The 103,506-nt window shown below is 36.5% G+C and carries 107 protein-coding genes, 1 pseudogene and 4 riboswitches; of the genes and pseudogenes, 22 read left to right on the plus strand and 86 right to left on the minus strand.

Features of this window, described 5'->3' with window-relative positions; genetic code table 11:
• Positions 1–302: 302 nt before the first annotated feature.
• The 6 genes from V7138_RS06855 to V7138_RS06880 form a co-directional block, all read right to left on the minus strand.
• Positions 303–512, minus strand: a complete 210-nt coding sequence (locus tag V7138_RS06855; protein WP_335395298.1) for a hypothetical protein — start codon at positions 510–512, stop codon at positions 303–305.
• A 59-nt stretch (positions 513–571) separates the two neighbouring features.
• Complete coding sequence (locus V7138_RS06860; RefSeq protein ID WP_335395301.1) at positions 572–949, minus strand: SET domain-containing protein; 378 nt, start codon at positions 947–949, stop codon at positions 572–574.
• 153 nt (positions 950–1,102) lie between these two features.
• Positions 1,103–4,477, minus strand: coding sequence for a phosphodiester glycosidase family protein (locus tag V7138_RS06865; protein ID WP_335395304.1), 3,375 nt, complete (start codon positions 4,475–4,477; stop codon positions 1,103–1,105).
• 340 nt (positions 4,478–4,817) lie between these two features.
• Entirely contained in the window at positions 4,818–6,191 is a 1,374-nt protein-coding gene (locus V7138_RS06870; RefSeq protein ID WP_335395306.1) for a hypothetical protein, read from the minus strand.
• Positions 6,192–6,388: 197 nt separating this feature from the next.
• Positions 6,389–7,648: an ATP-binding protein gene (locus V7138_RS06875; RefSeq protein WP_335395309.1), complete on the minus strand. Its 1,260-nt coding sequence runs from the start codon at positions 7,646–7,648 to the stop codon at positions 6,389–6,391.
• A 398-nt stretch (positions 7,649–8,046) separates the two neighbouring features.
• Positions 8,047–9,153 (minus strand): DUF4145 domain-containing protein, encoded by a 1,107-nt coding sequence (locus tag V7138_RS06880; protein ID WP_335395310.1) that lies wholly within the window; start codon positions 9,151–9,153, stop codon positions 8,047–8,049.
• A gap of 278 nt (positions 9,154–9,431) precedes the next feature.
• Positions 9,432–9,541, plus strand: a riboswitch (TPP riboswitch).
• 118 nt (positions 9,542–9,659) lie between these two features.
• On the opposite strand from V7138_RS06880, the gene V7138_RS06885 reads away from it, so the two are divergent.
• Genes V7138_RS06885 through V7138_RS06900 form a run of 4 tightly spaced genes read left to right on the plus strand, consistent with a single transcriptional unit; the run spans position 9,660 to position 12,351 of the window.
• Positions 9,660–10,262, plus strand: a complete 603-nt coding sequence (locus V7138_RS06885; RefSeq protein ID WP_335395313.1) for a thiamine phosphate synthase — start codon at positions 9,660–9,662, stop codon at positions 10,260–10,262.
• Positions 10,252–11,364, plus strand: a complete 1,113-nt coding sequence (gene thiO / locus V7138_RS06890; protein WP_335395316.1) for a glycine oxidase ThiO — start codon at positions 10,252–10,254, stop codon at positions 11,362–11,364. Before V7138_RS06885 ends, thiO begins: the two co-directional genes overlap by 11 nt.
• 13 nt (positions 11,365–11,377) lie before the next feature.
• Positions 11,378–11,581: a sulfur carrier protein ThiS gene (thiS, locus tag V7138_RS06895; protein WP_335395317.1), complete on the plus strand. Its 204-nt coding sequence runs from the start codon at positions 11,378–11,380 to the stop codon at positions 11,579–11,581.
• Positions 11,578–12,351, plus strand: a complete 774-nt coding sequence (locus V7138_RS06900) for a thiazole synthase (RefSeq protein ID WP_335395541.1) — start codon at positions 11,578–11,580, stop codon at positions 12,349–12,351. Before thiS ends, V7138_RS06900 begins: the two co-directional genes overlap by 4 nt.
• Positions 12,352–12,444: 93 nt before the next feature.
• On the opposite strand, the gene V7138_RS06905 is transcribed toward V7138_RS06900, so the two are convergent.
• Complete coding sequence (locus tag V7138_RS06905) at positions 12,445–12,903, minus strand: hypothetical protein (protein WP_335395319.1); 459 nt, start codon at positions 12,901–12,903, stop codon at positions 12,445–12,447.
• A 264-nt stretch (positions 12,904–13,167) separates the two neighbouring features.
• On the opposite strand from V7138_RS06905, the gene V7138_RS06910 reads away from it, so the two are divergent.
• Positions 13,168–13,539 carry a DUF4183 domain-containing protein gene (locus V7138_RS06910; protein ID WP_335395322.1) on the plus strand — a complete coding sequence of 124 codons (372 nt, stop codon included), beginning with the start codon at positions 13,168–13,170 and terminating at the stop codon, positions 13,537–13,539.
• A 25-nt stretch (positions 13,540–13,564) separates the two neighbouring features.
• Here the strand turns inward: V7138_RS06910 and V7138_RS06915 are convergent, their stop codons facing one another.
• The 3 genes from V7138_RS06915 to V7138_RS06925 form a co-directional block, all read right to left on the minus strand.
• Positions 13,565–13,948, minus strand: coding sequence for a DUF4183 domain-containing protein (locus tag V7138_RS06915; protein WP_335395325.1), 384 nt, complete (start codon positions 13,946–13,948; stop codon positions 13,565–13,567).
• A 244-nt stretch (positions 13,949–14,192) separates the two neighbouring features.
• A complete protein-coding gene (locus tag V7138_RS06920; protein ID WP_335395328.1) occupies positions 14,193–17,972 on the minus strand; it encodes an AAA domain-containing protein in 3,780 nt (1,259 codons plus the stop codon).
• 307 nt (positions 17,973–18,279) lie between these two features.
• Positions 18,280–18,852 carry an RND transporter gene (locus tag V7138_RS06925; RefSeq protein WP_335395331.1) on the minus strand — a complete coding sequence of 191 codons (573 nt, stop codon included), beginning with the start codon at positions 18,850–18,852 and terminating at the stop codon, positions 18,280–18,282.
• A 450-nt stretch (positions 18,853–19,302) separates the two neighbouring features.
• Here V7138_RS06925 and V7138_RS06930 point away from each other — a divergent pair, with 450 nt between their 5' ends.
• Together V7138_RS06930 and V7138_RS06935 are read left to right on the plus strand one after the other, a co-directional pair.
• Positions 19,303–19,926 carry a LysE family translocator gene (locus V7138_RS06930; protein ID WP_335395334.1) on the plus strand — a complete coding sequence of 208 codons (624 nt, stop codon included), beginning with the start codon at positions 19,303–19,305 and terminating at the stop codon, positions 19,924–19,926.
• Positions 19,927–19,979: 53 nt separating this feature from the next.
• Entirely contained in the window at positions 19,980–20,759 is a 780-nt protein-coding gene (locus V7138_RS06935; RefSeq protein WP_335395335.1) for a PhzF family phenazine biosynthesis protein, read from the plus strand.
• Positions 20,760–20,900: 141 nt separating this feature from the next.
• Here the strand turns inward: V7138_RS06935 and V7138_RS06940 are convergent, their stop codons facing one another.
• From V7138_RS06940 to V7138_RS06970, 7 genes are all read right to left on the minus strand, one after another.
• A complete protein-coding gene (locus tag V7138_RS06940) occupies positions 20,901–21,287 on the minus strand; it encodes a VOC family protein (protein ID WP_335395337.1) in 387 nt (128 codons plus the stop codon).
• 448 nt (positions 21,288–21,735) lie between these two features.
• Positions 21,736–22,239 (minus strand): GNAT family N-acetyltransferase, encoded by a 504-nt coding sequence (locus tag V7138_RS06945; protein WP_335395339.1) that lies wholly within the window; start codon positions 22,237–22,239, stop codon positions 21,736–21,738.
• Positions 22,240–22,367: 128 nt separating this feature from the next.
• Positions 22,368–22,790, minus strand: a complete 423-nt coding sequence (locus tag V7138_RS06950) for an NUDIX hydrolase (RefSeq protein ID WP_335395342.1) — start codon at positions 22,788–22,790, stop codon at positions 22,368–22,370.
• An 86-nt stretch (positions 22,791–22,876) separates the two neighbouring features.
• The gene (locus V7138_RS06955; RefSeq protein WP_335395543.1) at positions 22,877–23,332 is read right to left on the minus strand and encodes a GNAT family N-acetyltransferase; all 456 of its coding nucleotides are present in this window, start codon (positions 23,330–23,332) and stop codon (positions 22,877–22,879) included.
• Positions 23,333–23,523: 191 nt separating this feature from the next.
• A complete protein-coding gene (locus tag V7138_RS06960; protein WP_335395344.1) occupies positions 23,524–23,934 on the minus strand; it encodes a GNAT family N-acetyltransferase in 411 nt (136 codons plus the stop codon).
• Between the two features lie 405 nt (positions 23,935–24,339).
• Entirely contained in the window at positions 24,340–25,440 is a 1,101-nt protein-coding gene (locus V7138_RS06965) for a BMP family lipoprotein (protein ID WP_335395346.1), read from the minus strand.
• Between the two features lie 527 nt (positions 25,441–25,967).
• On the minus strand, positions 25,968–26,411 hold the full coding sequence (locus V7138_RS06970) for an SRPBCC family protein (protein ID WP_335395348.1): 444 nt from the start codon (positions 26,409–26,411) through the stop codon (positions 25,968–25,970).
• Between the two features lie 378 nt (positions 26,412–26,789).
• On the opposite strand from V7138_RS06970, the gene katG reads away from it, so the two are divergent.
• Positions 26,790–29,006: a catalase/peroxidase HPI gene (katG, locus tag V7138_RS06975; RefSeq protein ID WP_335395351.1), complete on the plus strand. Its 2,217-nt coding sequence runs from the start codon at positions 26,790–26,792 to the stop codon at positions 29,004–29,006.
• A gap of 120 nt (positions 29,007–29,126) precedes the next feature.
• On the opposite strand, the gene V7138_RS06980 is transcribed toward katG, so the two are convergent.
• Both V7138_RS06980 and V7138_RS06985 read right to left on the minus strand, forming a co-directional pair.
• The gene (locus tag V7138_RS06980) at positions 29,127–29,774 is read right to left on the minus strand and encodes a 2OG-Fe(II) oxygenase (RefSeq protein ID WP_335395546.1); all 648 of its coding nucleotides are present in this window, start codon (positions 29,772–29,774) and stop codon (positions 29,127–29,129) included.
• A 320-nt stretch (positions 29,775–30,094) separates the two neighbouring features.
• The gene (locus tag V7138_RS06985; RefSeq protein WP_335395354.1) at positions 30,095–31,093 is read right to left on the minus strand and encodes a S8 family peptidase; all 999 of its coding nucleotides are present in this window, start codon (positions 31,091–31,093) and stop codon (positions 30,095–30,097) included.
• A 315-nt stretch (positions 31,094–31,408) separates the two neighbouring features.
• Between V7138_RS06985 and V7138_RS06990 the strand changes: the two genes are divergently transcribed.
• Together V7138_RS06990 and V7138_RS06995 are read left to right on the plus strand one after the other, a co-directional pair.
• Positions 31,409–32,947, plus strand: coding sequence for a LysM peptidoglycan-binding domain-containing protein (locus V7138_RS06990; protein ID WP_335395355.1), 1,539 nt, complete (start codon positions 31,409–31,411; stop codon positions 32,945–32,947).
• A gap of 48 nt (positions 32,948–32,995) precedes the next feature.
• Positions 32,996–33,142 carry a hypothetical protein gene (locus V7138_RS06995; protein WP_335395358.1) on the plus strand — a complete coding sequence of 49 codons (147 nt, stop codon included), beginning with the start codon at positions 32,996–32,998 and terminating at the stop codon, positions 33,140–33,142.
• A gap of 172 nt (positions 33,143–33,314) precedes the next feature.
• On the opposite strand, the gene V7138_RS07000 is transcribed toward V7138_RS06995, so the two are convergent.
• The 18 genes from V7138_RS07000 to V7138_RS07085 all read right to left on the minus strand — a co-directional run bounded on the left by V7138_RS07000 (position 33,315) and on the right by V7138_RS07085 (position 48,425).
• Positions 33,315–34,214, minus strand: a complete 900-nt coding sequence (locus tag V7138_RS07000) for an acetamidase/formamidase family protein (protein WP_335395361.1) — start codon at positions 34,212–34,214, stop codon at positions 33,315–33,317.
• A 30-nt stretch (positions 34,215–34,244) separates the two neighbouring features.
• Positions 34,245–35,177: a metallophosphoesterase family protein gene (locus V7138_RS07005; protein ID WP_335395363.1), complete on the minus strand. Its 933-nt coding sequence runs from the start codon at positions 35,175–35,177 to the stop codon at positions 34,245–34,247.
• Positions 35,178–35,217: 40 nt separating this feature from the next.
• Positions 35,218–36,819, minus strand: coding sequence for an APC family permease (locus tag V7138_RS07010; RefSeq protein WP_335395364.1), 1,602 nt, complete (start codon positions 36,817–36,819; stop codon positions 35,218–35,220).
• A gap of 176 nt (positions 36,820–36,995) precedes the next feature.
• Positions 36,996–37,931: a malate dehydrogenase gene (mdh, locus tag V7138_RS07015; protein ID WP_335395367.1), complete on the minus strand. Its 936-nt coding sequence runs from the start codon at positions 37,929–37,931 to the stop codon at positions 36,996–36,998.
• A gap of 26 nt (positions 37,932–37,957) precedes the next feature.
• Complete coding sequence (locus V7138_RS07020; RefSeq protein WP_438824324.1) at positions 37,958–38,290, minus strand: BMC domain-containing protein; 333 nt, start codon at positions 38,288–38,290, stop codon at positions 37,958–37,960.
• Positions 38,283–38,567, minus strand: a complete 285-nt coding sequence (locus V7138_RS07025) for a EutN/CcmL family microcompartment protein (protein WP_335395371.1) — start codon at positions 38,565–38,567, stop codon at positions 38,283–38,285. The genes V7138_RS07020 and V7138_RS07025 overlap by 8 nt, the downstream gene beginning before the upstream one ends.
• Before the next feature lie 3 nt (positions 38,568–38,570).
• Complete coding sequence (locus V7138_RS07030) at positions 38,571–39,242, minus strand: hypothetical protein (protein WP_335395374.1); 672 nt, start codon at positions 39,240–39,242, stop codon at positions 38,571–38,573.
• On the minus strand, positions 39,239–39,898 hold the full coding sequence (pduL, locus tag V7138_RS07035) for a phosphate propanoyltransferase (protein WP_335395376.1): 660 nt from the start codon (positions 39,896–39,898) through the stop codon (positions 39,239–39,241). Before pduL ends, V7138_RS07030 begins: the two co-directional genes overlap by 4 nt.
• 54 nt (positions 39,899–39,952) lie before the next feature.
• Complete coding sequence (locus tag V7138_RS07040) at positions 39,953–40,240, minus strand: BMC domain-containing protein (protein WP_335395379.1); 288 nt, start codon at positions 40,238–40,240, stop codon at positions 39,953–39,955.
• A gap of 16 nt (positions 40,241–40,256) precedes the next feature.
• A complete protein-coding gene (locus tag V7138_RS07045) occupies positions 40,257–41,753 on the minus strand; it encodes an aldehyde dehydrogenase family protein (RefSeq protein WP_335395548.1) in 1,497 nt (498 codons plus the stop codon).
• Between the two features lie 66 nt (positions 41,754–41,819).
• Positions 41,820–42,170: a hypothetical protein gene (locus V7138_RS07050; RefSeq protein ID WP_335395381.1), complete on the minus strand. Its 351-nt coding sequence runs from the start codon at positions 42,168–42,170 to the stop codon at positions 41,820–41,822.
• A gap of 55 nt (positions 42,171–42,225) precedes the next feature.
• The gene (locus V7138_RS07055; RefSeq protein ID WP_335395384.1) at positions 42,226–43,239 is read right to left on the minus strand and encodes a phosphotransferase enzyme family protein; all 1,014 of its coding nucleotides are present in this window, start codon (positions 43,237–43,239) and stop codon (positions 42,226–42,228) included.
• A gap of 26 nt (positions 43,240–43,265) precedes the next feature.
• Positions 43,266–44,528 carry a class-III pyridoxal-phosphate-dependent aminotransferase gene (locus V7138_RS07060; protein ID WP_335395386.1) on the minus strand — a complete coding sequence of 421 codons (1,263 nt, stop codon included), beginning with the start codon at positions 44,526–44,528 and terminating at the stop codon, positions 43,266–43,268.
• A gap of 70 nt (positions 44,529–44,598) precedes the next feature.
• Positions 44,599–45,375 (minus strand): DeoR/GlpR family DNA-binding transcription regulator, encoded by a 777-nt coding sequence (locus V7138_RS07065; RefSeq protein WP_335395388.1) that lies wholly within the window; start codon positions 45,373–45,375, stop codon positions 44,599–44,601.
• A 40-nt stretch (positions 45,376–45,415) separates the two neighbouring features.
• Positions 45,416–46,177 (minus strand): 3-oxoacyl-ACP reductase FabG, encoded by a 762-nt coding sequence (gene fabG / locus V7138_RS07070; protein ID WP_335395389.1) that lies wholly within the window; start codon positions 46,175–46,177, stop codon positions 45,416–45,418.
• A gap of 320 nt (positions 46,178–46,497) precedes the next feature.
• Positions 46,498–47,766 carry an erythromycin esterase family protein gene (locus V7138_RS07075; RefSeq protein WP_335395392.1) on the minus strand — a complete coding sequence of 423 codons (1,269 nt, stop codon included), beginning with the start codon at positions 47,764–47,766 and terminating at the stop codon, positions 46,498–46,500.
• A 9-nt stretch (positions 47,767–47,775) separates the two neighbouring features.
• The gene (locus V7138_RS07080) at positions 47,776–48,153 is read right to left on the minus strand and encodes a hypothetical protein (protein WP_335395394.1); all 378 of its coding nucleotides are present in this window, start codon (positions 48,151–48,153) and stop codon (positions 47,776–47,778) included.
• An 8-nt stretch (positions 48,154–48,161) separates the two neighbouring features.
• Entirely contained in the window at positions 48,162–48,425 is a 264-nt protein-coding gene (locus V7138_RS07085; RefSeq protein ID WP_335395395.1) for a DUF1292 domain-containing protein, read from the minus strand.
• Between the two features lie 255 nt (positions 48,426–48,680).
• On the opposite strand from V7138_RS07085, the gene V7138_RS07090 reads away from it, so the two are divergent.
• On the plus strand, positions 48,681–48,830 hold the full coding sequence (locus V7138_RS07090) for a hypothetical protein (protein WP_335395397.1): 150 nt from the start codon (positions 48,681–48,683) through the stop codon (positions 48,828–48,830).
• Positions 48,831–48,967: 137 nt separating this feature from the next.
• Here the strand turns inward: V7138_RS07090 and V7138_RS07095 are convergent, their stop codons facing one another.
• Positions 48,968–49,108, minus strand: coding sequence for a hypothetical protein (locus V7138_RS07095; RefSeq protein ID WP_335395400.1), 141 nt, complete (start codon positions 49,106–49,108; stop codon positions 48,968–48,970).
• A 36-nt stretch (positions 49,109–49,144) separates the two neighbouring features.
• The gene (locus V7138_RS07100) at positions 49,145–49,450 is read right to left on the minus strand and encodes a DUF5634 family protein (RefSeq protein ID WP_335395402.1); all 306 of its coding nucleotides are present in this window, start codon (positions 49,448–49,450) and stop codon (positions 49,145–49,147) included.
• 344 nt (positions 49,451–49,794) lie between these two features.
• On the opposite strand from V7138_RS07100, the gene V7138_RS07105 reads away from it, so the two are divergent.
• On the plus strand, positions 49,795–50,493 hold the full coding sequence (locus V7138_RS07105) for a class I SAM-dependent methyltransferase (RefSeq protein WP_335395404.1): 699 nt from the start codon (positions 49,795–49,797) through the stop codon (positions 50,491–50,493).
• A 76-nt stretch (positions 50,494–50,569) separates the two neighbouring features.
• On the opposite strand, the gene V7138_RS07110 is transcribed toward V7138_RS07105, so the two are convergent.
• From V7138_RS07110 to V7138_RS07130, 5 genes are all read right to left on the minus strand, one after another.
• Complete coding sequence (locus V7138_RS07110; protein WP_335395406.1) at positions 50,570–50,890, minus strand: hypothetical protein; 321 nt, start codon at positions 50,888–50,890, stop codon at positions 50,570–50,572.
• 250 nt (positions 50,891–51,140) lie between these two features.
• Positions 51,141–51,716, minus strand: a complete 576-nt coding sequence (locus tag V7138_RS07115) for a GGDEF domain-containing protein (protein ID WP_335395407.1) — start codon at positions 51,714–51,716, stop codon at positions 51,141–51,143.
• A 35-nt stretch (positions 51,717–51,751) separates the two neighbouring features.
• Positions 51,752–52,483 (minus strand): PAS domain-containing protein, encoded by a 732-nt coding sequence (locus V7138_RS07120; protein WP_335395409.1) that lies wholly within the window; start codon positions 52,481–52,483, stop codon positions 51,752–51,754.
• Positions 52,467–52,832 carry a PAS domain-containing protein gene (locus V7138_RS07125; protein ID WP_335395412.1) on the minus strand — a complete coding sequence of 122 codons (366 nt, stop codon included), beginning with the start codon at positions 52,830–52,832 and terminating at the stop codon, positions 52,467–52,469. Before V7138_RS07125 ends, V7138_RS07120 begins: the two co-directional genes overlap by 17 nt.
• Before the next feature lie 55 nt (positions 52,833–52,887).
• Positions 52,888–55,170 carry an EAL domain-containing protein gene (locus V7138_RS07130; RefSeq protein WP_335395413.1) on the minus strand — a complete coding sequence of 761 codons (2,283 nt, stop codon included), beginning with the start codon at positions 55,168–55,170 and terminating at the stop codon, positions 52,888–52,890.
• 169 nt (positions 55,171–55,339) lie between these two features.
• Positions 55,340–55,425, minus strand: a riboswitch (cyclic di-GMP riboswitch).
• 350 nt (positions 55,426–55,775) lie between these two features.
• On the opposite strand from V7138_RS07130, the gene V7138_RS07135 reads away from it, so the two are divergent.
• Entirely contained in the window at positions 55,776–55,949 is a 174-nt protein-coding gene (locus tag V7138_RS07135; protein ID WP_335395415.1) for a hypothetical protein, read from the plus strand.
• 43 nt (positions 55,950–55,992) lie between these two features.
• Here the strand turns inward: V7138_RS07135 and V7138_RS07140 are convergent, their stop codons facing one another.
• Complete coding sequence (locus V7138_RS07140) at positions 55,993–56,316, minus strand: hypothetical protein (protein WP_335395417.1); 324 nt, start codon at positions 56,314–56,316, stop codon at positions 55,993–55,995.
• A 122-nt stretch (positions 56,317–56,438) separates the two neighbouring features.
• Between V7138_RS07140 and V7138_RS07145 the strand changes: the two genes are divergently transcribed.
• Positions 56,439–56,975, plus strand: coding sequence for an undecaprenyl-diphosphatase (locus tag V7138_RS07145; protein ID WP_335395419.1), 537 nt, complete (start codon positions 56,439–56,441; stop codon positions 56,973–56,975).
• Between the two features lie 145 nt (positions 56,976–57,120).
• On the opposite strand, the gene V7138_RS07150 is transcribed toward V7138_RS07145, so the two are convergent.
• From V7138_RS07150 to V7138_RS07200, 11 genes are all read right to left on the minus strand, one after another.
• The gene (locus V7138_RS07150; RefSeq protein ID WP_335395421.1) at positions 57,121–57,795 is read right to left on the minus strand and encodes an orotidine 5'-phosphate decarboxylase / HUMPS family protein; all 675 of its coding nucleotides are present in this window, start codon (positions 57,793–57,795) and stop codon (positions 57,121–57,123) included.
• Between the two features lie 22 nt (positions 57,796–57,817).
• Positions 57,818–58,597: an SDR family NAD(P)-dependent oxidoreductase gene (locus tag V7138_RS07155; protein WP_335395424.1), complete on the minus strand. Its 780-nt coding sequence runs from the start codon at positions 58,595–58,597 to the stop codon at positions 57,818–57,820.
• A gap of 25 nt (positions 58,598–58,622) precedes the next feature.
• A complete protein-coding gene (locus V7138_RS07160; RefSeq protein WP_335395427.1) occupies positions 58,623–59,438 on the minus strand; it encodes a carbohydrate ABC transporter permease in 816 nt (271 codons plus the stop codon).
• Positions 59,435–60,325 carry a carbohydrate ABC transporter permease gene (locus V7138_RS07165; protein ID WP_335395430.1) on the minus strand — a complete coding sequence of 297 codons (891 nt, stop codon included), beginning with the start codon at positions 60,323–60,325 and terminating at the stop codon, positions 59,435–59,437. The genes V7138_RS07160 and V7138_RS07165 overlap by 4 nt, the downstream gene beginning before the upstream one ends.
• Before the next feature lie 77 nt (positions 60,326–60,402).
• On the minus strand, positions 60,403–61,713 hold the full coding sequence (locus tag V7138_RS07170; protein ID WP_335395432.1) for an ABC transporter substrate-binding protein: 1,311 nt from the start codon (positions 61,711–61,713) through the stop codon (positions 60,403–60,405).
• A 74-nt stretch (positions 61,714–61,787) separates the two neighbouring features.
• Positions 61,788–62,687 (minus strand): sugar phosphate isomerase/epimerase family protein, encoded by a 900-nt coding sequence (locus V7138_RS07175; protein WP_335395433.1) that lies wholly within the window; start codon positions 62,685–62,687, stop codon positions 61,788–61,790.
• 36 nt (positions 62,688–62,723) lie between these two features.
• Positions 62,724–64,787 carry an alcohol dehydrogenase catalytic domain-containing protein gene (locus V7138_RS07180; RefSeq protein WP_335395436.1) on the minus strand — a complete coding sequence of 688 codons (2,064 nt, stop codon included), beginning with the start codon at positions 64,785–64,787 and terminating at the stop codon, positions 62,724–62,726.
• A 270-nt stretch (positions 64,788–65,057) separates the two neighbouring features.
• On the minus strand, positions 65,058–65,582 hold the full coding sequence (lspA, locus tag V7138_RS07185; protein WP_335395439.1) for a signal peptidase II: 525 nt from the start codon (positions 65,580–65,582) through the stop codon (positions 65,058–65,060).
• A gap of 296 nt (positions 65,583–65,878) precedes the next feature.
• A complete protein-coding gene (gene nadR / locus V7138_RS07190; RefSeq protein WP_335395442.1) occupies positions 65,879–66,910 on the minus strand; it encodes a multifunctional transcriptional regulator/nicotinamide-nucleotide adenylyltransferase/ribosylnicotinamide kinase NadR in 1,032 nt (343 codons plus the stop codon).
• A complete protein-coding gene (gene pnuC, locus V7138_RS07195; protein WP_335395444.1) occupies positions 66,907–67,605 on the minus strand; it encodes a nicotinamide riboside transporter PnuC in 699 nt (232 codons plus the stop codon). Before pnuC ends, nadR begins: the two co-directional genes overlap by 4 nt.
• 60 nt (positions 67,606–67,665) lie before the next feature.
• Positions 67,666–68,448, minus strand: coding sequence for an NUDIX hydrolase (locus V7138_RS07200; RefSeq protein ID WP_335395445.1), 783 nt, complete (start codon positions 68,446–68,448; stop codon positions 67,666–67,668).
• A 253-nt stretch (positions 68,449–68,701) separates the two neighbouring features.
• Here V7138_RS07200 and V7138_RS07205 point away from each other — a divergent pair, with 253 nt between their 5' ends.
• The 3 genes from V7138_RS07205 (at position 68,702) to V7138_RS07215 (ending at position 71,481) form a co-directional block, all read left to right on the plus strand.
• Positions 68,702–69,856, plus strand: a complete 1,155-nt coding sequence (locus V7138_RS07205; RefSeq protein ID WP_335395448.1) for a hypothetical protein — start codon at positions 68,702–68,704, stop codon at positions 69,854–69,856.
• A 759-nt stretch (positions 69,857–70,615) separates the two neighbouring features.
• Complete coding sequence (locus V7138_RS07210; protein WP_335395451.1) at positions 70,616–71,074, plus strand: LytTR family DNA-binding domain-containing protein; 459 nt, start codon at positions 70,616–70,618, stop codon at positions 71,072–71,074.
• The gene (locus tag V7138_RS07215) at positions 71,071–71,481 is read left to right on the plus strand and encodes a DUF3021 domain-containing protein (RefSeq protein WP_335395453.1); all 411 of its coding nucleotides are present in this window, start codon (positions 71,071–71,073) and stop codon (positions 71,479–71,481) included. The genes V7138_RS07210 and V7138_RS07215 overlap by 4 nt, the downstream gene beginning before the upstream one ends.
• Positions 71,482–72,089: 608 nt before the next feature.
• Here V7138_RS07215 and V7138_RS07220 read toward each other — a convergent pair.
• From V7138_RS07220 to V7138_RS07250, 7 genes are all read right to left on the minus strand, one after another.
• Positions 72,090–72,275 (minus strand): DUF2187 family protein, encoded by a 186-nt coding sequence (locus V7138_RS07220; protein ID WP_335395456.1) that lies wholly within the window; start codon positions 72,273–72,275, stop codon positions 72,090–72,092.
• 104 nt (positions 72,276–72,379) lie between these two features.
• Positions 72,380–72,691 (minus strand): inner-membrane translocator, encoded by a 312-nt coding sequence (locus V7138_RS07225; RefSeq protein WP_335395457.1) that lies wholly within the window; start codon positions 72,689–72,691, stop codon positions 72,380–72,382.
• Positions 72,692–72,882: 191 nt separating this feature from the next.
• Positions 72,883–73,257 (minus strand): YciI family protein, encoded by a 375-nt coding sequence (locus V7138_RS07230; RefSeq protein ID WP_335395459.1) that lies wholly within the window; start codon positions 73,255–73,257, stop codon positions 72,883–72,885.
• A gap of 247 nt (positions 73,258–73,504) precedes the next feature.
• Positions 73,505–74,143 carry a hypothetical protein gene (locus tag V7138_RS07235; RefSeq protein WP_335395551.1) on the minus strand — a complete coding sequence of 213 codons (639 nt, stop codon included), beginning with the start codon at positions 74,141–74,143 and terminating at the stop codon, positions 73,505–73,507.
• A gap of 202 nt (positions 74,144–74,345) precedes the next feature.
• Entirely contained in the window at positions 74,346–75,050 is a 705-nt protein-coding gene (locus tag V7138_RS07240; RefSeq protein WP_335395462.1) for an SGNH/GDSL hydrolase family protein, read from the minus strand.
• Between the two features lie 103 nt (positions 75,051–75,153).
• Complete coding sequence (locus V7138_RS07245) at positions 75,154–75,684, minus strand: hypothetical protein (protein WP_335395465.1); 531 nt, start codon at positions 75,682–75,684, stop codon at positions 75,154–75,156.
• A 205-nt stretch (positions 75,685–75,889) separates the two neighbouring features.
• Entirely contained in the window at positions 75,890–76,771 is an 882-nt protein-coding gene (locus V7138_RS07250; RefSeq protein WP_335395467.1) for a LysR family transcriptional regulator, read from the minus strand.
• Positions 76,772–76,878: 107 nt separating this feature from the next.
• Here V7138_RS07250 and V7138_RS07255 point away from each other — a divergent pair, with 107 nt between their 5' ends.
• Entirely contained in the window at positions 76,879–77,970 is a 1,092-nt protein-coding gene (locus V7138_RS07255; RefSeq protein WP_335395470.1) for a citrate synthase/methylcitrate synthase, read from the plus strand.
• A 98-nt stretch (positions 77,971–78,068) separates the two neighbouring features.
• Here V7138_RS07255 and V7138_RS07260 read toward each other — a convergent pair whose 3' ends face one another.
• The 9 genes from V7138_RS07260 to V7138_RS07300 form a co-directional block, all read right to left on the minus strand.
• A complete protein-coding gene (locus V7138_RS07260) occupies positions 78,069–78,755 on the minus strand; it encodes a YjjG family noncanonical pyrimidine nucleotidase (protein WP_335395472.1) in 687 nt (228 codons plus the stop codon).
• Positions 78,756–78,817: 62 nt separating this feature from the next.
• A complete protein-coding gene (locus tag V7138_RS07265) occupies positions 78,818–78,994 on the minus strand; it encodes a hypothetical protein (RefSeq protein ID WP_335395474.1) in 177 nt (58 codons plus the stop codon).
• A gap of 71 nt (positions 78,995–79,065) precedes the next feature.
• Positions 79,066–79,395, minus strand: coding sequence for an HIT domain-containing protein (locus V7138_RS07270; RefSeq protein ID WP_335395477.1), 330 nt, complete (start codon positions 79,393–79,395; stop codon positions 79,066–79,068).
• Between the two features lie 194 nt (positions 79,396–79,589).
• The gene (locus tag V7138_RS07275; protein ID WP_335395480.1) at positions 79,590–80,492 is read right to left on the minus strand and encodes a hypothetical protein; all 903 of its coding nucleotides are present in this window, start codon (positions 80,490–80,492) and stop codon (positions 79,590–79,592) included.
• Positions 80,493–80,682: 190 nt separating this feature from the next.
• A complete protein-coding gene (locus V7138_RS07280) occupies positions 80,683–80,811 on the minus strand; it encodes a hypothetical protein (protein ID WP_335395483.1) in 129 nt (42 codons plus the stop codon).
• Positions 80,812–80,926: 115 nt separating this feature from the next.
• Positions 80,927–81,256: a hypothetical protein gene (locus V7138_RS07285; RefSeq protein ID WP_335395486.1), complete on the minus strand. Its 330-nt coding sequence runs from the start codon at positions 81,254–81,256 to the stop codon at positions 80,927–80,929.
• A gap of 130 nt (positions 81,257–81,386) precedes the next feature.
• Positions 81,387–82,736, minus strand: a complete 1,350-nt coding sequence (locus tag V7138_RS07290; protein WP_335395489.1) for a D-serine ammonia-lyase — start codon at positions 82,734–82,736, stop codon at positions 81,387–81,389.
• 158 nt (positions 82,737–82,894) lie between these two features.
• On the minus strand, positions 82,895–85,009 hold the full coding sequence (locus tag V7138_RS07295; protein WP_335395490.1) for a glycoside hydrolase family 3 protein: 2,115 nt from the start codon (positions 85,007–85,009) through the stop codon (positions 82,895–82,897).
• Positions 85,010–85,054: 45 nt separating this feature from the next.
• The gene (locus V7138_RS07300) at positions 85,055–86,650 is read right to left on the minus strand and encodes a glucose PTS transporter subunit IIA (protein WP_335395491.1); all 1,596 of its coding nucleotides are present in this window, start codon (positions 86,648–86,650) and stop codon (positions 85,055–85,057) included.
• Between the two features lie 295 nt (positions 86,651–86,945).
• Between V7138_RS07300 and V7138_RS07305 the strand changes: the two genes are divergently transcribed.
• A complete protein-coding gene (locus tag V7138_RS07305) occupies positions 86,946–87,854 on the plus strand; it encodes a helix-turn-helix domain-containing protein (RefSeq protein WP_335395493.1) in 909 nt (302 codons plus the stop codon).
• A 77-nt stretch (positions 87,855–87,931) separates the two neighbouring features.
• Here the strand turns inward: V7138_RS07305 and V7138_RS07310 are convergent, their stop codons facing one another.
• The 12 genes from V7138_RS07310 to trmL form a co-directional block, all read right to left on the minus strand.
• A complete protein-coding gene (locus V7138_RS07310) occupies positions 87,932–88,342 on the minus strand; it encodes a hypothetical protein (RefSeq protein WP_335395496.1) in 411 nt (136 codons plus the stop codon).
• 83 nt (positions 88,343–88,425) lie between these two features.
• Positions 88,426–89,748, minus strand: a complete 1,323-nt coding sequence (locus V7138_RS07315; RefSeq protein WP_335395499.1) for a short-chain fatty acid transporter — start codon at positions 89,746–89,748, stop codon at positions 88,426–88,428.
• Between the two features lie 237 nt (positions 89,749–89,985).
• Positions 89,986–90,756, minus strand: coding sequence for an ectoine/hydroxyectoine ABC transporter ATP-binding protein EhuA (gene ehuA, locus V7138_RS07320; RefSeq protein ID WP_335395500.1), 771 nt, complete (start codon positions 90,754–90,756; stop codon positions 89,986–89,988).
• Positions 90,749–91,468, minus strand: a complete 720-nt coding sequence (gene ehuD, locus V7138_RS07325) for an ectoine/hydroxyectoine ABC transporter permease subunit EhuD (RefSeq protein ID WP_335395502.1) — start codon at positions 91,466–91,468, stop codon at positions 90,749–90,751. Before ehuD ends, ehuA begins: the two co-directional genes overlap by 8 nt.
• Complete coding sequence (locus V7138_RS07330) at positions 91,468–92,187, minus strand: amino acid ABC transporter permease (protein WP_335395504.1); 720 nt, start codon at positions 92,185–92,187, stop codon at positions 91,468–91,470. The genes ehuD and V7138_RS07330 overlap by 1 nt, the downstream gene beginning before the upstream one ends.
• Before the next feature lie 12 nt (positions 92,188–92,199).
• Positions 92,200–93,099 carry an ectoine/hydroxyectoine ABC transporter substrate-binding protein EhuB gene (ehuB, locus tag V7138_RS07335; RefSeq protein WP_335395506.1) on the minus strand — a complete coding sequence of 300 codons (900 nt, stop codon included), beginning with the start codon at positions 93,097–93,099 and terminating at the stop codon, positions 92,200–92,202.
• Positions 93,100–93,463: 364 nt separating this feature from the next.
• Positions 93,464–93,961 carry a hypothetical protein gene (locus V7138_RS07340; protein ID WP_335395509.1) on the minus strand — a complete coding sequence of 166 codons (498 nt, stop codon included), beginning with the start codon at positions 93,959–93,961 and terminating at the stop codon, positions 93,464–93,466.
• Between the two features lie 167 nt (positions 93,962–94,128).
• On the minus strand, positions 94,129–94,884 hold the full coding sequence (locus V7138_RS07345) for an HAAS domain-containing protein (RefSeq protein ID WP_335395511.1): 756 nt from the start codon (positions 94,882–94,884) through the stop codon (positions 94,129–94,131).
• A gap of 4 nt (positions 94,885–94,888) precedes the next feature.
• Positions 94,889–95,212, minus strand: a complete 324-nt coding sequence (locus V7138_RS07350) for a PadR family transcriptional regulator (RefSeq protein WP_335395514.1) — start codon at positions 95,210–95,212, stop codon at positions 94,889–94,891.
• Positions 95,213–95,408: 196 nt separating this feature from the next.
• Positions 95,409–96,062 carry a carboxymuconolactone decarboxylase family protein gene (locus tag V7138_RS07355; RefSeq protein WP_335395517.1) on the minus strand — a complete coding sequence of 218 codons (654 nt, stop codon included), beginning with the start codon at positions 96,060–96,062 and terminating at the stop codon, positions 95,409–95,411.
• Between the two features lie 118 nt (positions 96,063–96,180).
• Positions 96,181–96,289: riboswitch (SAM riboswitch) on the minus strand.
• A 197-nt stretch (positions 96,290–96,486) separates the two neighbouring features.
• Complete coding sequence (gene tenA, locus V7138_RS07360) at positions 96,487–97,173, minus strand: thiaminase II (protein WP_335395520.1); 687 nt, start codon at positions 97,171–97,173, stop codon at positions 96,487–96,489.
• Positions 97,174–97,264: 91 nt separating this feature from the next.
• Positions 97,265–97,365: riboswitch (TPP riboswitch) on the minus strand.
• A gap of 122 nt (positions 97,366–97,487) precedes the next feature.
• Positions 97,488–97,958, minus strand: coding sequence for a tRNA (uridine(34)/cytosine(34)/5-carboxymethylaminomethyluridine(34)-2'-O)-methyltransferase TrmL (gene trmL / locus V7138_RS07365; protein ID WP_335395523.1), 471 nt, complete (start codon positions 97,956–97,958; stop codon positions 97,488–97,490).
• A gap of 285 nt (positions 97,959–98,243) precedes the next feature.
• Here trmL and V7138_RS07370 point away from each other — a divergent pair, with 285 nt between their 5' ends.
• Positions 98,244–99,281: a DUF3231 family protein gene (locus V7138_RS07370; protein WP_335395525.1), complete on the plus strand. Its 1,038-nt coding sequence runs from the start codon at positions 98,244–98,246 to the stop codon at positions 99,279–99,281.
• A 122-nt stretch (positions 99,282–99,403) separates the two neighbouring features.
• On the opposite strand, the gene V7138_RS07375 is transcribed toward V7138_RS07370, so the two are convergent.
• Both V7138_RS07375 and V7138_RS07380 read right to left on the minus strand, forming a co-directional pair.
• Complete coding sequence (locus tag V7138_RS07375; protein ID WP_335395526.1) at positions 99,404–99,967, minus strand: dihydrofolate reductase family protein; 564 nt, start codon at positions 99,965–99,967, stop codon at positions 99,404–99,406.
• Positions 99,968–100,037: 70 nt separating this feature from the next.
• A pseudogene (locus V7138_RS07380) lies at positions 100,038–100,820 on the minus strand (class I SAM-dependent methyltransferase).
• 351 nt (positions 100,821–101,171) lie between these two features.
• Here V7138_RS07380 and V7138_RS07385 point away from each other — a divergent pair.
• Positions 101,172–102,314 carry an NADH-dependent flavin oxidoreductase gene (locus tag V7138_RS07385; protein WP_335395529.1) on the plus strand — a complete coding sequence of 381 codons (1,143 nt, stop codon included), beginning with the start codon at positions 101,172–101,174 and terminating at the stop codon, positions 102,312–102,314.
• Between the two features lie 216 nt (positions 102,315–102,530).
• Positions 102,531–103,268, plus strand: a complete 738-nt coding sequence (locus tag V7138_RS07390; protein WP_335395531.1) for an AAC(3) family N-acetyltransferase — start codon at positions 102,531–102,533, stop codon at positions 103,266–103,268.
• Positions 103,269–103,506 lie beyond the last annotated feature (238 nt).

The raw sequence follows: 103,506 nt of genomic DNA on the forward strand, positions 1-103,506 counted from the left end.
CTTCACTTGACCAGGAAACGTTTACATCTTTTTTTGAAAACCCTTCCTTATTTTGATTCTACTTAACTATTTCCCTCTTACAAATAGGACTTTTTTCCGATACTCTGTCTTAAATTGGACTTTAAGTGGGACAGGAAGAAAGTGATAGGGTAGAAAATTCAATTAGTAGCAAAAAGTTCAAATTTCTAATTGAATTATTAGTTTAAATTGCCTCTTCCTCAATTGAAAAAAGGTTTCCTGCGTGTAAGCAGAAAACCCTTTTGTTATAATGTATTAAGTAACGTCGATTAGTCCCTAATCGATTAACGTGACGCCCTTGGAGGTTGACACACATCACATTTACGTTGGTGATTATTTTTGAATTTCGTAAATGTTTTTTCAAAATTACTTCCACACGCGCATTTAAATAGCAACTTTTGAGAAAAACCATGAAATTCCGTCGAAAGCAATTTGCTATCGGAATTGTTTTCAACAAATTCAATAATTTTTCCAATTGTCCATCGTTTATTCATTCATTGTTCCTCCACATTTTTTCAGTCGCAGACTCTTATTTAAAAACGAATGGCTTTATTTACTCCTTATTAAACCAAAGTTCATCTTTGTTATCAACATCGCCGTTATAGTTAATCAGTATTTCGTCTCCTGCTTTTATGTCCGTGTATGCATAGAAGTCAAATGTATGATTTTTGAAGTTAATTTCATAAATGCAGTTCGGTTCATAGGAATGGTTAAATAACATTCCATAGCCAAGAAGGATTGCCGTATGATTAATCCCATACTCGAATGCATAATCAGCGAGTAAAGTTTTCTCAATGTACTGATGCTGGTCGTTCGGATATGAAATCACAGGTGCCTCATGGATTAGCTGACCTTTTTTAATATCAACTTTAGCAAATACCCCTCTATTAAATTCGCCATCACTTAGTGAAGATGTTTTTATCTCAATCATGTTGTTTACCTTCCAAACTTTTAGATTTGCCTTCTAACTGTAACATTAATTCACCAAAATAAAAACATAATTAGCATGGAAATCTCTTGAATATAAAAAGAGGCTGCGAAAATGCAACCCCATCCTGTTTATATATTTTGGATATATCCCACTTTATTCAATACTAAAAATTTGTTCTTTTGTCATTCCATTTGCTTCAACCTTAAGGAATATTTCTCCAGCAGTTAGAGCTTTTAAATTACCTGTTTCATAATTGAAAAGCGCCGTATATTTACCAGAGGCTTCCGCTCGTGCTAGCTCTTCTCCACTACCGATAAAGATATTTTCACTACCTTGCCATTGAACGGTTGCAGGATAGCGAAGCGGGAAGTTAAGATTGTCTTTTTGATGACCTGTTGCCTCAACTTTAACAGTTTCTCCGGCCTTTATTCTTGCTGGTGCTTGAAGGGTAATATCTAACAATAAAGGATTCACTTCTGCTTGAATCCAATCTGTACCTGAAACAGTGCTTTGTCCGTTTGCATTAGCAGGTACTGGAGTTGGATCTACACCAAACATAGTCCATTCGTAAAAACCACCTGCGTCAGCAGAACCGTATGGTGCTTTTCCAGATGGACCAACCACCATGTACGGAACACCCTCGACACGTTCAACACTAACCGTATGGGCATGTCCACCGATAAATAGAGCCCCTTTTCCTCCTGAACTCTGACGGAATTCCGTTAAGAATTGTTCAAGAAGATTAGATTCCTTGCGGTCACTAAGTTGACTATTTTTAGTTGGTAGCGGATCACGAGTTGGGTGATGGGCCATAACAACTATGTTCTTCACGCTTGGATCCGTTGCAGCTTCAGTTAAAGTTTTTTTAAGATCAAGTAGCTGTTGGAAATCACTTGTCCTTAAACTTCCAGCTGATGAATCTAATAAAATAAATCTTGTCCCTTTATGGTCAAACGTATATCGATTATTTTCATAGACTTCTAGGAAGTTATCTAATGTACCTGGTCCCATGATTTCATGGTTTCCTGGAATATAATAAATTGGTAGTTTATCTCCTACTTCCTCCTGCAAAATTTGCTCAGCGAGTTCAAAGTCCTCCTCCCAGGCTGTATCAACTAGATCCCCGTTGATGACAAGGAAATCTGGATTGGCAGCGACAATTTGTCTTAGTGATTCTCTGGCCATTTGTACTTGTGAACTATTTGGCGACTTTGCAACAAATTGGCTATCTGCAAGTACTGCAAACGTCCAACGCCCTTTATCAATCACTCCATTTTGGATAATGAGTGGGTCTGGAACTTTCGTTTGTTCAGGAACATCAATTGAGGTTGGAACTTTCGCTGTCACATCATCGAATACCAGTTGCCCGCTATATTGTTTGTTTTTGTTGGTTTCCACTGGATAGATTCTCCAGAGCTTCACAGGATATCGCACCCCTTCAGGTACTGTTGCTTCGACATACTTCCAACCATCCCAGTCCACTTTATCCGCAAGTGTTAATGTATATCTTGTATTTCCTGCATCTTCTATTACGGTACGAAGCCATGCACCATTTCCATCACCTTTTACCCAAAGGCCAATTTTCTGTAAGTCACCAGGTAACTCAATTGTTGGTGATGCTTGTAAATATGCAGCACGGGTAGCCGTTGATGTGGAAAAGTCATATGAGAGCTCGATCCCTTTTCCATTCCTTCCATTGACATGACTCATGCTAGCTCCGACCTCATTTGGATATTTTGTAAATGACCAACCATAAATATTTTCAAAATCATCGACGTTTTCCGATGCAAGTCCAATGGTAACCGGAAGATATGTAACCTTGTCGTCTACTGTTATCGTGATTAATGCTGATTCCCCATCTTTTTTAGGTACCACTGTATAGCTTCCATCGACATTTTCCATGATGGAAATAACCGTTTCATTATAGTCTAAGCTCACATCTCTAGCTTCGATTGGTGCGCTGTATCCGTCTTTGTCATAGCCGTTAACAGAAAAACTAGATTGTTTTCCTAATTCTAAACTAAGACGTGCGTCCGATGCTTCAATTCGATCTAATTTACCAAGAACGGTAATCTCCATTGAACCTTTGGAAGATTTCACTTGAGCCTGTGCAATTGCATTTCCAGATTTTTTCGCTCGAAATATTCCATCATCCTCAAAATTTCCAACATCTGCAGGAAGTGCCTTCCATTGTATTTCCCCAACTGAAACCGGAGAATAATTTTCATCGTGACCTAAACCAATGAATGTTCTTGTTAATCCTGGGAATACTCGTTTGCTCTTGTCTGAGTCAAATATCGTATCAACTTCAAAGCTCGTTAATTCTCCACTTCCAGACTTGGCAAAGATTCCTATTCCATTTGGTACAGAGCGTTCAATGCCATCTGACGGCTGGTTCACAACCTTTACATCTTCTGTACCCGTTTTTCGAGCAACCATGGTTGTGGAACCTCCACCATCAAGGTTTAAGGCATAATGCGCACCGTATTCCTTCATCAAATCTGCTAATTCTTTAAAGGTCATCCCACGACTATCTGTTTGACGTCCATCAATTGCTGCTAGAATCATGGTTTTTCGATCTTCTGAAAATCCAACAGCCGTACGAGGTGCAGATGTCGTATCGTCTAAGTTTGAAATAACCTCCCCATTTTCAACTAGTTTAATATTGCCCCCTACAGCAAAGGAAACATCAATGTCAGTCTTTGGAGCATATTCCACTGTTACTTCATCTCCAACCGCTAAATCCTTTAACAACTCTGCACCCTTTTCTCGTCCAATAAGAACAAAAGCATTTTCGGCAAGTACACCGCTCCCAGCTCCTTCAGTTACAGAGGTAACCTTGCCATCAACTACCATTACCTCATACACTGGGCTACCTGATTGAGAACGCTCAGCACTTCCCCAAACAGATGTGTATAGGCCGATACCATCCTTCGAAATTCCGTATTGATTAAGGGCATCAAGTGTAACTTCACCGTTAGGTAGTTTTACCTTTCCATCTAAGAGAATTGTTGAAATATAGCCTAGTCCATTTTTACCTACGCTAGCAGTTAATGTGTGGCTACCTTGAGGACCCTTTACAATTTTACCTTCACTTATAACAGTACCTAATGGAGCTTTCGTATTATTAATATCGAAGAAATCCCCATTTACACCGGCAATAGCACCTGCTTTTTTTGCCATTTCAGACAACGGTTTAGCTGATGATACACTACCAGGAAATAGTAAGTCTGTTGAAATACTGTTATTACTAAGGTCTATCGTCATTATCTCCCCATTTAACCAACCTCGAGCATCAAATCTTTCAAAACTAGTTAGTTCTACACTAGGGCCAATCGGTGATGTCGTTTGATTTGAAACAAGCGTCTTGCCAGCTGGACCAACAAAAATAACCGGTTCAGTTCTATCTGATGAGGTTGATCGAGCTTGCGCAACATCTGACGGTTGGTTTTCTGCATATACCGTTGGCGCAAGTGGCACGGTAATCGCAGACGCAAATAGTACATTTCTCCACCATTTTACATTCATTCATGAATCTCCCCTCTACTAAAATATAATTTTAAAATATACAGAATATTCTTGAAGTGTATTTTCATTATATCAAGAATCTATTTAAAGATTAACTACAGATTATTAAGCATTTATTGCCGTATTAATAAGTTTTTACAGGAAAAAAGTAGGAAAATTTTTTACATGCACCAGGAGATTGACCTCCAAAACAGGTCTAAGGTTTTGAATTTTAAAGAGAGGATTCTATTTAATTCACAGGAATTATTTTAAAAACAGGAAAAAAGGCCTGAATCTATTTCTAGATTTCAAGCCTTTAATAGGAAGCTCGGGACATGGAACCTTTCCCTCTGTTCCAAAACTACAGTAGAAAGTAAGCAACTAGTGTTCCGATAATTCCCATTACGATTGCAAATGGCATGTTTTGTATGGTGATTCGATATGGGCTTTGTTGAGTACTCATAGAGGTTAAAGTAACAAGTAAACCGTACGTTCCTACTGTAAAGGTAGCAACTGAGCCACTAATGAGAACAAGAGCAATACTAACGGGATTCATTACGTCTAATAATGGTGTAATCATACCCGCTAAAATACCAACTGTCGCGATTGGATGGATACCAAACATACTAAGGATTACAAAAATTGCTTGTATGAGGAACAAGATAAGCATCGGATAATCGGAAACATACGACAATGGCTTTTGAATCACTTCTAAAAACTCTGTATCTCCTAAACTAGTGGAAAATAAGGAAAGTGAGATAAATAATACGATAAAATTTTGCATTGTATTGGTTTTCGTTTTCCAACTTTTCCATCCAATTGCCCAAAAGCTTCTCCTTCTTTTCAAGAGTAACGACCAAATGAAAGCAAATGGGAAAATAAGGATTGTTACAGTTAAAATAAAGCTTAAATTAAATAGACTTCCAATCAATATAACAAGGACTAGGAATAAGACTAATGCAAAGATAAACTGAATCATTTTTCTCACTAATACTGTTTTATTGGTTATGGATTGCTTATTACGACTTGTTTGTTCAAATTTGTATTTTTTATAATAAAAACGTCCAAAAAGTGAGTCTAATATATAGGCAATAACCGCCATCAAAATGAGCCATGGTAAGAGTGTGACATAATCTACACCTGTGGCAAATATGGAAACGGCAACCATGATCTCCAATGGACTCCATAATAGCGCTAATGAATAACCTCTTAGGGATGCTGTTGTAATAAATGAATTACGAATCTCTTTACTAAACGAAGATAAGGTGCTCTTAAGTACATCTTGTGAAATGGTGGCAGCTGATAAATTTAAAAAAGCCGCAAGAATATGCGTCGTTAAAGAACTTCGTGGATATAATTTACCAAGGTCTGCGACATTTACTTTCATCATAAGATTCAAATTACGGTCAAATCTTCCACTCCGCACAATGCTATTCATCCAAGGCAGCATCGCTAAAAGGGTTAAAAGTGACAGATTTGAAGTTAATAAACTAGGAATGACATGAAATGACTGCCCTGTTGTAAAAAATAAATATCCCCCTATTCCTAAAAATGCTCCTCCAAGAATCTTGAAAAGCCCCGATGCCAAAGGAAATGACACAATTAGCATAAAGATTGCAAGAACTCCAAGTATGTAATTGATCGTCTCACTATCTATAAAAACATTTATCGTATGAAGTAAGAATACAAGTGAGTAAAAAATGTAAAGATAGCGGAACAATGGAAATTGTTTCATTTTTTCCTCCTTCTAAGATGTTTAAATCAAACAATCAAAGTATAGCATAGGAGGAAAAAACTACAAGATAATTACCAATTATTACTGAAAGATTATAAGATTTTCTTTCCAACCCCAGTGTCATTCACGATAAACACCATAATCAACTGAATAAGAAACGAATTTGCTGGGACAATGGACCTGTCCTCTGTCCCACATTATGGGAGAGGAAAGTAAATACTGAATTGAGTCCCATCGTTTTTATTGCTTGTAACATCCAGTTTTCCATTCATTAGTTTTATGATTTTTATGACTGCCATCATCCCTAGGCCTGTCCCTTCTCTACCTTTAGTCGTAAAAAACGGCTCTCCTATATGTTTAAGCTGTTCATTCGTCATTCCTTCTCCTGTGTCTTTTATTTCAATTACGATTCCATCATTTTGTATTCTGGTACGAATAAAGAGATTTCCTCCATTTGGCATCGCTTCTATACAATTTTTCGTTAGATTTAAGAAACATTGTTGTAAAAGCTGTGGATCACCTTTCATACGGCATGGAACAATATTTGTTTGAATATCAACACAGTTCATGTTTGCCATTGGGGTAATCACATTAATGGAACGATTAAGTTCTTGTTCAAGATCTACAATTATATGATCTTCTTGAACGGTTTTTGCGAAAGTTAAATAGTTTCCAATAATATCATTTGCACGGTCAATTTCTTGAAGTGATATTTCGATAAACAGCTTTCTCTTTTCTTCATCCCATTCATCTTTATATAACATTTGTAAGATCCCTTTTACTACGGTAAGTGGGTTTCTGACCTCATGTGAAATACTGGAGGCAAGATGACTAACTACCTCTAATTTCTCAGCTTTAATGACCTGCATATTCATGTGAGCAAACTCTCGCAGCATTTCACAAAAATAAACAATAAAAAATGTGCTGAGTAAATGAACTAAGAAAAAAGTGATAATGACCATATAATCAGATAGATGTAAATGCCCAAATAAAACTCGGGTTAATAAAATGAATGAGCAAAGAAGAAATGAAAAGCTACATGCAATAAAGATTCTCTTATGCTTCATAGATCGTTCAAACGTATTCTGGAGCAGTAACAAAGCACACAAAATGACAAAACTTGTAATGACTGAAGCATAAAATCCGCTTCCAAGTTCTCCTAAATAAAGACGAATAATGAGAGAAATAGTAACTAAAGTTAGAGCAGCTTTTCTTCCAAGGTACACACCACCGACGATAATCGCAATCGTCCGCAAATCCATGATAATTTCATCACCAATGTGAAACGGAAATAACATACAACTTATCATTGCTATTAGTACCGAAACTAATTGAATTACCTTTTTTAGTTTGCAAGATATATTTTTGACATTTGTTTCAATTAAATGGGGAATAAATAATAGAAAGACTACCAAAAAAAGCATATTTAATAATAATGTTTCGATATAAGTAAACACCTTACTCCCCCTATTTACTGTTAGAAGATCATCATATGAAACTATCCGACACGGCCAAATGTTATATGGATATTGAATATTAAGAGAATCATCTCTTTTCTTGTCGAATAAATATTCCATTGTTAATAAATGGAACTATTATGAGGGTTAATTCGCCTTCCTAAGGATTGCTCCTATAAATTCGTCAAAAAACAAGAATTTCCTGCTAATTTTTCGGCCATAAACTCAATTTTTATTAAATTTTACACTTAATTGTGAACGGATATTGTTTTGAAGCGAAATGATGATTATTCATTTTAATAGAGTGCTCTCGGGGATAATCAACACCTGAGGATATTGCCACTACAAAAAAGACACCTAGCAAGGGTGCCTTAGAAACCATAGGTAAGTAAACACGTTTACTTACCCTTCAACTGCCCAAACAATCTCCCTACATTCACAACTCCGACATTTTTATATTTTCCAAGAATCACCAACTCTTTTGGAAGGTGTCCAACAGTATGGATTCCGTCTTCATTTAATTGTTCTATGAGACTTGGAATTCCAGTAAATTCGTCCTTCGTTAGTGGTATTTTTTTCAGTGCATCTGTTAGGATAATGTAATCTGACTTATAAAATAAAAAAAGGTCACCAGGTCGTTCAAGGGTAACTTTTCTACGAATCTTTTCTTCTTCAATAAAGATTTTTAGTTCTTCAAACAATTGCTTGTCATTATTTTCATTGAATCGTTTCACATGCTTATGAAGGTTTTCGAGATTGCTAGGTAATTCACTCATGATTCGCGCCTGCTGTTCCGCACCTAATCTGATTAAAAAGGTCTCCGATTTATCAAACCGTTGTGGTAATAAAAAAGCATCACGTAGAAAATAAGGAACTTCAAGTGTGTCCCCTTTATATTCAATTGTACGAATCGTTGTGTACCCTGGCTCTGCCATTTTTTCTGGTTCAGCATCGGTTGAAGCAGAAACTTCATGGCGTGCTTTTTGATTTGTAGTTCCCTTTTTCATAGAAGCAACTAATAAACCCTCTAGTGATTTCAAACGGAGCTCCAATTCGGTAATGTCATAACGTTCTTCCTTCGGAGGTGTTGGATCCTGGTATTCCGGGACCTCAATCGATAATAAGGTGTACACTTCGACGAACCATCTGACAATCCTGTATATGGCTTCCCATGATAAAAGGGCTTCAGAAAAACGAAACTTTCGTTTGTCATGTGAGGCTTGATTACCTAGTTGACGAACTAGATGAAGAGCATCTCTTATTTCAGTTGTAAGAATTCCTTCATTATCTAAAATAGTGAGTCTCCCTTTTAATGTTATACGCGGATCTTCTTTCATTTTTTCATATTTCATTACTTGTTGAAGAATATTTTCAATAAGTACCCTTGAATGGGTAAGCATCGTACGTGGGCTCGAAAAGATGGTATTTTCTAATTCTCTCGCTAAAAAGGCTAGTTCCTTGGATATAGGTTCTAAAAATCTATAAAAATACGAAGATGAATTCATGACATGGTGTTCCTTTCCCGACCGCATAATGAAGGCCAGAATCTTTTTATATAGACTCAGGCCGTCTTTAAGATATTTATTTTAGATGAAATGAAGAGGACAATCAATGGTTTTTACACATTTAAACGTTTTGAAATTTTTGCGTATGAGGCAAAAACCAGGATAATCCGGGTACCACAATGGGACAACAAACCTGTCCTTCTGTCCCAACCTTTGATTCATATCCCTTTTCAATTCACCTTAATTGTGTTAATTTTAATATATAATTAAATATTTTGTATTTTCACTAGGGGAACTCTTGATAAGAGCTGAGAAAAAAGTAGTTACTTTGAAACCCTCATTACCTGAACAGGCTTGTACCTGCGTAGGAATGTGGTAAAGGCAATTTTGATTGTTTATGTACAATACAAACCACTTTCCTGCATTGGAGAGTGGTTTTTTGTTGTGCTTTTACCGTTCTATTCCTTTTAATGCTACAAGTAGACGAACGAAAACGGAGGAATCAGATGAAATTAATCGCTGTGACAGATGATCAACACACCGTAGAAGCTCTAGCTGAAAAAATTACCACGATTAAAGATGTGATTGATTTTGTACAAATTAGAGAAAAAACAAAGTCAGTCAGAGAACTTCTAACATTAATCGAGTCTTTACTCATTAATGGTGTGGAAAAAGAAAAAATCATAATAAATGACCGCTTAGATGTTGCATTATGTATGGGCATTCCTACTGTTCACTTACCTGAGCATGGACTTCCTATACAAATGATTAAACAACGGTACCCTCATATACGGGTTGGCTGCAGTGTTCATTCATTTGAAAAAGCAACAGAAGCTGAAATACATGGAGCAGATTATGTCCTCTATGGTCACTGCTTTGAAACAAGTAGCAAGCAGGGATTGCCTCCAAATGGGATTGAACCCATTCTACATATGAAAGAAGAAATGAAAATCCCTGTCTATGCAATTGGTGGCATAACGCTAGAAAACATTCAATCTATCAAACTTGTTGAGGCAGATGGGATAGCACTCATGTCCAGTATTTTTAACGCTGATAATCCCCTTTTGATAACCAAAAAACTAAATGAGGCGATTCAACATGAAGAATAATTATGAAGTAGTTGTTATTGGTGGTGGGATTATTGGTTCTTCTATTGCCTATTTCTTAGCAAAGGCACATGTAGAGGTGGCATTGTTTGAAGAGGGACAAATAGGAATGAAAACAACGAAAGCGGCTGCTGGCATGCTCGGTGCACATTCAGAAAGTGATGGTGATTACTCCCTCTTCTTCCCTTTTGCAAGATCAAGCCAACTGGAATACACCCGTTTAAAGGATGAACTATATGAAACAAGTGGTGTTGATATTGGGTATAGGACGGGAGGGATACTAAAGCTAGCTTTCACTAATGAAGACAAGCAAAATCTCGATTCGCTTCTTAAGCTGCCGACAGTCAAATGGTTGAACCGACATGAAGTTAAAAGGATGGAGCCTGAGATTAACGATGATGTACTAGGTGCTGCTTATATCCAAGATGATGTGAGTGTAATTCCTACCAGTACTTGTGAGGCTTTTGCAAAAGCCGCTCAGATACATGGTGCTTCTATTGTTGAAAATTGTTATGTATATGAAATCGACAAAAAGGATAGCAACTACATCGTTAAAACAGAAAAAGGCAATGTTGAAGCTAAGCATATCGTTATAGCTACAGGGGTTTATAGCAACAAACTATTTAAGAACCTTGGAATATCTGAACAGTTATCACCTGTTAAAGGAGAAAGTTTAATCATTCAACATCACAATCAGATGTTACAGCACACGTTGTTTTACGATAAATCTTACATCGTGCCAAGAAATAAAGGCAAGCTTGTCATTGGTGCAACGATGGTTCAGGATGACTGGAATGATTCAATTAGCCTACAAAGTGTTCAATTTTTAATTGATAAAGCAAAAGAGATGCTCCCCTCTTCTATAAACTGGAAGATTGACGGATTTACTGCAGGCTTAAGACCTACCACCTTTGATGGGCATCCATTTATCGGCAGACATCCTAAGGAGGAACGCATTTTTATAGCTTGTGGCCACTTCCGGAATGGGATTCTACTTGCACCAGCAACCGGGAAAATGATCCGAGATCTTGTATTAAATAATCGGGTAAAACAAGAATGGATTGATGCCTTTCGTCTTGATCGAAGGCAAACAGCCATGATTTAGGGAGGTGATATAAATGAGGATTAGGCTTAACGGAGAGTTTGTAGAACTCCCTGAAGAAGTAAGTTCAGTGGGTAAGCTTTTGGCACATTATAAGTTGGAAAACCGGATTGTGATTGTAGAGATCAATGAAGATATTATTCAAAAAGATGACTATAAAACAATGAAACTCAAAAATGGGGATGTCATCGAAATCGTTCAATTTGTAGGAGGAGGATAATCATGTTAACAATTGCAAATCGTACTTTTAATTCTAGACTTTTATTAGGAACTGGAAAATACCCGTCTTTTGAAATTCAAAAGCAAGCTGTGGAGGTATCAGACGCAGAAATTTTAACGTTTGCTGTAAGAAGAATGAATATTTTTGAAGAAAGTCAGCCCAATTTTTTAGAGCAATTGGACTTAACAAAATATACACTACTACCAAATACAGCAGGAGCGAAAACGGCCGAAGAGGCTGTTCGAATTGCGAAACTAGCGAAGGCTTCTGGTTTATGTGACATGATTAAGGTTGAGGTAATTGGGGATGACCGATCGCTTTTACCAGATCCAATTGAAACATTAAGGGCGTCAGAAATGCTTCTCGATGAAGGGTTTATTGTGCTACCGTATACGTCAGATGATGTAGTATTAGCCAAACGGTTGGAGGACCTAGGTGTTCATGCGATTATGCCAGGTGCAAGTCCAATTGGTTCGGGTAAAGGAATTATTAATCCGTTGAACTTAAAATTTATTATCGAACAATCTCAGGTTCCGGTCATCATTGATGCAGGAATCGGTTCTCCAAAGGATGTTGCCTATGCAATGGAACTTGGTGCAGAAGGAGTATTATTAAATTCAGCTGTTTCAGGTGCAAAAGATCCTGTAAAAATGGCACGCGCTGTAAAGCTTGCCTTGGAAGCAGGACGGTTAGGCTATGAAGCAGGTCGAATTGAAGAAAAAGACTATGCAGTCGCGAGTAGTCCGATGACAGGCTTGGTTGGCTCATAAGAATATCGGAAAAAATTTTCAATTATTAAAAGAGACTCCAAGCCAGTACCTAGTAGGGATTGGTTGAAGTCTCAATCTTTTTTTGTGTAAGTTTTATCGATTTCCGGATCCTATACCGGTCCCGTTTCCACAGCCATCAAATCCGGTGCCTGTAGTACCTGCACCTGGACCTCCTATTAAGCCGGTACCAACTCCAGCTCCACTTCCTGCTGTTCCAGCTCCCATTGTACCAGCCCCACCGGCTCCACTAGTCCCTGTTCCCATTTCGGTAGTGCCTACACCAGGTCGGCCTGTATTCAATTCATCACAATTTTGGCCACGGTTATCATTCATAATGTTGGTGCGACCATTGTTATTTCCATTTCTGTTATTATTTGTGTCTCTATGATTGAAACCACGATTGTTGTCTTGGTCACCTTGATTTCGTTGATTTAAAATTCTTACATCCCCATCGTTATTTTGTGTATCAAAGTTATTATCGTTACCTGCACAACCTGCTAGTCCAACAACTAATAAGGCTGCACTTAAAAAAGATGGTACCGATTTTTTCATATGTTAAGCCCCCTTATCTAATTAGAAACGTTTAAAGGAAAAATGTTTTTTAAACGCTCTTCTTTAGAATGGCTTAACTCATAATTCTTTACTTCTGTTAGATAACGGTAATAAATACGATAATATGTATAACGTTTTGTTTTACATAGAGATTCCCAGTGCCTGTCCCCGCTTTTTAAAAAAATTGATTAGTCCGCCTAACATTTTTCACAGTCCATAAGATAAGGTGTTACGTATAATAAAAAAAAAGTCTAGGTGGTAAAGATGAAGCCAAATAAGAATAAGCATATTATTTCAACTCGAAGGATTTATGACAGGAAAACAACATTTTCTCATGTACTAGTCAGTATTCCATTAATAAAATCTTCTAATGATGTACGTAAAACTGAAGTATATCAGTACAATACTTTATCAGATGGAGTTAAATCAACCTATACAAATGAAGATGAACTTAAAGAATATGGGGAACGTGGTATTTTGGACCCAAATTCAGTTTCATTTATTAATCTGTTTATAAATGGGGTTTTGCAACCACCTAATACGTACGAAATTAAAAAAGGATATCTGCGTTTAAATACAATAGATGTTCCCCTAAAAAACACACCTATAATCATTCAATTCATTACAATTTATTAGTTATATAACTGTTCGAATATTCTTTTTATGTTGCAACATCTGTTGTTGATGCTGGTGAGAAATTAACTACTTCTAAAACAACAGGTGTACCTGCTAAGATTGGCTCTCCTCCAGCAGGAACATTAATGACTAAGGATCCAACAGTTGTAGCACCAGGTGTATATGTTGTAATCCCTTCCATTTGTAACACACCATTAATATTAACATTATAGTAACTGTTATCTGTTGCAAGGGCAGGAAGAGTAGTTGCAGCTGCACCAGTATCATCAAAAAAAGAAGCTGTATCAATTGTCAGTGCAGAACCGGTAGCTGTTTCACCAGTAGTTACATGAAAAAACTTTTCTGTATCAGGTCCAATTGTTGTTACGGTAGCTGCGTTTACTTGAAGTTTCATCAGCTGTAAAGCCATGGAATGACCCCCTTTTACGATTAATAATATTTGCATAGTATGAAACCTCTTAGGAGTTGCTTGGATATATGCATTAATAATCTTTATTTAATCAATAAAAAGGGCATTTTAATGAGTCATTTCTTTTTTTAAGTTATCCTTTTTTACTCGATTTTAATGATTTAATAAACAAAAAACCTGCATGAAATCAAGTGTTTCCATACAGGTTTTACCTGGGACAGTAAACCTGTCCCTCTGTCCCAAACTACATCATCTGCTTTATTTTTACCAAATACTTTTCTTTTTCCAGAATTTCTTTTATTAACTGATCGACTTTTTCTAATTCAGAGCTTGGGTCCTTCCACCAGTTTCTGCTCCAGATGCGGTGGATGGTCCAGCCTTTGCTTTCAAGGAATTTTTGACGATATACATCTCTTTCCTTGGCGGATGGCGAACTATGGTACATCGCGCCATCGCATTCAATTCCTAAGATATACTTTGATTCATTTTCGGGATGGACAACTGCTAAATCAATCCGGTAACTAGACATACCTACTTGAGTATCGACTTTATATCCTAAATCGGTTAACTGTTCATACACCTGAGTTTCAAAAGGTGAATCAAAATGGAGAGCCTTTTCTTGGCGTTGTGTGTTCATCTCTACATTCAACTCTGAGAGTACTGCTTCGATTTTTTCTTTTTGTAGATTCGAAACAGCTTGGGCATACTCTAAATAGCTTTTAAAAAACTTCGGTCCCACGTTTTTCGTTTTCGAGACATCCAGTTCATTTGGTTCAATACTTGAAATAACATAGATTGCTTCTTTTGAACGAGTAACAGCCACATTTAAGCGGTTTTCTCCTCCCTGTTGCCCTAAGGGACCAAATCGATTGTATACCCTGCCATTTTCAGCTTTAGCATACCCGACCGAAAAGATGATAATATCTCGTTCATCACCTTGTACGTTTTCGATATTTTTCACAAAGATTTGTTCATCCAACTCTTTCCCCATCACCTGATCATACAAAGTATTGAATTCAGCATCTTCTTCCGCCAACTTATCAATATAATCGAGAATTTTATCCTGTTGTTTTGAGTTAAACGTAATAATCCCAATTGACTTATTTGCGTCTTTTTGAAGTAATTCCTTCAATAATAACACGACTTCTTTTGCCTCAACTTCATTACATTGATTGATCCACTTGCCATCTACTTTTCGCCATTGGATAGCAGCTGGTTTTTTTAGATGTTCAACGTTTGGCGCGATTTGAATATTGCCATTATAGTAGGCATGGTTAGAAAAATGTATCAATTCTTCCGACTTTGACCGATAATGCCATTGCAGCATTTTACTTGGGAATACTCGTTTTGTAAGATTTAACAGACTTTCCGATTCAACGAGATCGTCTTCATCCACATCATCTTCATCAATTTGGATACTTCCCTTAAATAAATTACTGGGCGGTAATTGTTTTTCATCCCCTGCAATAACGACTTTTGAAGCCCTGTAAACAGATGGAATGCCATTTTCAACCGTTAGCTGGGATGCTTCATCAAAAATAACAAGATCAAACAGATTCTTCCCTAATGGAAAAATAGCCGACGAAGTCTCAGGTGAAACAAGCCAAACTGGAAGTACATCTAATAAACCCGTTAGCGCATATTTATTAACGAGTTTTCGAACAGGCCAAATCTGCCTTTTCTTTCCCGTTTGGTAAATGATGTCTTTAATGGCTTTGGAATGCTGCACCTTCACTTCACCAAGTGCTTTTATTAAACGATTTTGCAGGACTTTAGCTGAAAGTGCCTTCTTTTCTTCTAAAAGTTCATTGAATCTTGTTCGCAATCGCTGAAAGCTTTCCGTTCCAATCTTTGTAAGTTCTGGATGCTTTCGTTCAATTTCATCAATCCAGTAAATGTAGGTCGATTGCTTTGTATGCTCAACCCACTGTTTCGCTAACTCTCGGTGGAGCTGGTCCTTGCTTTTATCCTTTAATTCCTCGATGAGAGATTTAATTAAAGGCAGACTCTCGTCATAGATTCTGTCCATATTTCGAAGGTCTTCAAAATCTTGAATTACATATTCCTGTTGCTTTTGAAATTCGGACAGTGGAATATCACCTTTTGAGATTTGGTCCTTATACCTTTGTAATTTCTCCTCTTTAAAATAAGGAGATAACTGTTTTATATCATTTGTCATGTTAGTTGACACTTGTGATAGCTCATAGAGAATTCGTAAGCTCTCCTTTAGCTTTGGCCACTCGGTGGAAGATAATCCTTTAAATTTGTCACCTTCAATTAATTCTTCGACAATTGTTTTTCCTGTAAAAGAGGTCCACCACCAAAGTCTGAGTTTTTGGAGCGTCTTTTTCTCCTGGGGGTTTAGGTCCTCATAGATTTTCTCCAGCTTTCCGCCGACCTCCCAGCTATACTCTGGTGTAATACCCTCTTGGCCAAAATGGTTGAGATAGGAAATGCTCTTTTCAGCTTTTTCAGAGACCTTCTTGAGGACTTCTACAATGGTTAATCGATCCTTTATTTCTAGCATAGCAAAGGATTTACGGTCTTTTAGAGGATAATTATCCTGTCCAAACCGACTGAAATAATTTCCATAGGAAAGAACTGTTGTTAATACGTCATCTAAATTATTCTTATTTAAATAATTAATGACATTTGTCAAATTAAGAATGACTTCCTGCTGGTTGACTGGTTTCCCAAGACCATATAGGTCATATGCCCGGAACCCATGAGGCTGTGTTTCATATAGCCCTTTGGCAATCGCGTTCAGTTCATCTTCGCACTTTTCAATTTTATGAGATAATTGTTCGTATTCCACTTCTAAATCTTGGACAAACTCATCTTTAACCAAACGATTATGGAGCTTTCGATAAAGAGAAGTTCGATCCGTTTTTTCATCATGTAAAAGACTTACACTCGCAGATAGCCCAAGACTATCGAGTCTTTGATACACAACATCTAATGCTGCGCGTTTTTGACAGACTAATAAAACTTTCTTTTTATCGGCAATTGCATTTGCTATGATGTTGACAATGACCTGTGACTTTCCGGTACCAGGTGGCCCATGGACGACTAAGCCATCTATATGTTCGATCGAATTGATGATTTCCTCTTGTGAAGCATCCGTGTCGAGTACAAAGAACTTTTCCTTTTCCATTTTAGGAGCTGTTTTTGTAAACCTTTCCCCCATTTCGAAATTGTCAGAGGTAAAGGTAGAACCTTCATCCCCAACACTCATTAATTCCCCGGCCAAGCCCAAATCCGAAACACCCGCTTCCACTTGTAGAAGGAAGTCTTCATAGTCTTTTAAAATAGCAGAGTTTCCTTGTGGAAAATGACCGAGAATTGCGTAATTGTCTAATTGAAACTCACCTTTTTTAAACTTCGGGATGAGTTCAGTTGTAAGATTATTAAACGATTCTAACTCAGGAGAATTCGACCAATTGATGTTAACATTGTATTTTTTCAACCATGTTAACCAACCTAGAAAATCTATTTCTGTTGATTGCCCGACAGCCTCGTCATACATTTCATCGGGGACAGTCAGATTACTCAATTTTTGCATCGCTAAAAAGAGCGGACGATTTAACATCGGCTCTGAGTCTTCCATGGGGTGAAGTACCCATTTAGTACCAAGTTCCTTTACTCGTTCTAATTTAACATGATGTAGAAATAAGGGTGCTCGTATGTATGTCCCGTCTAACATGGCTCCACTTATGAATGGATATCCAATATATAGATCATATAACCCTGTTTCATCTTCGATCCCTTTTAAATTACGATAAAGAGTAGTCAATTTCCCCGACAGATTCAGTGATTCTTCGTCTCTCACATTCTGTTTCACGAGTTCAATTTGTCGTTTGTTTCTAATAACGGCCTCCAGTATATCCAGAGGATTTTTATTAATTTTCGTTACTTCATTCAAATCAAAATTCCATTTGTTATACACCTTAAGCATGCGAATCGATCGATTTCGTCGACTAATGTCATTCAATCTATCCTTTAAAACCGTTAATTTTTCTTTCAATTTAGATCACCTTATTTTTCTGTTCGTTCGAATACATAGTTTCATTATATACTTCTTTGTGCAAGAATATTTCAATAATGAAGGGAAATTGTGGTTTCTCTAATATGTACACTTATAAGGGCACTTCCTTTTGTTAAAAGTCAAATTATATTTGTGAAGTAGTCGTAAAACAAAATAAAGGGGCAAATTAGTTTCCTAATTGCACCTTTATTTTGTTCTTTTCAGAACTGTGGGTCAGTGTCACATTGTCCCTGTGGATAAAATTATTTAAAAAGTAGGGGCAATTTTAATGTCATGGTCTTATCCATTAACATAGAATAGTTGAAGGAGGGTGATTAAAGGATATCAACAAGCATGTTTGTGAATCTTTGCTGTGAATTATGTAGGTTAGCAAATATGCAAAATGAGTTATGATTTTTATGTATTTATTAAGAACATGTTTTCGGACAAGCATAACCCAAAATTTACCAATAGTCTTCCTTCGTTCAATCTGATTTGCAACAGAATACGATTTGATTAATATTACGCCTATTAGAAAAGCAATAACGAAACCAAGCATGCCTAGTGCACCAACCCATCCAATCGTAAATGTAAGAAAAAATACATAGCAAAAACCAACCAAGATGATTGCAATCGGAACGTTATACGGAAATAAGCGTTTCCAGCCTTTGGCTAATAAAGCAGAACTTATTAGTATGACAATCGAGATAATAATATGAAGTGAACCCCATCGGAATCCTATACTAGACCCCGCATCCTCAACTAAGCTAGGTTGATGGTTAAGATCATAAAGTGTAGTATAACTTGTAATAACCGCCATGAGTATTACAAGAATGAAAATAGTCCAGTTTATTGCTCTCATGTAATCTTTTTTGTTCATTTGATCTCCCCTCAGTTCAATGTAGATTATTGGTTCTACCTATCAAACCCCCATTTTAAACAAGAAATACATTATCTAAGCATCCCGTTTACGTAGTTGCTGGTTCCGGAAAGTAAAAGCTATATACACCCATTATAATTAGAAAAAAAAGGATCACAGATAAGAAAACTAAAATAGTAATCCCTACTTTGTTGTTATTTTTTTTGAAATTCATAAATAAAAAATAAAAGATCAAAGCATAAACGAATAACGGCACAATCAGGGGTATAGCTAATTGCATAAGACTCTCCAAGCTTCCATCTCCTTATAATCTAATATGTACCTATTCAACAAAAGTGTCATATTTCCCTTGTTTATTATCCATTTCTTTTCCATCTTTTTTACTACACTTGATATGCTAGTTTAATAGAGGTATGTTAAATTTATCCTTAATATATTGGAGGGAGATACGTGGATTATATAACTGTCATATCTTTTTTAGGTGCTGCAATTGTACTTACGATTATGCCAGGGCCAGATAATTTATTCACTCTAGCACAGAGTATAGCTAAAGGCAAAAATGCAGGGATCTTTACGACACTTGGGCTTTGCACAGGATTGTTGGTACATATTTCAGCTGCGACAATAGGAATTTCAGCGGTGATTTACAAGTCCGCTTTTGCGTTCACTGTCGTAAAATATGCAGGAGCTGCATATTTATTATTCTTAGCAGTTAAATCTTTCCGAGAAAAAGCTTCAAGTTTAACCCTAAATAGCGCGGACATATTAGACTACAAATCTTTATACAAAAAAGGGGTTATTATGAACCTATTAAATCCAAAAGTATCTTTGTTTTTCCTAGCTTTCTTCCCACAGTTTATTAATTATGAAAGTGGACAGGTTTCGATTCAAATGCTTGTTTACGGTCTTCTATTTCTAGTCCAGACTTTAGTGATTTTTTCTTTAATCAGTATCTTTGCTGGGAAAGTTGGTAACTTCATACGTAAAAATCCAACCCTCTCTAAGAAAATTAACTATATTCAAGGGTCACTATTCACCCTCATTGGACTAAAAATTATCTTTAGCGAGAAATGATTGTTTTATAATTTAATAAATAGTTTCGTGCTATTAATCTAGGAGGCAAAATGATGAAATATTATGTAGTTGATGCATTTGCAGAAAAAGTGTTCGAGGGAAATCCCGCTGGTGTTTGTGTTATGGAGGAATGGCCATCTGATGAAACGATGCAAAAGATTGCGATGGAAAACAATCTTTCCGAAACGGCATTTGCTGTAAAAGGTGCTGAAAGCTACAAGCTTAGATGGTTTACACCTGGAGGAGAAGTTAACCTTTGTGGACACGCAACATTGGCGACGGCCTTTGTGATTATGAACTATTATGAAAAACAATTAGAAACCGTCCAATTTGAGACGATGAGTGGTCAATTAATTGTAAATAAGACTGATGATTTGTATGAACTGGATTTCCCAACTGTTCCTTCAAAACAGATTCCTCTTACTGAACAGATCATTGATGCTTTGGGAACCACACCAGTCGATTCTTATCTGAATAGAGATTTCCTATTTGTACTAGATTCAGTAGAAGCAGTTAAAAATTTTCGCCCTGACTTTTCAAAACTTGAACAATTGCCAGAGGGACTTGGAGTAATAATAACTGCAAAGTCAAAAGAGGTTGATTTTGTTTCAAGAGCATTTTTCCCAAAATTAAAAGTAAATGAAGACCCAGTATGTGGTTCTGCACACTGCGGTTTAATACCATACTGGGCAGAAAAACTACAAAAACGTGAAATGGTCGCTCGACATTTATCCGACAGAGGCGGCACACTCTATTGTAAGTATGAGGACACACGGGTAAAAATAGCCGGAAAAGCAGCCATCTATTTAATCGGAGAAATAAATGTTAAATAGCTGTGCTGTGAGATCTACATTTTTAAATTTCTTCCTTACACATATAGCCCTGTTCTAATTATAGGACAGGGTAAATGTAATTGATCTCAATCTATTGAAATTAAACAAAAAAATAAATGCAGAGTTCCTTCAGTTTAGATATTAATTATTATGAGCGATTTGAATAAGGTTACCGCATGTATCGTCGAGAACAGCTATTGTGACTGCACCCGCATTTGTCGGCTCTTTGGTAAATATTACACCAAGTTTCTTTAATCGTTCGTACTCTTGGTGAACATCTGTAACACCAAACATGGTTGCTGGTATCCCTTCAGTAAAGATCTTCTTTTGATAATCTTGTGCAGCTGGATGTACATTTGGTTCGAGTAAAAGCTCCGGACCTTCTGGATCCTCGCGGGAAACCAGCGTTATCCACCTAAATTCGCCCATGGGAACATCATGTTTCTTTACAAAGCCTAGTTTTTCAGAATAAAACGCCAGTGCTTTATCTTGATCTTCTACGAATAAACTGGTAACAATGATTTTCATACTTTTTTACCTCCAATAAACCTTCTTATGTATAATTTGTCTAAGATTTTGATATCAAAACTACTCATAAATTGTAAGAAATTCTATTACAAACATATCTTAACACTTTTTATTTGCAGTTCAAAATCGAGACATTTATAAATAGTCATCTCTCCTTATAATCATTTACATTCTTAACACGAGAAAAATGTTTAATATTATTTTCGAAAAGAGATAATTAGTTTAATAAGTCTTTAGGTCATTACCGCTCGTTTGCTGAAATTATTTAAAAATTTCCTCTTCCAAACTTTCAATTCTTTCTCTCAACTTTTTATTTTCTTTTTTTACCTCATACGAGTTATAAAAGGCTCCTCGCAGCAAGGGAAAACGCAAACCATGCCTATAACCAATCCATTCCAGAATCCCCCTCTAACACTAACAAAATTAATTCTACCTTAGTGAGTAAGTTTTATTGTAAAGCCTTACCCATAATCACATATGGAAAATCGTTTTTGTTTGGTATAAATGGTTCTTTAACAACTACCCATTCCAATCTATGGTACAAATTACGTGCAGAGCTATTATTTACTTGAGTAGTTAGTACAGCGGTTTTATTCGTTACTTCCTTTAGTAATTCATGAATGAGCCTTGTTCCGTTACCCTGGTTTCTATGTTTTGGATGCACAGCTAATTCAACAAACTCAAAACAATCTTGAAGCCATTTTTCATACTCGATTGGACCAAGCTCATTTGCAAGTAAATCGTGATAATATTGTCCTGCTTGTGATGAGTATCCATAGGAAAAACCAAGAATTTCCTCATTATCTGATTTCAATATATATCCCCTAAATCCGTCATAATTTATGTGTTTTTTCAAACGTTCGATGATGGACTGATTCCACACTTCTCTATAAAGACGATCGATTGTGACCAATAAGTGTTGGTCTTTATCTATTTTTACAACCCTTACCACCTTGATCCCTCCAATTTTTATCTCCTAAAATTTTCACACATAATTTGAATCATTCTTTGGAATTTGCATTATAATGGATAAGACTTTTTGTATTAATATATCCCCAAATAATGTTTCTTTTTTATATGTCATTTTAATATTTCTATAGAGAAAACATTGTTCTTTTCAAAATCATTTATTATTTCTTGGGATAATAGTAATCTTAATTGGTCCTTAGTTGCCCATTTGTAATTTGAGTGTTCATTCGATAAAACAACGTCTTTACTAGTACTGTTACATTGATAAGTCAATATAACAACTTGTCTTGTTGGGGCGGTTTTAAATGTAGTTGCATATAAAATTTTCTCAACTGTAACAGATAAACCTACTTCTTCTTTAATTTCACGTAAAAGTGCCGTTTCTAAATTTTCACCGAACTCTATTTTTCCCCCAACACATTCCCAAGTTCCTCCGCCTATTTCATCGTCTTTTGCCCTTTGAACGATCAAAACTTTTCCATCATTCACAATTACACCTTTTAGTGCAACAACTATTTTATTTGGATTTGTCATTTTAAGCACCTTCCTGTTGATAAAAAATAAATCGTATTATTGGAGTCTCATGTATACCTTCATATCAAACTCTCTATCTTCAATACTTAGAAGCAAGAGGTTAATAATAGCTTTTCAAAATACGATAAGGTTAGTTGTTCATTAACTTTGACTTCCTTAATCTGTTGAAATCCATTTTTTTTATAAAAGTTAATTGCTGGAGTATTTTTTGAACCTGTTGCTACTTTTAGAGTGTCAACCTTAAACTTTGCTTCAATGAAGTTTAAAAGCGATTTTCCAATTCCTTTTCTAAAATGGTTTGGATGCACAAAGAACCTATGTATATCAACAATTTTATCATCCAATTTAATAGAGACTACTCCACATAATTCATCATTTTCATAATAACCAAAGAATGTTTCTCCGCTTTGTTGTAAAGTATTTACTGTATCCTTTAAAGGTGGAATTTCAAATGAACCAATTATTTCAGCCTCTACCATATATGATGGGATTTGAATATTTAAAACGTCTTCAGCGTTTCTTCTATTACGAATGTCAATCATGTTAATCAAGGAAACACCCCTCAATAATTATAGCCACCATTATTACTGTGGAATAAAAATCATACAAATCCTAGTAAGATCAAAGGAAACAGTTACAATCCGTAGAATTATAAGGTCAAAAAGTAAAAACGTTGCACCTTATTATAGGTGCAACTCAGAATGTTACTATTTTGATTATTGAATGAATCTCATTAATTTAACTTTGCAAAAGCTACTAATGAACCCTGATCACAAGATTCGAGACCATTCTTTTCATAAAAATGTCTGACATCAGGAGCTTCTTCTGTTAATAAAACTTTTTGGCGAACTTTTTGATATTTCTTCAGAATTTGTTCCATAAGTTGAGTAGCAATACCTTGATTTTGATAAGCATTTAACACAAGTATATCTTGGATATAAAGAATTGTAAGCCCATCGCCAACAACACGAATTAACCCTACTAATTCATCTCTATTCCAGGCGGATATAACATCTAAGGACTGCGATATTGCTTGTTGGAGAGTTTCTAAATCCTGGGTGTAGGCATACCACTGTACATCATTATATAATCTTTCTACTTGCTCTATATTAATATTTTTACTATGTTTATAGATAATTGTCATTTAATTTTCCTCCTCAATATTTTACTTGAAGAGGTTTTTCCATAATTTATCCACTGTCTTATGCCCCCTTTTCTGTTAATTGCTGTAAATGGATATACTTACTATTTCAACACAACTCATCAAATTCCTGCTTACTTTTCAGCTTTTCTTTTTTAAAAGAGAACAGGGGTTGGATTGCTGAAACGAAGTGGTTTAGGGAGCAAGCAAATAAAATAAGAAGTGAAAAAATTTGAACACATGATAAACAGAGTGCTCAATTTGAGTATTATGGATATTGACTAAAATAAAACTGGAGGTGCTAGTTAGTATCCTAATTGCACCTCCAGTAACTATTTTACATATCCTTGTCTTTCTTAAAACCGACCCTCTTGCCCATTAGGACAATACGATCGCCATGAAAATTTTTTACTTAAATAAGTCGCCTTGTTCATCTGAAACTTCAATTTCACCTGATTTTATTTTTTCATAAACCTCTTTCACTTTCGTAATTGTCTCTTCACTTAGGTTAGGGTTTTCTTCAGGGATACCAACACCATCATTTTCAACACTATACGTAAGTGTTTCTCCACCTGGGAATTTTCCATCTAACTCTTGTTGAATTAACTCTTGTGTAGCATGCGCCAAATTCTTCATAGCTGATGTTAAAATGATAGATTTACCATCTTCATTTAAACCATCTGCATATTGATCCACGTCAACACCAACAATCCAAACCTCTTCACCTTTTGAAGCACGCTGTTTTGCTTCGTTGATCGCCCCAACACCAACACCACCAGCTGCAGCAAAAATTACATTAACTCCCTTATTATACATTTGAGCAGCAATTTGTCCGCCAGCAGCAACGTCATCAAACGAACCTTGATAAAGAACATTTTCTTGTTTAATATTTACATTCGTGCCTAAATTTTCATTCGCATACTTAAGACCTTGTTGGAATCCCCAATTAAACTTTTGAACAGCAGGAATTTCCATTCCACCAATAAATCCAGCTTCAGCCTCTTTTAATTCTAAAGCTGTAGCAACTCCCGCCAAAAATCCAGATTCATGTTCCGCAAAGAAAATTGAAACAGTATTATCAGCTACTTCTGGAACAAAATCTCCTTTATGTGGATTACCGTCTAAAATAACAAATTTAGCATCTTCATATTTTGATTGCGCTTGGTATATCGCTGTTTCGAATTTAAAACCAGGTGTAACAATGAACTTGTAGCCTGCATCATAAAGATTTCCAATCTCTTTTAAATACTCAGCCTCAACTTCACCTGCTGGCTTTAGGTATTTTTCTTGAATCCCTAACTCCTCTTTCGCTGCTAAAATACCTTCCCAAGTACCTTGGTTGAATGATTTATCATCAATTGTACCCGCGTCAGTAACCATACCAACTTTTAGATCTGACTTTTTAACATTTTCTCCGCCATTTTCCTTATCATCAGTACCACACCCAGCAAGTAAAGTACTCGCAGCAAGTAATGATGCAAGACCCATAGCAAACTTCTTTTTAAACATTTAAAAACCCCCTAAATTTTTTGTATATTAGCAAGTAATTTGCAAGACTATTTTTCTGGTAACCACCTCCTTTTTCATTTGGAACCCAATGGCTAATCCACGATTTATACGGACTTACCTTTCCACCAACAATATATTCGACAAAAAGTGCTTTAATCCTTCTTAAATCGACTCGCAAAACAGTAAAAAAATCACTGAATTTTTCTGTCATGATATATAAACAGTGTGATTACATTTAATACGACCATAACGAAAAGAAGAACGGTTACATCAAGGACTTTAGAACCACTTATAGGAAACGGAAGAATCCAAGCCAGTAAACCAAGCACTAGACTGCCAACATTTAAAGACCTATTATGAATGATCCTCCTAATACTTTATAGCTAAATTTTAACATAATATTCCAAGTGTTTTTCAAAAAAAAGACCATCATTAGATGATCCCTTTCCAAGAACTCACTTTATAGTGGATATAAACATGGAAGCGTCTTGATTAATAAATTGGTTTTAAGTCTTCACAGACCAGAACTATAAATCCTGTTTATACACAATTCCATGCTCTAAGTATATTTTAAGAAGTGTTAATGCTTCTCCCCAGCCTACTGCACATCCAATACATGCTTTTATGTCTTTTTCAGAATCGGTGTAGCCGGTCTCATTAAGAACCACTAATGTTCCGTCTTTATAAGGCTCAAGTGTAAAAGTTACGGTTGAATTCTGTTCACCAGGTAACCATCTAAAAACAAATCTCTTGTTTGGTATTGCCTGTACGATTTTACCTCCATCTTCTATGTCAATGTTTTCACTACCAAAATCGGTGCAAATCAATTTAATTTCTCCGGTTCCGTCTGGGTATATTTCTAAAGACGTTTTATCTGTAAACCAAGCATTCCACCCTTGAGACGTTGATAATGTTTTATACACTTCTTCTAACGGTACTTTAATATAGGTTTTATGGTTTATTTCAGGCATTTTCACGTTCCTCCATATCATTATACAGGTAAGTGTGCATCAAACTTGATTTATATTCCTCGTTTTCACTATAATGGTAATATATAAAATATTATAACTTTTAAACTAAACTTCAAAAACAACTATTCTTCTAAGTGTTCCTTACATAATTTTTCGTTCCTCCATGACTATACTTCATTTGTTTAGTTTCATGCATCTATCATAATTTAATAAGCAGCTTAATATAATGGACCTGATGCTCTGTATTTATCAAAGTCTATATTTCTATCAACTCAGTCCTTCTTCTATGTAATATTCAAAAAACATTATGATCATCCTAGTTTCTAAATAAACTAGATGTATAAATTACTAAATTTTCACAGAAGGAGAGATTTAAAAATGGATACTAAAGGCAATGAAAACATTGGAGGATGCCCGTTTCACGGGGGTGCTATTAGCAGTAAATCAAGTGGTAATACGACTCGCGACTGGTGGCCAAATGCATTAAACTTGAATATTCTCCATCAACATGACCGAAAATCTAATCCTATGGGAGAGGACTTTGATTACGCAGAAGAATTTAAAAAATTAGATTACGATGCTCTTAAGCAAGATCTTCGCGATTTAATGAAAGACAGTCAAGACTGGTACCCTGCAGACTATGGGCATTATGGGCCAATGTTTATTCGTATGTCCTGGCATGCTGCTGGTACATACCGTATTGGAGATGGTCGAGGTGGCGGTGGAACTGGTAACCAACGTTTTGCACCATTAAATAGCTGGCCTGACAACGTTTTACTTGATCGAGCACGACGACTCCTTTGGCCGATTAAGCAAAAGTATGGAAATAAAATCTCATGGGCTGATTTACTTGTCCTAGCAGGTAATGTTGCCATTGAAGATATGGGTGGACCAACAATTGGATTTGGAGCAGGACGTCCAGATATTTGGCATCCAGAAGAGGACATCTATTGGGGAACTGAAACCGAATGGCTCGGTGATAATCGTTATACGGGCGAACGCGACCTTGAAAACCCGCTTGCTGCTGTTCAAATGGGGCTAATTTATGTGAACCCCGAAGGTCCAAATGGAAAGCCAGATCCGATTGCAAGTGCAAAAGACATACGTGAAACCTTTGCACGGATGGGTATGAATGATGAGGAAACAGTTGCACTTATCGCTGGAGGACATACTTTCGGAAAGGCACATGGTGCAGGAGATGCTTCTCATGTTGGGCCAGAGCCAGAGGCTGCTCCGATTGAAGCGCAGGGCTTAGGTTGGCAAAGTTCTTATGGGAAAGGGTTTGGCCGTGACACTATCGGTAGCGGTATTGAAGGTGCCTGGACAGCTAATCCGACGCAGTGGGATAATGGTTACTTTGATCTCTTGTTTGGATATGAGTGGTGGTTAACAAAGAGTCCTGCAGGCGCATGGCAATGGCTTATTGTAGATCCTGCTGAAGAGCATCTTGCACCAGATGTAGAAGATCCATCTATCAAAGTTCCAACAATGATGACTACTGCAGATATGGCAATACGACATGACCCGGAATACGAGAAAATTGCACGTCGTTTCCATCAGAATCCAGACGAATTTGCAGATGCATTTGCACGTGCATGGTTCAAGCTATTACACCGCGACATGGGCCCTAAATCGAGATATCTTGGTCCAGAAGTTCCAGAAGAAGATTTCGTCTGGCAGGACCCTGTACCAGCTGGTAATTATGATTTAACAGATGCTGAAATTTCTGAGATTAAAGCAAAAATTTTAGACTCTGGTCTTACAGTCAGTAAGCTCGTTACAACAGCTTGGGCTTCTGCTAGTACGTACCGTGGCTCAGACCACCGAGGTGGTGCAAACGGTGCTCGTATCCGCATGGCTCCACAGAAGGATTGGGAGGTAAACGAACCAGAACAACTTGCACAGGTACTCCAAGTATTAGAAGGTATTCAAAAAGATATAGAAGTCGATATCAGCTTGGCTGATTTGATTGTACTAGGAGGAAGCGCTGCAATCGAAAAAGCTGCACAAGACGCTGGCTTTGATGTAACAGTTCCATTTGCTCCTGGTCGTGGAGATGCAACACCGGAGCAAACGGATGTAGAAAGCTTTGACGTACTAGAGCCTATAGCTGATGGTTTCCGCAACTATCAAAAGAATCAGTTTAGTGTGAGTCCAGAAGAGCTACTCGTTGATAAAGCACAACTCTTAGGGCTTACTGCGCCGGAAATGACAGTTCTTATTGGTGGAATGCGTGTCCTAGGTACAAACTACGGTGGGTCAAATCACGGCGTGTTTACGGATCGTGTAGGTCAACTCACGAATGATTTCTTTGTGAACTTGCTAGACATGGGCGTGCAATGGAAGCCTGTAGGAGAAAACGTCTATGAAGGCCGGGACCGCAAAACAGGTGAGGTCGTACGTACAGCAACAAGAGTGGACCTTGTTTTCGGTTCAAACTCTGTTCTCCGTTCCCTTGCAGAAGTGTACGCTCAACATGATAACAAAGAAAAGTTTGTGCGTGACTTTATTGCTGCATGGGTGAAAGTAATGAACGCGGATCGCTTTGACCTTGAAATGGTTGAAACAAAGAAAGCGCAACTAGCAAGTAAATAATTATATAATAACGGCATCTAACCTGGTAGATCCCTTCCACCGGATAGAATCCCAGTATAAAATAAAACATCTTCCAAGTCGGAAGATGTTTTATTTATTTTTTGTATTATTGTTTCCAGTCTATTTAACTCTTTTTCTTCTCATCCATTGTGTTGCAGCCCATTTATCACCTACAATAACAGGTGCCCCACCATGTAAGGTACGTTCATTTAAGGTTTCGTCATTATAGAAGTATTCAAAATACACGGCCATCCCCTTTTGTGGAGATACTGAAAAATGAAGCTTTGGAAAATACGTTTCCCCACCCTGCTCTACATCGCTTAGATACATGACAAGTGTACTAATTCTAGGGTTGTTAATTACCTTATTGGAAGAATTGAAAAAGTCAAAATGGGCTTTATATTCTTGCCCAATCTTATAATTTAATATTTGCAGCCCTTCTCCATATTCAGTTGGTATATTCATAATCTGTGAGATTCGTGTTTCGATTCTATTGACAATTACATTTTCATTATCGTCTAAAAATGCACTACTGCCCGTTCTCATGTTATCTACATATGCATTACTAATTTTTGATCGATGCATTCTATCCTTAGATAATCTCATTAACTCATCACATTCTTCATCACTCAACACATTTCCTAATATGACAACTAATGGTTCTTCCAATCTAGCGATAATGTTTATAATTCGATCCTCAGTAATAATTTTATTGCCAACATGATTAAAAATCGTTGGCTCTTTTATCGGTAAATCTGTAGCATCCATTGTCAACTTTCATCATCCTCTTCAATCATTTAAATTAAAAATTAATGGATTGATTTATAACAGAAAGCAATTAAATAGTAGTTTTTTGTCCTTAGGTTCCTCCTGTTTTCAGAATGAAAGCCAACGCTTACATAGCTTGACTGAAAGTTTGCATTTTTTATTTTACACCCTGAAAGCCCATTTTTCTATTATTTTTTGAAAAAAATGTCATTTTTTATTTCGGAGTTGTTTTTTTACGAAAATATTAAAAGTAAAAATCCTAGATACAAATAAGAATTTGCATCTAGGATTTTATATCATGGACAGTATCCTGTTTCACCTTATTTATTTGGAATTGTAATAGGATTACTAGCACTCATACTCGAATTTTGAATCATATCACGTAATTTTTCAACAATGTCAAGTTGTAAGAATCCATTTCCTTCCGCGCTTTTTCTGTTTCCTAGCGGTACCGTTCGTCTAATGAGCTGTGCGTATACCTCTGCTTCACTAAGTGTTCGATCAAATTCTTTTTCACTTAAATTGACGATTAATGCTATCGCACCCGCTACATGCGGAGCCGCCATGGATGTACCAGTTAGTTTTGCATATTTCTTATCTGGATAGGTTGAAATGACTTCGACCCCAGGTGCAACAAGATCAATTTCTGTATGAGAGTTAGAAAAAGGAGCAAGTTGCAAATCCATATCCACGGCTCCTACCGAAATCACTTCGTTATATGCACCAGGATAAGCATACTCAAACGTATCCTCTTGGGAATCCCCTTCATTCCCTGCTGCAACTACTACAGATATATTTTGGTCAACGGCATGTTGAATCGCCTCATGTAATTCGGACACGTCTTCGGGTCCGCCTAGTGACATGGAAATCACACGAACTTTTTCGTCTTTAGAACCACGCCATTCGACTGCATAGTGAATGGCCTTGATAATCCAATCATAATTTCCTGCCCCTTCTCCCGTTAATGCCTTTAAGCTTAAAATTTGGGCTTTTGGAGCAATACCAACAACACCATTATTATTTAGAGTGGCAGCTATTGTACCAGATACATGAGTACCATGTCCGTTATTATCCTCAAATACATCAGGGTCACCCTGATAATCCGTTGTAAAATTACGTCCTGCTATAATTCGATCCTTTAAATCTGGATGAGACGTGTCAATTCCTGTATCAATGACAGCAATAACAATCCCTTCACCCTGATTGCTTTCATCCCATAATGAAGGGGCCTGTACCAATTGAACTCCCTCTGGTATTTCTTGTGTTTGATCCACAACTGACTGAATGGTAAACGGTAATAATTTGACTTGATTTTTCACGATGGTTTTCCTCCTTCAAATCAATTTTCAAAACGAATTACCCTTATTCCCTTCTGTCTAGTCTTGATTTGTTGTTAACTAATTGGCCAACCTTCAACTATAGGGGAAGGTTTGTTTCATTATAGCAACCTAAGAAGACTTTAACAATAATATAGACTGAAAATTATGAAAATGAATAGTTTGTCCTAAACTTGAAAACAGACTTTTTTCTCATTATTTGCCTTATTCCATTGACTGTCTTACTTGTCAGGTTAGACCTCTTTTTTATGATTGTAAAAATGAAATGTATGGGAATAGTAAAAAGAAAAGTGGAGGGTGAGTACCATAGAGACTTTTACTCATTATAAAATAAATGAAACCGAACATGGAATTGAAGTCATCTTATTTCTTAATGAAAATACAACAGAATTTTCTGCAGAATTAGGCTCGCTCACAAAAATGAATGAGTCCAATATAACAAATGAAGCGATTAGCTTTATCAAAAGAAAATTACCTTTATTAAAGATTAAGACCTGTAAAATTATGGCTGGTGGGATGTTGTTATCAGTACTAGGTATTGGCGCTATGCCTTCACAAAAAGCGGCTGCAGCTAAAAATACAGTTACACATTCACAGACTGATTCTTTAAATTATAAGGTATCGGCTGGAGATACACTTTTTAGTATTGCCCAGCGGCACGGTACATCAGTTAATGCTATTAAGGAAGCTAATCATTTATCCTCTGATGTATTACAAATTGGGCAGCTATTAACGATTCCTACTGGTGTGAGTTCCGTTCTAATTCATAATACTCATCAAGTCGTTTCTGGGGACACGTTGTATAGTATAGCTCAGCGTTATGGTACTTCGGTTGATGCAATCAAGAAGATCAATCAATTGTCTTCGGATTTATTAAGTGTTGGACAAACATTGACCATTCCTTCTGGAGAAACATCTTCTCCAACCCAAAGTACATACCAAGTTGCATCTGGAGATACGTTGTACAGCATTGCAACCCGTAATGGAACAACGGTTGATGCAATTATAAAGGCTAATGGTTTATCTTCGAACATTTTACAGGTCGGGCAGACGTTAGTAATTCCTATTGGTAGTACATTGACACCAACTCAAACTGCTACAACTACCTATCAAGTCGTTTCCGGAGATACGTTATACAGTATTGCTACACACAATGGTACTACGGTAGATGGAATCAAGAAAGCAAATAATCTATCTTCAGATTTTTTACAACTCGGACAAACATTAACAATCCCTAATGGAGGTACATCTACACAAATTCAAAGTGATGATAATACTCATCAAGTCAGACCTGGAGATACATTGTACACTATTGCGAAGCGCAATGGTATATCGGTGGATGCGATCAAGAATGCCAATAATTTGTCATCAAATTTATTAGAGGTTGGACAGGAGTTGTCCATTCCATCTAGCGGTAAGTCGGCATCTCCTACCCCTTCATTTACTAAAGAACAAAAGTCAGCATATAACGAAGAAGATGTCGAGTGGCTGGCAAAAATGATCTATAGTGAAGCAAGAGGTGAATCACTTGAAGGACAAATTGCAGTTGGTGCTGTTATAATGAATCGGGTAAAAAGCCCTTTATTTCCGAATACTGTGAAAGAAGTTTTATTTGAAAAAAGCAATGGGTATTATCAATTTACTCCAGCAGAAACAGGTGCAATCAATACAGCCACACCTAATAAACAACACATCGAAGCAGCCAAACGAGCAATGAATGGTGACGATCCTACAAATGGAGCACTCTTTTTTTACAATCCTGATAAAACTTCAAGCTCTTATCTAAGAAGCCGCACAGTTTCAACCACTATCGGGAACCATGTGTTTGCTTTTTAAAATAATACACAATAAGGTAGCGATCCGAATATTTTAAGGAGGCAAAAGATGTCTAAAAATAATAACGAATCACAAAATAGGATTGAGTTTAGTATCTGGGACACAAATACAGAAAGAAGTCATTCAATACCAGCTTCTAAAACTTCTGAAACTCCAAAGAAAAATACCTCTAGGTATAGCAAAAATGAAGAATAGCACATTTAATAAGAAAAAACTGCGATGAACTTTAAAAGCAAACTACAAAACGCGCAAAAGATTATTCAACAGGTTCAACAACAAATTCATATACAAATAAAGAGTGAATGTCCCCATGCAAAGTATTCCTTGAACATACCGGGGACACGCACTCTAGAATTTTTATATTTGATTACGGCAACTTATATTCATATTTATCGACAATTGATTTTGGAAATTCCATCCTTGCTGTCATTAACGGATCAACAACTTGACAAATTTTTAGATCTCCCACAAGTGATAACAGCATTCCCGCTTCATCAACCTCCAATCCTAATTTCTCTACAATGAAGGTATGCATTTGGATGGTAGCCAACTTTGCGGCCTCATCTAAGTCTTTAGCAGATGCAATGGTAATAATCTTATCGTCACTTTGCAGCATTGGTAAAGGAAGGGAGTTGTCTTTGATTACACTCACTTTAACCGTTACCTTACCGGGGATTTCAAGACCGCAAATTACAATTTCACCATCTGCCATTACTGCATGTAAGTCACCCATTGATAATAGAGCACCTGGAACATTAACGGGAAGATAAAGTGTTGAACCTTTTATGATTTTTTTACAATCCATGTTTCCTCCGTGCGCACCAGGTGTTCCAGTCGGAATTTCCTCTGTTTCTGGAGATGTCCCGATTACACCAATCATTGGTTTAATAGGTATATGGATTTCATCATTAAAGATTGCTTTCCCATCTTGAATTGGAATAATTTTAGTCGTTTCTCCCGTAACAATATCACCTAAAACTCCTAAATTCGGTGCCGTTGTCATAACACCCTTTTTTTCAATCTCAATATCTATTATTTCAACCTTTAAGATGTCTCCCCTTTCAGATCCTTCAACATAGAGAGGTCCTGTTGCAGGATTAATCTTATCCCATCCTACTGAACTGAATGGCTGGTCCTCCCGCTGGATAAGATTGCTAAAGCAATCTAACGTTTCAAATACGACTGTACTACCAGATTCAACTCTTTTTACTGGTGAATTTTTGGGAGACATCTTTAGGACTGCATGTTCTTTAGATATATACTCCATTTTTGTAAAACTCCTTCTTCTTTTTTCTTATTATCCAGCTGTTAAAGTATAAGCGACCGTTCCATCACTATTAATATCAATTAAGGCTCCCCTTAACATTCCTTGATCGTAGTCCGTACCAGCATTAATACAAATTGTCCGGCCAATAGTTGCAACACCTCGACTTTCATGCACATGACCATGTAAAGAAAGTAGTGGTTGATACCTTTCAATTGCTTCCCGTACGGCTTTACTACCAGTAGGACCCGTTGCTAATGAGTCACCATCTAACACTGGCTTTAAGTCTTTATCATACTGGGTCCCTTGGTCTAAATCCGTATCATATGGTGGGATATGGATGTTAAAAATACATTTACTCATATCCTTCACTTGTGATGCAAGTGTATTAATTTTTAATGCGAGTTCCTCCTCTGTAAATTCACGAGGATACTTAAATACACTCGGTTTTCCTCCTCCAATTGAGAGGATTTCAATTCCATTGTATTCTATGATTCTTCCATCACCATTTTCTACAAAACTACCTGAGTTAAGAATTTCATCTATATAGAAATCATCTACACTTCCAGGGATCATAATACAAGGAATGTTAGCTGCTTTAAATCTTTCATCAGCTAAAGCAACCCATTGTTTCAGAACCTCGATTTGCAATTCCTTAATTATTCTTTCTGCGTCTTGTTCGTTTAACTGATTTAGTTCATCTTCAGTTATTACAATTGGATAAAACCCCGCATCCCGTAAATTTTTTTTTAGATCCGGAAGTTCTTTGATATTTTTCACCTTAACTTTTGATCCATAATATTTACATGTATAAACTCCAGATTTTTCAACGATTGGGACTACCATTTTTCCGGTAAAGTCACCTCCGAAGATCATTAATTGTGCCTTGTAAAACTTTCCAGCATTTGTGAATTTCCTGAAAGCTGTTTCAGCACCATGTATGTCGGCTGCATAAAATATCTTCACTGTCCTCACCCCACTCATTATTTATATAAGAGAAATTAACTCAATCAGAAGGTATTTCTTGGAATTGAATATCGATATCTATTCCTTTTTTCGCATTCGAACGCTTCATGACAAAATAGATAATGATCGGAATACACATTAACAATAGTGATACGACGATCATTGTAAATGGTAAATCTCCTCTAAAGAATGGAATCAAGAGATAGTAACAAATGGAAACACTAATCGCTAATGTTAACCAACCTAGAATTGTTACCAAGTGAACGCCTAAGAACTTCGTTTTTACGATTGGAGGTGATGAATTAAATAATATTTTCTTCTTAGTTGAAAATAAGATTCCAGCAATCCCTAAGAAAATCCATGCCAAAAACCAAGTGAAAATTGTGTATGCAATATTTGCCGTCCAAGCAGGAACAAAGATATCAAGCATTAGGAAAAACCAAGCACCAATAATAACGGTTCTTAAAGCATAGGTTGGTGAATTTGTCTTTGGATTAAGTTCCATAAACTTCTTTGGAATTAGTCGATCAAATGACCAAGCAACGAAGTTTCTTGATGGACCAAAACCTAAACCAGCTGCTGAACCGAACGTTGCGATGGCAAAACATATGGCAATTAAGAACACAAAAATTGGACTCTTTGTCATGACCCCAATCATGATTGTGATAAATGGATCATAGCCTTCAAATGGATATGCCTCATGTCCTGCATTGTATAGATAATATAAACTGTTTGACCAAATATCTCCAAAGTTTACATATGTCATTCCATAGAAAACAGCCCAAATGACCATTAGAATTGTTAGAGAGCCAAATAATGCAAGCAACTGAGACTTTTGAACGTTACGTACTTCTCCTGCCAGATTTGCTCCAAAGGTTGAACCAAGTGTATTCAAAATGATATAAGTGGACCCTGCCATAATCGTGGCACCTACAAGAAACTCAGTCGTATAGCCATCTTGTGCAGCGATTTTGATAACGTCGTCGTAATTTAATCCTGTAAGTTCCGTAAAGTTGGCAGCAAAGGTTCCTTGCCCTGTTATAAGGTTTGCGATTATAAAGACTAATGCTCCAACAAGAGTTGCCCCTAAAGTTAAATAGGCAAGCCGCACCATCCACTTTGTTCCCTTGTAGTAGATGAAATAGATGAATAAAAGTAGGGCGGTTCCGAGAATTGCATGCATATAGTTACTGTCAAAAAATTCCGCATACCCCAACCAGGTTGGATCATTTCCTTTGATAACCGACATTGAGTAGAAGAACTCTACGATGGACCATTTAATAATCCAATTTAACAAAATCCCTGTCCATGAAATTGAAGTAAAGGTTATCATAAAACTTGCCATTAATCCTATTGAAGGATGAAGAATACGACTAATATAAATGTATTCACCTCCTGATCTAGGCATCGAAACGGACAGTAGCCAATAAAGACCTGCAATAACAAACATTTGTGAAACTGTTACAATTGCCCAAACCATATGTGCCCCAGGATATAAAAATGGTGCCCACATTATATACACAAGAGCAAACATTAGACCAGGATTAGCTGCTGAGTAAATCATCGTATCAATTGGACTAATCTGTCGTGCAATACCGCCAGTTGATTTCTGTTCAAACAACGCAAGACCAGTTTTTGACATCTTCTCACCTTTCTTTCTTGAGGTTTATTCATATGACCCAAGAGACCACTACGCCAATACAAAAATACATGAGGGTTCACATTTTTTATTTCGATATATTCACCTCCTTTATAGGAATAAGGAAGGATATTGTCCAAAAATTCAAAAAATAGTAACGAAAAAAAATTGAAGCTTTTTTATAATAGTTGCAAAAGCTTGTTCACGGATCTTGCAGAAGTATCAAGTGCTCCCCTTTCTTCATCAGAAAGGGGTAATTCTATAATACTTTCAATTCCATTTCCCCCCAGTATTGTTGGAACACCAAGGTATATTCCATGGTGTCCATACTCACCTTCTAAATAAGCAATCGAAGGGAGAATTCGTTTTTTATCGTTCACGATTGCATCCAACATTTGAACAATTGAAGCTGCAGGTGCAAAATAAGCACTCCCATTCCCTAGTAATTTTACAACCTCTCCTCCACCATTACGCGTTCGCTCAACGATTTCAGAAATTTTTTCTTCTGGAAGGATTTTTTCTAATGGTATTCCGCCCGCATATGAATATCTTATTAAGGGCACCATGGTATCCCCATGACCACCGAGAACGAAACTAGATACATCTTCTACCGAAATATTTAACTCTTGGGCAACAAAAGTATTAAACCTTGCTGTATCAAGAACACCTGACTGACCGATTACTCTATTTTTTGGAAAACCTGTAGATTTATAGCACACAAAAGACATCACATCTACCGGGTTACTTAATACTAAAATGTAACTATTTGGAGCATACTTCTTAATTTGTTCAGAAACTTCTATAATAATTTTCGCATTTATAGTGACTAGGTCATCCCTTGACATTCCAGGCTTCCGTGCAAACCCTGCCGTTACAATCACAAGATCAGAATTGGCAATGTCCTTATAATGACTACTTCCGAAAATAGTAGAGTTAAATTTTTCAATAGGGCCCGCTTCCTGGATATCTAAAGCTTTTCCTTTTGTTGGGTTTTCCATAGATGGGATATCAAGTAGGACAATATCGCCTAGATCCTTTTGCGCAATCATGAGTGCAATTGTAGTTCCCGTATTTCCTGCTCCAATGACTGCAAATTTCTTCCGCTTGAAGGACACGCCACTTTCCTCCTTCCAGAATGAGCTTATTCTAGAATGTTAGGTTTATCTGTTATCGAAGGGTCTTTATCCTTCCCAATCTCCTTGTCAATCTTTGCAACCAATGGTCGAATACTATTATCAGGATGTGGAATCACATTTGAAGAAATCAGTGCTCCAGTACGTTCTGCAATCTTTGTACCTGATTCAACTGCCGCCTGAACGGCACTAACATCACCCTCCACTAAAATCGTAACGAGTGCTGCATCAACCATAGACTGATTGACAAGTCTAACATTTGCATTCTTTAACATTGCATCTGCAACCTCAATGGATGTTGCTAGTCCCCTTGTTTCAATCATCCCTAACGCTTTAGTCAAATTCCTCACCTCTTCCTTTTTCTATGGCATCGATTATTCCGATAATTAGGGCGTCAATAGGAATATTTGCATTTTCAACATAAGAAGCTGGGGTACCTTTTGTCACCATCACTCGATCACCTAATCCAGCACCAATTCGATCGACTGCAATAAATGCCGGTTGCAGGGGGTTGTTTTTAACTAAACGTTCAGGCTGAACCACTAAAAATTTTAGACCAGTTAAATTTTCCTCCTTACGCGTTGCCCATATGTTCCCAATCACTGTACCAATGACCATGATTCATCCCTCATTTTGGTTCAAAAATTTAATAGAAATTCCCTTTTCTTTTGCAATATCTCTTGCAAGAGGAGTGATGATTGTCTTTGGGTGAACGAGGATACTTTTCATCTCCCATTTCTCAACAATTTCCTTTGTTAAAAGTTTTTCATTTGATGTATGTCGATTCCGAATGGTATCTTGTTGGGTTGAATTTGAAATATTTTCAATCGGAATCATAGCAGATAATGGATAAATATGAACACCATAATCATGTAATTGCAATTTGTATTGTACTAATTTCCGTAAGTACATATTGTCGCTTATACAATTTTCCTCTGATTCAATCATCCAGGATAGGTTGTCATCTGGGATAAAATCAACACGATACTCTTGATACATTAACTTTGAAAAAAGGATACTTTCCGGAGTATCTGCTAACCCAAGTGCAGCCTTCACTAAGAGGTCCTGACCTACCTCCAAAAAGACGGCATGATGAAAGCCACTAGGAATTTCATGACAAGAAAAAGGTATTTGTTCAATATCCCAATACCTTTTTAGTCTCTCAATCTGTTGCAGGCTTTTTTCTGACTCTTGATGAAGTACAAGAAGCTTTGGTTTTTTATGCTGCTTCTCAAACTCAATTAACCGAAGAACTTCCCTCACAATTTTTTCGACTTCATGTTGTTGGATCATTTACAAATACCTTCTTTTATAAGTTTTCCTAACTGGCCATCTGAAATGAGACCTGCATTCGCTTCATCCGTATCAATGTGCATTTCTAAAACGTAGTTAGGTGAAATCCGAACCTTTACTTTTTCAAATCGAATTGGACGAATACCGTCAGGAATTTCAACCTTCACATAGTCGCCATCTTGAAAGTTAAATTGACGGGCCATTTCAAGAGGCATATGAATATGTGCTTGTGCCAGAATTAATCCTTCTTTTAGATAGATACTTCCTTTTGGCCCAACAATTGTAATGGGGGAAGATCCTATAATATTCCCAGATTCTCGTACAGGTGGGCGTATTCCTAATTTCTTTGAATCTGTAAAGCTAACTTCAATCTGTGTTAATTTACGTATTGGTCCTAGTATTCTCACTTTTTCAATACTCCCACGTGGACCAACGATGGACACCGTTTCATTTGCAGCAAATTGACCAGGCTGCTTTAAATCTTTTCTTTTGGTAAGTTGATACCCCTTTCCAAAGAGTGTTTCTACATCTTTCTCACACAAATGGCAGTGACGAGCAGAAACACCGATTGGCACTTCTAACGAACAAGTTCTATTACTCTCATTCAATTGTTTTAATACGCGATTAATAATCATGCTTGTGGTTATCTCATTCATTTATGAAGCACATCCTTTCAATATGAAAGGTTCAACTTATCTGAATTTATTTTCTTATTCTATTTTAGGTAATATAATTTGTAACTCATTATGTGGTCGTGGGATGACGTGTACAGAAATAAGCTCTCCTACACGTTGCGCTGCTGCACTACCTGCATCTGTCGCTGCTTTTACGGCTCCAACGTCTCCTGTTACAAGAACTGTCACAATACCTCCTCCAACATGCACCTTTCCTACTAAGTTAACATTAGCGGCCTTTACCATTGCATCTGCAGCCTCTAATGAAGCAACCAAACCTTTTGTTTCAATCATTCCAAGTGCTCCGTTTATCTCTCTTGACATCATGAATTCCTCCTATTTACTCGTTTTGATACTTCTTCACTATACTTGATACAAGCTGTGAAACTAATTCTGAATCGATTTTTTGTGTGTCCATCTTTTTTTCATTAATGACATTCAGAACAATTTGCTCAATTTGATCCGTTTTTTCTCTTTCCATTTTTTCATTTGACTGATATTTAGAGGTTTTGGGAATGGTAACGTCTCTAATTCCATGTGCAATCCTTTTGATATTCAGTAGATGTCGAGTTGTAATGTTATCTGATGTAATGTTTCCACCATAGGACCCACAGCCTAATGTAAACGATGGGGTGATACCTGTCGTTGCTCCTGCTGCACCAATAGAAGCCAAGGTATTTACCAAGATTCGAGAAACAGGCATTTCATCCCCAAACATTTGAATAACAGCTTCATCCTTGGTATGAAGGGAAAGACTATGACCCCTTCCACCAATATTTAATAATGAATGACAAATCTCTTTTGCTTCTTCTACGTCGTTTACTGTATAAAAAGCAAAAATCGGGGATAGTTTTTCAATCGAGAATGGAACATTCTTACCGACATGGGTTTCCTCTGCAATGAGCACCCTTGTGCCTTTAGGTACATTAACCCCGGCCATCTCAGCAATAAGTTCAGCCGAACGGCCAACAATTGCTGGATTTAATTTCCCTTTTATTGGAGATATAATATTTTCTACTTTTTCCTTTTCCCACTCATCTAGGAAATAACAATCGTTATTTTTTAACTCTCTAATTGTGATTTCTTTTACGTTTTTATGAACTACCATGGCTTGTTCAGTAGCACAAATGGTACCATTATCAAATGATTTACTATCGACAATCATTCTAACAGTATCCTTGATAGGGGCAGATTTATCTATATAGACTGGCACATTACCGGGTCCTACACCGTATGCGGGCTTTCCAGAACTATAAGCGGCCCGAACGAGTCCCCCTCCACCTGTTGCTAGAATTAAATGAACATCCTTATGTTTCATTAATTCTGTAGTAGCAGGCATGGTAGGATGAGTAATCCATCCAATTAATCCAGAAGGTGCCCCAGCTTTTAAAGCAGCTTCATTACATATTTCCAACGCTTTCACTGTACAAGATACTGCCGAAGGATGTGGACTCACAACAATCCCATTTCGAGCTTTTAGGGAAATGAGAGTTTTAAATATTGCGGTTGAAGTTGGATTTGTGGTCGGTATGATACATCCAACCACACCAAACGGAAAAGCAATTTCGGTTACCTTTTTTACAGAATCAGTATGAATAACGCCAACCGTTTTCTCATTTTTAATTGATTCATAAACTCCTAATGAACCAAGTTCATTTTTTATTTTTTTGTGTTCTACAATTCCCATTTGCGTTTCTTCAACTGCTAATCGAGCTAAATATTCAGAAGCTTCAAATGCTGCTTCGGCTATGCTTTTAATAATATGATCTACTTTTTCCTGTGAATATCTCTCAAACTCTTTTTGTGCCTTATTGGCATGTTTTACGGCCTCACGCATTTCTTTAATGGATAACAGGTCATAATCTAAATCAACGATAGAAATCACCCCTTTCTCTATTAACAATTAATGATGGGGGAAGAATTTTACTTTATCCTGTGCTGCTTCATGAATATTACCTTTACTAGTGTTTAGTATTTTTGATGAAATACTTTTCCATGTTTGTAATTCTGCTTCATTCAGAGGATTTAAATATGAATTTCCCTTTTTCTTTGGATCTCCTATCACCCTTGAGATTGCTTCCCACTCCTCTATCTCTGCTTTACTCAGTGGATGATATCTTGAACTATTATCAACTGATGAAAATTGATTGTTTGTTTTATTTGTAGAATCCTCTTTGATTGCATGCGCATTACTGTACTCCTCTAAATTAGCTATTACGAGTCGAGTAATTTTTTCTACGAGATTTGCATCCATATTTTTCAGCTCCTATGTGGGGAATCCTTGTTATGAAAAGGCTTACAAAAATCACCTATATTTTTGTATATAATAAATACGTCTTAGCTATTTCATCTGTTTCAACTGAAAAATTACTTCCTAGTTCTCGAGTGGTTTCGTTATCCCGACTACCAACCCACGCAATTAATTGTAATCTTCGCATCATGATAAACGTTGGAATTTCATTCACATCCTCCATTGTTAGCTGACGAACCTTACGATAACCTGTAATCCAAGCATCAATTAACGCAGGAACATATGGCTTGTGTTCAATGAAACTTAATGAGGTCGCAAAATCATAGAGATACCAACCAAATCCACAATCATCAAAATCAATTACTTTGATTTTGCCCTTCTCAACAAGTAAATTTGCAAGTCGAAGATCAGAATGGATTAAACCATATCGTTCTGGATCTTTTCCATATGCCTCAAGCCTTTTTTTAATTTTTTCAGAAACCTTTTGAAACAATTCTTTCCTTTCTGGTGTAATTCCGAGTCCATCTTCCCAGCGTCCCCATTTGGGAGATGGACCAAGAATGGAGTCATAATCCCAAGTCAGTCTTGTAATGTGGGCTAATTTTTTCCTATTCCTTATTGAATGTTCATGAAGTTGAGCTGTAACTTCACCTAGACTTTCAAACTCTTTAATGAGCTTATCTTCATTCTCCTCATCTGGAGCAGTTCCTTCTAAAAACGAAAATAACGTACAATAATAGGTTTCCCCTTGATAGACAACCTCTTGAACATATTCACGGTTACCTCCAGCTATTGGAATTGACACATTGATTGATGAATCTTGATCAATGGAGGTCAACCAATCAAGTTCACTTTGAACTTCTGTTTTCGAATGATATCCTGGGCGACCTACGCGTAAAACATATTTTTCACCATTCGATTTGTTTGTAACTAGATACGTTGCATTCTCTGAGTAGTTTAAGAGTTTACTAGTAGAATCAGTTAAAAAGGGGTACTCATTGACAGCTAGATTTGCTATATTGGAAAACTTATTTAACGAATTTTGTAAAGGGTCTGAAGCAGATTGGCTCATAAACATGGCTCCCTTCCATCCATGAATTAGACAAAACTAAAAGCTTTTTGCGCAGCTTGTTTAATACTTAACTCACAACGAGATAGTAAATCATCGCAATACTCTTTATCACATAACAATCCTGGTTTGAACTGTAGAACTTTATTATCCAGCATCGAATAGATGGCCCAAACTCCATTCTTGTATAAGGACTGCATAACATAGACAGCCCCTTTTGGATGGCTAAATTCTAACCCCATTACTACACCAGATTGTCGAATACCGACAAAAAACTCAGGATATTGATTTTTGATTGTTTCAAGACCCGTGCGTAAGTAGCGAGAAACAAATTCTACATTTTGTTTTACTTCTTTTCGTTGGGTAATCTCTAAGACTTTCATGGCAACAATACAACCTAACTCCGATCCACCAAACGTTGAGATATGAGCAAAACCATCCTCATTCATCCAGTTTCCTGCCTTTTTGTTCACAACTGTTGCAGCAATCGGATAAATTCCACCACCAAATCCTTTTGAAGTCACCAATATATCAGGTTTCACTCCATAATGTTCTATTCCCCATAATTTTCCTGTCCGCAATAAACCAGTTTGTACTTCATCCGCAATATACATCGTGCCATACCGTTCACATAATCTTTTTACCGATTCTAGATACCCCTTTTCTGGTAATGGAAAGCCATATGTGGCAGGAATGGTTTCGATAATGACACACGCAACATCCTCCTGAAGAAGAGCCTGTTCCATCGCATCTATATCGTTAAAAGGGACATGAACAAACTCTGATGGATCTCCCTCACTTAAAAATGGCCGAGAATATCTCTCATTTCCTAACGATACTGCCAATCCTGTATGGCCATGGTACCCATACAAAATCGATACGATTTTTTTTCGTTTTGTGGCATAACGCGCACATTTGAGAGCTACATCAATCGCCTCGCTTCCCCCTGCTGAGAAGATTGAATAATGTAAAGTATCTGGAGTGCATTTATATAATTCTTCCGCAAGCTGTGCACGAGTGATGGATGGAAAATGATGATTGCCAATATCAAATTCATTTAAAGCCTCTTTAAGAGTAGCGATTAACTCCGGATTACGATGGCCTAGATTATAAGTTCCTCCATTTAAATGAACATCCATTAACCTTTTACCATCCAAATCGTAGAAATAATAACCCTCTCTTTCTCCCATTACTAGGTCAATACCATCTTCTTGCCATTGTTTTGTTTTCCCTGGATTCCACCAATTAATTGATTGGGAAAGAACAGATTCCTTCTTACTATGTTTCAGCATCTTCTTCTCCTCACTTATTAAAACTGAATTTAGACCGTTGAATCAGAAAATAGATGAAATATGTTTAAGTTTAATGTTCAGTCGCAATTACAAGTTCAATATGTTTTTCAGATAATAATTTTCGCCACTCTTGTGGACATTTTTGGTCGGTAATCACCATTGAAGCATGCTCTAATGAACACATATGGGCAAATGTGGTATTCCCAAATTTCGAATAATCAGCTAGTATTATTACATCTTCCGCTCTTTCAATCATTTTCCTTGAAATACCTGAACCGCTAATATCATAGTCGGTGATGCCGCTATTTATTGATATTCCACCTGCCGATATAAATGCCTTATTCGCCTTTAACATATCAAGCATGACATTGGTGAGTGGGCCACTTGTATACTTTTGATTTTTTTCAAATTCACCGCCTGTAAAAATTACTTGTCCTTTGAATACTTCCATCGCTAACAGCATGACAGGGATGGAATGGGTAATGATGGTGACATCCGCTTTATCATCTAAATATCGAACTATATCCAAGGGAGTCGTTCCATTTCCAATCATGATAATGTCGCCATCTTCTACTAAACTTGCAGCAGCTTTACAAATTACCTTTTTTTCTAATCGATTTATCGTGGTTTTTTCATCAAATGGAAGCTCCCAACTATTGCTTTTTGTTTTTACAGCTCCACCATATACTTTTTTTAGGATACCTTCTTTTTCTAACCGATCCAAATCACGTCGTATGGTTTCATCGGACACTAGTAATTGAGAGGCTAATTCTCGGACTTGTACCTTCTCTTCCCTATCTAGTGCTTCTAGTATCGTTATTTTTCTTTCCTCAAAGGATAAAGACATCTTATGGATCACCTACTATAAAAAGGAATTGAAATACGCATTAATTTTCAGGTAGGATTTGTCCACCATCCACGATTATGGTCTGCCCTGTAATAAATCCTGCTTCTTTTGATGCTAGAAATAATGCAGCAAACCCGATATCTTCAACTGTTCCTAGCTTTTTCATCGGGATCTTCGCAGCCATTTCCTTTAGATAATGTTCACCCATACCTTCTAATCCTTCTGTAATGATATTTCCAGGCATGACAGAATTGACGGTAATATTTGCGCTTGCTAGTTCTAAAGCAGCCGTTCTCATGAAACCGAGCTGTGCTGCCTTACTTGCAGCATAATGGGACCATCCAGGATATCCTGTTACAGGACCTGTTATGGAGGATGTAATCACAATTCGACCATACTCCGCATTTTTCAAGTATGGCAAACAGGCTTGAACGGAGTGAAATGTTCCCTTTGTATTTGTATTCAAGACAGTGTCCCAATCATCATTGGTCATATCTTCGAGTGAGGCTGACGGAAAAATACCGGCATTAGCACATAAAATATCAATCCCACCAAAATGCTCGGATACCTCTTTTGCTACATTCTGCATGGATGTCCGGTCCGTAACATCCCCTTGAAACGCGAGCACCTTCCCAATACCTGCTTCATTCAGTTCTTCTGCACAATTTTTAGCATCTGATAGATTACGGGCAACGACGGCAACATTAGCGCCATTATTTGCAAATACACGGGCAATCCCTTTTCCAATTCCCTTACTTCCTCCAGTAACAATGACTGTTTTACCTTGTACGGAATGACTCATTTCAACATCTCCTTTTTTAAAGGTTAAAGTTTCTTGAAAAACCACAAAATTCTACAGGAAATTAAATTATTTCATATGATAATTTTGTTTATTTCTGTGGAGTTTATTGATAATAATGTGTATGTCTATACTTTATTTAATATTCGGACAATTTATATTAAAAATAAAAAAACGGTTTGTCTGTATCAAAGTGATACAAATAACCGTCGTCTTGTTTTGAAATACCAGAGAGTACACTGCTACATTTACAAGCAACCGATAAAGTGACTTCTTTCAAGCCTATTCATTATGAATAAGTCTAGGATTTCTGTTGAGTAAAGTTAAATCAACACACCCGTTATCTCAAGTGGAGATAATGCTTTTGTGTGATTTACAAATATAAACGCATCGTAACGCTCAGAAATAACTGACTGAACATAGTTTCCATAATGCTCATACTGTGGATTATAAACAACTCCAATCGCGCGATGACCGATTGGGTTAGTAAATATATTTTTATTTGTCTCTGTAAAAACTAGGAGTTTATCGTAAGGTCCCGTTTTGTATAGTAGGTCCTCCCAACTTCCTGTAACTGCAGGTGGGACATTCATTTTTTCAAAGTTGACACCCCACTCTTTAGCTGCAATAACTGTACCATGATGTGTACCAAAACCAACAATAAATACGTTTTTAGTACCTAGCTGTTCCCTTAAAAGTTGACCTACATTTACTAGTCCTTCATTTGCCATGTCCGTAGCCCGCGCATCCCCAACATGTGTATTGTGTTCCCAGATGATCCCTTTAGATTGAAAGTTATAAAAGGCATTAATTTTATGCAGGACCTCAACCATGTGACGGTCTCTAATATTCCATGATTCATTATCGTTGGTAATCATGGTTGTATAATAGTTTTCAGCGTTTGCAGTAATGAGCGCGTTTACCTCTAGGTTCAAACTACTTTCGTCTGAATCCTGATAAGTATGTTTGTTTGCACTTATTTCCGTTAGAAGTTTCGTTACTTCTTCGTAACAACCTTCGGAATAAAAAGCAGACGACAAAGCATACTTCTCTGCTTCACGGTTAAATGGTTCAAAACAGGCAAACGCCTTTCTCGCGACCTCTAAATCAGGGGAGTTTCTTTCTTCTAGATATACTAGAATTTCATCCATTGATTCCCATAGACTATAAATATCTATTCCGTAAAAACCCACTTTCTTTCCACTCGGTTTTCCTTGGTTATATTCTTTTAGCCATTCGATTAAGTCAATGATTTCTTCATTTGCCCACATCCACGTTGGCCAACGTGTAAAGCACATGAGAACATCACGAGCATTCTTATATTTGTTTGAATATCCTTTAATATAACCATTTACCTCTTGGCATGCTGGCCAATCACCTTCCACAGCTATAAAGGTAAAATCTTTTTCAACGATAAATCTCTTGGTAAGATTACTGCGAATTTTATAAAACTCAGACGTTCCATGAGAGGACTCCCCCAACAAAATGTATTTCTGATTTTTCAAAGTAGTAACAAGTTGTTCAAAGTCCTCATCTTCATTTCTAATTGGAATAGCATATTTTTGTATCGCTTGTATCGTTTTATCTACCATAATTGCCCCTTAGTTTTTGTATTCTGCATTATACGAATTCTCACCCGAATGAACAGAAAGAAGAGTATCCGCATATCCAACCAATCGGTTTACAAGTTCATCAGAAATCGCATAAACAAGGTAATGAAGTGAGGAATTATGTAATGCAGGGTCATCGAATATAATAGTGGTATTGATGAAAATTTCCTTTGTATCATATAGGTTATAGTGAATAATCACCTTACCCGCCGCACCTCCAGTAACCGGATCTTTATAGCTCGGTAAAAAAACATACCATTCCTCTGCAGAAGGTGACCGGAAATTTTTTGTAAAGGTCAAACCTTGAAGTTCATTATCTATTTGTTTCCTTACTTGAGGATCAACAGCTTCAACGATCTTTTTTTCCATAAAGAATCTTACTCCGCTGGATTAGCATCAACAGCTATCTCATATGCATCTAGCACCATATCACGCTCAGTTGTATTACTTATTCTAGTCAAAAACTGACCTTCATCCGTATTCTCCACTTCCATGACAAATGTCTTATTTTCATCTTGCTCCGACCGTAACAACACATATGTTTTGTCCTTCATATCGAATAAGGCCTCTATAGAAAATTCTTGCTCATTCCCATTTTCGTCCATAACAATGATTTGATCTCGGTAAATATCACTGTTCATTAGCCCACCTCCTGATATTTGCATTTATATCTTTTCCTAATCGATGAATTTTACTTACAAAACTAATTTAACTAGGTTTGACTCTTTATCAGATACAAACATTACTCCTAATTGGTTTTCATAATGGAATAAAAATAGTTTTAAACTCACATTTTAAAATTGAAGCGTTAAAGACATTGTTTTACTTATTTTTTGAGGACCCAATGACAATAAAGACATCAGAAACTTAAACTGAGACTGAAGGAGGTAGCCTGATTGAAGCACAAAAAAATAAACACAGCAAAAGGAATTAAGGCAAACCAGGAAATTGTTGAGTTCAAACCAATTCAACAAGGTGAAAATTTTTCCTTAGAAAGACAACATATAAAAGATTATAATCGAGCATGGGAAGATGACCGACTTTAATAGTGCACTTTTACTAGTAATCGGTACATACAACAAAAAAACAACTCTTATTATGAATGAAGGGTTGTTTTTTGATGTATGGACTTTTATCAGTTTTTCTTCGGCATTAATGTTTGGTTTTCATTTTTGTTAAATGGCTATTTCTTCTGACCTAGTTTGTATTCGTCTTTATTTTCTTTTTCAACAGATTCTAATCCATATCCTGTAGAACTTATTTCTAATGTTTGATTTTCTTTTCTTTTTAAGCTGGTATCTTCTTTATATTGACCCTTTTCCATAATACCCTCCTTTATGTTTTTCTTTTTGGATAATATTTAGTATATTTCACGGAATACATGATCTAAATCTTCAAATTCCTTAAGATCTGTTTCCAGCGGATTGTCTGATTCCACCGTCCACTTACTATCAATTGGGGCTAACCCTCCATCATTATTTTTTTTATAAGGCAGATGTATATGATGTGTTTTTCCATCTTTACGAGTTGTATATCCAAGATAGTAGCGATCGCCTTGACCTTCTTCTTCAAAAATACCGATATCATCAATTCCATACTTATTTAAATATGGTTGAAAGGATTGCTGTAATTCATTTATAATTTGTTCACGAGATAGATAATCCACTAAAATTCTCCCTTCTGTATTTCTTCTTCCCTTAATATGTCATACTTACGTTCATTTAAACCCTAGAAAAGCGTTTTTTCACTAAGGATAAAATAAAAATGAAATGCTGCATCAGGAGTTTCAAGCATCCGTAAGAATTATTTTGCCATCATGCTCAAGAACATTGATATTTTGTACGTTAAGACTCCAGGTATCGTTAAAACGTGTATTGTTGGTACGGTTCACTGTTATTTTGAAAGCAGCAGTTGTCTTTATATTCACCTACTAGGAAGGAACCATCTTATTTTTATAATCATATTATACAAATAAGTTAATTGGAGAAGGTGATTCTCATAGGGGCTTCAATGTATTTAGATTTTCTGTCCAAATTTGGTGTTAGTGGTGCACATCCTGGTGGGATTGAGCTAACAAAGAAAATATTCGAGAATGAAATGATTAACAATTCTTCTCGCATTTTAGATGTAGGTTGCGGTACTGGCCAAACATCTGCTTATTTAGCGGCCCGTTATGGCGCAATTGTAACAGGGTTGGATATCAACCCTACCATGATAAAAAAAGCAAAAAAAAGAATGGCAAAGTACCAATTACCAGTCGAAATTATTCAGGGCTCAATAGAAAAATGTCCGTTAGAAGACAGAAATTTTGACTTTATTATTTCCGAATCGGTTCTTTCTTTTGTCAACAAGCCTAAAGCACTTAAGGAAATAATTCGTTTATTAAAGAATGGCGGTCGGTTTATTGCAAATGAACTTACCCTTAATAGCAGGCTCTGGGCAAATTTCGAAGAGGAAATCAAACAATTTTATGGGCTAGATTCTCTCCTCATGGAAAAGGATTGGGTTACCTTAATTGAAATGGCTGGTTTTAAAAATATAAAAACCTTTACGAGTAAACCATCTTCCATTCAAAACTATTCAATGCCTAAGTTCCAGTACTCGGAATCAATTGAACCTGAACTTTATCACGTCCTATATCAGCATTTAAATTTAATGCTAAAATACCAAGGGGCTTTGGACTATAGAGTATTTTTATGTACTAAATAGTTGTTGGAAAATCACATTTAGATACAGAAAAGGCCTGTATGGACATATCCACTACAAGCCTTTTTTGTATCGATTTTTAAATAAAGAATGGGAAAAATGGTCCGAATCTTCTTATCCCAAAAAAAGGGAACCCAAATAACCCAAATGGTCCAAAGAATGGGAAAAGTCTGCTATCATCGCGTTCACCCATTGTGTGCGATGGAAAATGCGAATGACCCGTCTTTGGCATTAGGATATACATTTTTTCCCTGTCATAGCTGTGAAGTATGCCCTGGTAAACAGATCCATCTTTTAATTCAATTTGAATAATCTGGTACAAATGTTTTTTGCACTTTTTATGGAAATCCTCCTTATCTCTTTCAGCATCGATGGCATCCTGATAAATATATGGTTGCATAAAAAAACCTCCTCATATTCACTTCCTTTACAATCTATTCCTAGACAAGGATTTGTGTTACCCAAAGTCCCCATAAAAATATGTTTACGGTTTCTCTATTAATGTGTATAAACACACCTTTAATGGAGGAAATGCTCTTAGTAAGGTAAGTAAACCAAGTTTGTAATTTCCGGAGTCATTATACTAAAGAAACCTCCTCAATATAAAAAAATCCGAATACGAAGAAATGTTCGCATTCAGGATTTTTCTCTTAGGATAGTAAACCTATCCCTTTGTCATTTATTTTATAGGTATTTCTACCGGATTCTTTTGCTTCATAAAGAGCAATATCAGCCATTTTTAATATGGATGAAATAGAGACTTTTTCTTTAGGTACCATGGTAATCCCAATACTAGTCATTACTTGGAACGTTCTATCCCCTATTATCCATGATTTGTGAATTGTCTTCTGTATGTTTTTAACGATTTGATCTATTTCGGATTCTATGGTGTAAGGTAACACAATGACGAATTCATCGCCACCTAAACGAACAATAAAATCTATATTTCGAAGAATTTTTCTGATTCTATTCCCAAATTCAATAATGACAGTATCTCCAATATCATGCCCCATTTGATCATTTATTGATTTAAAATGATCGATATCCATCATTCCCACGACAAGACCCTTACTTTTATCAGTTAGGTAATCCTCTAAGGATTTTTGTAAGAAATCTTTTAATAACCTTCGATTCGGCAAATTTGTCATCGAATCATGGAATGCAAGGTGCTTCAGTTCAGATTCGTAATCCATTTGAGATTGAATGTTACTAGATACACATATCATATAAATGAAATCATTGTCTTCATTAAAAACAGGCGTTACTTTAAAATCAAACCAAACCCATCCCTTTCTGCATGCTTTTTTCGGATATGAATTCTTCCAGATGTATCCTGATAGATTGCATGTACAATCGTTTCTTTTAAAAGTGATTGATCTTCAGGGTGAATATTGTAGGTGAAATGCTTTCCGATAAATTCCTGTTGTTCAAATCCTAAAATATTTTTATGTGACGGTGAGGCATCAATGATGATTCCGTACTTATCAAGAATTGTAATCAAGTCCTGTGATTTTTCAGTAATAATCTTAAGACGTTGTTTTGTATCCATATATTTTCTTGTGATATCGATTAACTTTGTAATGTCATTCATTATGGAAAAAATTCCGATTACTTGATTGTTTACAAAAATCGGGGTGAATTTCACGACAAGCTCGATTCGCTCCCCCGTTTTTTTATTCATTATTAATGAAAATTCTAAGGGTTCCCCTTCGATAGCCTTCTTAAAGTTATCTTGTAATAGCGCGACATTTTTTCTGTCAATTAAGGAAGACAAATCAGAATACGCAATCTCATCAATGCTATAGCCTGTTAGGGCTTCAACCCTATCATTTCCCTCTATGATTTCACCTTGTGTATTAAATGTTAGAATCGCATCTGAATTATTCTTGTATAGTGAACTGTACTTCTGGTTACTTTCATTTACCTTTTTCCAATAATCCAGAAATTCTAATTCTCCCCGCTTTTTCTCTGTTATATCATGAACAAGTGCCATGATAATGTGTACATTGATTGGTAAGTTTATCTATAATAGGCGTTAAGGTTGTTTCTGAATAATGCTTCTCTCCTCGCAACGAATGATACGAATCTTCGTATTTTATCGTTTTACAATTAGAAATCGCGATTTTATATTGTTCAGTTAAAAAATCAGCCATTTCGGTAGGATAAACATCTTTTATGGATTTTCCAATTATTTCTTCAGTGAACCCTGTTTTTTCCATAGCAGCATGATTCAAAAATTCATAATAGAACTCTGAATCATCCCCCACTTTTACAATAAATAATAGTTCCTTTATTCCTTCCATTAAAACCTGATGTAAAAATTGATGTTGTAGGTTCTGCATTCGTCATCTCCATTTTATTGAAATGTTTCGTTTCGTTTCAACTCTATCTCAGAAGCTACATTTGCTTGTTTTGCATTTTTGATAAATAGGAACTAGGGTTTTCATCAATGAAATCACCATCTTTAAAAAAAGGATTTTGCTTCATTTGTAAAGTGATTTTATTTAGGACTTGTGCTAATTCATCACGATCCGCTTCACTTATTTGTAACTCTACACCATATTCAAAGATGTCTTGTTCCTTCTCTTCAAACCTAACAATCGTTCCGTTGAATGTTATATCCTTTCCTATCAGGGTTGTTCTAAATTTGTACAAAATGTTGTCATGTGGTTTAAGCCTTAGATGACTTTGAAAACGCAATCCACCTAAACCTATATCCAAAACGATTACATCCGTTGTTCCAAGGCTAACAGCTTTTCCATTGAAGGATACAATCGTCATTTCGGTATGCAACGGAAAATAGGGAAAATCCACACGATAATATCTACGACGATTCACTGGAACAATTGTGTTACAGCTCACAGGTTTTATTTGCTTCATTTCAAAAAATTCCGTCATCCTTTTCGCAGAGACTGATTTGCTATAATAGTAACCTTGAATCAAGTCACAGCCTATTGAACGCAATATACTATATTGATCCTCGTTTTCTACCCCTTCTGCTACGACCGTTTTTTTTAGTCCCTTTGAAAGCTCAATAATCGATTTTACTATGATTCTATCTTCAGCATTTTTATGAATGTGATGAATAAACGAACGATCGATTTTGATTGTATCCGAAGGCAGCTTTTTTAAATAATGGATGGAAGAATAGCCAGTACCAAAGTCGTCTAAAGCCAATGTAATACCCATCGCTTTTACTTGCTCAATTTGGTCCTGAACAACACTTGTTTCTTGTAACAAAGTACCTTCTGTTAGTTCTATTTCCAGATGATTCGGGTTGATATGATACCTATTTATAGCAGCTTTTAACGTACTAATTAATGAGCTTTTTAAGAAATCTTTAGCTGACAAGTTAAACGAAATGGTGTTAAAATCAATTCCTTTCCGTTCCCATTCATTGACTTGCATACATACGGTATCAATAACAAACTCGGAGATCTCACGGTGATAATTACTTTCTTCTGCAATCGTGATAAATTCCATTGGTGAAACGTCTCCCCATAGCGGGTGCTTCCAACGAATAAGTGCCTCTGCACTCGTTGCCTTTTGCAACTTAATATCCACTTTCGGTTGATATTCAATATACAACTCACCATTCTTAATAGCAGTGTGTAAGTCTGTCTCTAATTGAAAGTTTTTAAAGGATTCGATATTCATATTGGCAGAGTACAATTGATAATGTGCTGCCCCATTTTTTTTTGCACGTTTCAAGGCAGTATTTGCATTTTTTATCAGTTCTACTTTGTTTGTCCCGTCATCAGGATAAATACTTATTCCAATGCTAGCTGTGATTCGAATCGAATAATCCTGTATTTGGAGAGGGGCTTGAATAATATCAATGATTTCTTTCGCATGACTCATATATTCTTCATTCTTCTTCGACTTTTCTACAACAGCGTACCATTCATCCCCTTGTGAACGGAAAAGGAAAACCCCTGTTTTAAGGTATCGCTCAAGCTTAACTGATAATTGTTTAAAAGCTTCGTCTGCAATTTTAAATCCTAACGTATTATTAATGCGGCTAAACCCATCTAAATTAACACAAAACAACGCAAATCTTTCTTTCGAGTTTTTGAATCTATCAATAACCTCATTTATATGGTTGCTTCCATTCATAAAATTTGGTAGATGAGTCAGTTCGTCATGTGTGGTAATAAAATTTATTTTCTGTTCTAGTTTCAAAGTATTAGTACAATCTTCAATTACCCCAAATATTCTTTCGATATTCCCATTCTCATCGTCGACGGCGATTGTTGTTTCATTTATCCATTTAACGGTACCACTTGGGGTAATAATTCGATAAGTATGCGAATTTCGACCTTCATTCGTTAATCTGGAATAAATTGATGAAAAATCTAAAATTGCCTCTTTATACCAAAGTGATTTCCAATAGTCGATCGTTAATTTTTCTTTTGAAATTTCCAAAATTTCTTCTACTTTCCTCGAAACATAGGTAATCTCATTCTTTTTTACATCAACGGAAAACAAAGCTAAACCCAAGTGATTCGCAATAGCATGATAATAATCTAGCTTTTCGTTTTCACTAAATGTGTTTGCCATTTCCTCTACAAATGTTTCCATGTTGCTATCTGAAAAACTTTCAAGATAAGAATCAATGATCTTTCGCCCATTTGAATCTGCTTCATGATGTCTTTTTCGTAACCGATCGAACAATTTCATTCTCTTTACCCCCGGGAAATTCTAGTTGAAGTTTTCTCAATACATTTCGTTCGTTTCAATCCAAATTTAATGATAAGTTCTAATCCTAAATATCATGCTTCAAAAGAATTACCATTAAATAAAAAAAGAAACTACACCGAAAACGGGAGTTATCTTTATCTCCATTACTTTCGGTAACCCGACTACCCTAGCATTTACTGCCTTAGGCTCGCGGCTTTGCGTCCTTACCTTTCGATAAGTTTGCCGTTATCGATATAGTACTTATTAACATTTTATACTACTTTAGCATTATCCTATATTATTAAAAAAATAGTATATATTCAATATTTTTTCAAAAAAATCATCTAGAAACATATGGTTCTTCCTTATTTTATAATATCCCAAATAATATTTATAAACAGTGATATTTGTCACATGACTGGGTTGAACAAAAGATTACGGATAGGCAATATTTTAAGGAAGATCAATAAGTAACCCACTCACCTTTATGAGTGGTAATGTGAAGTTGGATGAAATAAAGCTCCTAATCTTGAATGATAGAGATGCGTATTTAACTGAAACTTGCACATGATAAAAGTGACACTTTCAAGAAGGGAAAATTGCAAATGAACTTTAAAAGCAAATTACAAGAAGCCCAAGATATTATTCATACTGCACATCATCATTTAAAACAAGTTAATTCGAATAGTCCTGAGTCAGAGGCATGTCATTTTGCCCAAAGCGAACTAGAAAAAGCGCAACAAATCATTCAACAAGTTCAACAACAAATACATAATTAAGTAAAAAATGGCTGGGTATTAATAATCCAGCCATTTGATTTCTTTATTGCTTCTTTTGTAGTTGATTTTGGGTTTCGAATTCAGGTCTAATTTCTTTTGCTATTTCTGTTGCAAGATTGTAATTCACATCAAAAGGATTTTTTTTAAATTCCATGGAACTTTGAAATGAATTTTGGGCTTGCTGAAATCTTTTTTTAACTTCCTGATTGATTCGGCTGTTTCTACTTCCTAATAAGCTAAGGATAGTTACCCCTAAAATAGAAAACCAAATCCAACCTCTGTTGTTTCGTTTTCGTTTGAATATCTTCATTGATTTATTACCACTCCACATGCTCAATACCGATGACACTAGTTGCATATAGTTCATCTCTCTTCCCTCCTCACTATATTGTTTGGGTTTTTCCAAAACAATATTTCTGGTAATTTTTAAGAGCCCTTGAGTACATGATTTAAGGTTTGGATGAAATAATAAAGTCAGAGGTGATTATTATGGATGTAAAAGTTTTTCGAGTAATAAATCAGATGTCAGGTCGTTCTTCATTAGTAGATCATTTCATGATACTTGTTTCAAACAAGGTACGTTATGTATATTTTTTAATTTTGATTGTGATGTGGTTTAAAAAACATCCATACAAACAAATAACGAATAACGCTGTAATTTCTGCCATCGTTACACTAGTCATGAATAGTTTCTTTAAATTATTTATTTATAAACCAAGACCATTTATTAAAAAACGTGTTGGAATACTTATTCCCTCAAAATTGGATTCTTCATTTCCAAGCAAGCATACCTTATTAGTTTTTGCAGTTTCGACATCTGTCCTACTTTATAATCGTGTTTTAGGCTCTATTATGTTTGGACTAGCTGTCATGACTGGTCTTTCCCGAATTTGGGTAGGACATCATTACCCATCAGACATTATCGGAAGTGCTCTTTTAGGATCATTAACAAGCATGTTTGTTCACATAATTTCACGATCAAAATCCAATTTCGATGTAATAACTCGACTGTTTCGTTTCGATTAATTACTTTCTATAGCATACTCAACTTTTAAAAATATAATGGAGGAAAATAAAAGGTGTCTTTTTTTTATGAGACTAAAAAGCCTAGATACAAACAAGTGTTGGCATCTAGGCTATCTTTTACATGGAATAATATATCTCTGCCTCACTAGATGTTTTTAACTCTTCTCACAAAATTAGTTAAGGTTTCTCTAATTTGGTCGGCTTCTGAGCTAGGCCTAAATTCTTGATTGTCGATTACCAAGGGGGCTCCGATGACAACGAGCGGTGCACCATGCTTTGGCATTTGGGATGCTTGTTCAATTGATAAACCTCCTACTGCTTGAACAGGTATTGAGACGGCGGATACAACTTCTTGTAAGCAGTCGAAGGGTGAACGTTCTGAATCTTCTCCCCTTTCATCAAAGCCAGTATGAACAATAATATAATCAACTCCACTTTCCTCTAGCATTTGGGCACAGGATACTTTGTCTGTTGCTGCCATAATATCCCCCATGACTTTCACACCATAATCACGCGCTGCTCTTACGACTGCGCGAATGGTAGCTGGATGAGCAACCCCCATGACAACCACATGTGTTGCACCAGCCTTAGCCATCATTTCAACTTCCAAATATCCACCATCCATCGTCTTTAAATCAGCGACAATTGGCTTATCTGGAAATCTCTGCCGCAGTTTCCTTATTGCATGTAAACCTTCTGCTAATAAGAGTGGGGTTCCCGCTTCAATCCAATCAACTCCAGCCTCTGCAGCAATCTCTGCCATTTTCAATGCTTCATCAATGTCCGTTAAATCTAATGAAATCTGCACAATCGGTTTCATTTTTAAAGCATTCCCCTCAATTTTACTCATAAGCTACTTGAGGAAATTGGGTCGCAAATTTCCCACCACTGATATCAATTAAAGTACCGGTTATATAACCAGCCAAATCTGACGCTAAAAAACAGATGAATTGGGCAATATCTTTTTTCTCTCCCCATTTTCTGAGGGTTAGGCTGTCTAATAATCGGTCTTGCTCTTCTTGGGGGAGTTCTACAAAATGATTGAGAGTGGTTGGAACCATTCCAGCTGCATAACTGTTCACTGTAATATTCCAAGGTCCTAGCTCTCCAGCAAGAACACGTGAAAATTGCTTAACGCCCGCCTTTGAAGAAGCATATGCTGCACTTCCGATACTTGGGATGATTGCTGCAAAAGAGGCAGAATTAATAATCCGACCAAATTTCTGCTGTTTCATAATTGGAATCACTGCTTTACACATGAGGTACATTCCTTTTAAATTCACATCATGACAGAAATCCCAAATTTCCTCGGATAATGTTTCCACTTCTCCATTTCCAGCTACACCTGCATTGTTAACCAAAAGATCAATGCGGCCATACATTTTGATAGTCTTCTCAACAACTTCGGCAATCATCTTACTATCTCTTACATCACAGTAAAAAAACATTCCCTCTAAACCCTCTTCTGTAAACTCTTGTGATAGTTGGTCAAGGTCAGCTTGGTTTACATCGATTCCTACCGTTTTTACCCCTTCTCGTGCTAAGGTCAAAATGATTTCCTTACCAATCCCTTTCCCTACTCCAGTAACAATTCCTACCCTTCCAGATAAATCAATCTCCAAATCGATCATCCTTTCTAGTTGTCATTTATCCTTTTACTGCTCCAGAAGTAATTCCGCTTACAATGTATCTTTGTAAAAGCAGTGAAATAATCAAGATTGGTAGTGTAATAATAACAGCAGCTGCCATTAGTGCTCCCCAGTTGATTTCTGAATACGAGATAAAGTTAAATACGGCAATTGGCAATGTCTTCGTGTCATCGCCAGCTAGTACCAAAGCAAACATAAAATTATTCCAAGATAGTATAAAGGACATCATTGAAGCTGTAATGATTCCTGGTGACACTAACGGAAGTAGGATTCGAAAGAAAGCTCCTTGCAAGGTACAGCCATCGACCCTTGCTGAATCCTCAAGTTCTTGTGGCAGAGCTTCAAAAGAAGATATCATAATCCATATTATAAATGGCAGCCCGACTAACATATGACTTAAAGTCAACGCTGTATAAGTATCAACCAACCCCATTTTTGAAAATATGATAAACCAAGGTATCATAAATGAAATCCCCGGAATGATTCGAGCAATTAATATAATGACTCCGAATTTATGCAATTTATATTTTGCAATTGCATATGCCGCTGGTAAACCCAAGACCAATCCTAGGACAGTTGATGCAAATGCAACAATAAAGCTATTGATAATAAATTTTATAAAGTCATATTGTTCAAAAACCTCTAAGTAGTTCTTAAAACTTGGTGTAAAAATAAATACGGAGTCAGTAGACATAATTTGGGCTTGGTTTTTTAGAGAGGCAATAAACATCCAGACAAACGGGAATAAAAATACTAAACTAACAAAAGCAATTAAGGTATAACGGATGATTTCCATTCTTCGCTTATGCTTCATAATGTCACCTCCGTTTTCTTACGGAATAGTAGAATCACGCAACTCATAATCAGAACTATCATAAAGAAGACCACCAAAATAGCACTTGTATATCCTAATTTGAAATACTGAAATCCATTTGCGAAGCCGTAAATATTCAAGGTTTCAGTTGCAAATCCCGGGCCGCCTTGTGTCATGGCATAGATTAAATCAAAATGCTTAACTGCATCAATGGATCGTAATAGAACTGCTGCAAAAATAGTAGGAGCTATTAAAGGTAATGTGACCTTCCAAAAAATTTGCCATGAATTTGCCCCATCCACGGCTGCTGCTTCATAATTTTCATTTGGTAATTGAGAGAGACCTGCCAATGTGATTAACGTAATCATCGGTGTCCATTGCCATGTATCGACCATCGCAATCGCAGGCAGAGCCTGTTTCGGAGAAGCAAGCCATAACTGTGGATCTATTCCAAAGTACCCTATGAATTGATTCGCAAAGCCAATGGATGGTTCAAAAATTAATAACCATACTAAGCCAATTGCAACCGGTGTGGAGACCATTGGCAGTAAAAATAATGTTTTTACAAGATTACTACCTTTAAAGTTTCTGAAGAATAATATTGCAATAGCAACTCCTAAAATGGTTTGTGTTAAAACAGCCAAAATCGTAAAGTAAAACGTTCTCCAAAAAGCGGGCCAAAACCGTGGATCATCAAATAATAGTTTCTTAAAATTGTCCAAGAAGACCCATTTAGGTGGTGATACACTAGACATACTCCAGTCAAAAAAACTTAAATAGGCCGTATAGCCGACTGGAAATACAATCATGACAATGACAAAGAGTACGGAAGGTAACGTAAAAATATACTTAAGATGTTTTTCAATCCAAAGTTGAATAATCATCATCCCCCTTCTATGTAAATTCATGAAAAGGATAAAGGGTATTAACTGATTCAGTAATACCCGTTCTACCCTATTTACTCCTAATTTTCGTCATCTAGTAATTGTTGGAATTGTTTGTTGGCTTCTTTTGCTGCTGCTTCGACATCGCCACCTTCAATTCCCGTTACAATTGCTGTACCAATCATATCCCTTGCCTCATTCACCTTGATGACCAATGGACGATCATATTCTTTCCCTATTTTATTGGATTCCGAAATGACTTGAACGAGTTCTTCAGGAAACGCTTCAGTCCCATCCGGTGAATCCCATACAGATTGTCTTGGTCCTGGGACACTTTTCTTTTGTAATTCCGCGACAATCTCTTTACTCGTTGCCCACTTGATAAACTCCCAACCGGCATCCTTATTTTCTGATTTAGCATTCATAGCGACTCCCCATGATGTCACGTTATAAGGCGTTTGTCCTTCTGGCCCTTCTGGGAAGACAGCAAATCCAACTTTGTCCCCAACTACAGATTTTTCAGGATCAAGCAGGTTCGGATAAATACTATCAGCATCGGTATACATAGCTGCTTTACCTTGAGCGAATAATCCTGCCGCTTGTGGCCAACTCATATTTAAGACTCCTGGAGGTCCAGCATCCTTCAGCAAGTTACCATAGAACTCAAACGCTTTAATGGCTTCAGGTGTATCAATCGAAGCTTTTCCGTCTACAATAAAGTCTCCACCAAATCCATATAAGTAACTAGAAAATTGTGTAACAGCTGCAGCACGTTGTCCACGTGATACCATACCGTAAAAGTCATTAGAAGGGTCATTCAGTTCTTTTGCAATTTCATATAGTTCATCTAATGTTTTAGGGGGTTGAATATTCTTTTCTTCAAATATATCTTTTCGGTAATATAAAATTTCACGTTCGGTAACAGTGGGTATTCCAAAAATCGTATCTCCATCTTTTAATGAGTTCACCGATGACTCTGTAAAATCTCCTAAATCCCATTCTGAATCACTTGTGTAGCTTGTTAAATCTGCAACCCAGCCGTTGAGATTAAAGAGTTTTCCTTCTTGTAAGGGTCGAATCATAAAGACATCAATACTATCAGAGCCTGCAGTAAACTCTGTGGTGAGTTTTTGTGTTAATTGATCTTCAAAATACTTTTCTAGCTTTACTTTAATACCTGACTCCTCTTCAAATTGCGGAAGTAACGGTTCGATTGCTTCTGTCCATGGGTGATTCGCGGCAACGATTCGTAATTCAACATTTTTGTTTTTCCCATCTTTTGAGTCAGATGATGGATCATCTGAAGCAGGTGTATTATTGCTGCAAGCAGCCATTAACCCTATGAATAAACCGAAAACCAGTAAAATGCTTAGCCCCCTTCTTCTTTTCACTATCTTTTCCCCTTTCATTTTTTAATATGGTTAAGACATAAAGCACTCTCATATAAGCCCTTACGTCGTGTACCCTATAAAAAATATTCTTGGACCTTCTCCTTCAAGAAATCTACTGATTCCTGCATCTCCTCTAGACCATTTACACCATCTTCGATTGAAATCCAGCCCGTAAAATGGATATTAGATAACAACTTAAAAATACCATCATAATTAATAATTCCCTTTCCAATAACACCATGTGCCAATCCTTCAGAATATCCTTGTACCAAATGGGTTTCGATGTCTTTCAAGGTATATCCCTCTTTTATATACCGATCACTCGCATGCATCGTTATTAATCGATGCTTTACTTTTTCCAATAACTCAAGAGGATCATCTCCGGCAAAAACAGCATTTGACGGATCAAAGTTCACGCCAAACCAATCTGACGAGATCCCTTCGATAATTTCTAAAAAAATATCTGACTTCTGGGCAAATTCCGGATAAATCCAATGCCCGTCTTTATAATGGTTTTCCATTACTAAATAAACTTGTTTCCTTTCTGCATACGGTATTAATTCATGTATACATTCTATTGTCCATTTTATTCCGTCTTCTCTCGTTACTTCAGGTCTTCTTTGACCCGATAACACACGACAGCTCCTGAAATCATCTGGTCCAAGAATGGCCATCACATCAATCATTTTTTTCATCTTGTCTACTTCGTTTTGTCGATAAGAACTTTCAGGATGAGTAAAATCCGGTGAAGCACACATCATTGGAATGGGAAGATTTACTGCACTGGCTGCTTCTTTTACTTTTTCCAAATAGGTTCTCTCCGTTGATTGTAAGAATGTTGGGTACATTTCCATTCCATCTGCCCCAAGTGTTCCGGCTTGCTCAATCCATTCAAACACATCCATTTTTCCATTTGATAAATCATCGATATACCCTTTAGGGAAAACTGATATTTTGACTTTGTTTTCTTTCATCGATTTCTCCTTTGTCGAGATATGACTTTGATAAAGCTAGTTTGGAATAATAACAGATTTAGCGTGTTCTAAGGAATCCATATCATGGAATGCATGCTGCCAATCATCGAGTGAATAAATCTTCGCCATTGGTAATGGATCAATTTCACCTTTCTGCATAAGTAATAATACCTTCTCCCACATTGGATAAGTATGGCTAAAAGAACCTTGCAATCTCGCAGCTTTTTGAATAAGTGGATCAAGACTGAAACCAATGGGTTCTGGTCCCCAGCCAATTTTTGTAATTTGTCCAGCAGGTCGAACAATTTCGATACTCTGCTTCAACGTTTGACTTACACCAACAGCATCAAGCACTAAATCAGCACCAAAACCATCTCCATATTTGGTAATCTCACGTACAACATCCTGCTTTTCCGCTATAATTACTTCATCTGCACCGAATCGTTTGGCGACTTCTAGTCGTTTTGCATCCTTTTCTAAACCAACAACTGTTAATTTTCCAGGTGCAAACAATCTAGCAATCTGAACACACATTAATCCAATTGGGCCAGGACCAAATATGACAACATGGTCTCCAGGTCGAATTCGTGAATGATGGGCAACTGCATTATAGGCAACACATGATGGTTCCGTTAACGCCGCTTTTTCAAATGGAATACCATCTGGTATGTGATGAACAATGGCTTCCCTTGTTTTCACATATTGAGCCATGGCCCCATCGGTTAAAACGCCAAACCCTTTCCGGTCTGGACAAAGATTATATAAACCTGTTTTGCAATACATACAGGTTTCACAAACATATGAAGGTGTCTCGCTTACAACCCGGTCTCCCTTTTTAAATTGAGTGACTTCAGCACCGACATCTTCAACCATACCGGCAAATTCATGTCCTAAAATAACAGGTCGTTTCACAGCAAAGCCTTGTATATCATGGTACATATGCAAGTCACTGCCACAAACACCAACTGCTTTCACTTTTAATAAAATGTCTTTTGGTCCTATTTTCGGGATGGGTACCTCTTGAATCTCTACCCTGTGCTTACCAGAGTCATAGTTTACAAGCGCTTTCATTTCATCACCTTTTCTATATTCATTTTTGGGAGACGAAGAATTACCTATGATTATATTGGGTTCTAGTAAGATTTGAATGGATGGTTGCTGTCCTTCACTATTCAGTTGTTCTAACAGCAATGTTGCAGCACTTCTCCCAATTTCACGTGGAGATTGGGCAACGGCTGTCACTTTCGGAACAATCAAATCCCATTCATACTCTAGTTCACCGAATGAGACAACCGTAAGTTGTTCTGGAATAATAATCTTGTAATTTTGGCACGCCTTTAACACACCTGCAGTCATATTATTGTTAGAAGAAATAATAGCCGTAGGTTGAGTTGAAGTTGAAAGGAAAGATTTTACTGCTTGTTGTCCTCCTTCATACGTAAAGTCACCAACAAACTGGTGTCTCGTCGAAAGCCCATATTTCACAAGCGACTTTAAAACCGCCTGATGGCGAAGTCTTCCGTGAATGGTATTCAAATCTCCATGTACTACACCTATTTCCTTATGACCTAATGCATATAAATATGTAACTAGTTTTTCCATACCAATCATGTTGTCATCTGCTACGATATTGACTGGCAGATGAGAAATAGGTCGGTCGACAAGAACAATTGGAATCTTTCTGTTTGCTAATAAAAGAATGTCTTCATTGACATGTCCAGTCGAACAAAGAATGATTCCGTCAACACGTTGCTCATAAAACATTTGTAGATTTTTTCGTTCAATATTAGGATTTTCATTAGTGGAGCTGATGATGAGTAAATAGTTTTTTTCAAAGATCACTTCTTCGATTCCTTTTGCTAAAGTCATCTGGAAGGGATTTGTTAGGTTAGATAGTAGAACAGCAATTGTTTTCGTAACGGATGACTTCAAACTTCTTGCTATCAGGTTTGGGGAGTATTGTAGGATTTTAATTGCTTCATGTACTTTCTGTTTCAGTTCAGTATGGACGTTACCAGTATTATTGATGACCTTAGATACAGTCCCGATAGACACGCCAGCTAACTCTGCAACATCTCGTATCGTCACTTTTTTATTCATGGTATCTTCCTATTTTATTATTGAATGAAACGTTTCATCGAGTAGAGCATAACAACCAATTATAATATTGTCAATTCATAAAACATTCAAAAAATGACGATTTCATTTGTAATAATTTTAATGAAAACCTTGAATTTCAGGGTTATTTACCAATTTTATAGTTAGAGAGGGTATAATGAATTTTTTCATAGACTGGATTCGACATTATTAAAAATAAAAATGACACCATTCGTATCGATGATGTCATTGGACCTAGTTTATGTAAAATGTTTAATTACTTTCTTTAATAAATCTGTTTATTTCAGCCCTTTTCTTTTTTACGGGTTCAAGTATTATGGAGTCTACTAAAATCAGAACGATGCCGACATTGAGGGCATAATCTGCTAGATTAAGGATACCTCCACCGGATTGAAAGTTGATAAAATCTGTTACTTGATTAAATACGATCCGGTCAATGGCATTTCCGATTGCACCACCAATATAAAGTCCAGACCCTAATTCCATAATGACCCCATATATATGACCCTTCTTATGCATATAAATGAAAATACCGACTACGATAATTGCAACAGGTACAAACAGGCGACCATACCCTTCAAACAATCCCAAAGCTGCCCCGCTATTTTGATAGTGAGTAAAATGAAGAATACCCTCCCACACTATGAGAGTGTCTCCAACTTCTAAAGAGGCTCGAACCAAATATTTTGAAACTTGATCAATGATAATGGCAATTATAGCTGCAGAATAGAAATGGATAAGAATCACACTTTCTAGTGTATTAATAGTTAAATTCATTTTAATCTATGAATACTGGTTAATACAATTTTTTGCTTTACAAGCATAACCAAATTTCATGTATGATAAAGCACCATGGCATACTCTATACTATTTTATTTGTATTTCAAATTTATCATATACATCATCAGACATACGAATGATTTTAAAGATATGACAAAAAAGCAGCCCTGCAAACCAGGACTACTTTCAAATTCTTATTAGTATTTATATCTGTTCGATTTTCTCATTTTTGTAACTGTACCTTTCTCGAATAACTCATCAATACTAGGAGTCAAAATTAGCATTTTATATATTTAATTCGAAACCCCTAACCTTCCACGTATCAAGTCAATCGCCTTTTCGAAACGCTCTTGATAGGTCCCGCTAATGCTTACGAATGGAATTTTATATTCATTCAACAATTCCTTCAAGCGCTGATTATTTTCTTCTCGAACCTGTTGTTCCCCATGCACCCTTAATCCATCATCCACCCATTTGACGTCAGGTTCTAAAAATAGACATAGATCATATTGTTGGTTCTTGGCAATTTCGTTTAGGACCTGTTGCGTTTTTTGATTATATAATTCTGAGTAGAATTGAGTGACAGCTGCCTCAGTGTCAATAAAGACAATTTTATTTGCTTGTTTACTAGCTTCATACTCTTTTAGTTTATGACCGTATGCAATGAGAGGGTAATCCTCGTCTATCATAATTCCATCACAACCTCCCAACTCTTCACAGATATCCCTGCCATATTCGCTTACATAGGTCGTGTTATAAATAAGTGCTAAATTTCTCGTAAGCGTTGATTTTCCACAGCTTTCAGTGCCCAATATGACAACCTTTTTAACGAAATATGGTTTCGTTACCTTAGGAATGTAGTGCCAGTAATGAAAAACACCCTTTTTTCGAATCTCAGTTGCCGATATCGGAACCTGTTCCCGTTTTTCATCAATCAAAACATGCGTTGCCTCAGGATATAATTCTTGAAAAATCGGGTCATATCCCTTTTCAGAGCTGAACACCACATCAATGTTTTTCCCGATTGCCTCTTTTATTTTAATTGACCCTTCTTTCCAATTGTAATCTTCATTTCCATCATGATCCTCTACTTCAATGACTTTAACGTTCGTCATTTCCTTCGTTAGTTGGGAAAGCCAACGTAGCCGGATCCGACTTGGAATATAAGGAAGCTCGCTCCCTTCACAAAGCTCCTGGTCCCTTTTTTCGCTATGAGACAACACGACAAACAATTCTTCTACCATCGTGGAGGCTTTGATAATGGCGTACACATGACCTTGATGCAAAGGTAAAAACTTTCCACCGTAAAATCCAACCTTTTTCATGAAACTTCCTCCTTCTTCTGCTTTTTATACACTTTCGACCAGTTGTAATAGCCGTAAATACTATTGATCAGAAAGGCCGACCACATGACAAGCATCGATACATCGTTTCCTCCTTGTAAAGCCAATGCCTTCAGCCAAAGTGCAATGGAAAGTACATTCACCGCAATCCAAAATAACCATTGCTCAGTGAAACGTTTGAGCATTAAAATCTGAGCAATCACCGATAATGTGGTCGTTGCCGAATCAATCCAGACTACATTGCCGCCTATTTTTTCTAGAAGGTAAGCATATAGAACAAAAATGACTAGGAATGAAGATAATGTAAGGGTCCATCCTTTTTTTGTTAAAGCACTGACTTGAATTTCTTCCCCTTGTACAGTTTGTTTTGTTTTATGTTGATTCCATAAATAAAGTCCTACAAACTGTAATGGAAAATAAAACAAGGCATTTAACATGACCTCGCCATAGAGGCCATATCCGTAAGAGATATGGGCATACGTTCCGGTTTGGATAATTCCAAAATAGTAATTACTTATCTTCCCTTTCGCAACCAACACAACACAAAGCATACCGGCAATCGATGTAATGAATCCAAGAATTGTATCATCCCAGACAAAAAACAAATACACATTTACAAGCGTAAACGTTACAAGCCAGAGCTTCTCAAATAAGGTCCAGTCTTTTAAGAGTTTCATTTTTCTTCACTCCTTACTAATTATTAATTAACGAATTGTTAATTGTAATAAAGAAAAAAATTAGTATTTTGCATTATAAATGGATACATATGGATCAAAATCATTAAATCGATAGAGTTGTGCTTTGTTTTTTGACCAACGATTCGTTTTTTGAGGTTCTCCATCCTTCACGACTTTTTCAATAAACGGAAGCGTTGGAGCCTTTCTGAAAAATTGAGAATCTAGCTTTAGCCAAGGCTCATCCATGACTGTCAGCAATACCCCTTGCAACTCAGACAAGACAAATTCCTTTGGTAAAAAGTTTTTCGCTAACGTTGTTAAAGACATATCCTTTTTAATGAACCATAACGCATCATCGATAATTTCTTTGTGGTCAAAGGCAAGGTCCAGCTTAAACACCTCATCCATCGAGAATAACGCTACCTCGTCAGCGTCATCTGCGGCTCTCCTTTTGCCTAGCTTATTTTCAGGAACTATTGCGTAATGGGCATTCGAAATTATCCACCCCCGCTTATCACGACCAAATTTGTCGTAAACACCAAAGTGCTTGACTTTTAAGCCTTCTATACCCGTTTCATCTCTTAATTCGCGTACTGCTGCATCATAAGCAATTTCCTCAGGCTTAATAAACCCACCAGGCAAAGCCCATTTTCCTCCTTCGATATTAGGCATACCTTCTTTTGTATTCTCCGCTCGTTTAATCAGCATAATTTTTAATGTCTTTTCTGGTGGCTTATAAGGACCCACCTCTGTTGAAATAATCGTAAAAACAGCAATATCACTTGTATATCCATCTGGAGTACGATACTTACTCACATCATAACTTAACATATCCTCACTCATTTCTTAGTCACCTCGTCCCGCATCATATTGATTAACATTTTGTTAATTGTTAATAGTATTATATCAAACACATGAACAATATGTTACATAAAAATTTCGACAAAAACTTCGATTTATAGGTTCAATTAACTAGTAATGTTAATTATTAATGAATTCTAGCACCTGTATAACCCTACCATAGTAACAACCACAATAAGCCCTTTATCCTACCCTCTTTCTGGTAAAATAAAGAATTGAAAGGGGCTATTGATTGATGGAACTGCAAACAAAGGATAATCGAAACTTTACGAATCAGCTACCAAAGTGGGCAATTGGTTGTCATATCGGGCTAATCTTCATTCTCTTTATCATCGGAATCGGTGTATTTGGTCTAGGTGCCAAAGAAATTTCTGTGACAGGATGGGGTTTCTCCATACTACTATTTGCAATTAGTGTTGCCTTTCTCGGGCTTTCATGGTTTGGCTATAAGAATTTACGAAAATACTTAGATGTTGTTATTAACATCCAGCTTGGTGAAAATAGTTATTATTACTACGTTAATGACAAAACGGAGGGTGAAGAACTACAGTTTTTTCTTCCTTATGAAAATATGAAATATGTTTTAATTGGAATGGATTATCGATTAAAGGCAAAGTCCAAGATTCATAGTGGTGAAAATTATCAAATGAGGACGAAATTTGTTCCAGTCCGTTCCGCAAAAATCATCATCTATGGTGTCGATACCAAAAATCAAGAAATGGTTACAAGCTTTCCGCATGCGGATGAGAAATCACTTTTTGAGTGGATTGACGTTTTTGAAAAGAATGGAGTTGACATTTTCGAGACGGATAAAGCCTTAACGGCTACCCCTAGAACCCCCGAAGTACTTGATTCCATTCCGAAGAAGCGGTTTGATGGAACTCTGTCCTTTGTAATGGGTTCAGAGGCGGACGGTTTGGAAAATCTCTATTTAACGGAAAAGCAGAAAGAAATACTTGCGGAAAATAAGAAAAAGAATCGGAAGAACGTTTTTTTATATACCCTTCTTCTATCCATTTTACAGATCATAATGATTTGTTTCTGGTTCCCGAATTGGGACATCTCAGGAGAATCGTTTAGTGACAGTTCTGGCGAATTCGTCGCACTTTTCTTTACGGTTCTTTTACAGTTTTTTATTTATATTAAGATAGAGCGGGTCAATTGGTATGAGCCGTTACGAGATATGTTTATCATTTATATAGGTATCTTCGTTGGTATACAGCTCTCACCTGACGAACGAGCAACTTTTCAGCCGGCGGTTCAGAATTATGCCATGATGACGATTGGAGCGTTTTTGTTTCTTTATTATGGTATGAAGGTATATTCTTGGTTTCATAAATTAAGGAAGTCTTTAGGGAAAACGAAACAAAAAGATGATTCACGTTTTTAGAAGATGTAGTGGCACCTACATCCTCACACTTTTTCTATATGGAATAATAAATACCGCTCCTATTCCAGGAGCGGGTTTAGTTTACACTTGTTAGTTTCTTCTTTTATGGTTTTCTTTTAATTAATAATGTTTGGTGTCGGAAAGGTAATTTGGTATTCAAACATAATTTTTAAGTATAAGAATTTTGATGCTTATTGAATGCTCCGTCTTTTTAGAATAATACTTAACAAAATTAAAATTACGCTATAAATGCTAAAACTAACTATCATAAGAATTGCTTCACTCATAAAATTAACTGGTTTGTGTCCACTATGGTTATTAATCTGATACTCTTCCCCTTTGTAAGTGAACCAAATAAAAATTGAAATAAAAACATACATAATGATTAGGATCATTGACTTTAAATAAACAAAGCTTTTTTTATCTGAAGAAATTGATTGCAATGTATAAATTAATAGACCACCATATACAAGCATTATTATGATTATTTCAGAAAGTCCCATTTTTATCCCCTCTTAATCCTTAGATACTAATCTTAAGTAGGCTCCAATTATCCTTTTTGCAGGGTGTAATTCACCATCTATTTTCTACAAGTTACCTGCATTTCCCTTCCACTTACTATAATTATACAGACTTAAAAGGAATTTCATCCTACAATGTGATTAGAAAGTCAATGAGAGGTTGAATTAAAAAAACATTTATTGGCAGACATCAAGAATTGAATCGAATATACTTGAGGTGAAAAGAGGTGTCTGAGTTTTGAAACTTTTCCTTAATATTGACAAAACACTTAAAGAAACGAAAATTACCATCGAAGGGCCTAAGTTGAATGAAGATATACAGGAGCTCATTGACTTTATCAATGGAAGGGAACAACAATTCCTGGTTGGGAAAAAGGGAGAAATGCAACATATTCTCAAACCGGATGAGATTCACTATTTTCATAGTGAAAATGATCATATTATTGCCGTAACGGCAGCAGATTCATTTATTTTAAAAGAGAAATTATATGAGCTGGAGGCCATGCTCCCTTCTAAAAAATTTATCCGCCTGTCTAAATCGGTTATCGCCAATTTGAATCAATTGAGCCGTTTTGAGGCATCATTCAATGGCACACTCTGTGTTTACTTCAAATCAGGAAAGAAAGAGTATGTGTCTCGTACCTATGTCTCTAAGATTAAAGAAGTTCTAAAATTGAATAGGAGGAAAGTTGAATGAAAATATTTATTATCCGCAGTTTAATGGGTATTTTCTTCGGAGGCTTTATTGCGGTTTTAATCACCAATCTGTATATCCTATTTGGTGACTACGATATGATAGATGGAGCATTATTTTTAAAAAACTCTGTGGGCTCTGTTCTATGCGGATGGTTTTTTACAGTCAGTTCGTTGTACTTTGAAAACAGGAATTTGAACCTTTCCCAGCAGACAATTATTCATTTTTTAACCGTCACGATTCTGTACCTCATCTTGGCGTTCACAATCGGATGGATCCCATTTACTATTATAAATATTTTGTTAACATTATTAATTTCCCTTGTCGTTTATATGATTTTCTGGGTAGCATTTTATCTTTACTTCAAAAGTCAGGCACGGAAATTAAATGATGATTTAAAGAATCTATGAAGAATTGATGTTTATGAGGTACAAGGTTTGTTTATACAATTTATAGCGGATGCCAGATAAAGAATAAAACAACTTACATGTAGGCTCAGTTAAGTAATAAACATCGAGAAGACTGTTACCAGAAGTACTGTTAGATATTTATAGAGCAGCTACTAAATAATATTTCTGACTTTTAGCTACCTCTTTCCTTTTGAAGGTAGCTTTTTCATATCTTAAAAATGTGATTAGTCCATTTAAACATAATGTAACCCTAACTTAATAACGCATTATCTAATACATGCTTCTATGTTCTTGCTCTATTTAGGCTTTCCGGTGCCCTTACAAGTATGACAATCATGAACATGAACAGTTTCAAAACCTGAAGAAAAAAATCCCCTTCCTGAGCAGTCGGGACAAATTCCCCTTTGAAATTTTTTGTATCGTCGTTTTTCTTTTTGATTACCAAAGAGACCCATATAAACCCTCCTATCTTTTTCTTTAGTATACGTACTTTTATTCGTTTTATATTATCGTTTATACAATAAATGATAAATGATAATTAAACTGCCTTTTCGTTTCATAACTTCAACAAATAGTGCGTTAATCCTTATTGGATCAACGCACCTGTTTTACGAAGTTGCATTCGAAATTTTATAATTTTTATGATTGACTATGGTTGTAATTGGTTCGTCTTTTTCCTTATTGTACCCATACTCCACAATAACAGAATTTTCTCTTACAACCGTAACAGTACCTTCATAGCTTCCCCCATCACGCTTGAATAAAATAATATCCCCGATTTGAGCAGTTGCCATTTTGTCACCTCCGAACTTATTATTTTCAGCAAAGATAAAAAAATGCAGGAACAAGCTGTATTTATTGTTTACAGGAAAGCACCCTTTATTTGAATAACAAAACATCAATTACCTTTTTTCATGAAAAGTAGAAACCCTCTTATCATTCCAATCACAAAAATGAGAACCCCATTAGCCAATGTTATAAGTCCTAAAAATGCACCACCATATCCTGCACCTTCTCCTGTTCCTCCTGAACTCCAATCATAAAAATGAAGAAATAATGCCCCGCTTGAAAAACCAATAACTGGACCAAGTATCATCATAATAATGCCCGATAACAAAAGATTTAGTTTTCCTGTTTTAAATAATGTAAAGAAAGCAACATTAAGAAATATTAAAATTAAGATAAATAATGCCAATATTAGACCTTCCATAATGTATCCCCCAGTGTCTGTGAAATCTTACCATTGTAAAAAAAATTGAAAAAAAGTGCGTTAATCATTGATTGGACAAAGCACCTATTGGCTTAATAAATCCATTCCTTTAATTTTGAACTAGATTCTAGAATGGAGTCCATTATTTTTGGATACACGTCATCAAGATGGGGTCACAAATCGCCGTCCCTTCAAAGATTAATTAGCTCCGCCGCCTCAAATACTTGACGCAATTCAATCTGACCTTCCCCATGTCCTTGCGGGTCAGGCATCTGCATGGCCCATTCGATGGCTTCTTCCCTTGATTTCACATCAATCAAAATGAAACCGGCAATCAATTCTTTCGACTCCGTAAATGGACCCTCCGAAACAACTGGCTTTTCCTCTGGTTTCGGATAAGAAAGACGAATCCCATTTGAGCTTGGATGAAGTCCTTTTGCAGCAACACGTACCCCAGCCTTAACTAATTCCTCATTGTACTTGTTCATAGCTTCAATAAGTTCAGAACTCGGGAGCTTTCCAGCTTCTGAATTCTTCGATGCTTTGACAATTATCATAAACAGCATGTAGTTTCCCCCCTTCATTTTTAGAGGCTCTTATTAAACAGCATTTTTACTATGTATTCTATGATATCCTGTTAAATACTTACCATTTTCTAACATACATCGTTTGTATAAAATACTTTTTACAATAAAAAATATTTTCTTTTTTACTTGCTTGCTCTGTTCGCAAAACTAAAGGCTGACTCTTATCACATCACAGCTCTTCAATTCGTACATACCATTAGGTCAACAACTTTTTTATGTTTACCATTTATTCACTATCATTCCAAATATCAGGATTGTCAAGGGATAGATTTTCTCCGCGTACAACGAAATCATAACTATCTTTTGCACCAGTATACCAATCTACAATGACTAACTTTCCGTTGTTATTACGCACAAGAAATTCCGTTACTTCACCATAACTACCTGCAGTCTTTTTAATTTCAGCAGGTAATTTAAGATAGAGAAACCCTCCATTCGCATCATCAGTATACTCTACTTCCGAAGCGTCAATCTCAATATTTTGGACCTTATCATTAAATTTTCCGTACACTTCATTTTGGAAAAGAATTTTCTTTTGCGTATACTGTTTTAAGTTTTCGTTATCGATAAATGTATCCAATTCAATATCCGTACCGTTCCAAACAGCTTTATAATACTCTGTAAGTACTCTCTCACACATTTCAAAAGCCGTTTCAAAATCCAGCACAGATAGTTCACTTTCATCATTAGCTAAATATTCAGGATTCTTTTGCAATTCCTTCCTCTCAGTACTTGATGTCATCTCTGTGTTTATAGCAGTATCTGCAGTACTATTTACTGAGACTACAGGCGTATTTTTTTCATACTCTTCAGTAGTAACCGTGGTACAGGAACTCAAAGTAAATAATACTACTAACAAAATCACAAATTTCAATGTATCCCCTCCAATTCAACTCTGAACTTCTAGCCTCCCCCTTTAATGTTTAGACGATGTCATTGTTATTTTCGTTACAATAGTATTTTTTTCGAGCTATTCTTCAACAATCGTTCAAGAAACAACAGCCCTGCTCAGCAATCAAGATCTTTAGTGAATAAGTAAAATAGATTTACAATCTCCTATAAAGTTTTTACTGCTGAATGGACTTTTGGTAGTTGTGCAATTGTTGATCTATTATAGTTGAATATTGCTCCGCAACAAGTCCTGCTCCAATACTATTTAAATGAATGCCATCTAATGTTAAGTGAAGTCCTCGTTTTTTTGATAACCGGTCGATGCGTGTAGGATGTTTATAAAAGAGAACATCCAGCATCACTCTCATAACGTTGATACTGACATAATCAGAACTAGTGGCTTTTAAAAGATGTTCCCCAAATATGGAATGCATATCCAGAAAACTTACATTTACATGATGATCTTTAGAGAGGGATTGGATGATAGAAGATAACATTGTGATTTCTTTATTCGATTCATTCTGTAAAGTTTCACCCACTAATGCTGGCGCAACTGTAACCACCTGTTTAGAAGAGGAAATAACCATTTCTAATATTTTGTTGTAATACTCCCTAAATTCCTCGAAACTTTTTGCAACTGGCTGTGCTTGGACTCTCAACAATTTTGAATAAACATCATTGACTCCAATCCAAAGGAAGATAAGTTCATAATTTGTTTCTAATTTTATTTTTGTTAAACGGTTATGCAAACTTTTAACTGTCTCCCCTGGTTTGCCAAGATTATCAAATGAAAGATTTGGATACTTTTCTTTTAAAATGTTAACAAAAGACACTCCGGGACGGCCTTCTGTTAAACTGTCACCAATTAGTCCGATCTTCATTGTTTCATTCCTCCTGACCTAAAAAAATCGTAAATGGTTTCAACAGAAACTAGCAATAATTAACTAGGATCATCACTACCGTTATTCAATAGAATTACCTAATCTACTCCTTACTAAGTCCTTCAATTGTTTCAAAAATTAGTGAATACACCTGTTTTATGTTTTCATCCGTTTTTTTATCATTATATAATCCAAAACCCCAACTTTTTAATAATTTATCTTCATTTGATGTAAGTACTCCAACAGCGTAGTTATTGCCAGCAGTCCAAGTCCAAGACTCATTAAATTCTGTTTCTCTTACGGTAAAAGGGATATGACTATTTGCTGAAATAAAAAAGAACGGAATCATTGAGTCTAAGTAAGTATTTGCATACTTGCTTTCAGATGCTTGAGGAAGATTTTTTTCTGTAATAAAGACTGCATCATACGATCCGATATTCTCGCCTGTAAGTTGCTCAAATGAAATTTCACTGAAGGTAACCTGTTCTTCTTTCACTTCTGGTCGTTCCCCAACTACCGCTATTTCTAAAGATTTACCTTCATACAACTCGAAATTAGGACTTTGATTACAAGCCGATAATGCAAATGTAAATATTAGCAATAAAAAAGATAAATAGTTTCTTCCTATTTTCATATTCCGCCCCCACAATTCAATCTGATTATCTTTAGCACTAAACCAGTATCGCAAGAAAAATTTTACAGTTAATTCTTATTTCGAGGTTAATAGACCTAATTCCTCCATTAACTTCAGAAGATGGACAAAGAATATGGTGAAATTGCAATTGTACTCTCACACCCAATTAGTTCAGATGACTGAATGTCTAATTAAAAGTTCTTTATTATCCAAAGTAGTATTTTGAAATCAAATGAATAAATTCTTCCTCAATTTCCCCTTTCTTTTTCACAATAATATAAGTTGATACAGTGGGAAGTGTGAAAAGGTCGAAGTGTGGTTGCATTAGTTTTCCTTCTATTAGCTCCCGTCTAACAATTGAGTGTGGTAAAAACGATATGCCAAGCCCTTCCTGAATGAATCGCTTAACAATATGGGCTTGTGTAACCTTCATCGTTCTGAGAGTATTTACATGTTTGTTCAGCTTATTAAGTAAGTTATCCCAATATACGGGATGATGATGAGTGAATACATAATCTTTCTGTAATACTTCCAATACGTCAATTGGAGGTCCACTTTCTTCATCATATGTATCAGGTGAAATGACAAATAGAATTGGGTCTTCGTAGATTCGAATCGACTCAATATTCTTAAATTTAGCATCTAGAGCTGAGATACCCAGATGCACGTCACCGTTATCAACAAGTTGTTCAATAATATCGGATTCTTCAACTCGGATACTGATTTCAACTTCTGGATGACTCTCCATAAACGTTCGTAAAATATATGGTAAGATCGTCTCGGCCATAAGTGGTGAAATAGCAATTGTCCAGTTTGTACGAAATCCTTGTGCATATGTTTGTATCCTGTTTACGCTGTTTTCCATTTGTTCGACTAGCATTTTTGCCTCTTTATAGAATAGTTTGCCGGTATCAGTCAATGTAACACGGTTATGAATTCGATCAAAAAGCTTCGTGCCTAGGTATTCCTCTAATAGACGGATATGGACGGTCACACTAGGTTGAGAAATAATAAGTTTTTCCGATGCTTGTCGAAAATTCGTCGTTTCCGCTGCTACAATAAATGTTTTCAACCACTGAAACTCCATGAAATTCCCTCCATAGTTAATTAAAAATTTTAATCATCTTAATACAAAACATTTAATTTATATAATCATATAACAGCACTATACTAAAGAAAAGGAGGAGAAACAGAATGTTTAAAAAGGGATTAAAAGATGTAGTAGCTGTTCAAACAAACATTGCTTCTGTTGAAGGAGATTTAGGGAAATTAAGCTACAGAGGTGTTTTAATAGACGAACTTATCCCATCTTATTCGTTTGAAGAAGTAGCATATTTAATTTGGCACGGAGTATTACCAGACGAAACGGAGCTAAGGAATTTAGAGATGAAACTCATGAATAGTCGTCTGTTACCTCTCCATGTTTTAGCAATCCTCGATGCTTTACCAGCAGATGTACCATTGATGGATGCTGTACGTACAGCTATTTCCGCATATGCTCATGCTGACTTTTCTAATAAACCCATTGAAGAGCAAGCAATAATTCTTACTGGCGCAATTCCAGTAATCGTAGCAAAACATTACCGAAAGCAGCAAGGTTTACCTCCCGTCAACCCGAACCTAAAATTGTCTCACATTGCGAATTACCTATGGATGATAAATGGGGAACTGCCAAATGACCTACGAGTTGAAGCACTCGAAACCTATATGAAATTAACAATGGAACATGGATTGAATGCAGCTACGTTTTCAGCACGTGTAACAATTTCGACAGAATCAGACTTAACGGCGGCAATTACGTCTGCAATTGGTACAATGAAAGGTCCTCTGCATGGGGGTGCACCATCGGAAGTTATGGAGTTACTTGAGGAAATTGGAACTAGGGAAAACATTATACCCTTGATCGAAGAAAAACTCCAAAAGGGAGAAAAAATAATGGGTTTTGGACACAGAATCTATAAAACAGAAGATCCAAGGTCCATTCTTTTGAGAGATAAGTGTGCGAGTATGTTAGGCAAAGATGAGTGGTTAGACTTAGCAGTTGTGGCTGAAAAGGAAATAATTGATTTACTCGCAAAGCATAAGCCTGGACGTAAACTTTATACAAACGTCGAATATTATGCAGCTGCAATAATGCGATCTATCGAGATGCCTCCAGAACTGTTTACATCGACTTTTAGCGTTGCGAGAATTATTGGATGGACAGCACATGCAATAGAGCAACTTGCAGATAACTCCATTTTTCGCCCCGAATCAGAATATGTAGGGATTAGGACGTTCTCTTAGCTGAAAGGTTTTCTTAAGGACATTAAATATAGATTGAAAGCCTGATAGGAATAGATTCCTTTCAGGCTTTACCTCAAACCTGTACTCTCAAGATGCACTTATCTTATAATCTCTAACAGGCTTTCTAATTTATTTATTTCATAAGTAGGTTTTATTGATGTATTATTTACTTTGTACTTAGGGTTGAACCAACAAGTATCAATACCATAGTTAATTCCACCTTGAATATCAGAAGTCAACGAGTCACCTACCATTAATACGTTAGTTTTATTTGTAATTTGCAACTTATGAAAAGCAAAATCAAATATTCCTGTTTGTGGTTTTTGGAATCCAGTGGATTCAGAGATAATAATTTGTTCAAATCTACCTTCTAATGGAGAATTGATAATTCTTAATGTTTGTACATCAGTGTATCCATTCGTTATAATTGCTAAGCGTTTATGAGACAGATTCCAAATCACTTTTTCAGCTCCTTGAACAAGATGCGTTTGTTCTCCAAGGAATGCTAAATAATCTTGATTGAAAACAACTGCATCTATTTCTAGCTCATGTTCTAGGAATAATCTTCTAAATCTCTCTGAACCAAGTTCAGCAAGGCTCATTTTTCCAATTTCTAAATCTCTCCACAACACTTTACTAATCTCTTGATAACTCTTTTCGTATAGATTTAAGCTATTTAATAAATTATATTTTTCAAAGACTTTATTAAAAGCTACTTGTTCCGACTTAGTAAAATCAAAAAGCGTGTCATCTATATCAAAAAATATAGCGTCGTAAATCTTCATTTTATCCCACTACTTTCTAAACTGGTTAAAATAAACTACTACTAAGAACTCCTATCTTACACCTACTTTCGTTTTAAATCTTCTTCTAGCTGTTTCTCTATCTCATCATTACTTACCTTTTTCATCTGTTCTTCCTTAACATTAAGATGTTTTGAAATAAGTCTTAATTGATACTTAATAGTCGAAAGGCTATAAATTACATAGAGAACAAATATAGTAGTAGCTATATACCAAAACATCGAAAATCCTCCTGACTCTTCCAATATCTATCTATACGGCATAAAAGCTTCAGCTTCTTACTCCTTAATAACTATCTCAATGGTTTTCCAGATACGATATGCCAATGGAGATGTTTTGAGTCCTGATAATCCCCTAGGTTAGTAATAACTCTACAAGCACCGTTTTCTTCAGTAACCATAGTTGCAACCTTCTTAATTACTCCCAGTAATTCTATTAGTAATTCGTTATCACTTTCTTCTATTGTAATTAAAGAAGATATATGTTTCTTTGGTATTGCAACAATATGGACTGGATAAAAAGGTCTTGTATGATAATAAGCTAATACATTTTCTGTCTCCAACACTATATTTATTTGGACTTTACCACTTAATACTTCATCACAATAAAAATCTTCAGTCATAATGCCCTCCATAATAACTTCTATTTTCATTCAATTCCCTTGTTCAACTGATCCGTTAATACAATAAATTCAACAAAAAAAGCGAATAATCCTTCTTGGATCATCGCACCCGCTACTTTAAGAGTATTTATAACACTTGGCAAATAGATAATCTAAGATGAATATTAAAAAAGTCTAATCTAGCATTTTTATCTTTACTCACCAAAATTTACATCAAACAGATAATCAGATGATTGGGTACCTTCGAAGCTTTCTTGTGTGATATTTCCTTGATCATCTTTTTTTTCTTCAGTTTTCCTCATTGCAAAGGTTGAAATATAATAGCATTCAATTGGTAATTTTTTATTATCTAATAATTGTATTTCTCCATTTGATAAGAAAAAATGAGTTTGATTTTCTTCTGCATAATTAATTCGTTCTCCCGTACTTCGTACGACATAGGAAGTAAAATCACCCTTTGTACGAGTTATATCTTTAATATCAAGCACATTGAGAACTTCAAAATAATGGTCAGCTTCAATTAATCGATCGTATTGGAGCCATGTTTCAAGCTGACTAATCGTAACTCGATACCTACTCTTAACCATATCATATCGAATTTGATAAAGATTATAGTAATTGTCATTTTGTCCGAGAAGCTGCCAGCTTAATTCTGTAATTCTACCATCTTTAACATATTCTACTTCAAAATCCTCAAGCCTAAAATTTTGGTTCTCTAACTTTAATCCTTGCTTTATCAGTTCATATTCATCTTGAAAATCCATCGTATATACTGAACCAAGTTCATGTTCGATAAATATTGGGCGGCTTTCCCATTCATGAAGTGCAAATGGCAAAATCCAATGGATCAGTATAAATGCAAGAACACCAAAGACAGCTGCCATTCGTTTTACATCTGTATTTAACATAGGTCGAAAGAATAACAGGTACACTATAAACCCAAGAGGAAGTGGAATTTGATTGAAATGAAAAGCAAATGAACCTAATATAAAGTATCCAATAATTTTTAACGGAAAATGAGATTCTGCTTCGTCATTTTTCAACAGTAAAAATAAGAAACTAACAAATAATATAACTGTGTAAACAATAGATGCCATTTTTACCCCCTTTCTAGTAGGAAAACTCATTGTTGTAGATCCAAAGCTGAACAAAGCAAGCATAAGTATAATATTCCTCTACGTATATGGCATACCTTCTTCAAATATCCTGCTCGTTCGTTGAATAACTCCACAAAAATAAGTGTTAGTCCTTTTTCGATTCTCGCAACCGTTTTTTGATGACTACTATTTACTTATTTTTAATTTCCTCTAATAATGAAATGACCTTTTCATTTTGCTCAATTAATGTATCATTCTGCTTTCGTATTCTTGTAAAATCAAACAAAAACACCAGCAAAATAACGATTATAAAAATCAAAAGTAATTACCTCCTAAGGAACTGCCATCTCTATTCTCAAACTAACTCGTAACTTGAATAGCCTTATAGATAAAAAGAATCCTTTCAAAAAAATAGAGATGTACTATTATCAATTCTAATATTTGTAAATATCAATAAACGGACTATACCCTGGGCTAAATGTAAATGGAATAAAAATCCCAAAAACCCCAATACCTTCTATCAGAGTTCTAACCCCTTCTTCATCTTCAAGGATAACACCCATCTTATTTATAAAAATATAATCGTCTTTTGTTCTATGAACTACTTTTTCTTTTGAATTTTCGTGTTCACAATCATCACCAACACACTCTATATCATATTTACTCGCTAACCACTCATTAAAAGTCTCTGAAGAAGGTTTTGAGAATGGTAGGGTAAGAAAAATTAGAGAGAATGTCAAGAGTATCATTTGCTTTTTCCTCATAAATTGCCTCCCTAAATTTAACAATATTATCAATAATTACATTTTACACTATGATATTTAAATATTTCATTAAAATTAAACCAAGTATTGCCATAGAGTGCTTTAACTATTTTTCTGAGAGCTATGGTTTTTACTGTCTTTCTCCCATTTCCACATACCCACCCATTATTTCCTTTGGAACCATGCTCCCTCCTGTTGCCCAAGAAATATGAACTGCTTGTTTCATTTTATTAGTTAAATGATGTTTATCGATATACTCCCTTCCTTTTGATTCTGAAAATAAACGAGCCGGGCCAGCAATTCCTGCTAATGCCGATGGTTCTAAATAAATATTTTCTGTTTGAGCCAACATACTCAGATAAGCAAAGAGGTGATGATCTTCAACCGTATAAACACCACTAATCAGGTGCTCCATTGTTTTTCCAACAAAGCCCGATGGTCTTCCAACCGCTAATCCATCAGCAGCCGTTTTATTATCGATACCAACATCTTGGACAGATATCTTTTCATGTAGCCCCGTTAATAAACCCAATAACATACATGGAGAATGGGTAGGTTCCGCAAAAAAGCAATGGACATGATTTTTAAAAATATGCTTTAGACCAAACGCTACACCACCTGGCCCTCCGCCCACGCCACATGGAAGGTAGACAAACAATGGATGATCTTCGTCGATTTTGATTTTCATCGCCTCTAGTTGTTTTTGTAGTCTTAATGCTGCTACGGCATAGCCTAAAAACAAATCGATTGAATTCTCATCATCGATAAAATAGCTTTTAGGATCTTTCAAGGACTGTTTTCTTCCTTGTTCAACTGCTACACTGTAGTCCATTTCATGTTCAATGACTGTTACTCCCTTACTTCTGAGCAGGTCTTTTTTCCATTGCTTTGCATCTGCTGACATATGAACCGTTACTTTAAACCCTAGCTTAGCACTTATAATTCCAATACTTAATCCTAAATTACCGGTAGAACCCACCACAATTGAATAATGGGAAAAGAACGCTCTGAATGCTTCACTGTCAAGTCTGCAATAATCATCTTCCGTTGATAGAAGTTTATTTTGAATGGCCAATTCTTCAGCAAACTTTAATACTTCATAGATACCGCCTCTTGCTTTAATGGAGCCAGAAATCGGCAGATGACTATCACATTTTAAGAGCAGTTTCCCTTCTATCTTTTTATTAAAATCACTTTCTAGGGAACTCTGCATCCAAGGAATTACTTTTAATGGTGATTCAATGGTCCCATCCATTCCCTTTGTTTCTGGGAAAGCACTAGCTAGGTAAGAAGAAAACCTCCTTAACCTCTCTTCCGCATCACGGATTTCCTTGATTCCTAAAGAAACATGTTGAATGGCTCTTTCAAAATCTTGGTACTTTGGATTATTCCAAAAAACTTCTTCAGTTGCCATCAGTCTTTCTAACAAAGGAAAGGCTTGAATCCATGCCTCTTTTGTTTTTCCAAAAATAAATTCCATTCCCCGCACCTCTTTGAAAATAATAAGATAATTTCATCAATTCCATTTTATCTTTCAAGAGTATGGTCTGGCTACAAAAGAAACGATTTTCGAATAGTTATCTAATCCACAAAAAAAATCACAGGCTTCTCACCTGTGATTTTCGTTATATATTGAATTTAATATTTCAACCCATGACCTAGTTTATAAACATTGCCGTCACTGTCTTTATATGCATAACTCATACCAGCAGGCATGTATTTGTCTTTATCATATCCTGGTACGTCATTAGGCGATACACATTCACCATTTTGGTAAACGGCAATTACTTCTTCACTTGCAGGCAATGTTAACGGTAAAACACCAGTTGGCTTATGTTTTCCTGCAATCACTTCAAGTTGTGCATTGTGGAATGTATCGTAACCCGCTATCAAAGCGTCGGCCATTGGTTCTACATTTCCTAAAATCCATGGGAGGATAATATTTACACTCATTACGACTTTACCACCACGACTATGAATGCTGTCCACGACTTCCTTTAGATGATCTAGTCTACTGATAGTGGTTTCCTGATACAATGCCCCATCGACCGCCGAGTTAACTTTATCCTCACAAATTTCAAGCTCTAGTAGACCTGGTGTTGCATTAAAGTAAGAACCGGATTTTGGATGTAGGAAGAGAATCGCCGTATCTGCCTCTTCATAGTTGTCTGTTAATGTAAACAGTCCAAGTTCTTTCGCTTCATTTCTCGCTTTATCCGTATAAGAAGTCGCTCTTTCTTGCTCCTTATGAAACACTTCAATATATACCTTTTTTCCATCCAGCTTGTCCGCTGAAAGTGGCAAGGTTTCGTTAGAATTTTTCAGTACGGTCACTGACTTTTTATGCGCTTCATATGCAGCTGTCCAATGTTCTTTTGTACTGACAACCTCAGTTGCTTTTTCTGCGTCATTATACGTGCGTTCATCAAAAAGACCTAAAGCGAACATTTCTGTTAGCAGTCGTACATTTGACTCATCGATTCGTTTTTCAGTGATCCAGCCTTTACTAATGGCTAATTTTAGGTTTTCGATATCATTCGTATCGGCAATTAAATCGGTACCAGCATTAATTGCTTTAGCAAAGCGTTCTGCTTCACTGCTGTTTTCCATCCCCCAACTCATGTTGTTAATAATCCCGCTATCGCTATTCACATAGCCCTTAAAGCCAAGCTTTCCACGAAGGATATGATCGATGAAATAACGATTAAATGTAAATCCTACCTCTTCGAATGGGATTTCTTCTCCTTCAAACTCCTGGACCACACTCTTCTTAATACTTGGAATTGAGTAATACGGCATGATGGAAGATGTTCCATGTTCTGCCGCTGCTCTAAATGGTGGCAGATGGTACTTTTCTAAACTACCCGGAGTTGGATATAGATTCCATTTTCCTTCCTCATAGTGAGGGTCAAAGCCGTTCTCTCTCGCTCCCCCACCCGGGAAATGCTTTGTAGTCATCGCTATACTATCTTTTCCTAAAGTTTCTCCTTGGAATTCGTCAAGGATACGACCAATCACATCCGCTATAAACTCTGGATCTTCTCCAAATGTCCCATACGTACGTTGCCATCTCGGATCTGTCACCACATCAGCCATATACATATAGCCTTTTCTTAATCCGGTTGCATTCCATTCTTTACGGGCAATCCTTGCAAATTCACTAATAAGGGAAGCATCACCGCCATTCTGGATATCCCCTTTTGCTGCCGCTGCCAATCCTAACGTCCCTGGCCATGTAGAGAAGATACCAATAGCATCATTCATACCGAATACAGCTTCTCCATTTTCATTTCTGGAGTTCGATGCAATTATTACGGGAATCCCTAAGCGCGTTCCTTCAGCTACCTCATTCATCGCGTTAACCCATTCCGCCATTTCAGCTGGACTAAAATTATCCCTTAAAATGAAATGTCTTAGGTGCCTGTTTGCTATCGTATGAGTGGTTCCGTATACTTTGCTAGTAGCGAAAATCGTTTCGCCTTTTTCAATAATACTTTCATCTAACACGCCCTCATGACTTGTCTTGCTCTTATCTTCTTGAGCAAGTCCCATTTTCCTTGAATTAATCAGCATCATTCCAATTTTTTCATCGATGTTCATCAAGGAAACCAGATTTTCTACGCGTTCTTTCGGACTTAAACGCCAATCTTCATAAGGATCAAGCTTGCCATTGTTATTTAAATCTTTAAATTTCAAACCTTCTTGTTCAATAAGTTTCTTCGTTCTTACTTGTAAATTCGGTTGCTTATGCATGTTCGTTCCTCCTAATAGGTCTCATAATTACGCAATCTAGTGTTGCTATGCATCCAGTTTTAGAATGACATCATCACTTGCCTCAACGTTCCCTTTTTTCACAGGTTTGACCTCTATATATGCTTCAGAATTGATAATAACAACAGGAGACTTCAGATCATATCCAGCTGCTTTTATATTTTCAATGTCAAATTCTATGAGTAGATCACCTTTTTTTACTTGAGCCCATTGCTCTACACGGGAAGTAAAGTGCTTACCTTTCAATTGAACGGTATTCACACCAATAGAGATTAATATTTCAGCCCCATCATTCGATGTAATTCCAATTGCATGTTTACTTGGGAATAAAGTTGTTACAACTCCATCCACTGGAGAAATGATTTCACCTTTCGTTGGTTCAATTGCAATTCCCTTGCCTACCGTTTCTGTTGAAAAAAGTGGATCCTCAATTTTACTTAATGGAACGATATGGCCCGTTAATGGACTTGCAATCATTTCTTTTTTTACGTTTCCTATTCCAAATTCTTTATTTGTCTTTTTTGCTGTAAGATCGTTCTTACCTTCATATCCAAATACAAGGGTGAGTACCATTGCGATTAGTAAGGAAGTAAACACACCGATTGCAAAAATTCCAATGGGTGTAAATACAGGGATGGACAAGAAACTTGGGAGTGCAAAGGCCGTTGCTGATACTCTAAATGCTCCCATGATTGCCCCACCGACTGCGCCAGCGATCCCAACGTATAACATGGTTCGCTTGTATCGGACGAGAATACCATATGTGATAATTTCTGTTGTTCCTGCTAATGCACTTGGCAGAAGACCTGATCCAGCAAGTGTTTTTAATTGTTTATCTCTTGTTTTAAAGAATACGCCAATTCCCATACCGATTTGTGCAAATGGTGCCGCGGCAGCCATCGCAATAATTGGATCAAGACCCGATGCACCTAGATTGGCAATGGCGATAGGAATAACCGCCCAATGAAGCCCTAAAATCGTAAGGAATGACCAAGCCGCACCTAATACAGCTCCTGTAACTAATCCACTTTGATCACTTAAAAACTGAATCGCGAATGCTAAGCCCTGACCCACATACGTCCCAAATGGACCAAAAATAAGGATGGTTAATGGCACGATTACGATTAGGGAAATCATCGGATTGATGAACATTTGTAAATCTTTATAAATCACTTTCTTTAAAAACCTATCTAATAAAGCATAGATAGATGCTGCGATTAAGATAGGAAACACGGTGGATGAATAACTGGCTAGTAAAACCGGAATCCCTAAGAACGATACATCCTGTGCCTGAGCCGTAACTAAATTCACATAATTTGGTTCTAATAATGCTGCTCCTATTGCTGCTCCAACAAATCCATTGGCACCAAGCTTGTTTGCCATCGTATATCCGAGGAAAATAGGAAAAAAGTAAAACACAGCATGTCCAGCTGCAGCAAGGATTGCATAGGTACCGCTTTCAGCGGAAACCCAGCCTAATGATTTTAATATGGATAGTAATGCCGTAATTAAGCCGGAACCTGCAAGTACCCCTAAAATGGGTGCAAAGCTTCCGCTAATGGCCCCTAATAATTTATTAACAACTGTTTCCTGTTGCTCTGCAGTAGTATCATTGTTTTTCAAGATTTTGTCCTCCTTGTTGTCAAATCTTTTACTGTAAATGAAATTCTATTTCTTCTTAGAGGAATAAAAGGACTAGTTTCAGACCACCTATAACTAGATGTTATGTACATCTAGTATATTATCCAAAAGGCAGGGCTTTCATTTTACTATCTTTGTTTCAAAGATAAGGCTTTCATTACCACTGAGACTTCATTTCATTTGGTTGATAGTGATATAATATCAAGGAATTACACTAAATAAATTGTTATTTTTGCTAGAAACATTGTATATCTTGCTGTATAAAAAGGAGCATTTTATGAAAGAATCTACATTTATGCCAGTATTGAACGAGAATTTTGAGGTATATTACTGGAGCAAAAAGTATCAATCACATGATTGGGGCAGAAGGCCTGATGCATCTTTAGAAAATTATTCTGAAATCGAGCCTTTATTCCGCTTACATAGTCATGATTCAATGGAGGTCCTCATTTTCTTAGGGGGTGAATGTGAATTTTTCGTTGAAGGACAAACGTATACCTTAACCAAAGGCGATGTTGTCATCATTCCCCCCTATGCGGTCCATAAAGCAAAAGTAAATGATTTTGACAACTATGAGAGGATTGTTTCGACTATTAGCAAATCATTGTTAGATGAATTCTTATCAATGTCTCCCTTTATGAGTGATAGCATCATCCACCATAAAACGCTGGGTTCATATGTCGTCCATCTCCACTCCAAAAATTTACAGGACATTCTCTCTCTCTTCCAAGAAATAAGTAATCGGATAAAAGGAAAAAGTGACCCTTATTCCTTTTCCTTACAATATCTTTTATTTCGCGTGATGGAAATTATCCTGAATCCATCGAGTAGTGAGCCGACAAGCAGTCTTAGTAGTGACGCAGATCAACGCTTACATTCCATTATCGAATACATTGAAGAACATTTGACCGATCCGGAAATGAATTTAGACAACGTATCCAATCATTTTCATTTAAACAAATATTATTTTTCCCATTATTTTAAGAAACACATGAAGGTGCCTTTTTATCGATATGTATTATTGAAACGACTTGCAACCGCCGTTGCCTTCATTCAACAAAATGAGCTCTCAATCGAGGAGATTGCCACAAAATGCGGTTTCCAAGATTACTCCAGTTTCTATCGACTCTTTAAAAAAGAATACAATTTATCTCCTAAAAATTTACAAAAGGAGTTTAGGATGTAGTCAAGTACTCACCATTAGAATGAGCCCTTGTCCAAACCGGTCTCTACCGAAAAAGGAAAGAGGGCTTTTACACATTATCATTTTAATAAGGCTTTGAATTCTTCGACATCATCAAATTCTGTACCTATGTATACCGGGGTGATATCGAAATTTTTCATTTTAAATGGTTTTCCATTATTTAATTTTTTCACGATTATATCAAACGTGTTGTCACTATTTAATTTAATCTCAAATTCTTGCAGTTCACCGTAAATTTTATACACATCATTTTCTAATTTTTCATATGATCCTTTATCGACTTCCCTGTTATCAATGTATTCAACAAAACTTTTTTCTTCAAGTTGAAAAGCCATCTGAACAATATATCCATCCACATTTTCGTTTTGATAGGCTCCTTGTAAAGTTGGGGTTATATTTGATGTACATCCACTAAGAACAAAAACAATAGAAATTGAAAAAACGAACATTCCAACTATTTTTTTCATCATTCGTTGCCCCCCTTTATAAATCGTTAATCCAAATAGTTTCTTTTAGAAAGAAAGGCAAACGGACTAATCCGTTTGCCACAAATTTAAAAGAGTAAGAAACCAATCGAAATAGGGATAAAGCTAAATAGTAGAATCATAACACAGAACCCCATGATATCGCGAATATGCAGCCCTGCAATGGCTAAAGCAGGCAAAGCCCAGAATGGTTGAATCATATTGGTCCAGGCATCTCCCCACGCTACACCCATTGCTGTTTTTGCGATATCTGCATTAATAGCCGCCGCTGCTTCTATCATAATCGGTCCTTGAACTGCCCACTGACCGCCACCAGATGGGACAAATACGTTGATTAGACCACCGCTGACAAACGAAAAGAATGGTAACGTGTGCGCATTTGAAAATGTGAGGAACCATAAAGCAATTTGCTCGGACATTCCTGATAAAGTAACCATTCCCATAATCCCGGCATAGAACGGGAATTGAATAATAATCCCTCCTGCATTTTTTACTCCGTTCGTTACCGTGTTTAAGAACTGGATCGGTGTTTTATGCAACATGATTCCTAAGAATAAGAAAATAAAGTTTACAATATTAATATTTAAATCGAAGCCTTTGGTCACAAAATGATAGGCAATAAAGCTCAAACCCAAGATGCCGATTAACATTGAAATACTCTTACTGTTTTCAATTTTTTCCGCTGGCGTAGATGGGGTTTTCACTTCTTTTGTAGCATCCGTTTCTTCCGGTATTACCCAACTGGATCGATCTTGATTGATCATATTGCTGCTCTTCATTAAAAACCTATTAAAAATTGGCAGTGATATTACAAGTGCGGCCACAATAAATAGATTGGAAGGACTAAAGAGGGTTTCACTTACCGGGATAACTCCCATTTTCTCTTCTAAAAAGTGACCTGGTGTTGCCACTGTTAATGGGATAGACCCTGAAAACCCGCCATGCCAAACCAAAAATCCACTATATGCCCCAGCTACTAAAATACGAAAATCTGCAGATGGTACTTGCCTGGCGACATGGATAGCAAATAACGCTCCGACTACTAGTCCAAATCCGTAGTTAATTAAACAGGCAATTGTTGCCACAAACGTTACAAGCATGACTGCATGTGCTGGTGTTTTGGCCAATTTACTCAATCGAGCTAAGAAATTCTTAATTACTGGTGCGTTGGCTAATACATACCCAGTTACCACAACCAGGGACATTTGCATGGTGAAGGCAAGTAAATCCCAAAACCCTGTTCCCCAATGTGACACCATCTCAACTGGTCCACTTTCTGTAAACAAAATCCCCATTACAAACACTAAGAACGTAAGGATGATTGCAAAAATAAAGGCATCTGGAAGAAAACGTTGAACTAGTCGGACGAAAAACCTTGTTAAAGCTCCCATTTACACACTCCCCTTGTCTGTATTCAACATAACTATATTCTGAGGTATGGAAAAATATACAAAAGAATCGACACTGTTATCATTTGTTAATATGAATGGTATATTTTGGATAGGGGTACTTAGGTTACAAATTTAATAAAAAAACGTTCCTTACTTTCAGTAAGAAACGCTTGTTTTATTACACTGGTATTTTTCCACTCGATACAAATTGTCTGTATCCATGCGATTTCTGAAACCTTAAGACCGAAACCTGCTAAGAAACTGCTGAAGACGTTCACTTTCCGTATTTTCTAGCACTTCTTCGGGTGTTCCTTGTTCCGCAATAACGCCATTCTCTAAGAAAATAATCCGGTCAGCAACATCTCGTGCAAAGTCCATTTCATGTGTCACAAGCACCATTGCCATTTCACCTTCCTTGGCAATCTCGCGAATCACCTCTAGGACTTCACCAACAAGCTCTGGGTCAAGCGCAGAGGTTACCTCATCAAACAGCATTATTTTTGGACGCATCACTAGGGCACGTGCCATCGCTACCCTTTGTTTTTGACCACCGGAAAGCTGATTCGGATAGTTCTCTAATTTATCACCTAACCCCACTTTTTCTAACATCTGAATGGCATTCTTTCTTGCCTCTTCCTTTGATTGACCCTTTACATTAATTGGCCCTGTCATACAATTTTCTAAAATAGTCATATGGGGGAACAAATTAAAGTGCTGAAATACCATCCCAATATCCCCTCTAATTTGCCTTAAATGCTTTTCATTTGCTCTTACTAACTCCCCTTTTTTTTCCATTTTCCAAAGGTTTTCGCCATCCACCTCGATGACCCCTGAAGTTGGTTCCTCTAATGTCATTAATAATCGAATAATTGTTGTCTTACCAGACCCGCTTGGTCCAATCAATGCGATCTTTTCAGCTGGTGCTATATCTAAGTTAATCCCCTTTAAGACATCCACTTCCCCGAAAGATTTCGTCACATTTTTATATGTTACAATCGCCTCAGCCATCGATTGCCACTCCTTTCTTTACGCTCTTCATTCCTGTTGGATCATTCTTATCAAATCGTCGATTCAGTTTAATTTCTAATCTTTTTATGAGAACGGCTGATGGATAACTCAATAACAGGAAGAATAGAGCCACTAATGTATATGGTTCTAAATAAGCCCAATTTCGCGCGCCAAATTTATCAGCCATGAACAGCATACCCGCAACTCCAACTGTTGAAGTCAAAGGGACTTCTTTAAACATGATGATTAAATAATTCCCCAGCATTGGGATGGTCGGAGGAATCGCTTGCGGAAGGATTACTTTTGTCCACCTATCCTTAACGGACATGTTTAACGCAATTGAGGCTTCCCATTGTCCCTTATCCACAGATTCAATACCGGAACGATAAATTTCAGAAATATAGGTGCTAAAGTGAATCCCAAGACCCAGCACAGCAACTGTGAATGGACTGAGGCTCACTCCAATATATGGAACCATTGGTAGCCCAAAAAATAAGAAAAATAATTGGACGAGTGGCGGTGTTGATCGAATAAACTCTAGAACAAATGAAACGCCCCACTGAAAAGGTTTAAATGGTATTCGTTTTAAAATTACCCAGACAAAACCAAACACCATTGCAAATAGATAACAAGCTATCGTTACCCCAAGGGTCACCCACATCCCCTTGAAAATCATCGGTAGTGATCCAAAAAACATATTCCAATCCCACATTATTCGCTAGCCACTCCCTTCGATGATTGTTTTTCCGCCCACTTTGTTAAACCGATTAATGGTAAGGCGATCACAAAATAAAAGATAAGAATAAATAAGTAAACAGTAGGCGTCGAAGAAAGATTGGTATTTGTATAAAGCTGACCTCTATACACAATATCAGCCAAGCCTACAAGTGATATGAGTGAAGTTGCCTTCAACATTTGGATCAGATAATTGCCGAATTCCGGGAGCATCATCCTTACTGCCTGGGGCAAAATAACAATTTTCATCCGTTGAAAGCGTGACATATTCAGAGCAATGGCTGCTTCTGTTTGTCCGTGTGAAACAGAGAGGATCGATCCACGAACCGTTTCCGACATATAGGCTCCATAGTTCATTGAAATAGCAATTACACAAGCCCAAAATTCAGAACCTAAATCAATCCCAAACAAAATCGGAAGCGCATAGAAAAACCAAAAAAGCTGTATGATTAACGAGGTTCCGCGGAAGATTTCCACAAAAAAACCTGTGAATTTTCGAATCAAGATATTCCTCGACAAACGGCCAAATCCGGCTAAAAATGCGATTAAAAAAGAGAAAAATGCAGATGTAACTAAAATAAGAATCGTTATATTAAGGCCTTGAAGTAATATTGTAAAGATTTCTCCTATATGACTAATTGGTCTCACCTCATTTTTTATGAAAAAAAGATCTCCCTTAATGGGAGACCAATCCATCTTTTCCCCGTGTTATTTTAAACTATCAATCACTTGTTCCGTTGTTAAATCATCTGGAACAAGGTTCCCTTCACCAAAACCAGATGGGGTAATGAGATCAAGAATCTCTCCATTTTCTTTTAGCTTCTGAAGTTCTTCATTATAAGCTTCCCTTAATTCATCGTTACTTTTTGAAAATGCAGCTGCACCATAGCTAGGTACACCTTTGATATCTGGTTGCTCAAAATCCTCAACAAATTCTAGTGCGTTTTGATCAGAAGATTGCAGGGCCATTTTTACTGTCATTTCTGTCCCTGTTGTCGCTTGAGCTCGACCTGATTGGACGGCTGAGAATGTAGCTGGAATGTCAGCAACTTCAAGGATTTGATTTTCACTAACACCCATCTCTTTTAAGAATTCAATTTCTGTAGCACCAGACATTACAGCAACGGTTACATCAGGATTGTTCGCAATATCTTTATAACTATGAAGGTCTAATGGGTTTCCTTTTTCAACAATTAAGCCTTCACCATATTGAATTTCTGGTTCACCAAAGGCCACCTGTTCAGCCCGTTCTGGTAAAATCGCCATTCCTGCTGTAATCACATCAAATTTTCCCGCTTTTACACCTGGAATGAGTTGGTTCCACTCCGCAATTTGCCCTTCTACATTTTCAATTCCCATATTGTGAAAAACCTTTGTTGCAATCTCAACGGCTGCCCCTTTTAATTCACCTGTTTTGGGATCTTGATAGGCATAAGGTGCTTCGTTCGCAAAACCAATTGTAACGGTTCCTTTTTCTTTCAACTCATCTAGGCTGGATCCACCAGTTGCAGCGCCCTTAATCGAGCCACCCGTTGTCTCACCTGAACCACAGGCTGTCATGAGACCCATTATAAGTACCAAAAATAAAATCGATAATTGTTTTTTCATGAAACTAATCCCCCTAAAATTTTCAAACCGGTCAAATATTTAATGGCAATGCCTTTTATTCAAATTTACAATCAAAACCAGACGTCTTAAAAAATTGTATATCTTTTTTGACTATTTACTCAAATCTTATATTTTTGGATATTTCAGGATATTTAGGGATTAAACATGTTGTCGTTTGTTGAGTAGGAGGATATGTAAACATCCTCGTTTAGATTTATGTATGCTCCCAATCGCTCGCAATCACCGGAACTTCCCGAACGCTCGTGCGTCTTTCCATTTAAGTGGTAAGTTGTAACTTTTCCAAAATAAAAAAGAGAGGATTTCAATCCTCCCTTTTATTGGGTTATGTTATACTATTGTAAATTCAATCAACTACATTTCCATAAGGTCGCTTTTTATACTTTTTCTTAAAGCCTCGAATGAGGTTTCTTTTTACATCATTCGGTTCATCAACGGGTAGTTCCTTCCAACAAATGATCAAGTCATGGTTATTTTCAATTTGCCAAACATGCCTTCCACCAGAGTGAGCAACATTTTTACCAGTACCAAACTTCACGAATTGTTTGATTCTTGAATTCAGTGTTGCAGTACTTTTTCCACCACCGGCTTTGCCAATATAGATTACCTTCGTATCAGAAACCCAATTATCTCTCAACTCTTCAATCGGCACGTTAGGGTCCTTCCCTTTGAAAAAGCCACCTGACCCCTTTGTTACAAATTCCGGACAACAATCAGGCGTGTAAAGAACCATATAAACCCCTCTATTATGGGGAATAATCGAATGATCGTTGATCAATTGACTAACTGAAAGATACCCTTCAAACCCGTATTCTTTGATCGATTTAAAATTGTTAAAATCCAACTTTTCACCTCATTTAATCGAATATTCAGGCAAGGCGCTGTTATACCATCTTATTTTCTACATATCCATTAAATTACCAAAATAATAATTTAACTTAGATTTAGAAAAAAAAGCACCCCATGATGAGGTGCTGTAAACCAGTGCGACTACTTTTATGAAAATAGGTATCAAACCAACTTTTTCTTCCTTTTTTCTGTTACCAAGATATTCATAATAATTACCACAAACATCAACACAAAAGATGCCATACTAATCATCAGTATTCGTTCAACACTCCACTCTGTAAATCTGGCAAAAACATCAGGGATAATCAGGAATGCTGGTATCCAAATCGGAAACCACATTTTGCTCCAAATCGCCGTTCCAATAAAAATACTAGTGCAAATCACAATCACAACTACCTCTGCAGTTGGTCCTCCTACATAAAAAGGCTTAACAAATATGGCACTCACAGCAATTATAAGAATCGCTAAGGTTGTTACAATCATACTGGCTATTACTCCACCAAGAAAAAACTTCTTCTTTGAATATTGCTTCCGACCCGCATTCTGTAAAAAATAGACGTAAACCCCAAGCATTAACACAGCTAAAATAGGCATCCCCAAGACTTGAATAATATTTAATTCAAATTCTCCTCTTATGGCGGGTCCTATGAGGAAATAGGCAATTGCCCCAAGAAAAAAGAGTGGAAGGAATTTTACAAGTTGTTTATAATCTGTCTTCATTTCCTGTTTCAAAGATGCCATATATTCTTCTGGTGTTTGATCAATAATATCATCTATGCTTCTCCCGCTTTTCTCTACTACGATGAGATGATCCTTCAATTCTTCTGTTAATTCCTCAATTTCCTGATCATTTTTTCCTGACATCATTAAGTACATTCTGAGATTGTCGATAAATGCTTCACTTTTGCTTGATAGCATAGCCTTACCTTCCTTTCAGTAATTTGTTTACCGGTATTGAAATTTGCTCCCATTCTTCGGAAATGATTTCTAATGCCTCTTGACCTTTTTCAGTCAAAAAATAATACTTCCGATTTGGACCTGATTCTGATGGTCTCATTTCTCCCAGAATGAGCCCATTTTTCTGGAGTCTTAATAAAATCGGATAAATGGTTCCTTCACTTACATCTGCTAAGCCAATATTCAGCAGTTTTTGCGAAAGTTCGTAGCCGTAGATAGGCTCTTTTTCGATTACAGCCAACACACATCCATCCAAGATTCCCTTTAACAACTGGCTCCTTATTGACATTTCATCATACTCCCTCCCCTAGTATGTTATACAAGGTAGTAGACAAAAAATAAAGTTAATCTCAGGTAGTTGGTAAAACAAGATAGTGGATTTAAAAAAACAACTATCTTGTTAAACAAAGTAGTTGTTTTTAGTGTAAAATTATTTCATTTTTTTGTCAATAGATTTTTTAAAATAGACACATTAAACGTTCCAGTTACTTCTCATCGTAAGCGTTAAGGGCATTCACACTATGTGCCAATGCAGCTCCTGCTTTTAAGGCAACAGCTACGAAAATAGCTTCTGAGAGTTCTTCTAAATCAGCTCCTGCTTTTTTTGCATTCTTCGTATGAAGGTCGATGCAATACGGGCAACCTGTTGTATGTGCGCATGCAACAGCAATCAACTCTTTGTCCTTTTCAGATAAGTTTTTCGCTTTGATCGACTTACTGTCAAAATCTATAAATGCTTTAAATGCCTCGCCATTCAAATCTGCAAATTCTTTCAGTCTTGCAAAATAGGATGCCTTATACAGTTCTTCATCACCATTTCCATCATATGCATTGAGTGCATTTACTCCATGCGCTAAAGAAGAACCTGCCTTTAATGCTGTCGCAACAAAAATTGCTTCTGCTACTTCTTCTTTCGTTGAGTCATTCTTTTTCGCATTTCCAACATGTAAATCTATGCAATATGGGCAACCCGTGATATGTGCAACAGCCACGGCAATTAGTTCCTTTTGCTTTACGGAAAGTCTTCCTGCGGCTAATGCTTGACTATCAAATTTAATGAAAGATTGAAAGATTTCTGGCGCATACTGTTTCAATTCTGGAAGTCTACCGAAATATTCTTTTCTGTATAAACTTGTCATTTGTAAATCTCTCCCTTTAAATTTTTCACCAAATTGAATATCATTTTCGCATGAATTTCACCTATGTTATAAATTCAAAAAACCCCTTCCGATGAGGAAGAGGCATTATGTATATCCACACTCATCTTTCAAGCGCATGCTTGCTGGAATTAGCACCTTGTTACATCTATCATAACGGTTGCTGCGGGATCAACGGACCAGGTTCCTCCCCCGACTCTTGATAAGAGAAAATGTATTTAATTTGGTATTATTAATTACCTTACATGAATGAAGAAGGGATTGTCAACTGAAATATTGGATTATTTTGAAAACCGTATCTATATCCTGAAAGGAATTACAAACCACCTATCCATAACGTAAACATGGTAAACTGCTCTGGTACCCAGCTTGGGTCAATATTGGCTATCCTTTTGTCCAATCTCATTTATTGGTTCAATGGCCACTCCTCTTGATTTTCCGCCATATCCCAAAACATGTACTCGAACAAGCTTGTTTTGACGACTATTTCTTCTAACGCTGCTAAATCTCGTTCTGGTTTTCCAGTTGTGATTTGATTGATGAGAGTCTTACAATCTTCTGCCAACGCAGTAAATTCATTGGACGAATACATTTTGACCCACTCTCCATAAAATTCATGGTTGGTAGCTCCTGGCCATTTTGCCAGTTCTTTTCCAATGAAGTTATAGCTCCAGGCACAGGCAAGGACAGCTGCGACAACATTTTCAACACCACCAAGTTGGGCCACATTCAACATGTAACTTGTGTATGAAGTAGTAGTTGATGCGGGCTTAGTTGCCTCAAGCTCCTCAGGAGATATTTCAAATTTTGCTGCATATTGGCGGTGAAGATCCATTTCGATCTCAAGTGTGCCATGTAAAAGATTTGCAAAAATAGACATCGTTTTTAAATCCGGTGACTTTGCGCTACCTAACGCAAATAGACGGGAATACTCAATCAGGTACACGTAATCCTGCTTCATATAATGCTTAAATTTTTCCTTCTCCAACCAACCTTCGCCGATTCCTTTCACAAAGGGATGCTCCAAATACGAATTCCAAATCGGCTCAACTCGATTCCATAAACGATCTGTAAATTGACTGCTCACTCTCATTTCCCCTTCCTTGTTGTTGACATTGGGGAGAAAAAAGAAGACCCACCACTAGTGAATAGAGATGGGTTCGGTAAATAATCGTTTTCACGAAAAAATTCCAACTCCACTTCCCTACGCTAGTGTTACCCAGATCAGGTTCAAAGGGTCGATATTTCTATCTCTCAGCAAATACATGCTCCCCTAGTCGAATTGCTAGATTATTAAGTTACTATATATTAGTTAAACATAGCCGGTGAAAATAAGCAAATGTTCGGAAGATTTTCAGCTATTCTATGTGCAAACAAGCAAAAAATCTTCCAAGAAGGAAGATTTTTTTATGTTAGATTCGGATACCCTTGCTGTCTTAATGCCTCGTACACTAATATGGCTGCTGTATTCGAAAGGTTGAGTGAACGAACATGTTGACTCATTGGGATTCTCAAAAAGTGATTTTTGTGTTTTTCTAGTAAATCTTTTGGTAAACCCGTTGTTTCTTTTCCAAACATAAAATAATGTTCCTTTGAAACATCACTGAAATCAAAGCCGGAATGTGTTTTTTTACCAAATGTCTCTATATAGTAAAACTCACCTTGATTTTTCGAAAAAAAGTCGTCTAATGAGTCATAATACGTTATATTTACAGAATCCCAGAAATCGAAACCCGCTCGTTTGATCATTTTTTCATCAGTTGAAAAGCCAAGTGGTCGAATTAAATGCAAGGCTGTATCCGTTGCAGCACATGTGAGTGCAATGTTTCCAGTATTAGCCGGAATATCTGGTTGATAGAGTACAACATGTATTGCCAAGATGGTCACTCCTCATTGTATTTTACCCTCCAAATTATAACATACCTTTGATAAATGCCGTTAAACCATGGACAATTAACATTTGGTTTCCGCCAAGACTTGGAAAGTAACAGCCAATCTATGACTATCTATGTCTTTTTCTTATACTTTCTCATATTTTGGGTATGTTATTTGTATGGATAAAATATTACTGATTAACAACATTTTATAATTTTGGTGTAAAATCTGATTTCTATTTTATGATTACTTTAATCAGAACTATTGACAAAATCGGAGGTATTTTCTTTGGGGATTTTTAAAGAAAATAATAATAACACTAACAAGATAACCGCTGCTGAAGTATCCGCACTCTGGCTTCAGTATATGGGTGATAGTATGGCTATATGTGTTTACAAATATTTTCTTAATATTGTTGAAAACAAGGAGATTAAATCAATATTAGAATTGTCATTGCAATTAGCTGAGAGCCAAGTAAAGCAGATCAGCAAACTCTTAAAAAATGCTAATTTTAAATCCCCAATCGGATTTACAGAGAGCGACGTAAATGTTAACGCCCCTCGACTGTTTTCTGATGAATTTTTATTGTTTTACTCTTATATCATGACAATCCATGGACTAACCGCTTATAGTTTAGCAATTACAAACGCAGAACGAAAAGACATTCAAAATTATTTTTTTGAATGCTCAAAATCTTCTAAGGAACTATTCCAAAAAATAGTGGAATTAGCGAAAAATGAGCCGAAATTTACAAGTGTACCATCCATTCCTTCACCAAATGGGACTGAGTTTCTCGAATCAACAGGTTTCGTTTCGAATTTAATTGGTGACAAAAGACCACTTAATAGTTCGGAAATCAGCACTCTTTTCTTTAATTCAACGAAAACTGGCTTTATCAAATCATTAAGCTTGGCCTTTAGTCAGGTTGCGAAGATGGAAGAAGTTCGCAATTTTATGATAAAAAACGTTAAATTAGCCGGAAAAGATGCCGATAGTTTTGATGCAATCTTGAAACAGGATCATTTACCAATACCTGAAAAATGGGATGCCGAGGTTACAGACTCAACTGAAAGTCCATTTTCGGACAAATTAATTATGTTTCATGCAGGCTTTTTAGTGAATGCTAGTCTTTCTTACTATGGTGCATCATTAGGCTCTACTTGGAGGTCGGATATCATCCTAAACTATTCCAAAGTCTTTACCCATGCTATGGAAGCGGGTGCTTTATCATACAAAATTATGGTGAAACATGGATGGTTAGAAAAACAACCTGAAACGATAGACAGAAAATCGTTGGCAAAAGGTTCAAATAAGGAAACAAAATAAGGAGAGATTGACTGGTCTCTCCCTTCTCCTATTACACGAGTGTCCTTTTTTGACTTGAATCTCCCTTAATTGACATTCATATAGATCCGGTTTTCATTTTTTATTCTTATAAATATTTTTAACTAATTTTGATGATAGATTAATTGAACAACACCAGATGAATATCTGTTTGTTTCCACCAATGTTAGATTTAATCTCTGTTTTATGTCGATGAATAAAGGTTTTCCTTCTCCCAATATAACAGGGTGAACTGATAATCTATATTCATCAACAAGTCCTAAATTTATAAAAGTAGTGATCAGACTTGACCCTCCATAAAGCCATATGTCTTTGCCAGGCTTTTTCTTAATTATATTTACTTCTTCGAAAATATGATCATTTATGTATTTCGCTTTATCATTTGTACCTGTTTGCGTTCTTGAAAACACATATTTGTCTTTACTATGGACGATCTTCCACATTTCCTTTTCTGCATCAGCGGCTTCCGGTTTTGGAGTATATTGGCCCCATAAATCAAAGCTTTTTCTTCCATATAAAATCGTATCAATCGTATCTAAGAAACCTGTAAAATCCATATCTGAGTCCATTATACACCAGTCAATTTCACCTTTTGGTCCTTCTATAAATCCATCTAAAGTAACAGCTAAATCTAAAATAACTCTTCTTAGCTTTATAAGATTTTGCATCGTTCTACCTCCTTATATATTTATTGTTAATACTATTACTTTTCGCATAGTCTACCTGCACATACATTGTTTATTCAATAATCATTTTAATCGCTCGTGTTGCAAGAAAACATTTTATATATTTATCTAACGGTCTCCTTCCACCAAAATCATCTTCATATAAACCATTTAGGATAAATCCTGCATCAAATTGTCATTGAATTTGGTCTTCTAAAGTATGACCAAATTCAATTGTATCATTGGCTTTCAAAAATTCAGCTGTCTCTTGTTCTGTCAGGTGATCCAAGGATGAAGACGGTATGGCGTTTTTCACCACTAAATTTCCCTTCCTATCTTCTTCATCATCAAAAATAAAAAGAAGTGGGTTTGTAAAACCAGCAATCAGGACTCCCGTATCTTTTAACACTCGTGATGTTTCTTTCCATACAGGATGAACATCTTTTACAAAAAGATTTGAAACAGGATTTACAACCATATCAAATTCTCCGTCCTCAAAATCAGAGAGGTCAGACATATCTCCTTGTATCGTTCTAAGTTTCAAACCATCCCGTTTTGCAACCGTTTCATCCTGTTCCAATTGTTTTTTGGAACTATCGAAAACTGTAACATCCGCTCCTGCTGCAGCAAGTATTGGACCTTGCTGACCTCCACCAGACGCTAAACAAAGAATTTTTATCCCGACTAATGATGTTGGAAACCAGCTTCTAGGCACAGGCTTTCCTGCTGTTACGGTAATTTCCCAATTACCTTGTTTACTATTTTCAATTATTTCCTTAGAAACGGCCTTTGTATAATCCACTTTCTCTTCAACCTTTTTGTCCCAAGCACGACTATTATGTTTAACAATATTCATTAAAAGTCCCTCCCTTTTACTCTATTCACCTATTATCCTTATTCGTCATTTATTTTTTAAACCCTTTCTAAACAATTCACTTGTCACTCCTGTTCGTGGTAAAATAAAGTTCCTTGGCAGGGGCATACATAAAGCGAGTTGACATTTTTGGTCAACTCGCTTTATATAGTCATTCTACATAACTAGATTCCCTAAATTTAACCCGTATCTCCGTCTCATTAATAAGCAGAAATCTTCCTATCGTGAACCTTTAAATGTATCATTACTTTTGCACACTAATAAAGTACAATCATTTAGCCAAGCATAAAAGATGGCTATAGTTGGCTGATAATCAAAAGGTGGATACGCTTAATGAATCCAGACAATCAATTTATGTTAACTTCTTTTACTTTCCCTAATGGGGTTGAATTAAAAAACAGACTTGTCATGGCACCCATGACAAACTTCTCATCAAATCTAGATGGAACTGTCTCAGATGCTGAGGTGAATTACTATGCCCGCCGTGCTAGTGGCGTTAGTATGGTCATAACAGCTTGCACATATGTTACCCCAAACGGCAAAGGATTCCACGGTGAATTCGCTGGTGACAAAGATGAGATGATACCGAGCTTAACGCGATTAGCGAAAGCAATTAAAGCACAAGGCGCCAAAGCGATCTTACAAATCTTTCATGGCGGAAGAATGTGCCCTCCTGAATTAGTTCCAAATGGAGAAATCGTCAGCGCAAGTGATGTACCCGCAGTAAGAGGCGGTAGATCAACTGAAGAGCCTGATCTAAAGCCAAGACCTTTAACTGAAACTGAAGTCGAAGAAATCATAAAAGCATTCGGTGAAACAACGCGGCGAGCAATAGAAGCAGGCTATGATGGGGTTGAAATACATGGAGCAAATGGCTATTTAATTCAGCAATTCTTCTCCCCGCATTCAAATCGTCGTGAAGATCGTTTTGGAGGTAGCCTAGAAAAACGAATGACCTTCCCGCTTGCTATTGTGGATGAAGTACAAAGGGTTGTAAAAGAACATGCGACTCCTGAGTTTATTGTTGGGTACCGTTTTTCACCAGAAGAACCCGAAATACCTGGAATTACAATGGGTGATACACTTAAGCTAGTTGATACTTTAGCGGATAAGGGCTTAGATTATCTTCATGTATCATTAACCGATTTCTTTTCAACAGCTAGAAGAGGGGTTGAGGATACCACAAAAACCCGGATTGAATACTTGCTTGAAACGATAAATAATCGTGTCCCATTGATTGGAGTTGGATCCATTTATACAGCCGAAGATGCACGTAATGCCTTTAAAACAGGTGTCTCTTTACTCGCATTAGGCCGAGAGCTAATTATTGACCCAGATTGGGTGCAAAAAATAGCAGAAGGTAAAGAAGACGAAATAATCACCAAGGTAGATAAGACCAAACAACACGAATTAGTAATTCCAGACCCACTCTGGAATGCAATCATTCACACACCTGGCTGGTTCCCAGGAGTCTAGATAGGACAACGGGACAGGTACGCTGTCCAACCATTTTTATGTAAAAAGGACACTGAACTGCCAGTGTCCTTTTGCATTGCAAACAGATCTTATATAAATTATACCATTTAGATTTTCATTTTAATAAAAGTAAAAGAAAGAGCTTGTGTTCCTTTCATTAGACATGCCATCTAAATATGGTATTCTATTGCTATAATGAAAGAAAGGTAGAATGTGATGTACACAAAACAAAACTTACTCGATCATCTTAGAAAATTAGGAATTGATGAAAATGGAACATTGCTTGTTCATTCATCGATGAAAAGTATTGGTCTAGTTCAAGGTGGCGCTGATGCCGTCCTTGACGCCTTGTCCGAATACATGAAAAATGGGCTTTTAGTTTTCCCTACCCATACATGGTCATACATTAATGCAGAGAACCCCCGGTTTTATGTAGATGAGTCCCCTTCTTGTGTCGGTCTATTAACAGAGCTTTTTCGCAAACGTCCTGGAGTTGTTCGCTCGTGGCACCCAACGCATTCTGTAGCCGCATTGGGGAAAGGTGCCCATGAATTTGTAGCCGGAAATGAAAAATTCGACACGCCCTGTGCAAGGGAATCGAGTTGGGGAAAATTACTGGATCAAAAGGCAACGATTTTGTTGTTAGGGGTCGATTTACGAAGATGTACATATATTCATGGAGTTGAGGAATGGCTCGATATACCTGGTCGATTGACTGATTCTCACGAACAGCTGTTTACCGTTTTGCCGGATAAAACTGAAATTTCCGTCCCGCAAAGAAGACATATTGGACATACCTCTGAAAAATACGAACGAGTTGACGAGGTTTTCCTAAATAATCAAGTCATGCACAAAGGGCAATTTGGCGATGCAATTGTTAGAGTCTGCGATACTGTAAAAATGACTGAATTACTAACTCATATCCTAAAAGAGGAACCTGAGTTATTTTCTTAGGTGTAAATATAAAGAAACAGGGAATCAATTATTCTCTGTTTCTTCTTTTACGTTTGATTTAATGATAATCTTGTTCATTAACAAGTTTGCGGGATATCGGTTATTGTTTTACGGTTTGGCGACATGCCATTTTGGACAGTTACGTGATATCATTTATCGTTTCGCGGTTGGGCAATATACCGTTTCTGGCGGTTGCGAGATATCAATTGTCGTTTGCGAGTTGAGTGATATATCGTTT

Origin of the sequence: Bacillus sp. JJ1533, from assembly GCF_036965045.1 — a bacterium.
GTDB lineage: Bacteria > Bacillota > Bacilli > Bacillales > Bacillaceae_L > Ferdinandcohnia.

What these genes read in the sequence shown, in the direction of transcription:
- V7138_RS06855 (WP_335395298.1), bottom strand. Translation starts at nt 512, where the DNA reads ATGAATAAACGATGGACAATTGGAAAAATTATTGAATTTGTTGAAAAC.
- V7138_RS06860 (WP_335395301.1), bottom strand. Translation starts at nt 949, where the DNA reads ATGATTGAGATAAAAACATCTTCACTAAGTGATGGCGAATTTAATAGA.
- V7138_RS06865 (WP_335395304.1), bottom strand. Translation starts at nt 4,477, where the DNA reads ATGAATGTAAAATGGTGGAGAAATGTACTATTTGCGTCTGCGATTACC.
- V7138_RS06870 (WP_335395306.1), bottom strand. Translation starts at nt 6,191, where the DNA reads ATGAAACAATTTCCATTGTTCCGCTATCTTTACATTTTTTACTCACTT.
- V7138_RS06880 (WP_335395310.1), bottom strand. Translation starts at nt 9,153, where the DNA reads ATGAATTCATCTTCGTATTTTTATAGATTTTTAGAACCTATATCCAAG.
- V7138_RS06885 (WP_335395313.1), top strand. Translation starts at nt 9,660, where the DNA reads ATGAAATTAATCGCTGTGACAGATGATCAACACACCGTAGAAGCTCTA.
- thiO (WP_335395316.1), top strand. Translation starts at nt 10,252, where the DNA reads ATGAAGAATAATTATGAAGTAGTTGTTATTGGTGGTGGGATTATTGGT.
- thiS (WP_335395317.1), top strand. Translation starts at nt 11,378, where the DNA reads ATGAGGATTAGGCTTAACGGAGAGTTTGTAGAACTCCCTGAAGAAGTA.
- V7138_RS06905 (WP_335395319.1), bottom strand. Translation starts at nt 12,903, where the DNA reads ATGAAAAAATCGGTACCATCTTTTTTAAGTGCAGCCTTATTAGTTGTT.
- V7138_RS06910 (WP_335395322.1), top strand. Translation starts at nt 13,168, where the DNA reads ATGAAGCCAAATAAGAATAAGCATATTATTTCAACTCGAAGGATTTAT.
- V7138_RS06915 (WP_335395325.1), bottom strand. Translation starts at nt 13,948, where the DNA reads ATGGCTTTACAGCTGATGAAACTTCAAGTAAACGCAGCTACCGTAACA.
- V7138_RS06925 (WP_335395331.1), bottom strand. Translation starts at nt 18,852, where the DNA reads ATGAACAAAAAAGATTACATGAGAGCAATAAACTGGACTATTTTCATT.
- V7138_RS06935 (WP_335395335.1), top strand. Translation starts at nt 19,980, where the DNA reads ATGAAATATTATGTAGTTGATGCATTTGCAGAAAAAGTGTTCGAGGGA.
- V7138_RS06940 (WP_335395337.1), bottom strand. Translation starts at nt 21,287, where the DNA reads ATGAAAATCATTGTTACCAGTTTATTCGTAGAAGATCAAGATAAAGCA.
- V7138_RS06950 (WP_335395342.1), bottom strand. Translation starts at nt 22,790, where the DNA reads ATGACAAATCCAAATAAAATAGTTGTTGCACTAAAAGGTGTAATTGTG.
- V7138_RS06955 (WP_335395543.1), bottom strand. Translation starts at nt 23,332, where the DNA reads ATGATTGACATTCGTAATAGAAGAAACGCTGAAGACGTTTTAAATATT.
- V7138_RS06960 (WP_335395344.1), bottom strand. Translation starts at nt 23,934, where the DNA reads ATGACAATTATCTATAAACATAGTAAAAATATTAATATAGAGCAAGTA.
- V7138_RS06965 (WP_335395346.1), bottom strand. Translation starts at nt 25,440, where the DNA reads ATGTTTAAAAAGAAGTTTGCTATGGGTCTTGCATCATTACTTGCTGCG.
- V7138_RS06970 (WP_335395348.1), bottom strand. Translation starts at nt 26,411, where the DNA reads ATGCCTGAAATAAACCATAAAACCTATATTAAAGTACCGTTAGAAGAA.
- katG (WP_335395351.1), top strand. Translation starts at nt 26,790, where the DNA reads ATGGATACTAAAGGCAATGAAAACATTGGAGGATGCCCGTTTCACGGG.
- V7138_RS06980 (WP_335395546.1), bottom strand. Translation starts at nt 29,774, where the DNA reads ATGGATGCTACAGATTTACCGATAAAAGAGCCAACGATTTTTAATCAT.
- V7138_RS06995 (WP_335395358.1), top strand. Translation starts at nt 32,996, where the DNA reads ATGTCTAAAAATAATAACGAATCACAAAATAGGATTGAGTTTAGTATC.
- V7138_RS07000 (WP_335395361.1), bottom strand. Translation starts at nt 34,214, where the DNA reads ATGGAGTATATATCTAAAGAACATGCAGTCCTAAAGATGTCTCCCAAA.
- V7138_RS07010 (WP_335395364.1), bottom strand. Translation starts at nt 36,819, where the DNA reads ATGTCAAAAACTGGTCTTGCGTTGTTTGAACAGAAATCAACTGGCGGT.
- V7138_RS07025 (WP_335395371.1), bottom strand. Translation starts at nt 38,567, where the DNA reads ATGGTCATTGGTACAGTGATTGGGAACATATGGGCAACGCGTAAGGAG.
- V7138_RS07030 (WP_335395374.1), bottom strand. Translation starts at nt 39,242, where the DNA reads ATGATCCAACAACATGAAGTCGAAAAAATTGTGAGGGAAGTTCTTCGG.
- pduL (WP_335395376.1), bottom strand. Translation starts at nt 39,898, where the DNA reads ATGAATGAGATAACCACAAGCATGATTATTAATCGCGTATTAAAACAA.
- V7138_RS07040 (WP_335395379.1), bottom strand. Translation starts at nt 40,240, where the DNA reads ATGTCAAGAGAGATAAACGGAGCACTTGGAATGATTGAAACAAAAGGT.
- V7138_RS07045 (WP_335395548.1), bottom strand. Translation starts at nt 41,753, where the DNA reads ATGCGTGAGGCCGTAAAACATGCCAATAAGGCACAAAAAGAGTTTGAG.
- V7138_RS07050 (WP_335395381.1), bottom strand. Translation starts at nt 42,170, where the DNA reads ATGGATGCAAATCTCGTAGAAAAAATTACTCGACTCGTAATAGCTAAT.
- V7138_RS07055 (WP_335395384.1), bottom strand. Translation starts at nt 43,239, where the DNA reads ATGAGCCAATCTGCTTCAGACCCTTTACAAAATTCGTTAAATAAGTTT.
- V7138_RS07060 (WP_335395386.1), bottom strand. Translation starts at nt 44,528, where the DNA reads ATGCTGAAACATAGTAAGAAGGAATCTGTTCTTTCCCAATCAATTAAT.
- V7138_RS07065 (WP_335395388.1), bottom strand. Translation starts at nt 45,375, where the DNA reads ATGTCTTTATCCTTTGAGGAAAGAAAAATAACGATACTAGAAGCACTA.
- fabG (WP_335395389.1), bottom strand. Translation starts at nt 46,177, where the DNA reads ATGAGTCATTCCGTACAAGGTAAAACAGTCATTGTTACTGGAGGAAGT.
- V7138_RS07075 (WP_335395392.1), bottom strand. Translation starts at nt 47,766, where the DNA reads ATGGTAGATAAAACGATACAAGCGATACAAAAATATGCTATTCCAATT.
- V7138_RS07080 (WP_335395394.1), bottom strand. Translation starts at nt 48,153, where the DNA reads ATGGAAAAAAAGATCGTTGAAGCTGTTGATCCTCAAGTAAGGAAACAA.
- V7138_RS07085 (WP_335395395.1), bottom strand. Translation starts at nt 48,425, where the DNA reads ATGAACAGTGATATTTACCGAGATCAAATCATTGTTATGGACGAAAAT.
- V7138_RS07095 (WP_335395400.1), bottom strand. Translation starts at nt 49,108, where the DNA reads ATGGAAAAGGGTCAATATAAAGAAGATACCAGCTTAAAAAGAAAAGAA.
- V7138_RS07105 (WP_335395404.1), top strand. Translation starts at nt 49,795, where the DNA reads ATGTATTTAGATTTTCTGTCCAAATTTGGTGTTAGTGGTGCACATCCT.
- V7138_RS07110 (WP_335395406.1), bottom strand. Translation starts at nt 50,890, where the DNA reads ATGCAACCATATATTTATCAGGATGCCATCGATGCTGAAAGAGATAAG.
- V7138_RS07115 (WP_335395407.1), bottom strand. Translation starts at nt 51,716, where the DNA reads ATGATATGTGTATCTAGTAACATTCAATCTCAAATGGATTACGAATCT.
- V7138_RS07120 (WP_335395409.1), bottom strand. Translation starts at nt 52,483, where the DNA reads ATGGCACTTGTTCATGATATAACAGAGAAAAAGCGGGGAGAATTAGAA.
- V7138_RS07125 (WP_335395412.1), bottom strand. Translation starts at nt 52,832, where the DNA reads ATGCAGAACCTACAACATCAATTTTTACATCAGGTTTTAATGGAAGGA.
- V7138_RS07130 (WP_335395413.1), bottom strand. Translation starts at nt 55,170, where the DNA reads ATGAAATTGTTCGATCGGTTACGAAAAAGACATCATGAAGCAGATTCA.
- V7138_RS07135 (WP_335395415.1), top strand. Translation starts at nt 55,776, where the DNA reads ATGAACTTTAAAAGCAAATTACAAGAAGCCCAAGATATTATTCATACT.
- V7138_RS07140 (WP_335395417.1), bottom strand. Translation starts at nt 56,316, where the DNA reads ATGAACTATATGCAACTAGTGTCATCGGTATTGAGCATGTGGAGTGGT.
- V7138_RS07145 (WP_335395419.1), top strand. Translation starts at nt 56,439, where the DNA reads ATGGATGTAAAAGTTTTTCGAGTAATAAATCAGATGTCAGGTCGTTCT.
- V7138_RS07150 (WP_335395421.1), bottom strand. Translation starts at nt 57,795, where the DNA reads ATGAAACCGATTGTGCAGATTTCATTAGATTTAACGGACATTGATGAA.
- V7138_RS07160 (WP_335395427.1), bottom strand. Translation starts at nt 59,438, where the DNA reads ATGAAGCATAAGCGAAGAATGGAAATCATCCGTTATACCTTAATTGCT.
- V7138_RS07165 (WP_335395430.1), bottom strand. Translation starts at nt 60,325, where the DNA reads ATGATGATTATTCAACTTTGGATTGAAAAACATCTTAAGTATATTTTT.
- V7138_RS07175 (WP_335395433.1), bottom strand. Translation starts at nt 62,687, where the DNA reads ATGAAAGAAAACAAAGTCAAAATATCAGTTTTCCCTAAAGGGTATATC.
- V7138_RS07180 (WP_335395436.1), bottom strand. Translation starts at nt 64,787, where the DNA reads ATGAATAAAAAAGTGACGATACGAGATGTTGCAGAGTTAGCTGGCGTG.
- lspA (WP_335395439.1), bottom strand. Translation starts at nt 65,582, where the DNA reads ATGAATTTAACTATTAATACACTAGAAAGTGTGATTCTTATCCATTTC.
- nadR (WP_335395442.1), bottom strand. Translation starts at nt 66,910, where the DNA reads ATGAAAAAGGTTGGATTTTACGGTGGAAAGTTTTTACCTTTGCATCAA.
- pnuC (WP_335395444.1), bottom strand. Translation starts at nt 67,605, where the DNA reads ATGAAACTCTTAAAAGACTGGACCTTATTTGAGAAGCTCTGGCTTGTA.
- V7138_RS07200 (WP_335395445.1), bottom strand. Translation starts at nt 68,448, where the DNA reads ATGAGTGAGGATATGTTAAGTTATGATGTGAGTAAGTATCGTACTCCA.
- V7138_RS07205 (WP_335395448.1), top strand. Translation starts at nt 68,702, where the DNA reads ATGGAACTGCAAACAAAGGATAATCGAAACTTTACGAATCAGCTACCA.
- V7138_RS07215 (WP_335395453.1), top strand. Translation starts at nt 71,071, where the DNA reads ATGAAAATATTTATTATCCGCAGTTTAATGGGTATTTTCTTCGGAGGC.
- V7138_RS07220 (WP_335395456.1), bottom strand. Translation starts at nt 72,275, where the DNA reads ATGGCAACTGCTCAAATCGGGGATATTATTTTATTCAAGCGTGATGGG.
- V7138_RS07225 (WP_335395457.1), bottom strand. Translation starts at nt 72,691, where the DNA reads ATGGAAGGTCTAATATTGGCATTATTTATCTTAATTTTAATATTTCTT.
- V7138_RS07230 (WP_335395459.1), bottom strand. Translation starts at nt 73,257, where the DNA reads ATGCTGTTTATGATAATTGTCAAAGCATCGAAGAATTCAGAAGCTGGA.
- V7138_RS07240 (WP_335395462.1), bottom strand. Translation starts at nt 75,050, where the DNA reads ATGAAGATCGGACTAATTGGTGACAGTTTAACAGAAGGCCGTCCCGGA.
- V7138_RS07245 (WP_335395465.1), bottom strand. Translation starts at nt 75,684, where the DNA reads ATGAAAATAGGAAGAAACTATTTATCTTTTTTATTGCTAATATTTACA.
- V7138_RS07250 (WP_335395467.1), bottom strand. Translation starts at nt 76,771, where the DNA reads ATGGAGTTTCAGTGGTTGAAAACATTTATTGTAGCAGCGGAAACGACG.
- V7138_RS07255 (WP_335395470.1), top strand. Translation starts at nt 76,879, where the DNA reads ATGTTTAAAAAGGGATTAAAAGATGTAGTAGCTGTTCAAACAAACATT.
- V7138_RS07260 (WP_335395472.1), bottom strand. Translation starts at nt 78,755, where the DNA reads ATGAAGATTTACGACGCTATATTTTTTGATATAGATGACACGCTTTTT.
- V7138_RS07265 (WP_335395474.1), bottom strand. Translation starts at nt 78,994, where the DNA reads ATGTTTTGGTATATAGCTACTACTATATTTGTTCTCTATGTAATTTAT.
- V7138_RS07270 (WP_335395477.1), bottom strand. Translation starts at nt 79,395, where the DNA reads ATGACTGAAGATTTTTATTGTGATGAAGTATTAAGTGGTAAAGTCCAA.
- V7138_RS07275 (WP_335395480.1), bottom strand. Translation starts at nt 80,492, where the DNA reads ATGGCATCTATTGTTTACACAGTTATATTATTTGTTAGTTTCTTATTT.
- V7138_RS07285 (WP_335395486.1), bottom strand. Translation starts at nt 81,256, where the DNA reads ATGAGGAAAAAGCAAATGATACTCTTGACATTCTCTCTAATTTTTCTT.
- V7138_RS07290 (WP_335395489.1), bottom strand. Translation starts at nt 82,736, where the DNA reads ATGGAATTTATTTTTGGAAAAACAAAAGAGGCATGGATTCAAGCCTTT.
- V7138_RS07295 (WP_335395490.1), bottom strand. Translation starts at nt 85,009, where the DNA reads ATGCATAAGCAACCGAATTTACAAGTAAGAACGAAGAAACTTATTGAA.
- V7138_RS07305 (WP_335395493.1), top strand. Translation starts at nt 86,946, where the DNA reads ATGAAAGAATCTACATTTATGCCAGTATTGAACGAGAATTTTGAGGTA.
- V7138_RS07310 (WP_335395496.1), bottom strand. Translation starts at nt 88,342, where the DNA reads ATGATGAAAAAAATAGTTGGAATGTTCGTTTTTTCAATTTCTATTGTT.
- V7138_RS07315 (WP_335395499.1), bottom strand. Translation starts at nt 89,748, where the DNA reads ATGGGAGCTTTAACAAGGTTTTTCGTCCGACTAGTTCAACGTTTTCTT.
- ehuA (WP_335395500.1), bottom strand. Translation starts at nt 90,756, where the DNA reads ATGGCTGAGGCGATTGTAACATATAAAAATGTGACGAAATCTTTCGGG.
- ehuD (WP_335395502.1), bottom strand. Translation starts at nt 91,468, where the DNA reads ATGTGGGATTGGAATATGTTTTTTGGATCACTACCGATGATTTTCAAG.
- V7138_RS07330 (WP_335395504.1), bottom strand. Translation starts at nt 92,187, where the DNA reads ATGGATTGGTCTCCCATTAAGGGAGATCTTTTTTTCATAAAAAATGAG.
- ehuB (WP_335395506.1), bottom strand. Translation starts at nt 93,099, where the DNA reads ATGAAAAAACAATTATCGATTTTATTTTTGGTACTTATAATGGGTCTC.
- V7138_RS07345 (WP_335395511.1), bottom strand. Translation starts at nt 94,884, where the DNA reads ATGCTATCAAGCAAAAGTGAAGCATTTATCGACAATCTCAGAATGTAC.
- V7138_RS07350 (WP_335395514.1), bottom strand. Translation starts at nt 95,212, where the DNA reads ATGTCAATAAGGAGCCAGTTGTTAAAGGGAATCTTGGATGGATGTGTG.
- V7138_RS07355 (WP_335395517.1), bottom strand. Translation starts at nt 96,062, where the DNA reads ATGACAAGTTTATACAGAAAAGAATATTTCGGTAGACTTCCAGAATTG.
- tenA (WP_335395520.1), bottom strand. Translation starts at nt 97,173, where the DNA reads ATGAGAGTGAGCAGTCAATTTACAGATCGTTTATGGAATCGAGTTGAG.
- V7138_RS07375 (WP_335395526.1), bottom strand. Translation starts at nt 99,967, where the DNA reads ATGCAAAATCTTATAAAGCTAAGAAGAGTTATTTTAGATTTAGCTGTT.
- V7138_RS07385 (WP_335395529.1), top strand. Translation starts at nt 101,172, where the DNA reads ATGAATCCAGACAATCAATTTATGTTAACTTCTTTTACTTTCCCTAAT.
- V7138_RS07390 (WP_335395531.1), top strand. Translation starts at nt 102,531, where the DNA reads ATGTACACAAAACAAAACTTACTCGATCATCTTAGAAAATTAGGAATT.